Genomic DNA, 112,600 nt, shown 5'->3' on the forward strand with positions numbered 1-112,600 from the left:
TGAAGTTGAAGATGCCGATCCGCAGCAGGCGCGCGAAGCGGTCGTTGATGATCTCGAGGCCCGGCATCCGGCCGCGGACGATCCGCTCCTGCGTCGCGATGTTGTAGGGGCGGACGCCCGACGTGTCGCGCTGCTCGTCGACCGTGTCGGTTTCGCCTGTGACGCCCTTGAGGAGGGCGTCGACCTCCTCCTGGGACATGAACTCCTGGTGGCCCATGCGCGCTCCTTTTCCGGCCGCGTTACTGGACGACGAATTCGGTGAACAGCACGTCGTCGACCTTCGCGCGCTGGTTGCCCGGCTGCGTCGGCTGCTCGATCAGGTCCCGCAGCTCCTTCGCGAGCGAACGCTTGCCGTCCGGCGTCGCGAGATCCTCGGGATGCTTGTTCGACAGCGCGAGCAGGATCCGGCTGCGGATCTCCGGCATGCGCGCGGTCAGCTGCTCCTGCGCCTTCGGGTCGGTGAGCTTCAGCGACAGGCCGACGCGCAGGTAGTGCTGCACGCCGTCGTCCGACTGCAGGTTCACGGTCAGCGGGTCGAGCGGGAAGAACACCGGCGCGGCAAGCGGCGCCGGCTCGGCGGGCGCGCTCGCATGGCCGACGCCTGCCTTGCTCAGGAACACGTACATGCCGCCCGCGGCAGCGGCGGCCGCGCCCAGCGCGATGACGGCGATGAGCGCGATGCGCTTGAACTTGCCGGGCGAAGCCGGCTTGTCGGCGGTCGGGTTTGCGGTCGTGGAGGCCATGTGAATGCGTGCGTGATGTCTCGTAGCATGCATTGTTCGGCATCCGGGCCGGGCTCGATGGGTGGAAAAGAGGGGGGAATTGCGGCTATCTCAGCCGATTGTCGGCCGGGTGTCGGCTCGACGCAGAGCAGGAGCGACGGCGGGGCGGCCGGCGGGATTCCGGGCCGCCGGACGGAAACGACGGCGCGTGCGGGCGGCAGCGCCCGCACGCGCATTGTCAGATCGGCAACAGCGACAGCAGCGGCGCGATCAGCACCATCGCGACGCCCGCGATCATCATCGTGAGGCTCGACACGACGCCTTCCTCGCTGCCGATCTCGCGCGCCTTCGCGGTGCCCACGCCGTGGGCGGCCGCGCCGAACAGCGCGCCGCGCGCGAGCCGCGTGCGCATCGGCACCAGCGCAAGCACGATCTCGCCGAGCAGCATCCCGCAGATGCCGGTCGCGATCACGAAGAGGGCGGTGAGGTCCTTCGGCGCATGGATCTTGTCGGACACGGCAAGCGCGAACGGGGTCGATACCGAGCGCGTCATCAGCGAGCGCTGCAGTTCGGGCGACAGGTGCAGCAGCTTCGCGAGCAGCAGCGACCCGCACACGCCCGCGCAGATACCGACCGCGACGCCGACCGACAGCGACAGCCAGTGGCGGCGGATCAGCTCGCGATAGTCGTAGATCGGCACCGCGAACGCGATCGTCGCCGGGCCGAGCAGCCACATCAGCCAGCGCGTGTCGCGGAAGTAGACCGAATACGGGATGCCGGTCAGCACGACGAGCAGCACCAGCACGCCCGGCACGAACACGAGCGGCGAAAACAGCAGCGTCTTCTTGTACGCATACAGCCGCTTCGACGCGAAATACAGCGCGACCGTCAGCACGAAGCAGCCGACGGAGATCGCGGTATTCACCTGATCGGCGGACAAGTTCGACAGCAGCGCAGGCATCGCAGGCTCCGGCTCAGTGGACGGACACGGTGGCGAGGCGCGCGCGGCGGCGTTCGGCGAACACGCGCTGCGCGGCGAGCCGGCGTTCGAGCTTCGCGGCGAGATCGACCGCGACGGCCACCGCGACCATCACGAACGCGGTGCCGGCGAGCATGACCAGCGCGATGCGCCAGCCGTCCTCGCGGAACAGCCCGCCGTACTGGACCGCCGCGACGGCGGCCGGCACGAAGAACAGCAGCATGTCGGACAGCAGCCAGTTCGCGCCGTCCTTCACCCACGCGGGCGCGACGCGGCCCGAGAACAGCAGGACGAGCAGCACCGCCAGGCCGATCACGCCGGACGGCACCGGCAGCCCGATCTTGCGCACGGCCCAGTCGACCGCCATCCACAGCACGCCGAGCGCGGCCGACTGCAGCACGATCCGGCCCGTGCGCACAACGTTGCCCGAACCGGCGGGGCGGGCGGCGGCAGGGGTGGTCGGCTTGTTCATGGCGTGCTCCATACAGATATTGCGTTGATGGTGTGAGTATAGGGTTTCCACTAACCATAAATAAAATGACTTGTCTCTATCCTTATCATTCCAATTCGGAATTCGCTTTGTGTCTGCCGCACCAATATGGGGAGTGATCGATGGAATTGCGCGCGCTGCGGTACTTCGTCGAGGTGGTCCGTCAGCAGAGCTTCACGGCGGCGGCCGACCGGCTGTTCGTCACGCAGCCGACCATCAGCAAGATGGTGAAGGCGCTCGAGGACGAGATCGGCTCGCCGCTGCTGCTGCGCGACGGCCGGCAGATGGTGCTGACCGACGCGGGGCGAATCGTGTTCCAGCGCGGCCAGGACGTGCTCGCCGCGCAGGCGCAGCTGCAGTCGGAGCTGAACGATCTGGGCACGCTCGGGCGCGGCGAGCTGACGATCGGCATCCCGCCGCTTGGCGGGTCACTGTTCACGCCGATCATCGCCGCGTACAAGCAGCGCTATCCGAACATCGAGCTGAAGCTGTTCGAGCAGGGTGCGCGGATGATCGAGGCTGCGCTGATGTCGGGCGAGCTGGAGCTCGGCGGGCTGCTGGAGCCGGTCGATCCCGGCACGTTCGACCGGCTGCCGATGGTGCGCGCGCCGCTGTGGCTCGTCGCGCCGCGCGAGTCGCGCTGGGAAGACCACGCGGCCGTGCCGCTCGCCGATCTCGCGCGCGAGTCGTTCGTGTTCTATGCGGAAAGCCTCGCGCTGCACGATGCGGTGCTCGACGCGTGCCGGCAGGTCGGGTTCACGCCGTCGATCGTGAGCCGCAGCGGTCATTGGGACTTCATGGCCGCGCTGGTGCACGCGGGCGTCGGCATCGCGCTGCTGCCGGAGCCATACTGCCGGCGGCTCGATGTGCGGCAGTTCACGTGCCGGCCGATCGTCGAGCCGGAGATCACCTGGGCAATCGCGCTCGGCTGGTTGAAGAAGGGCTACCTGTCACACGCGGCGCGTGCATGGCTTGATGTCGCGCGGGCGACGCTTCCAATTGCGTCGGGCGACGATCTGGCCTTTGGCGGGTTGCGGGCGAGGGAGTGACGCCCGCGACGCGGGCGGCGCAACGGCCCGGGAAACGAGCGGGAACACGCGCCAGCGCGGCCCGCCGCGCGGTCAGTGCCCCATCGCCGGCCCCGCGCCCTTCTTCGGCTTGGTGATCCACACGAGCGCCGCGAGCGCGATGAACACGCCCGCCGACAGGTGGAAGAAGTCGTTGGTCGCCATCATGAAGCCCTGCTGCGTGACGAGCTGGTTGAGCTGCGCGTTGGCCGTCTGCCCGACGATCCCGAGCTGCGCGAGCGCGCCCTGGTAGTCGGTGGTGTTCTGTGCGTAGACGCTCACCGATTCCGACAGCCGTGCGTGGTGGTAAATCGCATCGTTTTCCCAGAACGTCGAGCTGGCCGCGGTGCCGATCGCACCGGACAGCGTGCGCAGGAAGTTCGACAGCCCCGACGCGCTCGCAAGCCGCTCGTCGGAGATGCTCGACAGCGTGATCGTCGTCATCGGCACGAAGAAGCACGCGACGCCGATCCCCTGCACGAGCCGCGGCAGGATCACGTGGTTGAACGGCACGTCGAGCGTGAACGTCGAATTCCAGACCGACACGCCCGCGAACACGATAAACGCGAAGCTCGCGACCATCCTCAGGTCGAGCCGGTGCATGTTGCGCCCGATCAGCGGCGACAGCACGAGCGCGAGCAACCCGACCGGCGCGGTCGCGAGGCCCGCCTTGCCGGCCGTGTAGCCCATCACCGTCTGCAGCCACAACGGGAAGATCACGACCGAGCCGAAGAACGCCATGAAGCCGAACGAGATGATCAGCGCGCCGAGTGCGAAGTTGCGGTCCTTGAAGAGCGAGAGGTCGACCACCGGCTCCTTCTCGGTCGCCTCCCACACGAGCATGAACGCGAGCGACGCGACCGCGATCAGCGCAAGCGCGACGATGAAGGTCGAGTTGAACCAGTCGCGATCCTTGCCGAGGTCGAGCATCATCTGCAGGCACGACACGCCGATCACGAGCAGCGCGAGGCCGATCGCGTCGATTCGCTGCTTGGTCGTCTTCGTCTCGCGGCCGCGCAGCAAGAAGTACGCGCAGGTCGCCGAGAACACGCCGATCGGCAGATTGATGTAGAAGATCCACGGCCACGTGTAGTTGTCGCTGATCCAGCCGCCCAGCAACGGGCCGAAGATCGGCGCGACGATCACCGTCATCGCCCATAGTCCGAGCGCGAGCCCGCGCTTCGCGGGTGGGTAGCTGCGCATCAGGATCGTCTGCGACAGCGGCACCATCGGGCCCGACACGAGGCCCTGCAGCAACCGGAACGCGATCAGCGTCTCGAAGTTCGACGCGAGGCCGCATAGCGCCGACGCGATCGTGAACGCGAGCACCGACAGCGTGAACAGGCGCACCTCACCAACCCGCCGCGCGAGCCAGCCGGTCAGCGGCACCGCGATCGCGGACGCGACCGAATACGACGAGATCACCCACGTGCCTTCGCTGGTCGCGACGCCGAGGCTGCCCGAGATGGTCGGCACAGCGACGTTCGCGATCGACGTGTCGAGCACTTCCATGAAAGTGCCGAGCGCGAGCCCGACGGTGAGGAGCGCGAGCGCGCCGCCGGTGAGCGGCGCGGGTGCGGCGGCAGGCGGTGCGGCGGATGCCGTGGTGGCGGACATCGGAATCTCCTAGACGCGGCGCGCGCGACGCGCCGATACGGCGCACGGGCGCGCGCTACCGCGCGGCCCGGCCGGGTGGAACGGATAAGGGGAGAGACGGAGCATGTGTCTTGTCATCTTCTGCCCAGACAGAGAAATAAGCGAATGCTTAACCTAGACATCGGGCCTCCCGCGTTCAGCAGTCCAGTTCGTCGGGTTTCGGGCAGCCGGCGTCGCCGGGCCCGTTGGCGATGAATCGCTGCAGCAGGCCGGTGAGTGTCGCGAGTTCGTCGGCCGAGAAGCCGGCGAGCTGCGCGTTCAGCGCGGTCGCAATCAGCGACGGCAGTGCGCGGGCCGCCTCGGCGCCGCGTTCGGTCAGCGTCAGCTCGATCACCCGGCGATCCTGTTCGCTGCGCGAGCGCGCGATGAGGCCCTTGCGCTCGAGGCGGTCGAGCATCCGCGTCATCGAGCCGCTGTCGTACGACATCTTGCGCGACAGCTCGAACGGCGTGCGCGCATAGCCGCGAGACAACAGCAGGATCACGCCGATTTGCTGCGCGGTGAGGTCGTACGGCTCGAGCGCGCGATCCATCCGCTCGACGAGCGCCTGCCGCGCCTTGGTCAGGTAATAACCGAGGCTCGTTTCCAGTGCGATGGTATCGGGATCGTAGAGGCCGCCGTTCATTGCGATTGCGCGCGCAGCAACAGTGCATTTCAGGTCAGAACGCGCCCAGTATCTTGAAAAATGATTGCTTGGTCAATATTATTTCAGTCGACCAGTTACGACGTGCGTGTTGCACTGCCGGAGACTATGTTCTGACCGCTTAGCCCGCGCTGCCGGGCCCCCAGAGGATGTTCGCGATGCTGTTCCTGAAAAATGCCGCCGGCGCGCTGCGCCGCAACCTGACCGATACCGCTCATCATGTGTTCTCCGGGCCGCACCGCGGCTGGAAGATCGCGCTGTACGTGACGATGCTGGTGGTACCGGGCGGATCGCTCGCGGCGCTCGGGTTCGCATGGTTCGATCATCGCCGGCAGCGCAACGCGAAGGGCGGCACTCGCCGCACGGGCCGGCCGGCGGTAACGGAGCCGTCGACATGGCGGCCCGCCGCCGATCCCGTTCCGGTGCCCGTGTGCTGCCACTGAAGCCGCGCCGCGCCGGCCATCCCGACTGAACGCCCGGTCACGCCCCGTGGCCCGGCGTCGTCTGCGCCGCATTCCCTTCCCGTCACGCGCGCAAGCGATCCGTAATGGCCGGTAAACCGGCCGACCGCGCCGGTAACACATTCGTGCCGCCGCGCAACGTACCCTTAGGGCTGCGCAGCTTCCCCGCCGTCAGTTACCATTTGTCCGCCAGCGGCAGAACGACCGCATGCGCGACCGCACCGCGCGACACCGTTCGCCGGCCATCGCGCCCAGACAGGAAAACCACGATGCCGTACGCCCCCCTCCCGCGCGCCTTTCGCCCGCTGAGCGCCGCCGTCGCCGTTGCGACGGCCGTGCTGCTCGCCGGCTGCGCCGTCGGGCCCGACTATCACCGGCCCGACACGTCGATCCCGGCGGCCTTCAAGGAAGCGCCGGCCGGCTGGAAGGTCGCGCAGCCCGCCGACCGGACCGACCGCGGTCCGTGGTGGAGCGTCTACGACGATCCGCAGCTCGATGCACTGATCGGCAAGCTCAACGCGTCGAACCAGACCATCGCGCAATCGGCCGCCGCGTACCGGCAGGCCCGCGCGCTCGTCACCGAGGCGCGCGCCGCGTATTTCCCGACCGTCGGGCTGACCGCGTCGGGCTCGCGCTCACGCACGGGGCGCGTGTCCACGTCGTCGAGCGCGTCGAGTTTCAGCAGCAGTTCGTCGATCAGCAACAGCTATAGCGTCGGCCTCGATGCGAGCTGGGAGCCCGACCTTTGGGGCAAGGTGAGCCGCAGCGTCAGCGCGCAGCGCGCCGGCGAAGCGGCCGCCGCGGCCGATCTCGCGAACGCGCGGCTGTCGCAGCAGGCGCTGCTCGCGCAGACCTACTTCCAGCTGCGCACGTCCGATGCGCTGCAGAAGCTGCTCGACGACACCGTGAAGTCGTACGGCGAATCGCTGAAGCTCACGCAGAACCAGTATGCGCAGGGTGTCGCCGCGCGCGCGGACGTGATCCAGGCGCAGACGCAGCTGCAGAGCGCGCAGGCCGCATCGATCGACAACGGCGTCGCGCGCGCGCAGTACGAGCATGCGATCGCGACGCTGATCGGCGAACCGGCGTCAACGTTCTCGCTGCCGCCGAACCCGCTCGCGGCGCAACCGCCGATCACGCCGGTCGACGTGCCGTCCGCGCTGCTCGAGCGCCGGCCCGACATCGCAGCGGCCGAGCGCCGCGCGGCGGCCGCGAACGAGCAGATCGGCGTCGCGATCGCCGCGTTCTTCCCGACGCTCACGCTGTCGGCCACCGGCGGCTTCCAGAGCTCGGTGTGGTCGCAACTGTTCACGCTGCCCGCGCGGTTCTGGACGGTCGGCCCGCAGTTGGCGGCGACGCTGTTCGACGCCGGGCTGCGCGCCGCGCAGACCGATGCCGCGCGCGCGACCTACGATCAGGACGTCGCCGCGTATCGCCTCGCGGTGCTGACCGCGTTCCAGGACGTCGAGGACAACCTCGCGTCGCAGCGCATCCTCGCGCAGGAGGTCGACGTGCAGCGGCAAGCCGTCGACAGCGCCGAGCACGCGCTCGCGATCGTTACGAACCAGTACAAGGCCGGCACGGTCGCCTACCTGAACGTACTGACCGCGCAGACCACCGCGTTCACCGCGCAGCAGAAGCTTGCGACGATCGCCGGGCAGCGGATGGTGTCGTCGGTCGGGCTCGTGAAGGCGCTCGGCGGCGGCTGGGATGCATCGGACATGGCGCGCGAAACGGGCGACATGGCTGCGCCGGCACCGGTGCCGGCGTCCGGTGCGGCGGCGCCGGCCGCGACCGCACCGTCGGCCGCCGCACCGCTCACTCAGAAGTAACGGGGAAAAGGAGAGGCCGGTGCGCGTTTAGCGCGTCGCGTCGCCGAAGATCAGCGACACCTGGTTGTTGCCGATCGGATGGCCGAGCAGGTTCAGCAGCCCCGCGAGATTCGCCTGCTGCTCGGGCGCCGCATGCGCGGTGCCACGAAACGATCCCTGGCCGGGGCCGAAGCTGCCGTGCCCGTCGAGGAACAGCGGGCCCTGCGTCGTCGACAGGTCGAGATCGGCGTCAGCCCCCTTCGCCTGCAGCACCGCGCGGTACGACCCGAGCGGTTTCACGCGCGACACGCGCGAACTCATCGAATCGATCGTCACCGTCAGCTGGCCGAACGCGTTGTTGCCGATCATCCGCCAGTCGGTCCAGCCGAGCCGCACGTCGCCCTGCAGGTCGAGCGTGTTGAACGGCGTGCCGAGCCCCGCGAGCAGCGATGCGGGCACGGCCATCGAGCCCGCCGACAGCACCGCGCCACGCCACGTCGCGTCGAGCGTGACGGCGTCGGGCATCGCCTCGGTCTGCCGCATGCGCACCTGCACGCGTCCGGTCAGCAGCGGCCAGAAGCGCGTGGTCCATTGGACCCGGCCGGGCAGCAGCGTCGCTGCGCTCTGGTCCGCGCCCGGCGCGAGCATCAGCGTGCCCGAACCGTGCCACAGCGATCCGTCCGGATCGACGAGGTTCACGTGAGCGCCGGTCGCGCGCGCGAACTGCGGCGCGATCCACGCGGCCGGCGCGAGCGCGACGAGCGTCAGCGCCGTCGCGAGCCCGCCTGCCACGACCCACGGCACTGCGGCGGCGAGCCGCCTGATCCCCGGCCTCATCGGCCGACCGTCGCTGGCTTCATCCACCGCGTCATTTCTGTGTCGAGGGTTGCATCACGGCCGTCAGGTCGACCTGGCCGTCTTCCTTCAGCCCGGTCACGTGCGCTTCGCCGACCTGCACCTTGAACTGCCGGCGCGCGTCGTCGAGCCACTGCGTCCACACCGGGAACGGCACATTCTTCATCTGGACCTGCACGCCGTTGCCGACGACCTGCACCTGCGCGCCCTGCAGCCCGTGATCGGACAGCGACGCGGTGAGCGCGTCCTTCAGCGCGAGGCCGGTCGGCGCGACGCCTTGCGCGGCGGCCGTCAGCGATTTCGCCTCGTTGGCCTGTGCGGTCATCTGCGCGAGTTCGCGGCGCATCGTCGGCAGCGCGTGCCGAATGCGCGAGCGGCCTTCCTGCGCGGGTGACCACAGCACCGAATACGCGATCGCGACGGCCAGCACGGCGCCGCCCCAGCCGAGCAGCGTGCGCTCGCGCGGCGTGCGCTCGCCCCAGAACTGGGCCAGCATCTGGTTCAGTTGTTCCGTCTTCATGAGCGGCTCCGGATCGTCCATTTGCCGGTGCTGCTGTCGACTTCGCCGGCCAGCCCGTTACGCGCGAGACGCTGCGGGAAATCGGGGTCGACCTTGACCTCCGGCTTGAAGCCGACGTCGAGCCGCCGGTCGTGATAATCGAGCGACGCGATTCCGTTCAGCGGCAGCGCGCCCATCGAACGCGACAACCCGCTCGCCAGCGCGAGGAAATCGTTCGGTGACAGCTCGCCTGCGGCCAGGCGCAGCTGGTCGAGCTGGCGCTGCATCTGCGCGGGCGGATCGAGCACCGTCGTCGTCTTCGGGAATGCGGACAGGAGCGTCTCGGTGATCTGCGCGGACAGTGCATCGCGCTCGCGCGCGAGCTTCCACCAGTGCAGGTTCATCCCGATCACCGCGACGCCGAGCGTGACCGCGGCCAGCGCGATCGGCACGCGCAGGCGCTTCACCGTCGCGCGATCGAAGCGCCACGGCTGCGATTCGAATTCGAACTGGCACAGATCGAAGCGCTCGGCGAGCGCACGCCGCGCGAACGCGTCGAACGACAGCGGTTGCGCGCCCGGCAGCAGCGGGCCGTCGGCGCGCCCGACCGATGCGAGGCGCGGCTCCGCGCCCGGCTCGCCGAGTTCGTACAGTTCGACGTCGCCGCCGCCCGCGAGCGCGGCCAGCGTGCCGCCGGCGCGCGACGCGGGTGCCGCGAAACCTTCGCCGAGCGCGCCGCGCGCAATCGCAAGTTCGAGACGCGGCGCACCGGCCGCGGTCGGCTGCGCGCCGGCTTCGACGAGTGCCGGTTCGACCGTCGTCGCGAGGCCCAGCACCGCGGCCACCGCCGTCGGGCGAGTGAGGGGCTCGGCCGCATTCGGGACCGCGTCGGCTTGCGAGGCCTCACCGTCGGCGAGCGTCTGCGACGCAGCGTCCGCCGCCGCCGCGCGCGGCGCGGGCAGGCAGCGCGTCGCGGGCACCGCGCTCAGGTGCCGGTGGCCGGCCGCGCTGAACGCGTCGCAGATCGTGCGGAACCATGCGCGGTCGACGACGGCCAGCACGCGGCGGCCGTCGGGCAACGCGACCGGATCGAGCGCGATATGGCAGCCGAGCGGATCCTGGATCAGCTGATCCTCGACAATGTTGGGCAGCGCCTGGCGCAGCTTCGGTCCCTTGAGCGGCGGCACGGTCGCGGCCAGCAGCAGCACGTCGCGCGCGGCGACGATCAGCAGCGTCGCGTTCGCGCGCGGCAGCAGCGAGAGCGCGGCACGGCCCGCGCGCTGCACCTGGCCGGCCTTGTCCACGAGCGTGAACGGCAGCTCGGGCCACTGCCATTCCTGCAACGGCACGGCCGGCTCGCGCGGCGGCAAAGAAACAATCAGCGTGCTCAAGAGCTCCTCTCCCGAATGGCGTCGTTATAGCTGGTCGCGGATGCGCACGACCCGCGTCGAGTGCGTGGTCGGATCACGATACACGAGCGAGGTGCGATCGACCTCCGCCCGATCGTGCTGGATCCGGCCATGCACGATGAAATAGCTGGAATTGACGTCGACGAGGCTTGAGTCGATCGTCACGTTCGGCGCGCCGGCGCCGCGCAGCGCGAGCTGCACGTCGCCGACGTTGCGGAAAAACACGGTCTCGCGGCGCGACACGAGCGCCTGCGCGGACGACACGCTCATCCCCGGCACCAGCGCCGCGATCACCTCGGCCGGCGCGGTGTTCATGTTCACCGGCGTCGTGGTTGGCAGCACGGTGACGAACGGGCGCAGCCGCGCGACCATCTCGGGCGTCACGCCATCGACGTCGAGCAGGCTGTCGATGCCCGTCATCACGAGCGGCGCGGGCCCGCGGTCGCCGTCGGACATCCCGGGTTCGTCGGTGAAGTTGCCGGCCTGCATGTCGCCGCCCGCCACCGGCGCGGTCGCGGCCGTACCGGCGCCGGGCAGCGTCGGCGTCTGGAAGCGCGTCGCCGAATGCATCAAACCCGCGCGCATCTGCAGCGCGATCCGCTTCGCGAATACGCCGTCGTAGCCGAGCGTCGCCAGCAGCCGCTGGAACGCCTTGAGCTGCATCACGTTGAGCTGCAGCACGCCGGGCGCCGGCGACGACACGAGGTTGCGCAGGTTGTACTTCGCCTGCGCGTCCTCGATCGATCCGGAGATATAGGTATCCTGGCCGCCGTTGTCGTTCGGCGCGCCAATCCGGCCAAGGAAGTCCGACAGCTTGGTCTTCGCGATCGGCACGGCCCAGATCCCGCCGAGATAGGTGATGCCGGGCGCCGTGTCGCCTTCGGAGCGCAGGATCATGCGCGTCCAGTCGAGCGCGCCGCGCGCGACCCACTGCGCCTGCGCGATCACGCGCTGGTTCTCGATGCGGCGAATCTGCACCTGCTGGCGCCACAGCATCCCCGACACGAGGATCGCCGACAGCGCGACGACGAGCAGCGCGGTGATGATCGCCGCGCCGCGCTCGCGGCGTGCATGCGCGCGCGCGGCGAAGCGGAAACGGTGAGGGCGCGTGCGCATCGTCATTCCCCGACGAGGAAGATGCGCGTGACGGGCACGCGCAGCGACGTCGCGCCAATGCTGACCTGCAGCCCGGTCACCGCGCGCGTCGGCGGCGCGTTGCCGATCTGCGGCACCTTCAGCGCATCGTTGTTCTGCGACAGCGCGTCGCTGGCCGCCTGCAGGTTGGTGGTCCAGCCGACGCGCGGCACGTACAGCTTCGCGTCGATCGCACCGACGCCGCCCATCAGCGCGACCCAGCTCCAGCCGTCGACGCTGCTGTCCTTCAGCACGTCGCGCAGGCGGTTCGCATCGTCGAGCGGCGGCGACGCATAGCGCACGACACGCCCGCCGGCGATCCGGTAGCGGACCACCTGCAGCCGCGGCGCGGCGCCCGGCACGTCGAGTTCGCGGACGATCTGCAGCGTGTTGCCGGCAACGCCGATCGCCGGCTGGCCGGCTTCGTCGTCGGTCGCGGCGAGCCGCGCGTCGATGCGCATCTGGTCAAACATCTGCGCGAATACGCGCTCGTCCTCCATCGCGGACGCGACCTTGTCGCGACCGCGCATGATCTGGTCGAGCCCGCGCCACGACAGGATCGCGACCACCGCGAGGATCGCGATCGCGATCATCAGTTCGATCAGCGTGAAGCCGCGCACGCGGCGCGAGCCGACGGAACGCACGGGCCGGCGCCGCATCGGCGCGTCAGAGCGGACGGCTGGTTTCATTCGCGACCACCGTCACCATTTGCGCGAGCACGCCGGCGCGCCCCGGCATGCTCACCGACACCTGCACGCGCCGGAACACCGGGTTCGGCGTCGTGCTCACGCGCTGCGTGCAGACCAGCTGCACGTTGCCCTGCGAGCAATCGAAGCTCTGTTCGCCGACCTCCGGCCACGCATGCGTGAGGCGCAGCTGCGCGAGCGCGTTGTCGGCGCTCCAGCCGGCGAGCAGCCGGCGATGAAGATCGGATGCATTGGTCGCCATCGTACCGACCGCGCGGATCGACGCGGCGAGCGCGACCGCGATGATCGCGAGCGCGACCAGCACCTCGATCATCGTGAAGCCTCGGGAAGAAGAAGCCGGGAAGGGCAGGCGACGACGCATCGTCATTGCACCTCGTAGCGGCCGTTGCCGGTGCCGACGATCGTCGCGCTGCCGACCGCCGAATGCAGCGTCACGCGCACCGGCGTGTCGATGCTTTCGGTGCCGAACACGACGCGGCTCGCGCGCGTGTCCGACCCCGGATAGTCGATGTCGGCGCCCGTGACGCCGCCGTCCCAGTCGCGCGGGCGCAGCAGGTCGTCGCGCAGCGTGCGCCAGCCATCGGGCGAGCTCACGTCGAAACGGAAGCCGTGCGCGGTCGGCTGCCATGCGATCGGGCGGGCGCGCACCTGCGCTTCGTCGCCGGCCGTCTCGAACAGCAACGCGATGCGCTGCGCTTCCTCGCGCAGGTCGGTGCGCGGGTTGCGCGTCAGCGACAGCGACGCGAGCGACACCAGCAGGCCCGCGATCACGAGCACGACCAGCATCTCGAGCAGCGTGAAGCCGCGTGCACGCGCGTGCGCCGCGCTCACGGGCACGCCGCGACGCACACGGCTGTCGCGGGCATCGCGGCGAGCGCGAGCGGAGCGCAAGGGCGTGCGAAGGGCAGGCATGAATGAAGAACGGGACGAACGTCGGATCGGTCAGCGCGGGCTTACTGCCACGAGCCGATGTCGGAATCGTTGCTCTCGCCGCCTTCCTTGCCGTCGGCGCCGTAGCTGAACACGTCGATCTCGCCGTGCACGCCCGGGTTCAGGTACTTGTACCCGTTGCCCCACGGATCGTTCGGCAGGCGCTCGAGATAGCCGCCGTCCTTCCAGTTGTTCGGGATCGGATCGGTGGACGGCTTCTGGGTCAGCGCGTTCAGACCCTGTTCCTGGGTCGGATAGCGGCCGTTGTCGAGACGGTACAGCTTGAGCGCCTGCATGATCGTGCCGATGTCCTGCTTCGCGGCGATACGGCGCGCTTCGTCGGGACGGCTCATGATCTTCGGCACGATCAGTGCCGCCAGGATCCCGAGGATCGCGACCACCACCATGATCTCGATCAGCGTGAAACCGCGCTGACGGCGCACGGCCGCATTACGGCGAGTGATCCACGTTTGCATGACTGACTACCTCTTTCCAAAAAATATCGTCGATTGAGTGACGCACCCGGCGCATTGCGGACGTTTGCCTGACGGCAAGCTTCCGTTTCCCCCGGGCGCGGAGCACGCATTGTAAGGCGCGCATCGCCGAGGGCTTTCACCCAACGCAAATTTCACATAGATCCGTACAATAGCGCGCATGAACGCGCTCTCGATCCGGATCCTCTCCCTAGCCCTCTTCGCGGGTTTGTGCGCGACGGCCACCTACTGGGTCGTCACGCTGTCGGCCCGCGAAGCGCCGCTGCCCGCCGCCGCCGCGCGGCTGCCGATCCGCACCGAGGACGCCGCCACGCTCTTCGGCGGTCAGCTCGACAAGAATCCCGTGCAGGACATCCACCTGTTCGGCATTCTCGCGCTCGATCATGGCGGCGCCGCGATCGTCGGCATCGGCGGCGAACCGCCGCGTGCCGTGTCGCTCGGCGCCGAGGTCACGCCCGGCGCGAAGCTCGCCGAAGTCCGCAGCCGCTCGATCATCGTCGACCGCAACGGCGCCCGCGCCGAAATCCAGCTCCCCGCCAACACACCGTCCCCCGCGATCTACGTGCGTTGAACGATGGCGGCCTGACCGCCGGTCAGGCTGTCACTGCACCATATTGTTCAGCTCGATGATCGGCAGCATCACGGCCAGCACGATCACGAGCACGATGCCGCCCATCGCCAGGATCAGGAGCGGCTCGAGCAGGCTCGTCAGGAACATCGTGCGCCGCTCGAGCTCGCGCGCCTCGCCTTCCGCCGCGCGGTCGAGCATCGTCGTCACGTCGCCCGTCGCTTCGCCGGAACGGATCAGGTGCACGAGCACCGGCGGAAACGTCTTCACGTTGTTCAGCGCGCGCGACAGCGCGGAGCCTTCGCGCACGCGCACGATCGCATCGTCGATGTTCGCGCGCATCGCGCGGTTCGACAGCGTCTCGCCGGCCGCCTGCAACGCGCGCAGGATCGGCACGCCGGCCGCGGTCAGGATCCCGAGCGTGCTCGCGAAGCGCACCGTGTTGTAGCCGCGCACGAGCTTGCCCGCGAGCGGCGCGGTCAGCACCCAGCGGTCGAACGCGAGCCGCGGCCCGTCGCGCGACAGCGTCGCCTTCACGAACCACACGACGAGCGGGACCGCGATCAGGATCGCCCACCACCAGTGCCGCACGAAATCCGACAGCGCCATCATCACGATCGTCAGCAGCGGCAACTGCTGCTTGGTGCTCGCGAACACGTTGACGACCTGCGGCACGACGTAGCTCAGCAGGAACGTGACGATGCCGAACGCGATCAGCGTGACGATCCCTGGATACGTGAACGCGAGCAGGATCTTCTGCTTCAGCGCGTTGCTCTGTTCGATGTAGTCGGCCAGACGCGACAGCACGATGCCGAGCTTGCCGGTGTGCTCGCCCGCCGCGACGAGCGCGCGGTAGATTTCCGGGAAGTCGCGCGGATGCTGGCCCAGCGCATTCGCGAGCGAATGGCCGCCGAGCACCTCGGCGCGGATCGCGGCCATCAGCTCGCGGATGTAGTCGCGCTCGGCCTGCTCGGTGAGCACGCCGAGCGCCTCGTCCAGCGGCAGCCCCGCGATCAGGAGGCTCGCGAGCTGGCGCGTGAGGATCGCCTGCTCGCGCTGCGACAGCTTGCGGCCGAATGCGAGGCGCTGCGAACGCGCGCCGCGGGTCGCGCTGGCGGCCGGTTCGACCACCAGCGGCGTGAGCCCCTGCGTGCGCAGCTGGCTGCGTGCGCCGCGCGCGCTGTCGGCATCGATCACGCCTTTCTGCGCGTGCCCCGCCGAATCGATTGCTTCGAAACGGAATGCCGGCATCGCGCTATGCGCCTCCCGTCACGCGCAGCACTTCCTCGAGCGACGTCGCGCCGGCCGCGAGCCAGCGCTCGGCGTCGTCGCGCAGCGTGCGCATCCCTTCCGCGCGGCCCGCGGCGAGAATCTCCGCATCGGCCGCGTTGCGATGGATCAGCGTGCGGATCGAGTCGTCGATCACCAGCAACTCATACACGCCACGCCGGCCCGCATAGCCCGAATGCCCGCACTTGGCGCAGCCGACCGGATGCCACACGGTGCGGCCTTCCTCTTGCCGCTCTTCCTTGCAGACCGGGCAGAGCTGGCGCACCAGGCGCTGCGCGAGCACGCCGAGCAGCGACGACGCGAGCAGGTACGGCTCGACGCCCATGTCGGTCAGGCGCGTGACGGCCGATGCCGCATCGTTGGTGTGCAGCGTCGCGAGCACGAGGTGGCCCGTCAGCGATGCCTGCACCGCGATCTGCGCAGTTTCGAGGTCGCGGATTTCGCCGATCATGATCACGTCCGGGTCCTGGCGCAGGATCGAACGCAGCGCACGGGCAAAGGTCATCCCGATCCGCTCGTTCACCTGCGTCTGGCCGATGCCGGACAGGTCGTATTCGATCGGATCCTCGACGGTCATGATGTTGGTCGTCGCCGTTTCGAGCCGCGACATCGACGCGTACAGCGTCGTCGTCTTGCCCGAGCCGGTCGGGCCCGTCACCAGCACGATCCCGTGCGGGCGGCCGATCAGCTTGTCGAACTGGACGAGCGTGTCGCGGCCCATCCCGAGCGCTTCGAGGTTCAGGCGCTGCGCATCCTTTTCCAGCAGACGCAGCACCGCGCGCTCGCCGTGCCCGGTCGGCAGCGTCGACACGCGCACGTCGACCGGCCGGCCGCCGACGCGCAGCGTGATGCGGCCGTCCTGCGGCAGGCGTTTCTCGGCGATGTCGAGTTGCGCCATGATCTTGATCCGCGAGATCAGCGCGCCGTGCAGCGCCTTCTTCGGACGCACGACGTCGCGCAGCGTGCCGTCGACGCGAAACCGCACGACCGACGCATTCTCGAACGGCTCGATGTGAATGTCCGACGCCTGTTCGCGCGCCGCTTGCGTGAGCAGCGCGTTGATCATCCGGATGATCGGCGCGTCGTCTTCCGACTCGAGCAGATCCTCGACTTCGGGGATGTCCTGCATCAGCCGCGACAGGTCGACTTCGCCTTCGACCTCGCCGACGATCTGCGCCGCGCTGCCGTCCTGGCGCGCGTAGGCCTGGTTGATCGCCTGCGCGAGCTCGTCGGCCGGCACGCGGTGCACGGAGATCGAGCCGAAGTTGCGTGCGATTTCGGCGAGCGCCGCATCGTTCGTGCGTTCGCTGATCCACACCTCGAGCGTGTCGTCGAGCTGGTGCGCGATCAGCACCTGGCCGCTCTTCGCGAAGCCGTACGGCAACAGACGCGCGGCGAGCGGCGACGGCGGCTGCCGGTCGCCCGGCGCGCCGTCTTGGGGCGAGGACGCGAGCACGTCGCTCACTGCGAGGCTCCCGGCGTGGCGGTCAGCGGTTGTTGCGGCATCGACTGCTGCGGCACGCTTTGCGGCTGCGCGGGCGTCGCCTCCGGCAACGGCTGGGCCGGCACCGGCGCCACCTGGCGCTGCACCTGCTGGCGACGCATCTTGTCGAGATCGAACAGGTTGCCCGCGGCCGTGCCGCCCTGGCTCGGACCGATCGGCATCGGCGGGACGACCGGATCGTCCTTGTCGCGGATCACGTTGTTGTCCGACTTGTACGCGCCCGTCACGCCCTGGATGTAGTCGTAACGGTTCGCCGTGACTTCCTGAGCGGTGCTGCGGTCGGAGATGATCACCGGGCGCAGGAACACCATCAGGTTGGTCTTCTGGCGTTGCTTCGATTCCGAGCGGAACAACTGGCCGATCCACGGAATGTCGCCGAGCAGCGGCACCTTGCTGTTCGATACCTGGTAGTTGTCCTGCATCAAGCCGCCGAGCACGATGATCTCGCCGTTGTCCGCAAGGATCGTCGACTGGATCGAACGCTTCGTGAAGGTCGGGCCGGTCTGCGCGTTGGTGGTGCCGCTGACGACCGCCGAATCCTCAGTGTAGAGCTGCAGCTTCAGGATCCCGCCGTCGGTGATCTGCGGCTTCACGTGCAGCGTCAGGCCGACGTCGCGACGGTCGTACGTATTGAACGCGTTGCTCGTCGTACCGCTCGTCAGGTTCGAATACGAACCGGTCGCAATCGGCACGTTCTGGCCGACGACGATCTTCGCTTCCTCGTTGTCGAGCGTGATCAGGTTCGGCGTCGACAGCACGTTCGCGTCGCTCACGCCGGCGAAATACTGCAGCAGTGCGCCGAGCCCCTGCACGCCGAACATGTTGTGCAGCCAGCCGATGTTGAGGCCCTGGTTCAGGTTGGCGAGATTGGCGGCCAGTCCGGTGGTGGCCGCCGTGCCGCCCGTGGTCAGGTTGATGATGCTGTTGCCCGCCACGTTGCCGGCCGCTGCCGCCAGGTTCGTGCCGCCGAGGAACTGGCCGCTCGCGACCTGCCACTGGATGCCGAGGTTGCCCTGCGTCGTCGAGTTCAGCTCGACGATCAGCGCTTCGATATAGACCTGCGCACGGCGCGCGTCGAGCTGGTCGATCACCGAGCGCAGGTTCCGGTAGACCGGGTCCGACGCGGTGATGATCAGCGAGTTGGTTGCCGCGTCGGCCTGGATCATCCCGCCCGGCTGGTTGTCGTCGTTCTTTTCCTTGTCGCCGCCGAGCAGGCCGCCGCTGCCGATGCCGCCGCTACCCGACGCACCGCTGCCGTAGGACGACGACGAAGACGAGCCGCCGAGGCCGCCGGACGGCAGCGGCGGGGTGCCGGACGTGCCGGTCGAGAAGTTGCCGCTCGACGACGAGCCGCCGTTCTGGTTGAAGCTGTTCGCATCGTTGGACGACGCGGACGAGCCGCTGTCGTTGCCGCCCTTGCCGAGCATCCCGCGCAGCGTCTTCGCGAGCTTCACCGCATCGGCGTTGCGCAGCGGCACGACGTGCATGTTGCCAGGCACCGCACTCGGTGCGTCGAGCTGCTGCGCGAGGCGCTTCGCGGCGGCAAGGCGCGCGCCGTTCGATGCGCGCAGCATCAGCGAGTTGGTGCGCGGATCGGCCGTGACCGACACCTTCAGCGTCGCATCGCTGTTGCCGATCGCGCCCGGGTCGAGCATCTTCTGCATCTGCGCTGCAAGGTCGATCGCGTTCGCGTTGCGCAGCGGCACGACCTGAACCTGCGTGCCCGCGGCGCTGTCGATACCCGCGATGATCCGCGCGATGCGGCGCACGTTGTCCGCATAATCGGTGACGACGATCGTATTGTTCGCGGGGTACGCGGCGACCGTGTTGTTCGGCGAGATCAGCGGCCGCAGAACCGGCAGCAGGTTGTTTGCCGATTCGTTGTGCAGCTCGAACACCTGCGTGATCACCTGGTCGCCGCGCGCCTGCGGCGCATTGCCGACATAGGTCGGCACGCCCTGCAGCTTCGCATCGGCCTCGGGCACGACCTTCAGCACCCCGTGATCCTGCACGAGCGCGAAGCCCTGCATGCGCAGCGCCGATTGCAGCGTCTTGAGTGCCTGCTCTTCCGGCACCGGCCGTTCGGCCACGAGATTGAGCTGCCCCTTCACGCGGGGGTCGACGATGATGGTCTTGCCGGTTGCGGCGCCGATCGCCTTGGCGACCTGGTCGATATCCGCATTCACGAAATTGAGCGTGACCTGAGCGTAGGCGGCCTGCGAGACGATGATGCCGGCGACCATCAGGGTCGTGGCGATGCGCCGCATAACGAAGCGATTTCTTGTCATGGATGAATGGGTCGATGCCGGCTCAGGCCACTTCCGGCGGTAGTGCTGGGATCCAAGTCCTAAAGAGGCGACATTAGCAGTTTTTCATGTCCGAAATATCACATTGATCCGAGGACTGTCTCACATACGACATGTATTCGGCATGGCGTATGCAATCTGTAAGTTTTCTGCGCCGCCTCGGCATTTCGGCCAGCACCGTCGTTTTGCGACGAATCGACACGGAAATGCGGTATAAACGGGCTGCGTCTTTCGCCTGTCGGCACGGGACGGACTGTCTGTATGATACGGGCGGCGCGTTTCCAGTCGTACGTACAACAGACACGGGTTTTCCCGACTTTTTGCGTCATTTCCTTTTCGTTTCCGCCCCATGAACAGACGGTTCGCTTCGATCGCGTTGATCGCCGCCGGCGTGTGGTTCGCCTGCGGAAACGCTCGCGCGGACTGTTTCGACGAGGCCGCCCGGTACCAGAAAGTCAATCCGTTGATCCTGCGTGCGATCGCGTGGCAGGAATCGCGCAACCGGCCCGACGCGCTGAACAAGAATACGAACGGCTCGGTCGACTACGGCCTGATGCAGATCAATTCGATCCACCTGTCGGCGCTGTCGCGCTACGGCATCGGCCGCGACACGCTGATGGAGCCGTGCAAGAGCGTCTACATCGCCGCGTGGCACCTGCGCCAGAAGATGAATCGCTACGGCAACACATGGCAGGCGGTCGGTGCCTATCATTCCGAAACACCGTCGCTGCGCGACAAGTACGCGCGACAGATCGCCGGAATCCTCGCGCAGTGGAAGCTTTTGCCGCCCGTACAGTGACGCCGCGCGGCAGCACGGGCTGATGTCGTGCCGCTCGGCCGGCGCGCGTTTGATGCACAATGCGGATCTCACGCTGCGGTTTCGACCGGCTTCGGGCGACCGGCTCCGAGCCGATCGCGCCCCGTCAGGGCGCCGCGGCCGCTTTTTCATCTTTTCCGTTGGTGCAAATCGTTATGAATCCGGCAATGACCCAGCCGTTGCCCGTTACCGTGCTGTCCGGTTTCCTCGGCGCCGGCAAGACCACGCTGCTCAATCACATCCTCGCGAACCGCGCGGGCCTGAAAGTCGCCGTGATCGTCAACGATCTCGCGGCGGTCAACATCGACGCGTCGCTCGTGCGCGATGCGCAGGCGCTGTCGCACGTCGAAGAACGCCTCGTCGAGATGTCGAACGGCTGCATCTGCTGCACGTTGCGCGACGACCTGCTCGTCGAGATCCGCACGCTCGCGGCGGACGGTCGCTTCGACGCGATCGTGATCGAATCGACCGGCATCGCGGAGCCGATGCCGATCGCCGAAACCTTCACCTTCGTCGACGACGATGGTGAATCGCTGTCGAACGTCGCGCGGCTCGACACACTCGTCACCGTGGTCGACGCCTACAATTTCCTGCGCGACTACGGTTCCGACGACGCGCTCGCGACGCGCGGCATCGCCGCATCGGACGAAGACGATCGCACGCTCGTCGAACTGCTGATCGAGCAGATCGAATTCTGCGACGTGCTGGTGATCAACAAGGCCGACCTCGTCGGCGCGGACGAACTCGCGCGCCTGCAGCACATCCTCGCGCGACTCAACCCGCGTGCGCACCAGGTCGTGTCGACGTTCGGCAACGTGCCGCTCGACGAAGTGCTGAACACCGGCCGCTTCGATTTCGACGAAGCCGCGAACGCACCGGGCTGGCTCGCGTCGCTCGATCACGATCACACGCATTGCGACGATCCCGAGTGCCACGATCCGCATCATGCGCATGTGCATGGCGAAGCGGACGAATTCGGCATCGGCAATTTCGTTTACCGCGCGCGCCGGCCGTTTCATCCGGCACGGCTCTGGACGCTGCTGCATCAGGAGTGGCCGGGCGTGCTGCGCAGCAAGGGCTTCTTCTGGCTTGCGACGCGCAACGACATCGCCGGTTCGCTGTCGCAGGCGGGCGGTGTGTGCCGGCATGGCCCGGCGGGTCTCTGGTGGGCCGCGCAGGATCGCGCGGAATGGCCGGACGACGACGAGCTGCTCGCTGAAATTCGCACGGAGTGGCAGGGCGATCTCGACGACCGCTCGGTTGGCGATCGCCGTCAGGAACTCGTGCTGATCGGCATCGGGCTCGATGCCGGCGCATGGCGCGCGAAGCTCGACGCATGCCTGCTCACCGATGCGGAATTCGCGCTCGGTGCGACGCAATGGACTGCGTTCGACGATCCGTTCCCGACGTGGGATATCGATGAGCACGACGACGAGGATCCCGACGCGCAGATCGTGCACGCGTAATACGCGGTAAAAAGCGACACGCGAGAAGTAACCGTTAAATCTTGCAAGAGTGGGGCGGACTGTGGCGAAAATGCTGCGCGCACCCAACAAAAAACCCGCCGAACGGCGGGTTTTTTCCTGGAACAGGCGCTGAATTAACGCTTGTTGACGGCGTCCTTGAACGCCTTGCCAGCCGTGAACTTGACCGTCTTGGCTGCCGGGATCTTGATGGTTTCGCCCGTCTTCGGGTTGCGGCCCGTACGTGCTGCGCGCTTGCCCGAACCGAAGCTGCCGAAGCCGATCAGCTGAACCGCATCACCCTTCGACACGGCCTTCTTGATGACTTCGAGCAGCGTGTCCAGCGTTTCGCCGGTTTGAGCCTTGCTGGCGCCCGTTTGGGCGGCGACGGCGTCGATCAGTTCCTGTTTGTTCATTAAGGTTCCTTTTTCAGGTTAGGTTTGACACGAACAGCGCGAACGCGCCGATTATACGTGCGCGAACCGTGCCATCGAGAGTCAGACTCCGACAGCACAGCGCCGAATCCTGGCCCGCGCGACGTGCCGTCCGGCTTGCCGGCGGCCACCCCGCGGTACGGCGTTGCTATGATAGCGCAGCGCAAACCCAATAACGACAAGGGTTTCAAAGATTTTCATCGGTATTTCGCCGAATGAATCGTCGATTGCCCGTTTTTTGACCTGCGCCAACCGGACAGGATATGCAGCCGGGTCCAGCCGTGCGCCGCGCCGTTGGTTTTTGCCAACGACCCGCCGGACACCTCCGCGCAATCCCTTTCCAGGCTTGGCTGCCACGTTTTTTGTTTCGCATGCCAGACCGACTCGTACCCACCACGCTCGCGTTTCGCGACGACGGCGCCCTCATCTCGCCCGAGTACGGCGACATCTATCACAACGTCGCGGGCGCGCTCGCGCAGGCGAGCGACGTGTTCATCTCGGGCAACGGGCTGCCGGCGCGCTGGCAGGGCCGCCGCACGTTCACGATCGTCGAGATGGGGTTCGGCGCGGGCGCCAACTTCCTCGCGACCTGGGCCGCCTGGCGCGACGATCCCGCGCGCTGCGAGCGGCTGCATTTCGTGTCGTTCGAGAAGCATCCGTTTTCGCGCGACGACCTGCGCCGGGTGCTTTCCCATATCGTTGCCAACACAACCATATCGGCAGAGGCGGAGATGCTTGCCGATGCATGGCCGATGCTCGTTCCGGGTTTTCATCGCCTCGAATTCGACGCTGGCCGAGTCGTGCTGACGCTCGCGCTGGGCGACGCGAGCGAGATGCTGCCGAAGCTGGTCGCACGCGCCGATGCGTTCTATCTCGACGGTTTCGCGCCTGCGAAAAGCCCGGATCTATGGTCGGCCGATCTGCTTCGCGCACTCGCACGCGTGGCCGCCGAAGACGCGACCTTCGCCGCGGATTCGAGCGCGGACGTGGTGAAAAAAGCGCTCGACGAAACGGGTTTCACCTATCGAGAGAGTGCGGGACTGGCCGGCAAGTACGCGATGCTCGCCGGCGAATATGCACCGCGCTGGCGGATGCGCCGACACGAACCGCCGCGCGCATTGCCGGTTGCCGCACGCGAAGCGATCGTGATCGGTGCGGGCCTGGCAGGCTGCGCGGTGGTCGAACGGCTCGCCGCTCGCGGCTGGAACGTCACGCTGATCGAGCGGCACGAGCGGATCGCGAGCGAGGCATCGGGCAATCCGGCTGGTGTATTCCATCCGCTGATGACGCGCGACGACAACGTCGCGAGCCGTCTCACGCGCGGCGGTTTCCTGCATGCGCTCGCACGCTGGCGTGCGCTCGAAAATGCCGGCCATGCGTTCGCGCGCAGCACGCGCGGGATGATCCATCTCGCGGAATCGGCTGATGATTTCGCGCGGATGCGCGATGCGTTCGACGCGCTCGGCGCACCGTCCGACTACGTGTCGCTGCTCGACACCGATGCGGCCCGCGCGCATCTGAACCTGCCGGTCGCACACGGCGGCCTGCTGTTTCCGCACGGCGGTGCCGTATGGCCGGCCGGGGTATGCGCAGCACAATTGGCGGCAGCCGGCGAGCGCGTGAAACTGCTGCCCGGCACCGAAGTCGCGCGACTCGAGCGTGATGGCGACACGTGGCGCGCCGTCGATTCGGCAGGCGCGACACTCGCCGAAGCACCGGTCGTCGTGCTCGCGAACGCGGGTGATGCGGTGCGTCTCGCGGCGCTGCGGCATGTCGCGCTGCAACCGGTGCGCGGCCAGCTCACGCTGCTGCCGGCCGGCAGCACGGCGTCGCTGCCGTGCCCCGCGATCGGCGATGGCTATGCGGTGCCGCTCGACGACGGCACGCTGCTGATCGGCGCGACGTTCGAACCCGACGACGTCGATCCGGCGATGCGCACCGCCGGACATATCGAGAATATCGAGCGCGTCCGGCATCTGCTGCCCGGCCTGATCGGCGAACTTCCGGACGTCGATACGCTGCGCGGGCGTGTCGCGTTTCGTTGGGTCGTCGCCGATCGCGTACCGGTGATTGGCCCGCTCGCCGACGAAGCGCAGACCCTCGCGAATGCACGCGCACTGAGCGGCGCGAAAGCGCGCGACCTGCCCCGTACCGCAGGCCTCTATGGGGCATTCGGCTATGGCTCCCGCGGCCTCGTGTGGGCGGCGCTCGGCGCGGAACTGATCGCGTCGCAACTCGAAGGCGAGCCGCTGCCGCTCGAGCGCGAACTCGCCGATGCCGTCGACCCGGCCCGGTTCCTGATCCGCGCACTGCGCGGCCGCCAGATCGGCTGATCTCGTCAGCCGAAATCGCACAGATCCTTGATTTTTCTGTGCAAGGTTATCCACGCGGTGCTGTGGATAACCGCGCGAAATCCGCACGCACTTCGTGTGCAATCACAGTGGACGTAAACTGGGCAACTCCGCACAGCTGTGAAACGGCCCGAAAGTTGCTCAACTCGAACCCCTGTGAGCAAACAGCCTGTTCAACCGGTTATGGCGGCGCCAACACGTTGATCTTGTTGCGTAAACCGAGGTTATCCACAGAACTGTGCGTGCTTTGTTAACTTCTACTATGTATATATACAAGTAAACCTTTGAAACCAAAGACCTGCGGGGCCTCACAGCGACGCGAGTCGATTCAATCGGTTCCAGAGCGAAAAAGCTGTGGCACAATCGGTTTCCTTCGCGTTCGTTCGGCCAAGCGCCGGACATGCTTCAATGGAACGGTCGGCACGATTTCGAATCTGAATCTTCGAGACTGCGCAGTCCGTTCACACACCAGGCCGACAATCCAGATCGGCAGCCTGAACGACAGTTCCGCCGGATGGCGGAAAGAGGCGGATCCCATGTCCCGCCGTCGTCGACCACAACAATCACACTCGGGGCGATACCCAGCCGGCGCGCATCTCATTTCTGACGCTTGACCCCGCGCCGCTGGCGATTGCTTCCAAAGGAGAAGTCACCACGATGAAGTCGGCGTTCTCATTCCTGCCCAACTGGCCGCTCGCGCCAGATGCCGTGTTCTGGGCCGGGCTCGCGTTGTTCGCGGCGGGCCTGTGCGGCGAGCTGTGCTATCGCGCATGGCGGTTGCCGCGCATCACCGGCTACGCGGTGATCGGCCTGATTGCCGGATCGTTCGGATTCGGCGTGATCGACGCAAGCACCGACGAAACCTCGCGGCTCCTGATCGACGTCGCGCTCGGCCTGCTGCTGTTCGAGCTCGGCAGCCGTCTCGACCTGAAATGGATACGCCGCAATCCGTGGCTCATTGCATCGAGCCTCGGGGAAGCGACGCTGACGTTCGTGCTCGTGCTGTTCGTGATGCTCGCGCTCGGCGTGTCGGGCATGGTCGCGCTCGTGCTGTCCGCGATCGCGATCGCGACGTCGCCGTCGATGGTGATCCAGCTCAAGACCGAACTGCGCGCGGAAGGGCAGGTGTCGCAGCGACTCATCACGCTGACCGCGCTGAACAGCGTGTACGCGATCGTGCTGACCAAGCTCGTGACGAGCTGGCTCCACCAGGAAGCATACGGGAACGTTTTCGCGACGATCCTGCAACCCGTCTACCTGATCGCCGGTTCGTTCATCGTCGCGTATCTGGTCGCGCGTGCGTGCAATTACCTGTTCCGCCACATGACCGCGACGATGCGCGACGAGCATTCGTTCGTCGCGCTGTTCGGGCTCGTGATGCTCGCGATCGCGGTCGCGCAGGCGCTGAAGCTGTCGACGCTGCTCACGCTGCTGCTCGCCGGCATCATCGTGAAGAACCTCGAGGCGCGTCCGCAGCTGTGGCCGGAGCATTTCGGCACGGCCGGCTGGCTGCTGACGGTGATTCTGTTCGTGCTGACGCTCACGTCGTTCACGTGGGGCGACATCGCGCTCGGCGGCCTGCTTGCGATCGCGCTGATCGTCACGCGACTCGTCGCGAAGCTGGCCGGCGTCGTCGTGTTCGCGAAGCCGAGCGGGCTCGGGATGAAGCAGGGCGTCGCGCTTGGCATTGCGCTGACACCGATGTCCGCGCTGTCGTATCTGCTCGTCGACGACACCTACCAGCTCTATCCGAATTTCGACCCGCACCTGCGCGCGATCGTGATGTGCACGATCGTGATCCTGCAGCTCATCAGCCCGTTCGTCGTGTACCGCTGCCTGTCGGCGGTCAGCGAGCGCAGCGACAGAAACTGATTCCGGAACCTGCCATGGCACTCGAAACCTTCGTCAATTCCGAGCCGTTCACGTTCGGCGTCGAACTGGAGATCCAGGTCGTCAACACGCACAACTACGACCTGACCAAGGCGGCATCCGACCTGATGCGGCTGATCCAGGGGGAGACCTTCCCTGGCAACATCACGCCGGAAATCACCGAGAGCATGATCGAGCTGTCGACCGGCATCTGCCACTCGCACGAGCAGGCAGTCTCCGAGCTGCATGCGATCCGCGACGTGCTCGTGAAGGCGGCCGACCAGCTCAATGTCGGGCTGGCCGGCGGCGGCACGCACGCGTTCCAGCAGTGGAGCGACCGGCAGATCTACGACGCGCCGCGCTTCCAGTACATCTCCGAGCTGTACGGCTATCTCGCCAAGCAGTTCACCGTGTTCGGCCAGCACGTGCACATCGGCTGTCCCGATCCGGACAGCGCGCTGTTCCTGCTGCACTCGATGTCGCGCTTCATTCCGCACTTCATCGCGCTATCCGCGTCGTCGCCGTTCGTGCAGAACGTCGACACCGGCTTCCATTCGGCGCGCCTGAATTCGGTATTCGCGTTCCCGCTGTCGGGCCGCGCGCCGTTCGTGCTGACCTGGGACAGCTTCGAGGAGTACTTCACGAAGATGGTCAACACGGGCGTCGTCAACTCGATGAAGGACTTCTACTGGGACATCCGGCCGAAGCCCGGCTACGGGACGATCGAGGTGCGGGTGATGGACACGCCGCTGTCGGTCGACCGCGCGGCCGCGATCGCGTGCTACATCCAGACGCTCGCGCGCTACCTGCTGACCGACCGGCCGCTGAAGCTGTCGGAGGACGACTATCTCGTCTACACATTCAACCGTTTCGAAGCGTGCCGCTTCGGGCTCGAGGGCACCTGCGTCAATCCTCAGACAGGTGAGCGCCGCACGATCGCGGAAGACATCCTCGACACGCTCGACCGGATCGCGCCGCATGCGGCCGCGCTCGGCTCGCGCGCGGCGCTCGACGAGATCGGCGCGCTTGCGAAGGCGCGCGTGAATGACGCATCGTGGTTGAGAACCGTTTTCAAACAGGAAAAATCGCTGAACGAGACGGTTCGCCAGCAGTGCCTGCGCTGGCGCGAATGAAAAAATGTTTTGCAGATTACAGGCTCGACCGCGCGGCGATTCGCTGAACGCCGGTCGGCGCCGATTCGCGGGCGGCGCGTCGCCAGTCGTCCTGAAAATCTGTGGATAACCCGATATTCTGCTTCAAAGTCAACGCTCTGCGGGATGGATAACCCGGTGGACTCGGGCCACCGCCACGATGGCCGATCCGAACAGGAAAATGCTTGCACGTGGTGCCGTGGGGCCGGCAGAGATTGCCGGCACAACGAAAAAATCGGGTTATCCAGCGATTTTCCACAGAATGAAGGGGATAACTTAGCTGTGCGATTTTCCGCTCTCGCTTAGAATGTCGGCTTTGCGGACACCGGAACGACGTGTGTCTCACCGGTCGCCGCGAACGCGACCGCCGCGTGTGCCTCGCGACGGCCGTGTCGACGCTCTTCAACGAGCGTCTGTTTTGAGATAGACATTCGATCTCCACACTACGGCTGCTCGGCAATCCGGGCGGCGGCAAAGCGAAAAGACTATGAGCGAAGGCGTTTACGGGAATCAGGCTTCGGGACGTGTGACCCACAGCTTGCTGCGGTTGAGTACGGCCATGCGGAGCCAGGCATGGGATTGGGCGGAAGGCGCTGGCCTCACGCCGACGCAGGGCGAGATCCTCGTGTTGCTGCTGCAACGCAAGGGTCCGATGCGGCTCGGCGAGATCGCGCGCGAGACGCAGCTCACCGCTGCGACCACCAGCGATGCGGTCAGCACGCTCGAAACGAAGGGGCTCGTCGAGAAGCGTCGCGCACTGGACGACGGCCGTGCGCTCGCCGTGCGCCTGTCGGCCCGCGGCCGTACCGCGGCGAAGAAGGCGCTGCAATGGCCGGAATTCCTGACGAAAGCGGTCGGCAAACTCGGCGCGGACGAGCAGGGCACGCTGTACCGCGCGCTGCTGAAGACGCTGCGCGAACTGCAGGTGGCCGGTGTGACGCCGCCGCAGCGCATGTGCCTGACGTGCGCCCATTTCCAGCCGGGCAAGCAGTCGAAGAAGACCATGCATTACTGCGCGGCGCTCGACCTGTCGATGGCCGACAGCGATCTGCGTCTCGACTGTTCGGTGCAGGAAGAAGCCGACGCGGCGACGCAAAAGAAGACCTGGAAGGTGTTCGCCGGCTGACGTCCGTCGATCGACCGGGAGGCCGATGATGAACGCTGAAGTGGTGGCGATCCGCCACGTGCATTTCGAGGACCTCGGCAGTTTCGAGCAGGTGCTCGGGGAGCGCGGGCGGCGGGTGCGCTATGTCGACGTCGGATCGTCGCGCGTCGAAGTGCTCGACGCGCTCCAGCCGTCGCTGCTCGTGGTGCTCGGCGGGCCGCTCAGCGTGTACGACGACGCGCAGTATCCGTCGATCGCACCGCTCGCGGCGCTCGTGCGCCAGCGCATCGACGCAGGGCTGCCGATCCTCGGCATCTGCCTGGGTGCGCAGTTCATCGCCCGCGCGCTCGGTGCGCGCGTCTATCCGGCCGCACAGAAGGAGCTCGGCTGGGCGCCGCTGACGCTCACCGACGCGGGCCGCGCGTCGCCGCTGCGCCATCTCGACGGTGCGGCGACCTCGGTGCTGCACTGGCACGGCGATACGTTCGACCTGCCGGGCGGCGCGATCCATCTCGCGTCGACACCGGTATGTCGCCACCAGGCGTTCGCGTGGGGGCAGCACGTGCTGGCGCTGCAATGCCATCCGGAAATCCGCACCGACCGCTTCGAACCCTGGCTGATCGGCAACGCCGGCGAAATCGCGTCGACGCCCGGCATCGACGCGTGCCGGCTGCGTGCGGACACCGTGCAGCACGGCCCCGTGCTGGAGACGGCCGCGCGACGCATGTTCGCGGAGTGGCTCGACAGCGTCGGGCTTTGATCCCGGGCGTGCGGCCCCGCGCGTGACCGGTCCGCAGGCAAGGCCGGCTGGTGCGCCGCTGCCTGCCGCGCGCGCTGCATCGCCATCGCAGCCGACTTCACGCCGGCGCTACCTGACCATCCGCTTACTGCCAGACCGGCTGCCAGCAGGCTTCGGGCGTGCATGCTACGCTCGTCCGCTCTTTCCCTTTCCTGGCGAGCGGCACCCATGACTGCGCTGTTTTCTCCGTTCACGCTGCGCGGCGTGACCCTTCCGAACCGGATCGTGATCTCCCCGATGTGCCAGTACTCGGCCGAGCGCGGCGAGGCGACCGACTGGCACACGATTCACCTCGGCCATCTCGCGCTGTCCGGCGCGGGCCTGCTCTGCATCGAAGCGACCGCCGTCGAACCCGACGGGCGCATCACGGCCGGCGACCTCGGCCTGTGGGACGACGTGACCGAAGCGGCGCTCAAGCCCGTGCTGGCGTCGATTAGTAAGCATTCGCCGGTCCGCATCGCGATGCAGCTATCGCATGCGGGGCGCAAGGCATCGAGCGAGGTGCCCTGGAAGGGCGGTCAGCTCGTATCCGTCGCCGATGGCGGCTGGCTGCCGCATGCGCCGTCGGCGTTGCCGCACAAGGACGGCGAGACGCCGCCGCTCGCGCTCGATGCGGCCGGCCTGAACCGGATCCGCGAAGCGTTCGCGGCCGCCGCGAAGCGTGCCGCGCGCCTCGGCATCGATGCGATCGAGGTGCATGCGGCGCACGGCTACCTGCTGCACCAGTTCCTGTCGCCGATCGCGAACCAGCGCACCGACGAATACGGCGGCTCGCGCGAGAACCGGATGCGCTTTCCGCTCGAGATCTTCGAGATCGTGCGCGCGGCGTTTCCGGAGGACCGGCCGGTCGGCGTGCGTGTGTCGGCGACCGACTGGGTCGAGGGCGGCTGGGAACTCGACGACACGATCGCGTTCGCGCACGAACTGAAGCAACGCGGCTGCGACTGGATCGACGTGTCGTCCGGCGGCGTGTCGCCGCTGCAGAAGATTCCGCTATCGCCCGGCTACCAGGTGCCGTTCGCGCAGGCTGTGAAGCGCGCGGTCGGGATGCCGACGATCGCGGTCGGCCTCATTAACGAGCCCGCGCATGCGAACCGGCTGATCGAGGCTGGCGATGCCGATTTCGTCGCGATGGCGCGTGCGATGCTGTACGACCCGCGCTGGCCGTGGCATGCGGCCGCCGAGCTCGGCGCGCGGGTGTCGGCGCCGCCGCAGTACTGGCGTTCGCAGCCGCGCGAACACAAGGCGTTGTTCGGCGACATCGCATTCGGCCAGCGTTGAGCGTCATGCGCGCGATATTGCGTGCGATGTTGAACGAAGCAATCGCGAACATGTAGGATGCGGGTGATTCGCCGCATGCCCCGATGCGGCACCGACCGGTGCCGCGTTTTCGTTTTGCGCGACGCAGGGCCGTGACCGCGGCCGTCTTCCATTCAAGTCGTCTTCACAAGGATTCGTTCGATGAGTTCACGCAGGATCGCGGTGCGCCGCTCGGGAGTACACGGCAAGGGCGTGTTCGCGGTGGAGCCGATCAAGGCCGGCGAGCGCGTAGTGGAATACAAGGGCGAGCGAATTTCGTGGAAGGAAGCGCTGCGTCGCCACCCGCACGACCCGAACGAGCCGAACCATACGTTCTACTTCGCACTGGAAGAGGGCGGCGTGATCGACGGCAAGGTCGACGGCAACAGCGCGCGCTGGATCAACCATTCGTGCGCGCCGAACTGCGAGGCCGAGGAGGTCAAGGGCCGCGTGTTCATCCACGCGCTGCGCGACATCGGACCGGAAGAAGAGCTGTTCTACGACTATGGCCTCGTGATCGACGAGAAGCTGACGAAGAAGCTCAAGCGCGAATACGCGTGCCATTGCGGCGCCGCTGCGTGCCGCGGCACGCTGCTCGCGACGCCGGACGACGACGGCAAGAAGAAAAAGAAGGACAAGAAAAAGAAGAAGTGACCGCAGTGGCCGCGCATCCTGCGCGGCTGCTCCACCGGCCGGCTGCCGCGCGCCAACGTGCCACGCGGCCGGTGTTTACTCCTTTCCGATGTGCGCGCCGCGCGCGACTCAGTGCGTCGGCGCGGCGGCCGGCGTTTCGCTCGCCGGCTTCTCGGTGCGTTTGGCGAGCGGTACCCGCACCACGAAGCGCGAGCCGCCTTCCGCTGCATCCTCATACGACACCGTGCCACCATGCATCGCGATGATGTCGTGCACGATGGCAAGCCCGAGCCCGGCACCCGTCTCGACGCCGTTGCCGTTTTGCGCATCGCCGCGGAAGAAACGCTTGAACAGGTCGGCCTGCTGATTGGCCGGCACGCCGGGGCCGTTGTCCTCGACGACGATCTCGGCGGCCAGCTGGCCGTCCTCGAGCGCGCCGCGCGCGACGTTTACCGTGATCCGCGCCCCGTCCGGGCGGGCGAGCGGCACGTATTTCAGCGCGTTGTCGAGCAGGTTCGCGATCACTTCGCGCAGCAGAACAGGATTGCCGCGAACGTTCAGCGTTTCGTCTTCACCGGGATCGTCGCTGCGCTGGAAGCCGAGGTCGACATGCGACGCGAGTGCGCGCGGCACCCACTCGGCACCCGTCTCGAACGCCATCGCGGCGAGGTCGACGTCGACGAAACGCGCGGCCTGTTCGCCCGGCTCCGCCCGTGCGAGCGACAGCAGCTGGTTCGACAGCCGCACCGCTCGGTCGGCGGCCGCGCGCAGTTCGCGCACCGCGGCGTAGGTCTGCTGCGGGTCGCGCGCGACGGCGGCCTGCTCGGCATGCAGCTTCACGGCCGTGAGCGGCGTGCGCAACTGGTGCGCCGCATCGGCGATGAACTTGCGCTGCGCGTCGAGCGCGGTCTTCAGGCGGCCGAGCAGCGCATTCATCGCGCTCGTCAGCGGCCGGATCTCGAGCGGCACGTCGGTTTCGTCGACCGGCTCCAGCGACGTGTGGGTCTGGCGGTTCAGCGAATCGGCGAGATGCGTGAGCGGGCCGAGCTGCTGGTTCACGACGCGCCATACGATGCCCCAGCCCGCGAGCAGCAACAGCAGCAGCGGCATCATGATCGCGACGAGGAATTCGGCGGCGATCCGGTAGCGGTGCCGCACCGGCTGCGCGACCTCGACCACCATCGGCCGGCCGCCCTCGACGTTGTCGACGCGCACCTGCGCGACTCGCACCGCGCGGTTGTCGTACTCGGCCTCGAATACATAAGCGTGATGCATGCGGCGCACGTTGATGCCCCGCAGCGGCAGTTTCGGATCGCCGGCGAGCTCCTCCTCGCCGTCGCTGATCCGGTAGATCAGCGCCTCGGCCGGATCGGAGAACATTGCCTGCGCGAGCGGCGGCACCGTGAACGGCGCGTCGGGGCCGGCGATCTGGATCTGTTTGGAGATGGCGGTCGCGAGATCGGCGAGCGAGCGGTCGATCACGTGTTGCGTGTATTGCCACGCGAGCCAGTAGGCGATCAGGCCGCTCATCAGCGCGAGCATCGACAGCGGCGCGGCGAGGCGCCTGAGCAGCGAGCGGCGCAGGCTGGTGGTGACAGCCGGATCAGAAGACATTTCGACGGGCAAATGGATAAGCGCCGCTCACGGGGGAGCGGCGCGGTCGTGCGTCGGATGGCGCGACGCGGGCAGGGCAGCACGCCGGCGGCACGGCACGCGGCAAGCCGGCCGGCGCGCGGCGCCGCTCAGACGCTCGCGGTCTGGCGGATTTCCTGCAGCAGGTAGCCGAAGCCGCGCACCGTGACGATCTCGACACGGCACTGCTCGAGTTTCTTGCGCACCCGGTGCACGTAGACTTCGATCGCGGTGTCGCCGAGATCGCCGCCGAAGTGCGTGAGGTGATCCTGCAGCTGGGCCTTGCTGACGACGCGGCCGTGACGCAGCAGCAGCATTTCGAGCACTGCGAATTCGCGCGGCGACAGTTCCAGCGGCTTGTCGTCGTTGAAGATGCGGCGATCGACGCCCGACAGGCGGACGCCACCGAGCGACACTTCCGGACGCGGCATGTCGCTGTGCGGGCCGCTGCGGCGCATCACCGCGCGAATGCGCGCTTCGAGCTCGGCCGGTTCGAACGGCTTGAGCATGTAGTCGTCGGCGCCGGAGTTCAGGCCCTGGATCCGGTCGTTCAGTTCGTCGCGCGCGGTCAGCACGATGACGGGCGTGTGGCGGTTGGTCTGGCGGAAACGCGTGAGCAGCGTCATCCCGTCGATGCCCGGCAGGCCGAGGTCGAGGATCACGAGTTCGTGGCGGTTTTGCGCCAGCGCCTGTTCGGCAAAGATGCCGTCATGCACCATGTCGACGGTGAAGCCAGCCTGCTCGAGGCTGCTCTGGATACCGCGTGCAATGGGGCGGTCGTCTTCGATCAGAAGGAGTCGCATGAAGTTCGCTCAAGTACAATGGGTTGGCGGTTCAGGCACGCGGACAGCACGACGCCGTTTCCACAGGGGCGCCGCATCGCCTGACATCAAGCATGGCGGCCAGCGAACGATTAAATCCAATCATGTCCGATATTTCGATCCACGACCTCGAAGCCGCGATCAATTTCTGGCGCGCCCGCTCGCCGTCGAGCGGCGACGAACTCAAACTCTGCGAAGAGGCCAGCGCGCTCTCCAAGCCGTATGCGCTGCTGATTGTACAGCGCGGAAGCGCGCTGCAACTGGAAGGTTTGGACCCCAAGGCGCGGAAAGCGTACGAGACTTACGTGCGCCTTAAGGATGGCTTGGAAAGCTGAAGGCTTTCGCTGAGTACATCCTAGAAAACGTTCATCAAAATGAAAAGTTGACGCGCCGCGCATCGAAAGACGCGCGGCGGTAGAGGAAGGTGTCAGGCGGCTGGTTCGGTGTGCGCGCACACCTTGTCGATGAATTGCGCGAGCGTGATGTCGCGCTCGGTCAGGCCGTCCGCGTCGTGGGTCGACAGCGTCACGTCGACGCGGTTGTACACGTTGAACCATTCCGGATGGTGGTTCATTTCCTGCGCCCTGATCGCGACGCGCGTCATGAAGCCGAAGGCCTCGTTGAAATCGGCGAAGCGCAGGCTGCGCTGGATCGCGTCGCGGCCCGGCACGGCCGTCCAGTGCGGCAGGCCTTCGAGCAGGGTCTTGCGTTCTTCCGATGTGAGCTTGTGGATCATGTTGCACCTCGTTCAGTGACGGTGCCCGCGCGCGGGCAAAGGCCGCGGCGAAGCCGGTACCGTTCATTGTTTCATAGTTGAGCGACGGGCATCCGGGGAAGGCTATCCCGAAGGACGGCACCCGAATCATGCCGGCGTGGCTCGCGGCGTCATGCGTCCGCGTCGTCCGGCCAGCCTTCGCCCGTGCCGCGATGCAGCACGAGATCGCGGTCGACCACCGCGCCGGCAGGGAATTCGGGCAGCGTGGCCAGCCGGTCGGCCAGCGCACGGCCGTCGACGTCGGCGAGCGCGAACAGCTGCGCGAAATCGTCGATCACGAAGTAGGTCTTCTGGAACGTGTCGATCCGGTACTTCGTGCGCATCACGCGCTCGAGGTCGAAGCCGAGCCGGTTCGGCGCCGCGCTTTCGAGGCTGTAGAGGCTCTCGCCCTTGCTTGATACGATTCCGGCGCCGTAGATCGACAGCCCGTTCGTGCCGTTCGGATCGCGGATCAGGCCGAATTCCACCGTATACCAATAGAGGCGCGCGAGCCGCGCGAGCGCCGCTTCGTCGTCGGCGACCGCGAGCGCGGTGCGGCCGTACGCCTGCATGTAGTCGGCGAACACCGGCTCGATCAGCAGCGGCACGTGGCCGAACAGGTCGTGGAAGCAGTCGGGTTCCTGCAGGTAGTCGAGCTGGTCCGGACGGCGCATCCACCAGGTGACCGGAAACCGCCGGTTCGCGAGATGCTCGAAGAACACGCGATCGGGCACGAGGCCCGGCACCGCGACGATCTCCCATCCGGTTGCCGGCTGCAGCTGGCGGTTCACGTCGGCGAACGACGGCACGCGGTCGGCCGGCAGGTCGATCTTCCCGAGCCCGGCGATGAACGCGTCGCACGCGCGTCCACGTAGCAGCGCCGACTGGCGCGCATAGAGCTGCTGCCACACCGCGTGATCGACCTGCCCGTAGCGTTCGAGCGGCTGGTCGATAGTGAAATCGGCGCGGGTTTCGAGGCCCGCGTCGAACTGCTCCTGCAGTTTCGCGGTGACGACGGTGGACATGATCAGGCTCTGCACGCTGTGGTTGGGAACCATGCAAGTGTAGAGCGAGTGACGTGCGGAATGGGCGCAAAGATGGCGTGGATTCGCTGTGTGATGCGATAATTGCGCATCAAAACAGGAATGGATGCGGAGAATACTCATGCTGGAACTCGATCACTTCGATCTCGCGCTTCTCGACGTGCTGCAGCGCTTCGGCCGCGCGACGCACCAGCAGCTCGGCGAGGAAGTGCCGCTGTCGCCGTCGCAGATCGGCCGGCGGCTGCAGCGGCTCGAGGCGGCCGGCGTGATCGAAGGCTATCGCGTGATGCTGCGCCCCGAAAAGCTCGGGCTCGGCGTCACCGCGTTCACCAGCTTGAAGCTCAAGCACCACGGCGATTCGATCATCGAGCAGTTCCAGCAGCAGATCGACGTGCTGCCCGAGGTGCTGGAATGCCATGCGGTGGTCGGCGACGCCGACTATCTGCTGCGGATCGTCGCGCCGGATCTCAATGCGCTGTCGCAGTTCGTGATGAAGAAGCTGATGCGCGTGCCGGGTGTCGACAGCGTGCGCTCGAACATCGTGCTGACGACCTTCAAGCGCAACGGCGCGCTGCCGCTCGCGCACCTGGCGCCCGGCGCCGCGTGATGCGGCGGCCGGGCCGGCGGCGGGGCGGCGAAGTCGCGCCGCAGATAGATAGGAGATAGGGCCCGATCAGACCGCTTCGGATTGCGCGTCGGCGTTCAGCAGGTCGACGTACGCGACCGCGACGAGATCGTCCTGCGCCACGCCGAGCTTCGCGAACACGTCATGCGCCTCGGCTTCGCCGCCGGCTTCGTCGTCATCGGGGCCGAGCACCACTTCCAGTTCGATGAAGTCGCCGAGGCCGTCGACGCGGTCGAGGTGGATCCGCGTGCGGCCGACGAGGTACACGTGGCGTTCCTTCGTGACGATCCCGCGCGTGGTCAGCGCGGTCGCGAGCAGCGAATGCATCGCGTCCGGGTTCGTCACCGGGCTGCGCGTGTAGTACGACGCCTTCGGGCCGTCGCGGTCGTCGCGCTGGTAGAAGATCAGTTCGGCCGGCGTGCCGTCCTCGAAGCGGCGCAGCTTCAGCCGGCCGCGCGGCACGTCGTAGAAGAAATCCTGCTGGCGGTAGAAGAGCGGCGCTTCGGTCGCGAGCGTAGCCGCCTGTTCGCGCAGCCGGTCGAATTCGCGTGCGCGGGCTTTGATCTCGATGTTGCGGGCCATGCGGGTCTCCTTCAATCAGGGGTCTCGCGGTGTGCGAACGCACAATCTAGCAAAAAGCCTGCGATGGTGGCGTGACGAGAGCTCGGGACGCGGCGACACGACGCGGGGCGGGCGATTCGGGTGCTGCCGCATGTCGGGCGCAGAAGCCCGGTGCATGACCGGCAGCACCGACATCAGCCGCACTCATACCGCCCACTGGGTCTCGATCAGCCGCAGCGCCGCCGCGATCGCCGGCTCGTCGCGCCGCTCGGCGAGCGTCACGAACGTCAGTTCGGTCGGCACCGTTACGCGTTCGACGATCGTCAGCGCGTGCGCGTGCGCCTCGGCCAGTGCGGTCGAGTCGCGGGCGAGCGTCAACCCGATCCCGGATTTGACGAGGTCGAGCATCGACTGCTCCTGGTCGACCTCGGCCACCTTCACCGGCTGCGCGCCGGCCGCCGCGAACAGCCGCGACAGCAGCCGGTGATGGGCGGACGCGGGCGGCGTCCAGATCCACGGCAGCGCGGCGAGCGCGCGCCAGTCGTGCGCGCGCTGCACACGCTCCTTCCAGCCGGCCGGCGCCAGCACGCGGTACTGGAAACGCGTGAGCGTGACGGTGTGGAACAGCGCGTCGTCGCGCGGATCGTCCTCGCCGGGCCGGCCGATGTAGTAGCCGACGTCGAGCGCCTGTGCGCGCACCTGCTCGAGTACCCAGCCCGACATCCCGTGCCGCAGCGCGGTCTCGATCTGCGGATGGGTTTCGACCAGCGCGCGCAGGAAGCCGCCGAGCCGCAGGAAGCCCGGATCGAGGATCGTGCCGATCCGCAGCCGGCCGCGCACTTCGTGGCGCAGCGCAGCCGCGGCGCGCTGCACGTCGGCAGCCGCGGCGAGCGCGCGTTCCGCGTGCGGCAGCAGCGTCTGGCCGTCACGCGTGAGCGCGAGCCCGCGCGACGTGCGCGTGAACAGCGTGACGCCGAGCGTTTCCTGCAGATGCTTGATCTGCAGGCTGACGGCCGGCTGCGTCAGGTGCAGCTGCACGGCGGCGCGCGTCAGGTTGCCTTCGCGCGCGACCGTCGCGAACGCGCGGAGCAGGGTGAGATCCATCGTCGTGATATGAGCGCAGCTTATAACGCAGTTCAGCATAACTCATTGGATCGGCGGCGGGCGGGCGGAGTACGCTTCATCGATCGCGTGGGCCGCGACGCACTATGCTGGAAATGATGTGCGGGATCGCGCCGCGCGGCGAATAACAAGACGCTTTGCACGGGGTCCGAGCAAGCGCTAAAGCGCCGACTCGGGCCGACCGCGAAGCATGGGTCCCGAGTAAGCGCTGAAGTGCTAACTCGGAGCGACCGCCGTGAGGACGGAGTAAGCGCTGAAGCGCTAACTCCATCCAATCACGCCATGGGACCCGAGTAAGCGCTAAAGCGCTAACTCGGGTCGACAGGAGACACGCAGTGAGTACTCAACGTACGCTCGAGGGCGAATTCGATTACGTGATCGTCGGCGCGGGCACCGCGGGCTGCGTGCTCGCGAACCGCCTGACCGAGGATCCCGAGATCCGCGTGCTGCTGCTCGAAGCGGGCGGCAAGGACGACTATCACTGGATTCACATCCCGGTCGGCTATCTATACTGCATCGGCAATCCACGCACCGACTGGCTGTACAAGACGCAGCCGGAGGCGGCGCTCAACGGCCGCGCGCTGTCGTATCCGCGCGGCCGCGTGCTCGGCGGCTGCTCGTCGATCAACGGAATGATCTACATGCGCGGCCAGCGTGAGGATTACGACAGCTGGGCGCAGGAAACCGGCGACGCCGGCTGGTCGTGGGACAGCGTGCTGCCGATCTTCAAGCGCAGCGAGGACCACCACGCGGGCGCGAGCGACGCGCACGGCGCGGGCGGCTACTGGCGCGTCGAGAAGCAGCGGCTGCGCTGGGAGATCCTCGAATCGTTCGCGCAGGCCGCGCAGCAGACGGGCATCCCCGCGACCGACGATTTCAACCGCGGCGACAACACCGGAGTCGGCTATTTCGAGGTGAACCAGAAGCGCGGCGTGCGCTGGAATACGTCGAAGGCGTTCCTGCGGCCCGCGATGACGCGCCCGAACCTCACCGTGATCACCGGCGCGCACGCGCAGCGCGTGATCTTCGAAGGGCGGCGCGCGGTCGGCGTCGAGTACCGCGGCGGCGGCACCGACTACGTCGCACGTGCGCGCGCCGAAGTGCTGCTGACCTCCGGCGCGGTGAATTCGCCGCAGCTGCTCGAACTGTCGGGCATCGGTGCGGGCGCACGGCTGCAGGCACTTGGTATCGACGTCGTGCAGGATCTGCCCGGCGTCGGCGAGAACCTGCAGGATCACCTGCAGTTGCGGATGGCGTTTCGCGTCGATGGCGTGCGCACGCTCAACACGCTGTCCGCGCACTGGTGGGGCAAGCTGATGATCGGCGCCGAATATGCGCTGCTGCAGCGCGGGCCGATGTCGATGGCGCCGTCGCAGCTCGGTGCATTCGCGAAATCCGACCCGGACGATCCCGCGCTCGCGCGTCCCGATCTCGAATACCACGTGCAGCCGCTGTCGCTCGAGCGCTTCGGCGAGCCGCTGCATCGCTTCAACGCCTTTACGGCGTCCGTCTGCCATCTGCGGCCGAGCTCGCGCGGCAGCGTGCATATCGCGAGCCCGGATGCGGGCGTGGCGCCGTCGATCGCGCCGAACTACCTGTCGACCGACCACGATCGCCATGTCGCCGCAAACGCGCTGCGCCTCACGCGCCGGATCGCGTCCGCGCCGGCGCTCGCGCGCTATCGTCCGGAGGAAATCCTGCCGGGCACGCAGTATCGGACCGAAGCCGAACTGATCGAAGCGGCGGGCGCGGTCGGCACCACGATCTTCCATCCGGTCGGCACGTGCCGGATGGGGCGCGCGGACGACGAGCGTGCCGTCGTCGACAGCCGGCTGCGCGTGCGCGGCATCGCGGGGCTGCGGATCGTCGATGCATCGGTGATGCCGTTCATCACGTCGGGCAACACGAATTCGCCGACGCTGATGATCGCCGAGCGTGCGAGCGACATGATCCGCGCCGATCGACGCGCGGCGCACGAAGCGACGCAAGTGCGCACGGAAGCGGCGATGACGGCTGCGTGACACCACGCTGACATCCACGACAGCGGGCCGTCATCCTGGTGCCCGCTGATTCGCTATGCGAAGCATAGCTGACGCGTGCGGATCGCAACGATTCAATGAAATGCACGGCGATTGCGCCGCAAGTCACGCATTTCACATGGCTTTTTGTTGCACGACGACATGACGCGCTGCGTAACATGCCGCGTTGGAGCGGGCACGGGTCATGCGAATGCGCGACTGACGATGATGCGCGTGTCAAAAAAGCGCGTCGAAAATTCGCGCACAGCCGCGTCCGATATGGCGGCCAGCCCTATAAGTGCAAATCCCGATGATTGCACTGCACCAACGGGGCGACAATGTTGCGCAGTGTGCATACGCGTCGGCGCGGGAGACCACCCTCGATGCGTAATACGGCGTCCGGGGACAGCCCGCTCATCCGCAGACCTGTCGCGGTCGCTTGCGCGAATCTTCCCGGTGCATTGCCTGACTTCGTACGGAAGGGAACATGATTCTCGGCGACACGATTCTGGAAACACGCGGACTGACGAAGGAGTTCAGGGGCTTCACCGCCGTGAACGGCGTCAACCTGCGCGTACGCCGCGGTGCGATCCATGCGTTGATCGGACCGAACGGCGCGGGCAAGACCACCTGCTTCAACCTGCTGACCAAGTTCCTGACACCGACGGCCGGCCAGATCGTCTTCAACGGGATCGACATCACCGACGAGCGGCCCGCGCAGGTCGCGCGTCGCGGCATCATCCGTTCGTTCCAGATCTCGGCGGTATTCCCGCACCTCACCCCATTGCAGAACGTGCGTATCGGCCTGCAGCGCGCGCTTGGCACCGAATTCCATTTCTGGCGCAGCGAGCGCACGTTGCGGCGCCTCGACGATCGCGCAATGGACCTGCTCACGCAGGTCGGCCTCACCGATTTCGCGCATGTGCCGACCGTCGAGCTCGCATACGGCCGCAAGCGCGCGCTCGAGATCGCGACGACGCTCGCGATGGAACCCGAACTGATGCTGCTCGACGAGCCCACGCAAGGGATGGGCCACGAAGACGTCGACCGTGTGACCGCGCTGATCAAGAAGGTCGCGAGCGGCCGCACGATCCTGATGGTCGAGCACAACATGAACGTGATCGCAGGCATCTCCGACACGATTACCGTCCTGCAGCGCGGCGAAGTGCTGGCCGAAGGCTCGTATGCGGAAGTGTCGAAGAACCCGCTCGTGATCGAGGCCTACATGGGGAGCGCCGACGCGGCGCTCGCGGGGGCGCACGCATGAAGCACAGCGAACGGGAGGAACGCGAATTGAGCGGCGTCGAAAGCGGCACGCCCGCGCTGGAGATCACGGGCCTCGAGGCCTGGTACGGGGAATCCCACATATTGCACGGTGTCGACCTGAGCGTTCACCGTGGCGAGGTCGTCACGCTGCTCGGCCGCAACGGCGCGGGCCGCACCACGACGCTGCGCGCGATCATGGGCCTCACCGGCCGCCGCAGCGGCTCGATCAAGGTCGCAGGCAACGAGACGATCGGGCTTGCGACGCACCGCATCGCGCATTTCGGCATCGGCTATTGCCCGGAAGAGCGGGGGATCTTCTCGAGCCTGTCGTGCGAGGAGAACCTGATGCTGCCGCCGCCGATCGGGCCGCGCGAGCATGCGATGTCGCTCGACGAGATCTACGCGATGTTCCCGAATCTCGCATCGCGCCGGCAGAGCCAGGGCACGCGGCTGTCCGGCGGCGAGCAGCAGATGCTCGCGGTCGCGCGGATCCTGCGCACCGGCGCGAACCTGCTGCTGCTCGACGAAATCTCCGAAGGCCTCGCGCCGGTGATCGTGCAGGCGCTCGCGCGGATGATCGTCGCGCTGAAGGCGCGCGGCTACACCGTCGTGATGGTCGAACAGAACTTCCGCTTCGCCGCACCGCTCGCCGACCGCTTCTACGTGATGGAGCATGGCCGCATCGTCGAGCATTTCCGCTCATCCGAACTGGAAGGCAAGATGCCGATCCTTCACGACTTGCTTGGGGTGTGACGCCGCCCCGTTTCCCTTGCCGCTGGCCGTGGCGGCTCTCGAACAACCACAACGCATCAGAACAACAGGAGACGTCAATGAAAATGAAGACCCTCGCACACGCATGTCTCGCGGTCGCGACCGCAGCGTTCACCGCGGGCGCCGCACACGCCGCGGACAGCGTGAAGATCGGCTTCATCACCGACATGTCGGGGCTTTACGCGGACATCGACGGGCAGGGCGGCCTCGAGGCGATCCGGATGGCGGTCGCCGACTTCGGCGGCAAGGTGCTCGGCAAGCCGATCGAAGTCGTCTACGCCGACCACCAGAACAAGGCGGACATCGCCGCATCGAAGGCACGCGAATGGATGGACCGCGGCGGGCTCGACCTGCTCGTCGGCGGCACGAACTCCGCGACCGCGCTGTCGATGAACCAGGTCGCGGCCGAGAAGAAGAAGGTCTACATCAACATCGGCGCGGGCGCCGACACGCTGACCAACGAGCAGTGCACGCCGTACACGGTCCACTACGCGTACGACACGATGGCGCTCGCGAAGGGCACCGGTTCGGCGGTGGTGAAGCAGGGCGGCAAGACCTGGTTCTTCCTGACCGCCGACTATGCGTTCGGCAAGGCGCTCGAGAAGAACACGGCGGACGTCGTGAAGGCGAACGGCGGCCAGGTGCTCGGCACGGTGCGGCACCCGTTGTCGGCGTCGGACTTCTCGTCGTTCCTGCTGCAGGCGCAGTCGTCGAAGGCGCAGATCCTCGGCCTTGCGAACGCGGGCGGCGACACGATCAACTCGATCAAGGCCGCGAAGGAATTCGGCATCACGAAGACGATGAAGATCGCCGCGCTGCTGATGTTCATCAACGACGTGCACAGCCTCGGCCTCGAAACGACGCAGGGCCTCGTGCTGACCGACAGCTGGTACTGGAACCGCGATGCGGCATCGCGCCAGTGGGCGCAGCGCTACTTCGGCAAGATGAAGAAGATGCCGTCGAGCCTGCAGGCGGCCGACTACTCGTCGGTGACGACCTACCTGAAGGCCGTGCAGGCGGCCGGCACGACCGACTCCGACAAGGTGATGGCCGAGCTGAAGAAGATGAAGATCAACGACTTCTACGCGAAGGGCTACATTCGCCAGGACGGCAGCATGATCCACGACATGTACCTGATGGAAGTGAAGAAGCCGGCGGAATCGAAGGAGCCGTGGGACTACTACAAGGTGCTCGCGACGATTCCGGGCGACCAAGCGTTCGGCACCAAGAAGGAAACGCGCTGCGCGCTGTGGAAGTAAGCGCGACGTAGCGGCGCGCGGCGGCGGCCGCAGCGACATGAGCGCTGCGCCGCCCGCGTGCGCGACGGCTTGGAGGTTGCGCACGCAACGAAACTCATACTGACGGCTAAGTCGATGGAAATCTTTGGCATTCCGTTGCCGGCGATGCTGAGCCAGTTGCTGCTCGGGCTCGTCAACGGCTCGTTCTACGCGATCCTGAGCCTCGGGCTCGCAGTGATCTTCGGGTTGCTCAACGTGATCAACTTCGCGCACGGCGCGCTGTTCATGCTGGGCGCGATGCTCGCGTGGATGGGGCTGTCGTACTTCGGGTTGCCGTACTGGGCGATGCTCGTGCTCGCGCCGCTGATCGTCGGCGTGTTCGGGATCCTGATCGAGCGTTCGATGCTGCGCTGGCTGTACAAGCTCGATCACCTGTACGGGCTGCTGCTCACGTTCGGCCTCACGCTTGTCGTCGAAGGCGTGTTCCGCTCGATCTACGGCTCGTCCGGCCAGCCGTACGACGTGCCGTCGCAGCTGTCCGGCGCGACCAATCTCGGCTTCATGTTCCTGCCGAACTACCGCGCGTGGGTGGTCGTCGCGTCGCTCGCGGTGTGTCTCGCGACCTGGTTCGTGATCGAGAAGACGCGCCTGGGCGCCTATCTGCGTGCCGGTACCGAGAACCCGAAGCTCGTCGAGGCGTTCGGCGTGAACGTGCCGATGATGATCACGCTCACCTACGGCTTCGGTGTCGCGCTCGCGGCGTTTGCCGGCGTGCTCGCCGCGCCGGTGATCCAGGTGTCGCCGCTGATGGGCCAGCCGATGATCATCACCGTGTTCGCGGTGGTCGTGATCGGCGGGATGGGCTCGATTCTCGGCTCGATCATCACGGGGCTGCTGCTCGGCGTGATCGAGGGCTTCACGCGTGTGTTCTATCCGGAAGCGTCGGCCACCGTCGTGTTCGTGATCATGGCGATCGTGCTGCTGATCCGCCCGGCCGGCCTGTTCGGCAAGGAAAAATGATGCAGAGAAAAGTGCTCTACGGCGTGCTCCTCGCCGCACTGCTCGCCGCGCCGTTCATCGGCGCGTATCCGGTGTTCGTGATGAAGGTGCTCACGTTCGCGCTGTTCGCGGCCGCGTTCAACCTGCTGATCGGCTATACGGGACTGCTGTCGTTCGGTCATGCGATGTTCCTCGCGACCGCCGGCTACGGGGCCGGTTATGCGATCCAGACGCTCGGCTTCACGCCGGAGCTCGGCGTGCTCGTCGGCACGTTTGCCGCGACGCTGCTCGGGCTCGTCGTCGGCCTGTTCGCGATCCGGCGGCAGGGCATCTATTTCGCGATGATCACGCTCGCGTTCGCGCAGATGGTCTACTTCATCTACCTGCAGGCGCCGTTCACGCACGGCGAAGACGGGCTGCAGGGCGTGCCGCGCGGACACCTGTTCGGGCTCGTCGACCTGTCGAACGACGTCGCGCTCTACTACGTCGTGCTTGCGGTGATCATTGCCGCGTGTGCGTTCATCGTGCGGATCGTGCACTCGCCGTTCGGCCAGGTGCTCGTCGCGATCAAGGAGAACGAGGCGCGCGCGATCTCGCTCGGCTACGACACCGACCGCTTCAAGCTGCTCGCGTTCATCCTGTCGGCCGGGCTCGCGGGGCTGGCAGGTTCGCTGAAAGTGCTGGTGCTCGGCTTCGAGACGTTGTCCGACGCGTACTGGACGATGTCGGGCCTTGTCGTGCTGATGACGCTCGTCGGCGGGATGGGCACGCTGTTCGGGCCGCTGCTGGGCGCGGCGCTGATCGTTGCGCTGGAGGACAGGCTCGGCGACATCGGCGAATGGCTCGCGTCGGCGACGGGCATCGACTGGTTCCACTCGCTCGGCGAATCGGCGACGATCGTCACGGGGCTGATTTTCATCGCATGCGTGCTGGCGTTCCGGCGCGGGATCGTCGGCGAGATGGTCGCGCGGGTCAAGACGCTCAGGCCGTCCTGATTGCAGCGCGCCGGTTGTTGCGACGCGTTGATGCGAAGCACCATCCGGCGCGGTCGGGAAGGGCGTCGCAGCGGCCTCGGGCCGGTGCTGCGCGGCAGGGCTGGTGCCCCAATTTCGTGCGGCGATGCACCATAGGGGTAAATGCTAAGTTGTCGCACGGTGAAAGGTCCTTTAATCTTCGTTTCAGTTCTGATGCACCGCGAAACGAATTTGCAGGTGGAGAACGAGGAGACAATCGAGGCACAAAGTGCCCGGACCCCAAAGCGCTGTTGGACGGAATCCAACAGCGCTTTTTCATTTGTGTGCACGAATTTCCATCGATGGTGCAGGCGAGGGGCGCCGCGTTCCGCACACCCGTGTTCCGCCTCGCATCACCCGCGTCTCACCCCGTCCCCGTTTTCGTCCATCCCTCCTGCCGGTCGGTCGCCACTGGCGCGCAACCGCATACTTGCCGTTCGGGCTTACCCGGTTGGCGTGCGCAAAAAGCGTCCGTTACACTCAGCTTTCGCCGACCGCGCGGTCGGGAAAATCGGTCGGCAGTTCTCCTACAAGCAGAATGCAGAAAAGGGAGTACGGTTGGATGAGAAGCGCAGGACGATGGATCGGGGCACGAGAGGCGGCTGGCGCCGCTCGTTCGGGGTCGGGAGCGCATGGGTATGCGCCGGCTTTCACGAGCCGTCCTGCGGCTGGTATGCACGCTCTGGCGCGATTTGTCGGCAGGGCGGTTTCTCCGGTCGTTGCGTTCGCATCCGACGCGTCGTCGGCATTCGCATTCGCATGAACGGCCGGTTTCCCGATCTTGCACCGCTTGCGCGTGAGGCCGAACCAGGCTCGTCGGGGCGACTTTCCGGTGGTCGTTGCGTCCGCATCGATCGCCGCTGGCGCAACGCCGCGTTTCTCCGCTTCCTTCATCCTGACGACATTGCCGCCGCGCATCGTGGCGATCGAACGACCGTTTCGGAACGCGCCACGGCGCGCGCGCGGTGTCGCCGAGGGCTCGATTGCGGTGCCGGCGTTTCACGGGAAAACGAGCGTAGACGCAGTACGGCGAGATAGTTAATTTATTAACTTGTTTGAGGGCCGGGAGCCACCCGAGCGACCCGCGGATTTTTCGAGCAGCGTTTGGAGACAACATAAATGAAGATGAATCGATGGATGGAGGTTCTGCTTGCCGCGGGCCTCGTATGTGCGGCGGCTACGGCGTCGGCACAGGTGAAGATCGGCGTGACGCTGTCGGCCACCGGGCCGGCCGCTTCGCTCGGGATTCCGGAAAAGAACACGATCGCGTTGCTGCCGAAGGAAATCGCCGGCAAGAGCGTCCAGTACATCGTGCTCGACGATGCGTCCGACACGAGCCGCGCGGTGCAGAACGTGCGCAAGCTGATCGACGAGGATCACGTCGATGCGATCATCGGTTCGTCCGTCACGCCGAACTCGCTCGCGATGCTCGATCCGGTGTCGCAGGGCAAGACGCCGACGATCTCGCTCGCGGCGAGCGCGCAGATCATCGCACCGATGGACGCGAAGCGCGCGTGGATGTTCAAGGTGCCGCAGAACGACCAGCTGATGGCCGACGCGATCGCCGGCTACATGGCGAAGCACGGTGTGAAGACGGTCGGCTTCATCGGCTTCGCCGATGCGTACGGCGACAGTTGGTACAACACGTTCAACGCGGCCGCCGGGAAGAACGGGCTGAAGGTCGTGTCGAACGAGCGCTACAACCGCACCGACGCGTCGGTGATGGGGCAGGTGCTGAAGCTGATGGGCTCGAATCCCGACGCGGTGCTGATCGCCGGTTCCGGCACGCCGGCCGCGCTGCCGGCCAAGACGCTGAAGGAGCGCGGCTACAAGGGCAAGGTGTACCAGACGCACGGTGTCGCGAACAACGACTTCCTGCGCGTGTGCGGCAAGGATTGCGAAGGCGAGATCCTGCCGGCCGGCCCGGTGCTCGTGACCGACCAGCTCCCCGATTCGAACCTGGTGAAGAAGCCGGCGCTCGGCTACAAGGCGGCATACGAGAAGGCGTACGGCGCGGGGTCGCTGTCGACCTTCGGCGGGCATGCATGGGATGCGGGGCTGCTGCTGCAGCGTGCGATTCCCGAGGCGCTGAAGAAAGGCCAGCCGGGCACCGAGGCGTTCCGCGAAGCACTGCGCGCGTCACTGGAAAGCGTGAAGGACCTGCCCGTGTCGCACGGTGTGATCAACATGACCGCGACGGACCACAATGGCTTCGATACGCGTGCGCGTGTGATGGTGCAGATCGTCGACGGCAAGTGGAAGCTGCAGGCCGAGTAAGCACCACGTGAAACCGGCGTGCGCGGCGCGAACGGCGTCGTGCGCGCCGTCGGCAGGGTGCGGGGCCTGACGCGCCGCGCCCGTGCCGCCTGGAACCGCCGAGGCCCGCCGCGGGTGCCTGACGCGCCGATCTTGCGGTCCGTGCGCCCCGGCCGTTCCCGCCTTTCGTTTCTCCACAGCATTCTCGATACACGAAACGTATGGATCTCTCGATTGCAGCGATCCTCGCGCAAGACGGCATCACGACCGGCGCCATTTACGCATTGCTGTCGCTGGCGCTCGTGCTGGTGTTTTCCGTCACGCGGGTGATCTTCATTCCCCAGGGCGAATTCGTCGCCTATGGTGCGCTCACGCTTGCGGCATTGCAGGCGCAGAAATTTCCCGCCACCTGCTGGCTGTTGTTCGTGATGGGCATCGCGTGCTTCCTGCTGGAAGTCGGTGGCCTGATCCGCCATCGCGAACGCCGCCATCAACTCGGCCGCACGCTCGCGACGCTGGCGAGCCGCTACGTGCTGCTGCCGCTCGCGGTGTTCGCGCTCACGCGCAGCTTTGCCGTGCAGCCGCTACCGATGCTCGCGCAGATCGCACTGACGCTCGCGATCGTCGTGCCGATGGGGCCGTTCGTCTACCGGCTCGTATATCAGCCGATCGCCGAGGGCACGACGCTGCTGCTGCTGATCGTGTCGGTCGCCGTCCATTTCGCGATGGTCGGCCTCGGGCTCGTGATGTTCGGCGCGGAAGGCTCGCGCACCAACGGATTCGCGGATGCCTCGCTGTCGGTCGGCAGCATGACGGTGTCGGTGCAGAGCATCCTCGTGGTCGTGACCGCGCTGGTGCTGATCGGCGCGCTCTACGTGTACTTCGGCCGCACGATCGCCGGCAAGGCGCTGCGCGCGACGTCGGTGAACCGGCTCGGCGCGCGGCTCGTCGGCATCGGCACGACCGAAGCAGGGCGGCTCGCGTTCACGCTGGCAGCGGGGCTCGGCGTGCTGTCCGGCATTCTCGTCGGCCCGCTGACGACGATCTATTACGACTCCGGCTTCCTGATCGGCCTGAAGGGCTTCGTCGGCGCGATCATCGGCGGGCTGGTCAGCTATCCGCTCGCGGCCGCCGGCTCGCTGCTTGTCGGCGTGCTCGAATCGTATTCGTCGTTCTGGGCGAGCGCGTACAAGGAAGTGATCGTGTTCACACTGATCATCCCGGTGCTGCTGTGGCGCAGTTTCGCGACGCCGCACGCTGAAGAGGAAGAGGAGTGACGCGATGAAGACAATGGTACGCAACAAGACCTTCTGGGTGTTTCTCGTGGTGCTGTTCGCGCTGCCGGTGCTGCCCGGCGCGCTGCACGTGCCCGAGTACTGGATCACGCTGCTGAACTACATCGGCCTCTACGCGATCGTCGCGATCGGGCTCGTGCTGCTGACGGGCGTCGGCGGGATGACGAGCTTCGGGCAGGCCGCGTTCGTCGGCATCGGCGCGTATGCGACGGCGTTCCTGACCACGCGATACGGCGTGTCGCCGTGGCTCGCGCTGATCGTCGGCGTCGTGCTGACGGCACTCGTCGCGCTCGTGCTCGGTGCGGTCACGATGCGGCTGTCCGGGCACTTCCTGCCGCTCGGCACGATCGCATGGGGCCTTGCGCTGTTCTATCTGTTCGGCAACCTCGAGCTGCTCGGCAAGTACGACGGAATCAACGGGATTCCGGCGCTGAACCTGTTCGGCATCGAGCTCGAAAGCGGCCGCAGCCTGTACTTCCTGATCTGGGCCGTCGTGCTGGCGGCGATCGTGTCGGTGCAGAACCTGCTCAACAGCCGGCCCGGCCGCGCGATCCGCGCGCTACGCGGCGGCGGCGTGATGGCCGAGGCGATGGGCGTGAACACCGCGTGGATGCGCGTCGTGATCTTCATCTACGCGGCCGTGCTCGCGGCGGTATCGGGCTTCCTGTACGCGCATCTGCAGCGCGCGGTGAACCCGACCCCGTTCGGCCTGAACCATGGGATCGAATTCCTGTTCATGGCCGTGGTCGGCGGCGTGTCGCACGTGTGGGGCGCCGTGCTCGGTGCGGCGATCCTCACGGTGCTGCAGGACTACCTGCAGACGCTGTTGCCGAAGTTGCTCGGCTCGGAAGGGAACTTCGAGATCATCGTGTTCGGCGTGCTGATGGTGCTGCTGCTGCAGTACGCGCGGCAGGGCGTGTGGCCGTTCGTCGCGAAGCTGTTTCCGCGTGGGCCGCGCGCACATGTGCCCGATCATGCCGATCCGCTGCCGCAGCGCGCGAAGCCTGTCGCGGGCGAGCCGCTGCTCGTCGTCGACAACGCGCGCAAGCAGTTCGGCGGGCTGGTGGCCGTCAACGATGTCAGTTTCGACGTGAAAGCGGGGCAGATCATTGGCCTGATCGGCCCGAACGGCGCCGGCAAGTCCACCACGTTCAACCTCGTGACCGGCGTGCTGCAGCCGACCGGCGGCACGATCACGTTCCGCGGTGAGCGGATCGACGGGCTCACGTCGCGCCAGATCGTCAGGCGCGGGATCGGCCGTACGTTCCAGCACGTGAAGCTGCTGCCGACGATGACCGTGCTCGAGAACGTCGCGATCGGTGCGCATTTGCGCGGTCAGACGGGCGTGTGGCGCAGCATCGCGCGGCTCAATGCGCACGAGGAAGCGCAACTGCTGGCCGAAGCGGCGCGGCAGATCCGCCGCGTCGGGCTCGAAAGGCACATGTACGACGAAGCGGGCAGCCTCGCGCTCGGCCAGCAGCGGATTCTCGAAATCGCGCGCGCGCTGTGCTGCGACCCGACGCTGTTGCTGCTCGACGAACCGGCCGCCGGGCTGCGCTACCAGGAGAAGCAGCAACTCGCCGATTTGCTGCGGCGCCTGAAGGCCGAAGGGATGAGCGTGTTGCTCGTGGAACATGACATGGATTTCGTGATGAACCTCACCGACCGGCTGGTGGTGATGGAATTCGGCACGCGGATCGCGGAAGGGCTGCCGCAGGACGTGCAGCAGGATCCGGCGGTGCTCGAAGCGTATCTGGGCGGGGTGGAGTGATGACGGACACGACGATACCGATTCTCGAGGTGCGCGGACTGGCGGTCCGGTACGGGAAGGTCGAGGCGCTGCACGGTGCGGCGATCAAGGTCGGCGCAGGGCAGATCGTCAGCGTGATCGGTCCGAACGGGGCCGGCAAGTCGACGCTGCTGAACGCGATCATGGGTGCGCTGCCCGTGACAGGACATGCGTCGGGCGCGGTCATGTACCGCGGCAACGACGTGGGCGCGCTGCCGGTCGAACAGCGCGTCGCGCGCGGGATGTGCCTCGTGCCGGAAAAGCGCGAGCTGTTTAGCACGATGACGGTCGAGGACAACCTCGTGCTGGGCGCGTATCGCCGCAAGCTCGCGGGCGAGTCGAACTTTCTCGACCAGCTCGATCATGTGTTTGCGTTGTTTCCGCGGCTCAGGGAGCGGCGCAAGCAGGCGGCGGGTACGCTGTCGGGCGGTGAGCGGCAGATGCTCGCGGTGGGGCGCGCGCTGATGGGCAAGCCCGACCTGCTGATGCTCGACGAGCCGAGCCTCGGGCTGGCGCCGCTGATCGTGAAGGAGATTTTTCATATCATCAGCGCGTTGCGCGGTACCGGCGTTGCGACGCTGCTGATCGAGCAGAACGCACGGGCGGCACTGCAGATCTCGGACTACGGCTATGTACTGGAGACCGGTGAGTTTGCGTTGGAAGGACCGGCGGCCGAGTTGGCACAGAATCCGCGCGTGATCGAAACCTACCTCGGGCTGGCGAAGAAATCGGCTTGATGGTCGGAGCGGTTGGCGGGACACCAGCGGCGTGTTTCACGTGAAACACGCCGTTTTTGTTTCCGGGAGCAGGGAGATGCAACGGTGAATCGGGGTTGGGGATAAGTGCCGGAGCATCAAGTAGAAGCCCTGTGAGGGCAGTGAGGTGTCTCACCGTGCCAGGGTTGCACAGGGTAACGAGCGTTGTGCGCGCGACAGCCCTCTATCGCTACGAGACGAACGGCACAGGGGATAAGTATCGGGCGACCGACAGGAAATACTGTGACGACGAATCGACTCGGGTTTCACGAGCAACTGCCCAATGCCCGGTTTTGCACAGCTAGATGGTGTGCGTCGAAGTCGCGACGGCGTCGTAGACGCGGCGACGGCGGGCACAGCTCGGCCGATCGGTCGAAAAAACTGGCCAAATGAACGGGCCCTACCATTCGGATGGTCTTCGGGTGAAAAGCGAACCCGCTATAATTCGGCCCATACATTTCTCAGATAGGTTCGTGCGCTGTCCTGCGTACGGAATCCACCATGCTTTTTCCCACAGAATTTGACGTCATCGTCGTCGGTGGCGGGCACGCCGGCACGGAGGCCGCGTTGGCATCGGCCCGTATGGGTGCGAAGACGCTGCTGCTGACCCATAACATCGAAACGCTCGGCCAGATGAGCTGCAATCCGTCGATCGGCGGCATTGGCAAGGGCCATCTGGTCAAGGAAGTCGATGCGCTCGGCGGCGCGATGGCTGCCGCGACGGACGAGAGCGGTATTCAGTTTCGGATCCTCAATTCGTCGAAGGGCCCGGCCGTGCGCGCGACGCGTGCGCAGGCCGACCGCATCCTGTACAAGGCTGCGATCCGCCACCGGCTCGAGAATCAGCCGAACCTGTGGCTGTTCCAGCAGGCAGTCGATGATCTGATGGTCGAAGGCGACCGCGTTGTTGGTGCCGTCACGCAGATCGGCATCCGCTTCCGCGCACGTGCGGTGGTGCTGACGGCCGGCACGTTCCTCGACGGCAAGATCCACGTCGGCCTGAATAACTATACGGGCGGGCGCGCAGGCGATCCGGCAGCCGTGTCGCTGTCGGCGCGTCTGAAGGAGCTGAAGCTACCGCAGGGCCGCCTGAAGACCGGTACGCCGCCGCGTATCGATGGCCGCTCGATCGACTTTTCGAAGCTGGACGAGCAGCCGGGCGACCTCGATCCGATCCCGGTGTTCTCGTTCCTGGGCCGTGCGGAGCAACATCCGCAGCAGCTGCCGTGTTGGGTCACGCACACGAACGAGCGCACGCACGACATCATTCGCGGCGGCCTCGACCGTTCGCCTATGTATACAGGCGTGATCGAAGGCGTCGGCCCGCGTTACTGTCCGTCGATCGAGGACAAGATCCACCGGTTCGCGTCGAAGGAGTCACACCAGATCTTCCTCGAGCCGGAAGGGCTGACTACGAACGAGTTCTACCCGAACGGGATCTCGACAAGCCTGCCGTTCGACGTGCAGCTCGAGCTCGTGCACTCGATGCGCGGCCTCGAGAACGCGCACATCCTGCGTCCTGGCTACGCGATCGAGTACGACTACTTCGATCCGCGCGCGCTGAAGGCGTCGCTCGAGACGAAGGCGATCAACGGGCTGTTCTTTGCGGGCCAGATCAATGGTACGACTGGCTACGAAGAAGCGGCCGCACAAGGCCTGCTGGCTGGCCTGAACGCCGGCCGCTACGTGCAGGAGAAGGACGCATGGTGCCCGCGTCGCGACCAGGCCTATCTTGGCGTGCTGGTCGACGATCTCGTCACGCGTGGCGTAGCGGAGCCGTACCGGATGTTCACGAGCCGCGCGGAGTACCGGCTTAGCCTGCGTGAAGACAATGCGGACATGCGCCTGACCGAGATCGGCCGCGAGCTGGGCCTCGTCGACGACGTGCGCTGGGATGCGTTCAGCCGGAAACGCGACGCTGTTTCACGTGAAACCGAACGACTGAAGTCAACCTGGGTCACGCCGAAGACGCTGCCGCCGGAAGAGGCGACCGCATTGCTCGGCAAGGCGATCGATCACGAGTACAGCCTCGCCGAACTGCTGCGCCGCCCGGGCATCAGCTACGACGGCGTCTGCGGCCTGAAGGGTGGTGAATGTGCGCCGGCGGAGCCGCTGGCCGACGACCCGGTGCTGCTCGAGCAGATCAAGGAGCAAGTCGAGATCGGCATCAAATATCAGGGTTATATCGAACGCCAGGCGAGCGAGATCGAGCGCAACGATGCGAACGAGAACACGCGCCTGCCGGACGGCATCGACTACCGCGAAGTACGCGGCCTGTCGTTCGAAGTGAGCCAGAAGCTCAACGAGTTCCGGCCGGAAACGATCGGCCAGGCATCGCGGATCTCGGGCGTCACGCCGGCTGCGATCTCGTTGCTGATGGTGCACCTGAAGCGCCGCGGCCTTGGTCGCCGTAACGGCGCCGCCGCAGAGGCGGCGGAGCAGGGGGACGGCACCGTCCCGACGCAACAATGACGGCGCGTCGCGCGCCGGCGGTTAATCGGGACGTACTTGAAGGGATGCTCGTCGACGGCACGGCCGCGCTCGACATCGCATTGACGGATGCGCAACGCAACCAGCTGCTCGACTATGTCGCGCTGCTCGGCAAGTGGAACGCGGTCTACAACCTGACCGCGATCCGCGACCCGAAGCAGATGCTGATCCAGCACATCCTCGATTCGCTCTCCATCGTTCCGCATCTGCGCGGCCGTGCATCGGCACGCGTGCTTGACGTGGGTTCGGGTGGCGGGTTGCCCGGTATCGTGCTGGCAATCGTCCAGCCGGACTGGCAGGTGACGCTGAACGATATCGTGCAGAAGAAGTCTGCATTCCAGACGCAGATGCGCGCGGAGTTGAAGCTCGCGAACCTGTCGGTCGTCACCGGGCGGGTCGAATCGCTGCAGCCGGGTGTCGAAGTGCCGGAAAAATTCGACATGATCGTATCCCGCGCTTTCGCGGACCTATCCGACTTCGTTAAACTTGCTCGACATCTCGTCGCGCCCGGCGGATCGATCTGGGCAATGAAGGGTGTCCACCCGGACGACGAAATTGCGCGACTGCCGGAAGGCAGTCGCGTGAAGCAGACGATGCGGCTGGCGGTGCCGATGCTCGATGCCGAACGGCATCTGATCGAGGTCACCGTCGACGAGGCGAATTGAAGGCGCGCAGTAGCGCGCCGTTTGTTTGAAGGTAAAGGGAACACACCAACGATGGCAAAGATCTTCTGCGTTGCGAACCAGAAGGGGGGCGTCGGCAAGACGACGACATCGGTCAATCTCGCCGCAAGCCTTGCAGCGCAGGAGCAACGAGTCCTGCTGATCGATCTCGATCCGCAGGGCAACGCGACGATGGGCAGCGGGATCGACAAGGCCGCCTGCGAGTCGACCGTGTACGAAGTGCTGGTCGACGGCGTATCGGTAACGGATGCGCGCGTGCGTCCGGAGGGCGTCACATACGACGTGCTGCCGGCCAACCGCGAGTTGTCCGGTGCCGAGATCGAGTTGATCAGCATCGACAACCGCGAGCGTCGGTTGAAGGGCGCACTCGAGCGCGTGGCCGACGACTACGACTTCGTGCTGATCGATTGCCCGCCGACGCTGTCGCTGCTGACGTTGAACGGACTGTGCGCGGCGCATGGCGTCGTGATCCCGATGCAGTGCGAGTACTTCGCGCTGGAAGGGTTGTCGGATCTCGTCAACACGATCAAACAGGTTCACGCGAACATGAACCGCGACCTGAAGATCATCGGCTTGTTGCGCGTGATGTTCGATCCGCGCATCACGCTGCAGCAGCAAGTCTCCGATCAACTGAAAGCGCACTTCGGCGACAAGGTGTTCGACGCGGTGATTCCGCGTAACGTGCGCCTGGCGGAAGCGCCGAGTTACGGGTTGCCGGGCGTCGTGTTCGACCGCAACTCGCGCGGTGCGCAGGCGTATCTCCAGTTCGGTGCCGAGATGATCGACCGCGTGCGCGCGTTCGAGGTGTCGTGATCCGGACATGAGCGAAGCGAGGAAGAAAGACATGAACGCGGTACCAAAGAAGAAGGGCTTGGGACGTGGCCTCGAAGCCCTGCTCGGCGGCAGTGCGGACATCACCGAAGCGGTGAAGATCGAGGGTGCGCCGAACACGCTCGCACTCGGCAAGCTGCAGGCCGGCAAGTATCAACCGCGCACGCGGATGGACGAAGGCAGCCTGCAGGAGCTGGCGGCCAGCATTCGCGCGCAAGGCGTGATGCAGCCGATCCTGGTACGGCCCATTTCATCTGATAGATACGAGATCATCGCCGGCGAGCGCCGTTTCCGTGCGGCGCGCCTGGCTGGCCTCGACGAAGTGCCGGTGCTCGTAAAGGACGTGTCCGATCAGGCCGCCGCCGCGATGGCGCTGATCGAGAACATCCAGCGTGAAGACCTGAATCCGCTGGAAGAGGCGCACGGTATCCAACGCCTGCTCGACGAGTTCGGTTTCACGCACGAACAGGCGGCCGAATCGGTCGGCCGTTCGCGCAGCGCGGTGTCGAACCTGCTGCGCCTGCTGAACCTCGCATCGCCGGTGCAGACGATGCTGCTGGCCGGCGATCTCGACATGGGCCACGCGCGTGCGCTGCTCGCAGTCGACGCGGCAACCCAGATTACGCTTGCGCACCAGGTCGTCAACAAGCGCATGTCGGTGCGCGAGACCGAGAAGCTGGTCGCGCATACGACGAAGGAAGCGCCGGCGGTGAAGGCGCGCGCGAAGGATGACGGCGGCCGCGACACGCGTCGTCTCGAGGAGGAGTTGTCCGACCTGCTCGCGTCGACGGTGAAGATCAAGCTCGGTCGCCGCGGGCGAGGGCAGGTGATGATCGACTTCGGCAACCTCGATGCGCTCGAGGGCATCCTCGCGCGCCTGCGCGGCAACGTCGCAACTGAAGAATAACGAGGCGGGATCGATGGTGAACACGGGCGCGCCGGCGCCGCGCCGGTGGCTCGGCTGGCTTTCGCAGGAGCCGGTACTGACGGTACTGGGGCTTGCGCTGATCGTTCTTCAATGGTTGCGCCCGCAACCAATTGCTGCGTTGACCGGTCTCGTCGACTGGCAGACCGTTGCGACGCTCGCGGGTTTGCTGATGCTGACCAAGGCGCTCGAGTTGTCCGGGTGCCTGATGTGGCTCGCACATCGCATCGTGCACCACGTGCATTCCGAGCGCGGGCTCGCGATGCTGCTCGTCGTGTTCGCGGCGGTGCTCGCAATGTGGCTCACCAACGATGTCGCGCTGTTCGTCGTCGTGCCACTGATGGTGTCGCTGCGCGCGCTGACACCGTTGCCGTTCCGTCGGCTCGTGATCGTGGTTGCGCTTGCCGTCAACGCGGGGTCCGTCGCGACGCCGCTCGGCAACCCTCAGAACCTTTTCCTGTGGCAATTGAGCGGCGTGTCGTTCGGCCGCTTCGTCGTCGAGCTCGGGCCGCTTGCCGTCGCGCTGATGGCGCTGCTGCTCGTGCTGACGGCCTGTGCGTTTCGTGCGAAGCCGCTCGACCTGTCGGGAGACGTCGAGGTCGTCCCCGTGCAGCGCATGCACGCGCTGCTCGCGGCGGTGCTGTTCGGTGCGTTCGTGCTGCTGGCCGACGCGCATCATCCGGTGCCGGGCTTGATTGCCGTCGTGATCGCGCTGCTGGTGGCAAGACGTGACGCAGTCCTGAAGATCGACTGGCTGCTGCTGCTGATCTTCGTGCTGATGTTCGTCGTACTGCGCAGCGCGGCCGCGCTGCCCGTCGTCCACGACGCGATCGCGCGGACCCATCTCGATTCGCCGCTGCGCGTGTTCGCGGCGGGCGCAGTGCTGTCACAGGGAATCAGCAACGTGCCGGCGGCGATTCTGCTGTCGGAATTCACGCACGACTGGCGTGCGCTCGCGTTCGGCGTATCGGTCGGCGGCTTCGGTTTCGCGATCGGTTCGCTCGCGAACCTGATCGCGGTGCGTCTCGCGAAAGAGCCGCGCATGTGGCTGCCGTTTCACCTCGTGTCGATTCCGTTCGCGCTCGCGAGTGCGGCACTGGGGGCGTGGTTGCTCGTTCGCTGAGCGATTCGGACAAGGGCGGTGCAGGCGTGCTGCAAGCTTGGCGGGGAGGGCGCATGACGTTCGCGGCCGTTACGAAGCCGAGCTGTTGATAAGTGCGGCGATTCACAGTCAATCTTCTGTGGCGGCGCAACAACTGATTGCGAGCATCGGCCGGCTCGCAGTCGAACGTATTTCGCATATCGCGCTCAACGCGGTGGTCACAGTATTTCCCTTGTTCCGCATCGTCACGCCGGGCCAATTTCCGTGTTTGCGTCACAGCAGAATTTCTGTGGCGATCGCGTCGCACCTGTGGCGCCCGCACCGGACGTCGATGTCAATTCAATGCCCTGTCGCCGGACCTTTTTCAGGCAAGAAATACCGGTGCAAAAATCCCACCTTACAACTGTCATCGTACGTCGTGGATTCGCGCGTTTTTCACATGATGAGGCGTCGTTTTACGCAGGTTTTTGTCGCGTCTAAAGCCTTGAATCACTTGCAACTATCGCTTACAATCGCCCGGATTTGTTAGCTAGGCACCCCTGAAAGCTTTCGGAAAGCTTGGGGCCGGGTTAAGGATTTTGCGGAAGATTGCGATGGCGGGTCAGGCGCCGAACGACAGGCACGATGATCACCGAGCGCAACGCACCGCTTCAGCGGCCGGCGAGCGGCGCGAGTCCGATGGCGACGACTGGGATGCCGAGCAACAAGATAACAACATCGTTCCGCTCACGCGGACGGAAGCCGAGAGGCTGTTCGGTCCGAACGTGAGCAAGCCGTCGCGCGTGACCCCCTACAAGGTGGTGACCGCGCAGGTGGTCTTGTCCCTGGTTGCAACGCTGGCGTGGTGGCTGTTTTCAAAGTCGCCGGGCGCCGCTGCGCAATCCGCGTTTCTGGGCGGGGCGATCGGCTGGGTGCCAAGCGCGTTGTTCGTGGCACGACTGAAGGCAGGTGGCTCGGCCACCGTGATGAGCTGGGTGATGGGCGAAGCCCTGAAGCTCGGCGTGACGATCGGGATGTTCGCCGCAGTGGCGTACGGCTATGCCGGCGTGCACTGGCCTGCACTCCTCGTCACCTACCTCGTCGTGCTGAAGACGTACTGGATCGCGCTGGCCTGGCGGTAAGCAACAAGCAGCGTGCGGTTTCGACAACGAACCGCACCGGCCCGTTCCCGCAATAGCGTATTGCGGAACGGGGCAAAACGATTTTCGACAATTTGGGTGGCATTAACGATATGGCAGCTAGCGAAGGCACGCGCGGTCCGGATCCGTCCGAGTACATTGCGCACCACTTGCAGAATTTCTCCACCTCGCATCAGACGTCGATTTTCGACATTCACGTCTGGAACATCGACACGCTGTTCTGGTCGATCGTGTGCGGCATCGTGACGATCGTCCTGCTGCGTCTGGCCGCCCGCAAGGCGACCTCGGGCGTGCCGGGCCGCTTCCAGTGCGCAATCGAGATGCTGGTCGAAATGGTCGAAGACCAGTCGAAGGCCATCGTTCACGGCAACCGCACCTTCATCGCGCCGCTCGCCCTCACGGTGTTCGTGTGGGTCGCGCTGATGAACGCCCTCGACTTCCTCCCGGTCGACCTGCCGGGCCGCGTGATCGGCCTGCTCGGTCTGTCGGACGTGATTTCCCACCATCGCATCGTCCCGACGGCCGACCTGAACGGCACGCTCGGCATCGCGCTCGGCGTGTTCGTCCTGATGATCTACTACAGCATCAAGATCAAGGGCGCGGGCGGCTTTGTGCATGAGCTGCTGTCGGCCCCGTTTGGCGCCCACCCGCTGCTGTGGATCCCGAACCTCGCGCTCAACATCGTCGAATATCTCGCGAAGACCGTCTCCCTCGGTATGCGGCTGTTCGGCAACATGTACGCGGGTGAGCTGTTGTTCCTGTTGATCGCCCTGCTCGGCAGTATGTGGAGCTTCGGTGGCGACGCAACGTTCCTCGGCTTCGTTGGCCACGTGATCGCGGGCAGCGTCTGGGCAATCTTCCACATCCTGATTGTTCTGTTGCAGGCATTCATTTTCATGATGCTGACGCTGGTGTATCTCGGCCAGGCGCACGACAAGCACTAAGCGCGGCGTGCAAGAAAGAGTTTCCGTTTTAGTTTTTTAAATCTCAGTTCCAAGTCTTTTCACAAAGGAGTGATCATGCAAGCTTACATCGCCAACATCCAGGGTCTGACCGCCATCGGTATCGGCATCATCATCGGCCTGGGTGCAATCGGCGCCTGTATCGGTATCGCGCTGATGGGTGGTAAGTACATCGAAGCCTGCGCACGTCAGCCGGAACTCATCAACCCGCTGCAAACGAAGATGTTCCTGCTGGCTGGTCTGATCGACGCGGCATTCCTGATCGGTGTTGGTGTCGCAATGCTGTTCGCGTTCGCGAACCCGCTCCTGTCGAAGCTCGTCGCAGGCTAAGGTTCCTCGGAAATATGCGTCCGGCGTAAGCCGGCGCAGGGCGGAACGGAGACTTGGGGCGCTGATCGAATGCAACTCGATGAGCGCCTTACCGTTTCATTTTTCCGGAATAGCAGATAAGGAAACACCGTGAATCTCAACGCAACTCTGTTTGCGCAAATGGTCGTGTTCCTGGTCCTCGCGTGGTTCACGATGAAGTTCGTGTGGCCGCCGTTGATCAACGCCCTCGACGAACGTTCGAAGAAGATCGCCGACGGCCTCGCCGCCGCGGAGAAGGGCAAGGCGGAACTCGACGCAGCGCACAAGCGCGTGGACCAGGAACTCGCGCAGGCCCGCAACGACGGCCAGCAGCGCATCGCCGACGCTGAAAAGCGTGCCCAGGCGGTCGCCGAGGAAATCAAGGCCAACGCCCAGGCTGAAGCCGCCCGCATCGTCGCCCAGGCGAAAGCGGAAGCAGAACAGCAAATCGTGAAGGCGCGCGAAGCGCTGCGTGGCGAAGTCGCCACGCTGGCCGTGAAGGGCGCCGAGCAGATCCTGAAGCGCGAAGTCGATCAAACGGCCCACGCCCAACTGCTGAATCAACTGAAAGCCGAGCTCTGATCATGGCCGAACTTGCAACCATCGCCCGCCCTTACGCAGAAGCGCTGTTCCGCGTGGCCGAGGGAGGTGACATCGCCGCCTGGTCCACGCTCGTGCAAGAGCTGGCCCAGGTTGCGCGTCTGCCGGAAGTGCTGTCGGTCGCGTCGAGTCCGAAGGTGACGCGCACGCAAGTGGCCGAGCTGCTGCTTGCTGCGTTGAAGTCGCCGGTCGCGGCCGGCGCCGAAGCGAAGAACTTCGTGCAGATGCTGGTCGACAATCATCGCATCGCGCTGCTGCCGGAAATTGCCGAGCAGTTCGAGGCGCTCAAGAACGAACGCGAAGGTGCAGCCGACGCCGAGATCGTGAGCGCGTTCCCGCTGAACGGCGCGGATCTCGAAAGCCTCGTCTCTGGCCTCGAACGCAAGTTCAAGCGCAAGCTGAAGCCGACGGTCGAAGTCGATTCGTCGCTGATCGGCGGCGTGCGCGTGACGGTCGGCGACGAAGTGCTCGACACCTCGGTTCGCGCGCGCCTCGCATCGATGCAGGCTGCCTTGACCGCCTGAGCGCCACGCCGGCACGCAACAGAATTGACTATCAGGAGCGAATAATGCAACTCAATCCCTCTGAGATCAGCGAGCTGATCAAGAGCCGGATCCAGGGCCTTGAAGCGAGCGCAGACGTTCGCAACCAGGGCACCGTGATCTCCGTGACCGACGGTATCGTGCGTATCCACGGCCTGTCGGACGTGATGCAGGGCGAAATGCTCGAGTTTCCGGGCAACACGTTCGGCCTCGCGCTGAACCTCGAGCGCGACTCGGTCGGCGCGGTGATTCTCGGCGAATACGAACACATCTCGGAAGGCGACATCGTCAAGACGACGGGCCGCATTCTCGAAGTGCCGGTGGGTCCGGAACTCGTCGGCCGCGTGGTCGATGCACTCGGCAACCCGATCGACGGCAAGGGCCCGGTCAACGCGAAGCTGACCGACGCGATCGAAAAGATCGCTCCGGGCGTGATCTGGCGTAAGTCGGTGTCGCAGCCGGTGCAGACGGGCATCAAGTCGATCGACGCGATGGTGCCGATCGGCCGTGGCCAGCGTGAGCTGATCATCGGCGACCGTCAGTGCGGCAAGACCGCAGTGGCGCTCGACGCGATCATCAACCAGAAGGGCAAGGACCTGATCTGTATCTACGTCGCGATCGGCCAGAAGGCTTCGTCGATCATGAACGTGGTTCGCAAGCTCGAAGAAACGGGCGCGATGGAATACACGATCGTCGTCGCCGCTTCGGCTTCGGATTCGGCAGCGATGCAGTACCTCGCACCGTACGCCGGCTGCACGATGGGCGAATACTTCCGCGACCGCGGCCAAGATGCGCTGATCATCTATGACGACTTGACCAAGCAGGCTTGGGCATACCGTCAGATCTCGCTGCTGCTGCGCCGCCCGCCGGGCCGTGAAGCCTACCCGGGCGACGTGTTCTATCTGCACTCGCGTCTGCTCGAGCGTGCTGCTCGCGTGTCGGAAGAGTACGTCGAGAAGTTCACGAACGGCGAAGTGAAGGGCAAGAGCGGCTCGCTGACGGCACTGCCGGTCATCGAAACGCAGGCTGGCGACGTGACCGCGTTCGTTCCGACGAACGTGATCTCGATTACCGACGGCCAGATCTTCCTGGAAACCGACCTGTTCAACGCAGGCATCCGCCCGGCAATCAACGCCGGCGTGTCGGTGTCGCGAGTCGGTGGCGCCGCTCAGACGAAGGTCGTGAAGAAGCTGTCGGGCGGTATCCGTACCGACCTCGCGCAGTATCGTGAACTGGCGGCATTCGCGCAGTTCGCATCGGACCTCGACGAAGCGACCCGCAAGCAGCTCGAGCGCGGCCGCCGCGTGACGGAACTGCTGAAGCAGCCGCAGTACCAGCCGCTGCAGGTGTGGGAACTGGCCGTGTCGCTGTACGCCGCGAACAACGGCTACCTCGACGATCTCGACGTCAAGCAAGTGCTGTCGTTCGAGAAGGGCCTGCGCGACAACCTGAAGACCAGCCACGCTGACCTCATCAAGCGCATCGAAGACACCAAGGATCTCTCGAAGGACGACGAAGGCGCACTGCGCGCGGCGATCGAATCCTTCAAGAAGTCCGGTGCCTATTGATCCGCGAGTGACACACTGAGGCCGCGCGGGTGCTGATGCGCCCGCGCCGCTTCGGTCAAGGAGCAAGCTATGGCTGGAATGAAGGAAATTCGCGGCAAGATCAAGAGCGTGCAGAACACGCGCAAGATCACGAAGGCGATGGAGATGGTGGCCGCATCGAAGATGCGTCGCGCGCAGGAACGCATGCGCGCCGCTCGTCCGTATGCGGACAAGGTCCGTGCCATCGCCGCGCACATGAGCCGCGCGAACCCGGAGTACCGCCACCCGTTCATGGTGGCGAACGAAGGCGCGCAGACGGCCGGCATCATCCTCGTTACGACGGACAAGGGTCTTTGCGGTGGTCTGAACACCAACGTGCTGCGTGCGACGGTGCAGAAGTTCAAGGAGCTGGAAGAGAAGGGCCAGAAGGTCGAAGCTACCGCGATCGGTAGCAAGGGCCTCGGGTTCCTGAACCGCTTCGGCGCGAAGGTGATGTCGCAGGTCGTGCACCTCGGCGACACCCCGCATCTGGACAAGCTGATCGGCGCGGTGAAGACGCAGCTCGATCTGTACTCGGAAGGCAAGCTGTCGGCGGTTTATATCGCTTACACGCGCTTCGTCAACACGATGAAGCAGGAAGCCGTGATCGAGCAGCTGCTGCCGCTGTCGTCGGAGCACTTCGAAGCCGATGACGGTACGCCGGCCACGTCGTGGGACTACATCTACGAACCGGACGCGCAGGCAGTCGTCGACGAACTGCTCGTGCGTTACGTCGAGGCGCTGGTGTACCAGGCCGTCGCGGAAAACATGGCGTCCGAGCAATCGGCGCGCATGGTCGCGATGAAGGCCGCGTCCGACAACGCGAAGACGGTGATCAGCGAACTGCAGCTCGTGTACAACAAGAGCCGTCAGGCCGCGATCACGAAAGAACTGTCGGAGATCGTCGGCGGCGCAGCCGCTGTTTAAGCGCGCGCCCGGGACGACAACTGCGCCTTTGCGCGAGTAAAGAATCAGGTATTTAAAGGAAAAGCGATGAGTACTGCTGCTTTGGTAGAAGGCAAGATCGTACAGTGCATCGGCGCCGTTATCGACGTGGAATTCCCGCGCGACAGCATGCCGAAGATCTACGACGCGCTCATTCTCGATGGCTCGGAACTGACGCTCGAAGTCCAGCAGCAGCTGGGCGACGGCGTGGTCCGTACCATCTGTCTGGGTGCATCCGATGGCCTGCGCCGCGGCCTGACCGTGAAGAACACGGCAAAGCCGATCTCGGTGCCGGTCGGCAAGCCGACCCTCGGCCGAATCATGGACGTGCTCGGCCGTCCGATCGACGAAGCTGGCCCGATCGAAAGCGAAACGACGCGTTCGATCCACCAGAAGGCTCCGGCGTTCGACGAACTGTCGCCGTCGACCGAACTGCTCGAAACGGGTATCAAGGTTATCGACCTGATCTGCCCGTTCGCGAAGGGCGGCAAGGTTGGCCTGTTCGGCGGTGCTGGCGTGGGCAAGACCGTCAACATGATGGAGCTCATCAACAACATCGCGAAGGAACACGGCGGTTACTCCGTGTTCGCGGGCGTGGGCGAGCGTACCCGTGAAGGGAACGACTTCTATCACGAAATGAAGGACTCGAACGTTCTCGACAAGGTCGCGCTGGTGTACGGCCAGATGAACGAGCCGCCGGGCAACCGTCTGCGCGTCGCGCTGACCGGCCTGACGATGGCCGAGCACTTCCGTGACGAAGGCCTCGACGTGCTGTTCTTCGTCGACAACATCTACCGTTTCACGCTGGCCGGTACCGAAGTGTCGGCACTGCTCGGCCGTATGCCGTCGGCAGTGGGCTATCAGCCGACGCTGGCTGAAGAAATGGGCAAGCTGCAAGAGCGCATCACGTCGACCAAGAAGGGCTCGATTACGTCGGTCCAGGCCGTGTACGTCCCTGCGGACGACTTGACCGACCCGTCGCCGGCTACGACCTTCGGCCACCTGGACGCAACCGTCGTTCTGTCGCGTGACATCGCTTCGCTGGGTATCTACCCGGCAGTCGACCCGCTCGACTCGACGTCGCGCCAGATCGACCCGAACGTGATCGGTGAAGAGCACTACTCGATCACCCGTCGCGTTCAGCAGACGCTGCAGCGCTACAAGGAACTGCGCGACATCATCGCGATTCTGGGCATGGACGAACTGTCGCCGGAAGACAAGCTGTCGGTCGCGCGTGCGCGTAAGATCCAGCGTTTCCTGTCGCAGCCGTTCCACGTCGCTGAAGTGTTCACGGGCTCGCCGGGCAAGTACGTGCCGCTGAAGGAAACGATCCGTGGCTTCAAGATGATCGTCGACGGCGAGTGCGACCACCTGCCGGAACAGGCGTTCTACATGGTCGGCACGATCGACGAAGCCTTCGAAAAGGCCAAGAAGATCTCGTAAGGGTTCGAGTGAGTAGTGCAGGCGTGGTCCGGCCGGGATTAACGGTCCGACTGATAATTCCGGCATCCACGCCGACCGCAACACGCTCAACCCGCCGTGCATGGGATCGGTGCAGGCGCGCAAGCGCCCGCTCCGATCGACAGGAGTCGATATGGCAACCATCAAAGTAGACGTCGTCAGCGCGGAAGAGCAGATCTTCTCGGGCGAGGCGAAATTCGTCGCGCTGCCGGGCGAAACGGGTGAGCTGGGTATTCTGCCGGGTCACACGCCGTTGATCACGCGGATTCGTCCGGGTGCGGTGCGCATCGAAGTCGAGGGCGGCAACGACGAATTCGTGTTCGTCGCAGGCGGCATTCTCGAAGTGCAGCCGGGCGCCGTGACGGTGCTCGCCGATACCGCGATCCGCGGCAAGGACCTCGACGCGGCGAAAGCCGAGGAAGCGCGCAAGCGTGCCGAGGAAACGCTGCAGAACGCGAAGTCGGACCTCGACCTCGCAAAGGCGCAATCCGAGCTCGCGACCGCGATGGCGCAGCTCGAGGCGATCCAGCGTCTCGCGAAGATCCGCAGCCGGCACTGAGCCGCGCGCGCGTATCCCGTGAAAGAAAGCAGCCTTCGGGCTGCTTTTTTTTGGTTCGTCGTTTTCGTCTGTTTTTTTGCGGGGGCCAGGTCATATCGTCCGGTCGTGCTATTTCATCCGGCCGCCGTGATTTGATGTCAGAGTGTCGTCAGCGGAGCGCGGCATCATCCGTGCAGAGGCCGCCCGTCGCGATCGCGGCGGAGCAGGCGCGCGTGAGCCGCGTGCCGGGCCGATCAGACAAAAACGGACGGAGACATCGATGGCAGCAGACCTTGGCATGGGGGCGCTGATCGCGCCCGAAAACGGACTGTCGTACGTGCGCGGCGCGACCGACGTGCCGCTATCCGAAGCGACGATCAGCCGGTTCCTGCTCGACACGGCCGGCCGCTTTCCCGATCGTCCGGCCGTCGTGTTCCGCGAACAGCCGGTGCGCTGGAGCTGGCGCGAGTTCGCGCACGAGGTCGACGTGCTTGCGGCGGGCCTGGCCGCGCTCGGGATCGCGAAGGGCGATTGCGTCGGCATCTGGTCGCCGAACCGCAGCGAATGGCTGCTCACGCAGTTCGCGACCGCGCGCATCGGCGCGGTCCTCGTCAACATCAACCCGGCCTACCGGCTCGCGGAACTCGAATACGCGCTGAACAAGGTCGGCTGCAAGGCCGTGATAGCGGCCGAGCGCTTCAAGACGTCGGCGTACGTCGAGATGCTACAGACCATCGCGCCGGAGCTCGCGAGCGCGACGCCGGGCGACCTGCATGCGGCGCGCGTGCCGAGCCTGCGCACGGTCGTATCGATGGGCGAGGTCGCGCCGGCCGGCATGTTCCGCTTCGCGGACGTGATGGCGCGCGGCCGGGACACGCTCGATGTCGCGCGGCTCGACGCGATCGGCGCGACGCTTGCGGCTACCGATCCGATCAATATCCAGTTCACCAGCGGCACGACCGGCAGCCCGAAGGGCGCGACGCTCACGCACCGCAACGTCGTCAACAATGCGCGCTCGATCGCAATGGCGATGCGCTTCAGCGAGCAGGACTCGCTGTGCATCCCGGTGCCGCTGTATCACTGCTTCGGGATGGTGCTGGCCGTGCTCGCATGCGTGTCCAAGGGGGCGGCGATGGTGTTCCCCGGCGAGGCGTTCGACCCGGTCGCGACGCTCGCGGCGGTGGCCGACGAACGCTGCACCGCGCTGCACGGCGTGCCGACGATGTTCATCGCCGAGCTCGATCATCCGGCGTTCGCGACATTCGACCTGTCGACGCTGCGCACCGGGATCATGGCCGGCTCGCCGTGCCCGATCGAGACGATGAAGCGCGTGGTGTCGCAGATGCATCTGTCGGAAATCACGATCGCGTACGGGATGACGGAGACGAGCCCCGTGTCGTTCCAGAGTTCGACCGACGATCCGCTCGAGAAGCGCACGACGACGGTCGGGCGCATCCAGCCGCACCTGGAAGTGAAGATCGTCGATCCGAGCGGCGATATCGTGCCGGTCGGCGCGACGGGCGAGCTGTGCACGAAGGGCTATTCGGTGATGCTCGGCTATTGGGACGACGATGCGAAAACGCGCGAGGTGCTGGTCGACGGCTGGATGCATACGGGCGACCTCGCGACGCTCGACGCGGATGGCTACTGCAATATTGTCGGCCGGCTCAAGGACATGGTGATCCGCGGCGGCGAGAACGTGTATCCGCGCGAGATCGAGGAATTCCTGTTCAGGCATCCGAAGATTCAGAGCGCGCAGGTGTTCGGCGTGCCCGATGCGAAATACGGCGAGGAGCTGTGTGCGTGGATCGTGCTGCGCGCGGACGAGCAGATGACCGAGGACGACGTGCGCGCGTTCTGCAGCGGCCAGATCGCGCACTACAAGATTCCGCGCTACATCCGCTTCGTCGACGAGCTGCCGATGACGGTAACGGGCAAGGTGCAGAAGTTCGTGATGCGCGAGCGAATGATCGACGAACTGAAGCTCGACGTGCAGAAGACCGCTTGAAACGAGCGGACGGCACGGCGGCGGGAAAAGCGCGGCGGCCTTCGGGCCGTTGCGTTTTCGATGGACGAAAAAAAGCGGGCTTATTAGCCCGCTAAAAACCACACGCTACGGGGTTAGCGCGAGGAGACCAAAGATGAAACCGAGTCCGGCGGGGAGCCGGAAACGACTCCAACAGGGATGCCCCTCGGAAGGGCTTCGGTACGTGACCGACTGGCTCGCAGCGCTTCGCGTCCGCTCACACTTGGCACACGAGACCGCATCCGTGTTGAAACCGTTGAGGCCATTGTGGGCGAATTAATGACCCGTCGCGGTAACAAAGTGTTTCAGGTTGTAACGCCCGCCAGATAAGGCTTTCCGGGATTTTTTGCTGTTTTCGGGGTCCTGAAAAAGGTCATATTTACTTATCTTTTCCGCAGAGTTTTCATCGTATGCGCGTAATGCGTTTTTCATGCGTATCGGCACCGATGAATTGCCGATTTACACGCCGGAATGTGCATCGCGCGGCAGATACCGCACATGGCGATTCATTCGTCGGAAAGATTTTGAAACGTGATCGGCGGGCGCAATAGTCGGCCATTCGGCCAATCTCCACGATTTTGCCCCCGCCGCGCGCCGAGCCGATATGTAACTGCGGCGCGCCGGCCGGTTGTCGGCCACCGCCGTTCGCATCGCGTTCGCCGGCAACGGGGTCCGTGCCCGTTATTGGCCGCCGTTGCCGTGCGCGAGTTCGCTTACTTCAGCCATTTGTCGGAGATCGCCTGGTATTCGCCGGTCGACAGCGCGAGGTGCAGCCACTGGTCGACGTACTGCTGGAACACGACGTCGCCGCGCGGCACCATGTACGCCTTTTCGCCGAACTGGAACGGTTTGTCCGGATGCACCGAGCACAGGCCCGGATTCAGCTTTTGCTGCAGCAGCGTCTCGGACGCATCCGTCACCATCACGTCCGCCTTGCCCGCAAGGATCTGCTTGAAGATCGTCACGTTGTCCGGATAGACGCTCAGGTTCGCATGTGTGAAGAACTGTTTCGCAAAGCGCTCGTTGGTGCCGCCCGGGTTCACGATCACACGGGTCTCGGGGCGGTCGATCTGCGCGATGGTCTGGTATTTTGCGGCGTCCGCGCAGCGCACGATCGGCGCCTTGCCGTCGACCACGTACGGCTGCGTGAAGAACACGCGCTTCTGGCGCTCGAGCGTCGTCGATACGCCGCCCACCGCGATGTCGCACTTCGCAACGAAGTCGTTCGTGAGGTTCGACCAGCTCGTCTTCACGAAGTCGGCCTTCACGCCGAGCGATTTCGCGAGCGATTCGGCCATGTCGATGTCGATGCCCTCGAAGCGTCCGTCCGTCCGGTGGTACGAGTACGGCTTGTAGTCGCCCGTCGTGCACACGCGCAGCGTGCCGCGGGCGAGCACGTCGTCGAGCCGCGAGCCGGCGGCGGCCGCGGCAGTCGAGGGCGCGGCGATCTGCGCGTGCGCGGCAGCGCAGCAAAGCATGGTGGCGGTGGCGGCGAGCGCGGCCAGCGTGGCGAATGCCTTCATCGGTCTCCTCCTTCGTTCGGGTTGATATCAGCGTCCGATCATAACGGAGCCATCGCGCGCGTCATATGGCCGCCATCGCATCGGCATACGCAGCCGTGCGCCCGCGCTCCGGTAAAATGCCGCTTTGCCTTCGCATCGTCGCTCCTACCGTGGCCCATAACCTGCTCAACGACACCTTCCTGCGTGCGCTTCTGCGCGAGCCGACCGACTACACGCCGATCTGGCTGATGCGCCAGGCCGGCCGCTATTTGCCCGAATACAACGCGACGCGCGCGCGCGCCGGCAGTTTCCTCGGCCTCGCGAAGAATCCCGACTACGCGACCGAAGTGACGCTGCAGCCGCTCGAGCGCTTCCCGCTCGACGCCGCGATCCTGTTCTCGGACATCCTGACGATTCCCGACGCGATGGGCCTCGGCCTTGACTTCCAGGTCGGCGAAGGGCCGAAGTTCGCGCATCCGGTGCGCACCGAGGCCGATGTCGCGAAGCTTGCGGTGCCGGACATCGAAGCGACGCTCGGCTACGTGACGGGCGCCGTGCGCGAGATCCGCCGCGCGCTGACCGATGGTCAGGGCCGCCAGCGCGTGCCGCTGATCGGTTTCTCGGGCAGCCCGTGGACGCTCGCGTGCTACATGGTCGAAGGCGGCGGGTCCGACGATTTCCGCACGGTGAAGTCGATGGCGTATTCGCGCCCCGACCTGATGCACCGGATCCTCGACGTGAACGCGCAGGCCGTGGCCGCGTACCTGAACGCGCAGATCGAAGCCGGCGCGCAGGCCGTGATGATCTTCGACACGTGGGGCGGCGCGCTGGCGGACGGCGCGTACCAGCGTTTCTCGCTGGACTACATCCGCCGCGTCGTCGCGCAACTCAAGCGCGAGCACGACGGCGAGCGCGTGCCGGTGATCACCTTCACGAAGGGCGGCGGGCTGTGGCTCGAGGAAATCGCGGCGACGGGCGTCGACGCGGTCGGGCTCGACTGGACGGTCAACCTTGGCGCCGCGCGCGAGCGCGTCGCGGGGCGCGTCGCGCTGCAGGGCAACCTCGACCCGACGATCCTGTTTGCGCCGCCGGCCGCGGTGCGCGAGCAGGCGCGCGCGGTACTCGACAGCTACGGCAATCATCCGGGCCACGTATTCAACCTCGGCCACGGCATCTCGCAGTTCACGTCGCCCGACCACGTCGCCGAACTCGTCGACGAAGTACATAGCCACAGCCGCAAGATCCGTAGCGGAGCGGCAGGCTGAGCGCAAGCGCTGTCATGCTGCACTGCGGGATGACAGCGTTTCGCTGTCGGCGCTAAACAGGGCGCAATCCCGCACCGGTTGCCGATTCATGGCTTGTCAAGACTTGACTTATGCACATTTTCCACGTTGCAGCGCGGTAGAGCCCTGTATCGGTCGAATTGTCTCGCTATGGTCTGGGAATTTGAATAGCAGCCTTATGGAATAAGGCTCCGCGGGGCGCGGTGAGCAGCGGGCAAAATCAGCGGAAAGCACGGCCCCGCGCGCTTTGCGGCTGTTGAACGCCGAGTTCTCAACAAAGTTATCCACAGGCTGGTCAGGGTATACGGCGATTCCTAATGCGAATCCAAAACTTAGCGCCGAATCTGAAGTTTTACTTTAAGTTCGTCACCTTGACGCGGACGCGGGAGCAAGCCGTTCGCGCGGCCCGGGTCGCCGCCGGAGCGCGGTGATGGGCGAGACCTACCTGCGTGTCGCGCTCGACCATCCGCTCGCCACCCTGTTCGACTACCGCTGCGACATCCAGCCGGCCCCCGAGCCCGGCTCGCTCGTCCAGGTGCCGTTCGGCAAGCGGCAGGTCGTCGGCCTGATTTGCGAAGTAACGACTCACACCGACGTGCCGCCGTCCCGGTTGCGGGCGATCGACGCAATCTGTACTGAACTGCCGCCGCTGGCGCCGGACTGGCTCGCGCTCGTGTCGTTCGCGGCCGACTATTATCAGCGCGGTCGCGGTGAAGTCGCGCTGCCGGCGCTGCCGCAGGCGCTGCGCGACGCGCAGCGCTGGGGGCGGCTGCTGGCGCCCGAGGTGCGCTATCGGCTGAGCGAAGCCGGCCGCGCCGCGCTTCCCGCCGCACTGCCCGCGCGCGGGGCCGCGCTGCGGCGGCTCGCGCAGGCACTTGCCGACACCGATTCGCTGACGTTGCCCGATGCGCGCGCGTTGCATCCGAAGGCGGCCGTCACGCTCGACGACTGGGCGGCGCGCGGCTGGGTCGCGATCGACGAGATCAGCTGGGCCGATACGCCTGTGCCCAAAGCTGTGGATAACCTGTCGACAACCAGTGGACGAGCTGTGCCGCCGGCGCTCACCGACCAGCAGGCGGAGGCGCTCGACGCGATCCGCGCCGCGCAGGGGTTCGCGCCGTTCCTGCTGCATGGCGTGACGGGCAGCGGCAAGACCGAGGTCTATCTGCATGCGCTCGCGGCGCTGCTCGATGCGCGGCCCGACGCGCAGGCGCTCGTGCTCGTACCCGAAATCAACCTGACGCCGCAGTTCGAGGCCGCGTTTCGCGCACGCTTCGCGGGCACGCTCGCCGACGACGCGATCGTCACGCTGCACAGCGGGCTTGCCGAAGGCGAGCGTGCGCGCAACTGGCTCGCCGCGCATACGGGGCGAGCGCGGATCGTGCTCGGCACGCGGCTCGCGGTGCTCGCGTCGCTGCCGACGCTCGCGCTGATCGTCGTCGACGAGGAACACGAGCCTGCGTACAAGCAGCAGGAAGGGCTTCGCTATTCGGCGCGCGATCTCGCGGTGTGGCGCGCGAAGCATCTCGGCATTCCGGTCGTGCTCGGCTCGGCGACGCCGTCGCTCGAAAGCTGGTGGCAGGCCGAGCAGGGGCGCTACACGCGGCTCACGCTGTCGCGCCGCGCGGTGGCCGACGCGACGCTGCCCACCGTGCGGCTGATCGATCTCGAAGAGGAGCGGCGACGCGGGCGCGCATCGATGGGCGGGCTGTCGGGGCCGCTCGTCGCGGCGCTGAAGGCGCGGCTCGAGCGCGGCGAACAGAGCCTCGTGTTCCTGAACCGGCGCGGTTACGCGCCGCAGCTCGCCTGCGATGCATGCGGCTGGGTCGCAGGCTGCCCGCGCTGCAGTGCGTACGTCGTGCTGCACAAGCCCGAGCATGCGTTGCGGTGCCATCACTGCGGCTGGGAGGCGCGCATTCCGCGATCGTGTCCGGAATGCGGGAACGTCGACATCGCGCCGCTCGGGCGCGGCACGCAGCGCATCGAGGAGGCGCTCGCCGAGGCCGTGCCGGGCGCACGGATACTGCGGATCGACGCGGACAGCACGCGGCGCAAGGGCAGCGCCCAGGCCCTGTTCTCGGACGTGCACGCCGGTGAAGTCGACATCCTGGTCGGTACGCAGATGATCGCGAAGGGGCACGACTTCCAGCGCGTGTCGCTCGTCGGCGTGCTCAATGCGGACACCGCGCTGTTCTCGCACGATTTTCGCGCGAGCGAGCGGCTGTTCGCGCAGCTGATGCAAGTGAGCGGCCGCGCGGGACGCGCCGGGCTGCCGGGCGAGGTGCTCGTGCAGACGCGTTATCCGCGTCACGCGCTGTATCACGCGCTCGGCCGGCAGGATTACGTCGGCTTCGCGAATTCGACGCTCGGCGAGCGCCGCGATGCGCACCTGCCGCCGTTCGTCTACCAGGCGCTGCTGCGTGCCGAAGGGCGCACGCTCGAGGCGGCGCTTGCGTTCCTGCTGCAGGCCGCGGCCGCGTTGCCGGGGCTGCCGGGCGCCGATCGCGTGACCGTCTACGACGCGGTGCCGATGACGATCGTGAAGGTCGCGAACGTCCACCGCGCGCAGCTGCTGCTCGAAAGCGCGTCGCGGGCGGCCCTGCAGCATGCGTTGCGCGCATGGCAGCCGGAGCTGCGCGCGCTGAAGGGCGTGCTGCGGTGGAGCGTCGAGGTCGATCCGCTGGATATCTGAGCGGCGCGTGCCGTGCGTCGCGGCCCGACACGGAACCCGACGTCGAGCCCGCTGGACGTGTCAGGAATTTCGTGTGCTGAGGTCGGTTAAAAAATCTCAGCTGATGGCGGCAGTGAATCGCTCGCCGAACAGAATGGCGAACTGATTGACTGCTTGCCGCCAAGTGATAGGCGGCATCTTCCAATCCTTTTCGATGTTGCGCAAGGCGAGAAACAGCAGTTTGCTGGCGGCTTCGTCGCTCGGGAAGTGGCCGCGATTCTTCACGATCTTGCGCAACTGCATGTGCATGCTCTCGATGGCGTTGGTCGTATATACGATTCGACGCACCTCGGGCGGATAGGCGAAGAAGGGAATCACCTGCTCCCATTGGCGCTGCCACATGGCCGCGACGGTAGGGAATTTGCGGCCCCACTCGCTCTGCGCAAAGGCATCCAGTGCCGCTGCTGCCGCCTCGGCCGTGGCGGCCTGGTAGATCGGCTTGATTGCGGCAGCCAGCGGCTTGCGGTCCTTCCAACTCGCCAGATTCAGCGAATTTCGGATCAGATGCACGATGCAGGTCTGAATTTGGGCCGCCGGATAGACCGCCTCGATCGCCTCGGGGAAACCGCGCAAGCCGTCGACCACCGCGATCAGAATGTCGTGCAAGCCGCGATTCTTCAGCTCGTTGAAGACCTTCAGCCAGAACTTGGCGCCTTCGGTTTGCTCGATCCACAGACCCAGCACTTCCTTGCGGCCGTCGGCGCGAATACCCAGCGCCAGATAGACCGCCTTGTTCTTGACCGTGCCTTCGTCGCGAATCTTTAGCCGCAGCGCGTCGAAGTACACGATCGGATACATGGCCTCGAGCGGGCGTTGCTGCCACTGCTCGACGTCGGCCAGCACCTCGTCGGTGACCGTCGAAATCAGATCGGGCGACACCTGCAGTCCGTACATTTCCAGCAGATGGCCCTGAATCTCGCGAACGCTCATGCCGCGCGCATACATGCTGATGACATGATCGTCGAAGCCGGGCAGCCGGCGTTGATACTTGCCGACCAATTGCGGCTCGAACGTCGCCTGCCGATCGCGCGGAATATCCAGCTTCAGTTCGCCGTTGGGTGTCAGGACCGTCTTGGGGCTCGTGCCGTTGCGGTGATTGCCGGCCTTGCCTTGCTCGGTCTCGGCTTCCAGATGGTGGCTCAACTCGGCCGCGAGCATGCGCTCGGCCAGCTGCTTCTTGAGCTGGCCGGCCAAACCCGATTCGCCGAGGATCGACTCGGCATCCTTGCCCTGCACCTGGGCAAGCAACTGATCGATCAGCTCATCGGGAAACAGCTTCGGCGCCTTCGGGTTCTTGCTCTTCTTGGTCACGGTTGCATCGGTCATAGGACGTTATTTCCGTTATCGTCTCATGACCTCGGCACACTAAAAATCTGACAGGCTCAGCCCGCTGTCCGTTGCCCGTTGCCCGTTGCCCGTTGCCCGTTGCCCGTTGCCCGCTGCCCGCTGCCCGCTGCCCGCTGCCCGCTGCCCGCTGCCCGCTGCCCGCTGCCCGCTGCCCGCTGCCCGCTGCCCGCTGCCCACCGCCCACCGCCCACCGCCCACCGCCCACCGCCCACCGCCCACCGCCCACCGCCCACCGCCCACCGCCCACCGCCCACCGCCCACCGCCCACCGCCCACCGCCTGCATCGCACGATCCCCGCTGGCGAGGCCTATTGCGCACTTGCCGGCGGCACCCAGCGGCCCGCCAAGTGCAACCCGCTTTTTTCTCTCCGTCTTGGGCCCCGAAGGTTGCACGCGCGAGCCGAATCGGCGCGATCAGGGAAAACACCGATCCGTCGACCACGGGCAACCCCTAGGTTGCAACCGTCTAAGTGGCTGATTATATTGACTAACCTGAGGGTGCAACCAGTCTTGTAATTAGGTTGCACCTTTTTATTGCGTGCCGTAGGATTTCGCGCATCCTCTCACACCACATTGCCGGGCTCGCACCGGCGCACGAACCCACCATGGCAAGCACGACTCTCGGCGTCAAAGTCGACGACCTTCTCCGCTCGCGCCTGAAAGACGCGGCCGCGCGTCTCGAGCGCACTCCCCACTGGCTGATCAAGCAGGCGATCTTCGCGTATCTCGAGCGGATCGAGCACGGCCAGCTGCCGCCCGAGCTGTCGGGAAGCACCGGCGTGACGGAGCTCGCCGACGGCCAGACGACAGATGGCGACGACGACAATTCGCCGCATCCGTTCCTCGAGTTCGCGCAGAACGTGCAGCCGCAATCGGTGCTGCGCGCGGCGATCACGGCTGCGTATCGCCGCCCCGAGCCGGAATGCGTGCCGTTCCTGCTGGGTCAGGCGCGCCTGCCGGCGAACCTGCAGGCCGACGTGCAGACGCTCGCGACGGCGCTCGTCGAGGCGCTGCGCGAGAAGAGTTCGGGCGGCGGCGTCGAAGGGCTGATCCACGAGTTCTCGCTGTCGAGCCAGGAAGGCGTCGCGCTGATGTGTCTGGCCGAAGCGCTGCTGCGCATTCCCGATCGCGCGACGCGCGATGCGCTGATCCGCGACAAGATCAGCAAGGGCGACTGGCGCTCGCACGTCGGCCACGCGCCGTCGCTGTTCGTGAACGCCGCGACCTGGGGGCTGATGATCACCGGCAAGCTCGTGACGACCAACAGCGAAGCGGGCCTGTCGTCGGCACTCACGCGCCTGATCGGCCGCGGCGGCGAGCCGCTGATCCGCAAGGGCGTCGACATGGCGATGCGCCTGATGGGCGAGCAATTCGTCACCGGGGAGACGATTTCCGAAGCGCTGGCCAACAGCCGCAAGTACGAAGCCCGCGGCTTCCGCTACTCGTACGACATGCTCGGCGAAGCGGCGACGACCGAAGAGGACGCGCAGCGCTACTACGCGTCGTACGAGCAGGCGATCCACGCGATCGGCAAGGCGGCCGGCGGCCGCGGCATCTACGAAGGCCCGGGCATCTCGATCAAGCTGTCGGCGCTGCACGCGCGCTACTCGCGCTCGCAGCAGGACCGCACGATGAGCGAGCTGCTGCCGCGCGTGCGCGCGCTCGCGCTGCTCGCGCGCCGTTACGACATCGGCCTGAACATCGACGCGGAAGAAGCCGACCGTCTCGAACTGTCGCTCGACCTGCTCGAGGCGCTGTGCTTCGATCCGGAGCTCGCGGGCTGGAACGGCATCGGCTTCGTCGTGCAGGGCTACCAGAAGCGCTGCCCGTTCGTGATCGACTACCTGATCGACCTCGCGCGCCGCAGCCGTCACCGCCTGATGATCCGCCTGGTCAAGGGCGCGTACTGGGATACCGAAATCAAGCGTGCGCAGGTCGATGGCCTCGAAGGCTATCCGGTCTACACGCGCAAGATCTACACGGACGTGTCGTACCTCGCGTGCGCGAAGAAGCTGCTCGCGGCGCCCGACGCCGTCTATCCGCAGTTCGCGACGCACAATGCGTACACGCTGGCCGCGATCTATCACCTGGCCGGCCAGAACTACTACCCGGGCCAGTATGAATTCCAGTGCCTGCACGGGATGGGCGAGCCGCTGTACGAGGAAGTCACGGGCCGCGACAAGCTGAACCGCCCGTGCCGCGTGTACGCGCCGGTTGGCACGCATGAAACGCTGCTCGCATACCTGGTGCGCCGCCTGCTGGAGAACGGCGCGAACACGTCGTTCGTGAACCGCATCGCCGACAAGACGGTGTCGGTGAAGGAACTGGTCGCCGATCCGGTCGACGAGGCGTCGAAGGTCGTGCCGCTCGGCGCGCCGCACGCGAAGATCCCGCTGCCGCGCAACTTGTACGGCGACGAGCGCCCCAACTCGATGGGCCTCGACCTGTCGAACGAACACCGTCTCGCGTCGCTGTCGTCCGCGCTGCTCGCGAGCGCGCACCATCCGTGGCGCGCGGCGCCGATGCTCGCCGACGACGCGCTCGCCGATGCCCCGGCGCGCGACGTGCGCAACCCGGCCGACCAGCGCGACGTGGTCGGCACGGTCAGCGAAGCGACGGCCGAACACGTGAGCGCGGCGCTCGCGCACGCGGTGGCTGCCGCGCCGATCTGGCAGGCGACGCCGGTCGATGCGCGCGCCGACTGCCTGGTGCGCGCGGCCGACCTGCTCGAAGCGCAGATGCACACGCTGATGGGCCTGATCGTGCGCGAAGCCGGCAAGTCGCTGCCGAACGCGATCGCTGAAATCCGCGAAGCCGTCGACTTCCTGCGCTACTACGCGGCGCAGATCCGCGACGAATTCTCGAACGACACGCACCGTCCGCTCGGCCCCGTGGTCTGTATCAGCCCGTGGAACTTCCCGCTCGCGATCTTCATGGGCCAGGTGGCCGCTGCACTGGCAGCCGGCAACACGGTGCTCGCGAAGCCGGCCGAACAGACGCCGCTGATCGCCGCGCAAGCCGTGCGCCTGCTGCGTGAGGCCGGCGTGCCGGCCGGCGCGGTGCAACTGCTGCCGGGCACCGGCGAGACCGTCGGCGCGGCGCTGGTCGCCGATCCGCGCACGCGCGCGGTGATGTTCACCGGCTCGACCGAAGTCGCGCGCCTGATCAACAAGACGCTGTCCGCGCGCCTCGATCCGGATGGCAAGCCGATTCCGCTGATCGCCGAAACGGGTGGCCAGAACGCGATGATCGTCGACTCGTCGGCGCTCGCGGAGCAGGTCGTCGCGGACGTGATGCAGTCGTCGTTCGACTCGGCCGGTCAACGGTGTTCGGCGCTGCGCGTTCTGTGTCTGCAGGACGATGTCGCGGACCGCACGCTGACGATGCTGAAGGGCGCGATGCACGAGCTGGCGCTCGGCAACCCCGACCGGCTGTCGACGGACGTCGGCCCGGTGATCGACGGCGAAGCGAAGCAGACGATCGATACGCACGTCGTGACGATGAAGGACAAGGGCCATACGGTCACGCAGCTGCCGTCGCCGGAAGCCTGCGCGCACGGTACGTTTGTGCCGCCGACGCTGATCGAGATCGGCAGCATCGACGAGCTGAAGCGTGAAGTGTTCGGCCCCGTGCTGCACGTCGTGCGCTATCGCCGCAGCCAGCTCGACAAGCTGCTCGAGCAGATCCGCGCGACGGGTTACGGCCTGACGCTCGGGATCCATACGCGGATCGACGAGACGATCGCGCACGTGATCTCGAACGCGCACGTCGGCAACATCTACGTGAACCGCAACGTGATCGGCGCGGTGGTCGGCGTGCAGCCGTTCGGCGGCGAAGGGCTGTCGGGCACGGGCCCGAAGGCCGGCGGCGCGCTGTACCTGCAGCGCCTGCTCGCGACGCGTCCGTCGGGCCTGCCGCGTTCGCTCGCGCAGACGCTGATCGCGGACGGCGCGGTCGAAGGCGAGCAGCGCGGCAAGCCGGCGGCGGCGCTCACCGCGCTGCGCGATTGGCTGATCGAGCAGCGCGAACCGGCGCTGGCCGCGCGTTGCGACGGCTATCTGGCGCAGGTGCCGGCCGGCGCGACCGCGGTGCTGACCGGTCCGACGGGTGAGCGAAACACGTATACACTCGGCCCGCGCGGCACGGTGTTGTGTGTCGCGGCGACGCCGGGCGGTGCGCGCGCGCAGTTCGCGGCGGTGCTGGCGACGGGCAACCGCGCGTTGTTCGCCGGTGCGGCGGGCGAGGCGCTGGTCGCGGCGCTGCCGGCCGCGCTGAAGGCGCATGCGGCCGTGCGCAAGCAGGCCGACGCGCCGTTCGACGCGGTGCTGTTCGAAGGCGACAGCGACGAACTGCAGACGCTCGTGAAGGACGTCGCGCAGCGGCCGGGCCCGATCGTGTCGGTGCAGGGCGTGTCGGCGGGCGCGTTCGAGAACGGCGACGCGGAAGACTATGCGCTCGAGCGGCTGCTGACCGAGCGCTCGGTCAGCGTGAACACGGCCGCGGCGGGCGGCAATGCGAATTTGATGACGATCGGCTGACCATCCTTGCCGTTCGGATCAAACAAAGGATGCGGCAAGGCGATCCCGAAGCCGCTCCATTTACCCTGGTACCAAGGAGAAGCTATGCAACACACGATGAAAAAGCTGGCAGGCGCGACGTTCGTCGCTGTCATGTCGCTGGCGGGGACGGCTCATGCGGACGACGTGAAGATCGGTTACGCAGGGCCGATGACGGGCGCCCAGGCTCACTACGGCAAGGATATGCAGAACGGGATCGCGCTCGCGCTGGAAGACTTCAACGCGACGAACCCGAAGATCGGCGGCAAGCCGGTGAAGTTCGTGCTCGAGACGCAAGACGACCAGGCTGACCCGCGCACCGGCACGACGGTTGCGCAGAAGCTCGTCGACGACGGCATCAAGGGCATGCTCGGCCACTTCAACTCGGGCACGACGATTCCCGCTTCGCGCATCTACGCGAACGCCGGCATTCCGGAAATCGCGATGGCGACGGCACCGGAATACACGCAGCAGGGTTACAAGACGACCTTCCGCATGATGACGTCCGACACGCAGCAGGGCTCGGTGGCGGGCACCTTCGCGTCGAAGGATCTCGGCATGAAGAAGATCGCGATCGTCGACGACCGCACGGCCTACGGCCAGGGTCTCGCCGACCAGTTCGAGAAGGCCGCGAAGGCCGGCGGCGCGACGATCGTCGATCGTGAATTCACGAACGACAAGGCCGTCGACTTCAAGGCGATCCTGACCAAGCTGAAGGCGGCGAAGCCGGACCTCGTCTACTACGGCGGCGCGGACTCGCAGGCAGCGCCGATGGTCAAGCAGATGAAGACGCTTGGCATCACGGCACCGCTGATGAGCGGCGAAATGGTGAAGACGCCGACGTTCCTGAAGATCGCGGGCAACGCGGCCGACGGCACGATCGCTTCGCTGGCAGGCCTCCCGCTGGAAGAAATGCCGGGCGGCAAGACCTACGCCGACAAGTACAAGAAGCGCTTCGGCGAAGACGTGCAGACCTACTCGCCGTATGCGTACGACGGCGCGATGGCGATGCTCAACGCGATGAAGAAGGCGGATTCGACCGATCCGGCGAAGTACCTGCCGGTGCTCGCGAAGACCAACATGGCCGGCGTCACGTCGTCGCACGTCGCGTACGACGCGAAGGGCGACCTGAAGAACGGCGGCATCACGATGTACAAGGTCGAGAAGGGCGAATGGAAGCCGCTGAAGAGCATCGGCGGCAAGTAAGCAGTCAGTCTTGACGTGGGGAGCGGGCGGCGGCCCAACGTTGCCGTCTCGCGCCTCGTGCGAAAAAGCCACCAGTCCCGTCGGGGCCGGTGGCTTTTTCTTGGGGGGTACGCAGCCGGCAGGACATAGGGGGCTTGCAGGCGGTGGTGCAGGCGGGTCGCCGCATGCGTACGTGCCAGCGCATCGCCGTGATCGGCGGCAGTATGACGTTACTTGCCGTCGCAGCACTTGTTAGGGCAATCGGGCAGGAAGGAAATTTCCACACGCCGGCCATTGTCCACGTCGCCATGCGAATAGACGCGAGCGCTTTTCTTGATGGTCCCGCGTAAAAAACCTAGTTCCTCCAACAGCGCATACGCGGTTTGCAATCTCGATTGCGCAAGGGCCGGTGCTCCCGGTTCACTTTCCTCGGCATGGCCGCTGATCAGTGTCGTTTCTTTGGTTGGGTGATTTGCATAATAGAGTTTTTGGTCGGCTACCCATTTTGCAATGCGGACGATCTCCGAATGCGATATGTGCGAGCTATCTCTCGAAAAGTAGACGTCGAAGTTTTCGCTGGCGATGCATGCGAATACCGGATTGGAGGTGAGAAGACTTAGACCAAGAATAAACTTAAGCATTGTAAATGACGTATCCTGCAATACTGTCGGCATTGTTGATTGCTTGATTCGGATTTTCGGCTCCAAACGCCAAACACTCCTCCATGAAGTATCTGTGATCCTTGGTTCCCATTGTGTCATCGAAATGACTCACCTCATGAATCAGAGTGGAAACTACGGAATCTTTTTCCCATGAGAAGTCTCGCATTGTACAAAAATCGGGATGTATTGCGATCGTATGAGTTACGGTATCCGGCGAACACACTGATGCAGCGACTCCCGATTTGTTCGGATTTGGAACGCATCCAATATGTTTGAATCGCTCGCTATCCCATCGCGTGAAATTGTAGCCTGTGAGTGCCTTTAGTACTCGAGCGATTGCAGTCAGGCCTGTTAATACCGTTATGCGGGTGCCTTCATCGGTTCTGCCGAACCACTGTAATACGCGTGCCTTGTCAGCGTTCGACCAGCGCTGCAAATCCTCGATTCTTTTGTCGACGAGAGAAATGGCTCGATCGCGCATACTCAATACCATTTCCCGGAATTCCTTGTTTGTCATGTTGTGACATATTTTTTCGGTATTGATTGTTACTTCCACCATCGACCCCGGATTGGTGTTGGTGACTGCGCCTGAGTGTACGAGGAACCATTCTCCGCCGTCATTCACATCAAAATTTTTCATTGCTTCAATGTTCCGTCGTATAGATTTTCAGAGTTGCCGAGACGTCGGTGGCGATCCGATGTGTTTGCCCGGCCGTGTCCGTGGTGCCCGTGAAAATCTGGCCAGTGTCGGTAACGATTCGGTAGCGGATGTTCGCGAGCGGGCGGCGGGAGTCATCGAGCAAGGTGAATTGCTCGTCGTGTACGGCAGCCGATCGAGCAAATGACCGCACGGCTGCATCAGATTTGCGCCCATTCAGCGCCGCAGTCTCTCCTGCAGTAAAAATCATCCGCATGCCGCGCTCAGCATAGAAGATCGGCGACGGGTTGCATCCGCAGACATTCATATCCCCGCTCAATGCCCACTGTTTGCCGTTCGGGCCGGTACCGGGCCAGCGCGGCCCTTGCGGTGCGATGTACCCTTCACGCTTGCAGGCCGTACAGTAGGTCTTCATATCGAGCGTGGCGATATGGACCCTCGGCGGAGGATTGGAACAGGTCACGGTGTCGAGGCCTTCGACAATCACCGCTTCCCCGGCGCGGTCGCCTTTGGCAAGAAAGTAGCGGATCATGGGCGCTACCTCAGTGGGGCATGGACGAGCGGGTGACGACGCTAAATACAACTGACGACGCTACGCCTTGTCGCTCGGGGCTATCGGTGATCGTGTCGCCGTTATCGAGTCCGCTGCCAACGAATGCGAGCGGCGCGAAGTCGGGCCCGTCGGCCAAACCCAGACCGCTCGTCACGCGCGCGATTGAACCGTCCGGATAGTGGATCAGGTCGCCCACCGTGGCAGCCTTTCCCAAGTGCGGCGCTACCTCCCACGTCCCGGAAGGCTCGCGCAATACACCGCCGCGCGCTGTTGTCGCGCCACGTACCGCCAGTCTGTAGGCGGGCGGCGCGAGCGGCGGCACATAGGTCGGATCGAACAGGCCCGCAACTGCCCATCCGCCACGTGAATGCCCCATGAACTGCGCAGCGTTTCGGTAATGCGGTCGCCGTTGCTCAACCGGCTGCCCACCAATGCGAATGGCTTGCCTCCGCTATGGTTGTTTCCCGCGCCGTCGATAATCGCGGCCTCGCTGCCGTCGTCATAGGTCACTACATCGCCGACGCAGGCGACTTCCAATCCAGCCAAGGTCAGGCCGCTGGTTGCGGTGGTGACACGTCCACCGCGTTCCGTGAGCGCGCCAACGGTGGCGAAAAGATGGGTCGGTGCTTTGAGTTCGTTTTTCATCCGGCTTCCCTGTTTCAGTAAATGGAATGGCTGCCTAGAGACGCTATTCCAGATAAGAAACATCGATCAATCGGACGAATATGATTCAGTACCGGTAACTTCTATTACTTGTTCCGTTCCACTTGTTGCATTGACCGCGCGTGCGCGAATGCGTTAGGTCAGATGTCGCGGATAGGCAATGGTGCCGTATCCCGCTTTTGGGTTCGCAAAGGGGATATGAGTGTGCGAGCTACCAGTGCGCCGGCTCAATCGCGGATACTTAGTCTCTGCGCATGCGCAGCAGGAACTTCTGCAGCTTGCCGGTCGGCGTGCGCGGCAGCGTTTCCGCGAACACGAATTCGCGCGGGATCTTGTACGCGGCGAGCCGCTCGCCGCAGAATGCGCGCAGCGCATCCGCATCCGCATCCGCATCCGCATCCGCATCCGCATCCGCATCCGCATCCGCATCCGCATCGGGTGCGGTGCCCGCGCGCAGCACGACATGCGCGACGACCGTCTCGCCCCAGTCGGGATGCGGGACGCCGACGACGGCGACCTCCGCGATCCCGGGATGCGCGCCGAGCACGTCCTCCACTTCCTTCGAATAGACGTTCTCGCCACCCGTGACGATCATGTCCTTCAGCCGGTCGACGATGAACAGGTAGCCATCCTGATCGATCCGCGCGATGTCGCCGGTGCGGTACCAGCCGTCCGGCGCGAACGCGGCGCGTGTCGCGGCCGCATCGTCGAGATAGCCGAGCATCATGCTGTCGGTCTTCAGCCAGATTTCGCCGGTCTCGCCCGGCTGCGCGTCGATGCCGTCCATCCGCACGACGCGCAGGTCGACGCCCGGGCCGCCGTGGCGGCCGATCGAGCCGGCCTTCGCGATCTGCTCGTCCGGATACAGCGTCGTGCCGGCCGGGCCTGTTTCGGTCATTCCGTACACCTGAAAGAACGCGTCGCTGCGATACGCGCGCGCAAGCCGTTCGGCCTGCGCGGCGCCGATCGGGCCGCCGCCGTACAGCCATGCGCGCACGCTCGACAGGTCGAACGCCGCGAAGCCGTCGACCGTGTCGAGCGGCAGCGTGTACGACACCGGCGCGCCGAAATACAGCGTCACGCGCTCGCGTTCGACAGCCTGCAGGAAGCGCAGCGGATGGTATTCGCGCAGCAGCACGACGGTGCCGCCCGCGTACAGCGTGCCGCCGAACCAGTTGTTGAGCGGTGACGAATGCCAGATCGGCATCGCCATCAGCGTGCGCTCGTTGCGGCCGATACCGATCGCGAGCGCGGCTTGCATCGCCGCGAGCGTCACGGTGTGGTGGCTGTGCACGCAGCCTTTCGGGCGGCCGGTCGTGCCGGACGTATAGAGGATCTGCGCGACGTCGCCGTCGGCCGGCTCGATGCCCGCGAGGCCGTCCATCGTCGCGCACAGCGTGTCGAAGCACGGCACGCCGTCGAGTTCGCCTTCGGTCACGAGCTGTCGTGCGGGATACACGATGCGCTCAACCACCGGCGCGAGCGCCACGTCGAACAGCAGCGCCTTGCTGCAGCTGTGTTCGAGCAGGTAGTCGACTTCCGGCGCCTGCAGCTTGTGATTGATCGGCACGAACGTCGCGCCGAGCCGCCACGCGCCGAACATGAGGTCGACGAAGGCCGGCGTGTTGAAGCACATCGCGGCGACGCGGTCGCCGGCCGCGATGCCGAGCGCGCTCAGCACGGCCGCCGCGCGGTGCGAGCGGGCACGCGCGGCGGCATAGGTGATCGTCGCGGATTCGCTGACGACGAACGGCTTGTCGGGCGTCGCACGGGCGGCGCGGTCGAGGGCGGCGACGAGATTCATCGGGGCTCCGGGCGGGCGAACGAAGGCGAACCGGGATGTAGTCAGCGATCCGCGACGGGCATCAGGCCGGGTACGCGCGCTGCAGCAGCGCGGCGACGTCGAGCGCGTGCGGATCGAAGCCGCCCGCGATGCGGCCCCAATCGGGGGCGGCGAGCCGCGTCGCGATGAACGCGTCGGCGACGGCCGCGGGCGCGTCGCGCCGCAGCAGGCACGCCTGCGCGAGGAGCGCGAGCCGCTGCGCGAACACGCGGGCCGACGCCTCGAGCGTGTCGGCCGGCGCCGCGAGCATCGCGCGCAGCGCATCGAGCGCCGCGCGGATGCGCGGTTCGCCCGCGCCGAGGTCGGCCAGTTCGTCGAACAGCGCGGCGGCCGCGTCGGGTTCGCGCGACACCGCACGCAGCACGTCGAGGCACATCACGTTGCCGGAGCCTTCCCAGATCGAGTTGACCGGCGCTTCGCGGAACAGCCGTGCGATCGGGCCGTCGTCGACGTAGCCGTTGCCGCCGAACACTTCCATCACCTCGCCTGTCAGCTCGACCGCACGCTTGCAGACCCAGAATTTCGCGGCGGGCGTGACGATGCGCTTCCACGCGCGTTCGCGCGGCGAGTCGTCGCGCTCGAACGCGTCGGCCAGGCGCATCGCGAGCGCGAGCGCGGCCTCGCTTTCGAGCGCGAGATCGGCGAGCACGGTGCGCATCAACGGCTGCTCGGCGAGCGCGCGGCCGAACGCGTGGCGCTGGCGCGTGTACGCGATTGCCTGCACGACGCCCTGGCGCAGCATCGCCGCGCTGCCGAGCACGCAGTTCAGCCGCGTGTGGGTGGCCATCTCGATGATGGTCGGAATCCCGCGGCCTTCGTCGCCGAGCATGATGCCCCACGCATCGTCCAGCTCGATCTCGCTGCTCGAGTTGCTGCGGTTGCCGACCTTGTTCTTCAGCCGCTGGATCTCGACCGCGTTCTTCGTGCCGTCCGGCCGCCAGCGCGGCACATAGAAGCACGACGGGTTGCCGGCTTCGGTGCGCGCGACGACCAGGTGCGCGTCGCACATCGGCGCGGAGAAGAACCACTTGTGGCCGCGCAGCCGGTATTCGCCGCCGCGCCCGCCCGCGCCGACCGCGGTCGCGAGCGTCGTGTTCGCGCGCACGTCGGAGCCGCCCTGTTTCTCGGTCATCCCCATGCCGAACCAGATCGAGCGCTTCTCGGCGACCGGCACGTCGCGCGGATCGTAGTCGTCGCTGTACAGCTTGTCGCGCAGCAGGCCCCACAGCGCGGATTCCTTCTGCAGCACCGGAATCGCGGCCTGCGTCATCGTCGCCGGGCACAGCGTGCCGGCCTCGATCTGGCCGTGCAGGTAGAAGCCGGCCGCGGTCGCGGCCCAGCGGCCGGGGCGCGACTCGCGGAACGCGAGCGACACGAAACCTTCGTTGCGGTACAGGCCGAGCAGCGCATGCCAGGCCGGATGGAAGTCGACGCGGTCGATGCGCCGGCCGCGCCGGTCGAACGCGTTCAGCTCCGGCGTGTGGCGGTTCGCTTCGTCGGCGAGCCGCGCGGTGTCGGCGCTGCCGAGCCGCGCGCCGTACGCGTCGAGCCGCGGCACGGCCCAGTCGGCGCCCGCGCGGGCGAGCGCCTCGCGCAGCGCGATGTCGGTGGCGAAGAGGTTATAGTCGACCAGTTCGTCGAACTGGTTCGTGACGGCATGGGTCGATTCGGTCATCGGGCTGTCTCCGGTCTCATGCTTCGCGGTCTGCCGATCGGGGCCGCACCGCCGGCGTTTGCGCGCCTGCGCGGGCTTCCGGTGAAACCCCGATCAAACAAACGTGTGTCCGCTGAATTTCAGAGTAGCAAATATGCCGCCTCGACATGTTCAGGTTCCCGAGCCGCCCGGCCAGCCGGCGGCGCAACCCGCGCCCGCATTGCGTCGCCGGCCGCGCCAGTCGCGTGCGCAGGCCACGTCCGATGCGCTCCAGCAGGCGTTCGTTCAGCTTTTGCTCGAGCGCGGCTACGCGAAGGCGACGATCCGCGAGATCGCGGCCGTCGCGGGCGTGAGCATCGGCACCTTCTACGAATACTTCGGCGACAAGCAGAGTCTCGCCGCGCTGTGCATCCACCGGCGCGTGCTGGCGCTGGCCGACCGGCTGCGCGATGTGGCGCACGGGCTGCGCGGCGTGCCGCGCGCCACGCTCGCAGCCGCGCTCGTCGATTTGCAGGTCGATGCAATCGGCGCCGACGCCGCGCTGTGGAGCGCACTCTTCGTGCTGGAGCGGCAGGTGTCGCCGCTCGCCGCGTACCGCCGGCATTACGACGCGTATGTCGCGCTGTGGCGCGATGCGCTCGCGCAGGCAGCCGATCCGCCGCCGGCCGCGCGGCTCGACGGGATCGCACGGATGGCGCATGCGGTCTGCTACGGCGGCGTGTCGCAGGCGCTGCTGACGCTTGGGCCCGCCCTCGATTTCGCCGCGTTGCGCGGCGAGCTGCAAACCGTGCTGCGCACCTATCTGGCGACGGCTGGCGAGTGACGCTCGGCATGGCCGAGCGGCCGTAGGGGAAATGCCCGATTCGCATGCGCGGCCGGCGGCGCCGACGCGGCCTGATGCGTCGCGGATACTGAATCATGAGAAAAATGCATGGCCGCCATGACGAACTTTCGATTGTCCGCCGATATTGGCTCGGGCTAAATCATGCGGCATGAGGCAGGCCGCGCGCGTCGCGCGGGCCGGTCCGAAGGACATCAGAAGGAGGAAGCATGCGAAGCGCCACCACGCCCCGTTCGAAACTGCCGGACGTCGGGACGACCATCTTCACGGTGATTGGCCAGCTCGCCGCACAGCACGATGCACTGAACCTGTCGCAGGGCGCGCCGAATTTCGCGCCAGATCCGGCACTCGTCGAGGCCGTCGCACGCGCGATGCGCGACGGCCACAACCAATACGCGCCGATGGCGGGCATAGCGTCGCTGCGCGAGCGGCTCGCGGAGAAGACCGAGGCGCTGTACGGCACGCGCTATGACCCGGGCACCGAGATCACGGTGATCGCGAGCGCGAGCGAAGGGCTTTACGCGGCGATCAGTGCGCTCGTGCATCCGGGCGACGAAGTGATCTATTTCGAGCCGTCGTTCGACAGCTATGCGCCGATCGTGCGGATGCAGGGCGCGACGCCGGTCGCGATCAAGCTGTCGCCCGAGCATTTCCGCGTGAACTGGGACGAAGTGGCCGCGGCGATCACGCCGCGCACGCGGATGATCATCGTCAACACGCCGCACAACCCGACCGCGACCGTGTTCTCGGCCGACGATCTCGAACGGCTCGCGCAACTCACGCGCAATACGGACATCGTGGTCCTGTCGGACGAGGTCTACGAGCACGTCGTGTTCGACGGCGCGCAGCACCAGAGCGTCGCGCGTCATCGCGAACTGGCCGAGCGCAGCGTGGTCGTGTCGTCGTTCGGCAAGTCGTTCCACGTGACCGGCTGGCGGGTTGGCCATTGCATCGCGCCGGCCGAACTGATGGACGAGATCCGCAAGGTGCACCAGTTCATGGTGTTCTCGGCCGATACGCCGATGCAGGTTGCGTTCGCGGAGATCCTCGCGCGGCCGGAAAGCTATCTCGGCCTGTCGGCGTTCTACCAGGCCAAGCGCGACCTGCTCGCGCGCGAGCTGGCCGATTCGCGCTTCGAGCTGCTGCCGAGCGAAGGCTCGTTCTTCATGCTCGCGCGGTTCCGGCACTTCTCGGACGAGCCCGACAGCGACTTCGTGCTGCGCCTGATCCGCGATGCGCGCGTCGCGACGATTCCGCTGTCGGCGTTCTACACCGACGGCACCGATGCAGGCGTGATCCGCCTCAGTTTCTCGAAGGACGACGCGACGCTGATCGAGGGCGCGCGACGGTTGCGTTCGCTGTAATCGCGGGTGCGGCCCGCACACAAGCCGGCGACGCGTACGCCGCACCGAAAGCCACGGATGGGGCCGTCGCACGTGTTCACGCACGGCGCCGGCCGACAAGTCAGGAGATCACGATGAAGCATGCACACACCCTGAAACTCGCGTTCGCACTCGCGGGCGCGCTCGGCACCGGCGCGGCGCTCGCCGACGGCCAGACGCTGCGTTTCGGCCTCGAGGCACAATACCCGCCGTTCGAGTCGAAGGCGCCGAACGGCGACCTGCAGGGCTTCGACATCGACGTCGGCAACGCCGTCTGCCAGACCGCGAAGCTGTCGTGCAAGTGGGTCGAGACGTCGTTCGACGGGCTGATTCCCGCGCTGAAGGGCCGCAAGTTCGACGCGATCAACTCGGCGATGAATGCGACCGAGCAGCGGCGCCAGGCGATCGACTTCACGACGATCATCTACCGCGTGCCGACGCAGCTGATCGCGCGCACCGGCAGCGGCCTGCTGCCGACACCGGAATCGCTGAAGGGCAAGCACGTCGGCGTGCTGCAGGCGTCGATCCAGGAAACCTACGCGAAGGCGCACTGGGAGCCGGCCGGCGTGGCGGTCGTCCCGTATCAGGACCAGAACCAGGCGTATGCGGATCTCGTGGCGGGCCGCCTCGACGCGACGCTGGTGCTCGCACCGGCCGGCCAGCGCGGCTTCCTGTCGCGTCCGGACGGCAAGGGCTTCTCGTTCGTCGGTCAGCCGGTGCGCGACGACCGGATTCTCGGCAGCGGGATCGCGTTCGGCCTGCGCAAGGGCGACGACGCGCTGAAGGCAAAACTCGATGCGGCGATCGACAAGCTGAAGGCGGACGGCACGGTGAAGTCGCTCGGACAGAAGTACTTCGGCGACATCGACATTTCCACGAAGTAAGCGGGCGCGCGATGCAGAGCCTGGATACGGCCGGCGTGAACGGCGGTCACGGCGGTCACGGCGGTCACGGCGCCGCGCCGTCGGCAGCCGACGCGCTCGAGGCGGCGCTCGTCGCCGGTTTGGGCGACACGCTCGTCACGCGGTCGGCCGACATCGATCCGCGCTACTTCACCGCGTACAACGAGCCGGCCGGCGTGCGCCCGCGCGCGCTGGTGCGGCCGCGCAGCGTCGACGACGTGTCGCGCACGCTCGCGCTGTGCACGCGGCTCGGGCAGCCGGTCGTGCCGCAGGGCGGCCTCACGGGGCTCGCGCGCGGCGCGGTCGCGCTGGGCGGCGAGATCGTGCTGTCGATGGAACGGTTCGCAGGCGTCGAAGCAATCGACGCCGCGGCGGGCACGATGACGGTACGCGCCGGGACGCCGCTGCAGACGGTGCAGGAAGCGGCGGACGAGGCGGGCTTTACGTTCGGTGTCGATCTGGGCGCGCGCGGTTCGTGCCAGATCGGCGGCATGCTCGCGACCAACGCGGGCGGCACGCGCGCGATTCGCTATGGAATGATGCGCGAGCAGGTGCTCGGGCTCGAGGTCGTGCTCGCCGACGGTACCGTCGTGTCGTCGATGAACCGGATGCTGAAGAACAACGCGGGCTACGATCTGAAGCAACTGTTCATCGGCAGCGAAGGGACGCTCGGCGTTGTCACGCGCGCCGTGCTGCGGCTGCATCCGAAGCTCGCCGCGCCTGCCACCGCGCTCTGCCGCGTGCATGGCTACGACGCTGTCGTCGGGTTGTGGAACCGCATGCGCGCGCTACCGGAGATCGTCAGCTTCGAAGCGATGTGGCCGGCGTTCTACGATTACGTGGCACGCCACACACCTGGCGTCGTCGCGCCGTTTCCGGGCGACGGCGGCTTCGCGGTGCTGATCGAATGCGCGACGAGCGCACCGGGCGGCGATGCGCATCAGGCGCTCGAATCCGGCCTGGCGGATGCGATCGACGCGGGGCTCGTCGACGATGCGGCGCTGGCGACATCGGAGCGGCAGGCGCGCGACCTGTGGACATTGCGCGAAGGTCTCGCGATCGATGCGCTGCCGCATCTGGTGAACTTCGACGTCAGCCTGCCGACGGGGGAACTGGGGCGGTTCGCCGAACGCTGCGAAGCGGCATTGCGTGCACTCTGGCCCGATATCACATGCCTGTTCTTCGGCCACGTCGGTGACGGCAACGTGCATATCGGCGTGTCGTTCGCTGGCATGCGCGACACGGATGCCGACGCGATCGATCGGTGCGTGTACGCGGTCGTGCGGGACATGGGCGGCTCGGTGTCGGCGGAGCACGGCATCGGCATGCTCAAGCGTGCCTATCTCGCACATACGCGCAGCGAAGCCGAAATCGGCTTGATGCGTCGCCTGAAAGCCGCGCTCGATCCCGTCGGCGTGCTCAATCCCGGCAAGGTGCTCTGATCGGCGCGAGCCTATGACGACGCGCGTCAACCGTCGACCCAGCGCAGCGCGCCGATCTTCAGGTGTTCGACGACGCTGCGCGCCCAGTCGAGCTCCGCGTTGAGCAGCACGAGCGCATGCTCGTTCTGCAGCAGGAACAGGCGCGGCACCTGATCGTTCTGCGCGGCGTTGCGCAGCGACTCGAGGCGTTCGCGTTCGGCTTCGAGCGCGGCGATGCGACGCTCGAGCTGCTGGCGCGCATCGTCGGCGTCGAGCAGCGGCAGGAATGCGAGGCCGGCGCCGAACGCCGGAAACTCGCGGGCGGGCTCCGCGAGCAGCGCATGCAGCCACGCCTGGCCAGCCGTATGCCCGGCTTCGGTCAGCGTGTACAGCGTACGCTCGGGAAACGCACCGTCGCGCTCGGTGTCGTGCACGGCGATCAGCCCGTCGCGCAGCAGCCGGTCGATCGTCTGGTAGAGGCTCGTGCGCTGCCGCACGTTGACGACTTCGTCGTAGCCGCGCGCCTTCAGCTGCTGCAGCATTCCATACGGATGCATTGGCGTTTCGGTGAGCGTCGCGAGGACGGCGAGCGCGAGCGGAGACGGGCGGCTCGATATCACGAATAGTTCGCCTATATCTAGTAATATTATAACTAGTATTAACTAGACTATCACATTCCACAAGGGTTTCAGCCGAGATGTGAGCGCTTCGCGGCCGGTGCGACGGTTTCCATCGTCGCGAGACCATGCACGATTCCGCAATCCTCGACCGAATGTTCGCCGACGCACTGGCGGCGCAGTTCGGTGAGCTGGTCGCGCAGATGCGTCAGTTCGGCGAGGCGCGCATCGACGTGGCCGATGTGCTCGTCGAGCAGCGCGTTGATCGAATCGCACGGGTCGGCGGGCGTGTCGGTGAGCTGCAGCAGCGTGCGGATTTCGTCGTGCGCCATGTCGAGCGCGCGGCAGTTGCGGATGAAGCGCAGCCGTTCGACGTGCACGTCGGTGTAGTTGCGGTAGTTCGAATCGGTGCGCTCCGCATCCGGCATCAGCCCCTCCTTCTCGTAGAAGCGGATCGTTTCCGGCGTGCAGCGGGCCGCCTTGGCCAGTTCGCCGATCTTCATGGCTTTCTCCGTTGCAAGGGTTGACCTTGTAGTGGCTTCAGGGTGTTAACTCTACACCGTCAAGCCATAGAGGAGGTTGTCATGACCGACGCCCAGCGTACCCACGACCCACGACACCGTCATGCCGGCGGCGCCGATGCCTGTTGCGCCGACGCGCGCGCCACGCAGGCGGCGACCGTTGCCGATGCGGCGCCGGCGGCCGGCGAGCACGCGCACGGCGACGCGGCAACGCGCGGCGCGCAGCCGCATGAATGCGGTCACGACCATGACCACGATCACGCAGCCGCGCACGACACGGCGCACGATCACGGCGGCGGCGACCATGCCGATCACGCGCATGGCGACCACGCGCATGGCGACGGACACGGCGCGGCGTGCTCGCACGACCACGCGGCACATGACCATGCTGGTCACGACCACGACCACGACCACGACCACGACCACGACCACGACCACGCGGCCGGCGCCTGCTGTGCGCCTGCCGCGCTGACGCTCGCGCCGCTGCCTGTCGCGCAGGCGACCGCGTCGGGTCACGTGCGCTCCGCGTTCCGGATCATGCAGATGGACTGCCCGACCGAGGAAACGCTGATCCGCAAGAAGCTCGGCGGGATGCAGCAAGTGTCGGCGCTCGAATTCAACCTGATGCAACGGATGCTGACCGTCGAACACGTACCGGGCGCGCAGCCTGCGATCGAAAGCGCGATCCGCACGCTCGGGATGACGCCGGAGGCCGCGTCGGCCGACGCACCGGCGACGCCCGTCGCGCCGCCGCCCGCGAAGCCGTGGTGGCCGCTCGCGCTGGCCGGCGTCGCCGCGATCGCGTCCGAGGCCGTGAGCTGGGGTGGCCTGCCGGTGTGGCCGTCGGCCGTGCTGGCGCTCGCGGCGGTGCTCGCGTGCGGGCTCACCACCTACAAGAAGGGCTGGATCGCGATTCGCAACGGCAACCTGAACATCAACGCGCTGATGAGCATCGCGGTGACGGGGGCGATGGCGATCGGCCAGTGGCCGGAAGCCGCGATGGTGATGGTGCTGTTCACGATCGCCGAGCTGATCGAGGCGAAGTCGCTCGATCGCGCGCGCAACGCGATCCAGGGCCTGATGCAGCTCGCGCCGGACACCGCGACCGTGCAGGACGCCGACGGCACCTGGCGCACGATCGAGGCCGCGCAGGTGGCGCTCGGCGCGGTCGTGCGCGTGAAGCCGGGCGAGCGGATCGGGCTGGACGGCGAAGTCGTCGCGGGCCGCTCGACGGTGAACCAGGCGCCGATCACCGGCGAGAGCCTGCCGGTCGACAAGACGGCCGGTGACCCGGTGTACGCGGGCACGATCAACGAAGCGGGGTCGTTCGACTATCGCGTGACGGCGATTGCCGCCAACTCGACGCTCGCGCGGATCATCCATGCGGTCGAGGAGGCGCAGGGTGCGAAGGCGCCGACGCAGCGCTTTGTCGACCAGTTCGCGCGCGTCTATACGCCGATCGTGTTCGCGATCGCGCTGCTGGTCGCGGTCGTGCCGCCGCTCGTGCTGGGCGGCGCGTGGCACGACTGGATCTACCGCGCGCTGGTGCTGCTCGTGATCGCCTGCCCGTGCGCGCTGGTGATCTCGACGCCGGTGACGATCGTGTCGGGGCTCGCGGCCGCGGCACGGCGCGGGATTCTCGTGAAGGGCGGCGTGTATCTGGAAGAAGGCCGCAAGCTCGCGTGGCTCGCGCTCGACAAGACCGGCACGATCACACACGGCAAGCCGGTGCAGACCGATTTCGACCTGCATGCAACGGACGTCGACGCCGCCCGCGTGCGTCAGCTCGGCGCAAGCCTCGCGGCGCGCTCCGATCATCCGGTGTCACAGGCGATCGCCGCGGCGGTGCGCGACGCGCAGGTGGCGGCATTCGCCGATGTAGAGGAGTTCGAAGCGCTCGTCGGGCGCGGCGTGCGCGGCACGATCGACGGCGCACGCTACTGGCTCGGCAACCACCGGCTCGTCGAGGAGCTCGAACGCTGCTCGCCGGCGCTGGAGGCGAAGCTCGATGTGCTCGAGCGGCAGGGCAAGAGCGTCGTGATGCTGGTCGACGACACGCGCGTGCTCGGCATCTTCGCGGTGGCCGACACGATCAAGGACACCAGCCGTGCGGCGATCGCCGACCTGCACGCGCTTGGCATCCGCACCGCGATGCTGACCGGCGACAACCCGCACACCGCGCAGGCGATCGCGCAGCAGGCCGGCATCGACGATGCGCGCGGCAACCAGTTGCCCGGGGACAAGCTCGCGGCGGTCGAGGAGCTGTCGGCGGGCGGCGCGGGGGCGGTCGGGATGGTCGGCGACGGGATCAACGACGCACCGGCGCTCGCGCGCGCCGACATCGGCTTCGCGATGGGCGCGATGGGCACCGACACCGCGATCGAGACGGCCGACGTCGCGCTGATGGACGACGACCTGCGCAAGATTCCCGCGTTCGTGCGGCTGTCGCGCGCGACGCACCGCGTACTGGTGCAGAACATCGGCTTCGCGCTCGGCGTGAAGGTCGTGTTCCTCGGCCTCACGGTCGCGGGGCTCGGCACGATGTGGATGGCCGTGTTCGCCGACGCGGGCGCGAGCCTGATCGTCGTCGGCAACGGGTTGCGGCTGCTGTCGAAGTCGGGCGTGTTCGACGGCGCGCAGTCGCAGCGATGAGGCGCGGGCGATGAGCTTCCTGAAACGGCTCCTGGGCGGGCACGGGCGCGGGCACGGCGGCGGGTACGGCAGTGGCGGCCATGGCGGCGGGCATCACGGCGGAGCGGGCCGGGAAGGTCATGGCGGGCACGACACACGCGGCCGCGATCGTCATGGCTGGGGCTGGCAGCCGTCGGCCGGCGCGCAGGGCGGCCCGGGCGGCAACGTGCCGTCGCGCCAGCTCGCCTGCGCGGGTTGCGGCGCAATCAACGCGGCGGACGCACGATTCTGTGCGCAGTGCGGCGTGTCACAGCGCGGCAGGGCGTGTAGCCGCTGCCACGCGGCGCTGGCCGACGACGCGCGCTTCTGTCCGGGCTGCGGCACGCAGGCCGGGTAAGGCTCGATCGCCAGTCGGCGTGCCGGTGTGACAGCGGATCTCGACGACGGCATGGCGCCTGCAACGGGCGCCGCCTTGCACCGCGCACCGGCTTGTGCCGGAATACCCAAGCCCAAGCCCAAGCCCAAGCCCAAGCCCAAGCCCAAGCCCAAGCCCAAGCCCAAGCCCAAGCCCAAGCCCAAGCCCAAGCCCAAGCCCAAGCCCAACCCTCAGCCAGCCGCTCAACGCAGCGGCAAATGAATCTCGGTGCGCAGGTCGGCCTGCGCCGCATCCATCGGCGTATTCAGATACAGCTCGAACGGCGGCGCGTCGGCGGCTTCGCGGCCCGAGTGACGCAGCCAGTCGCCGTACAGCCACTGGTAGGCCGTCTTCAGGTCCGCATATGGCCCCGTATGCAGCAGCACCGCGTACTCGCCACCGGCGACGGTCATGCGCTCGACGGGCGGCGCCGGCTCGATGTCCGGCACGCCGTCGGCCGGCACGAAGCACGCTTTCGCGCGCAGTTGCGCTTCCGGCGTGGTATCCGGATCGTCGTAGAAGATTCCGATCATCTTCGCGCCGGGGCCGATCAGCCCGTGCTGCGCGACCCATGCGCCGATCTGCCCGAACGCGTCGCCGACCTTCAGGTATGCGCCCGTATGCGCAATCGCATAACCGCGCAGTTCCGGCTGCCGCCGGATCTCGACTTCATGCTTGAACATGTCTTCCTCTCCTCGCTGTAACGGATAGATCGGCAGATGGATCGCGGTGCGCCGGTGCTGCGCGGGCGAACTCGGGCGACGCGTGTCGCATGGCGGACCCACGCGGACGTTTCGGCTTTCGTGTCGACGGTCATGCGCGCGCTCCCGGCAGGAATCGACGCCACGGTAGCACGCCGCCGATTGATCAATCGTGCGGAGATGCGTAGGGCCGATAAATCCGCCCCTTTTTTATTTCGCCGAAATGGGGTCTCGCCCCGCCGATAAATGTCTAAAGTTAAAGACGGTGAAATCGGGTGATCGCGTCATTTTTCTCGGGTAAGTTGCTCGCACGGCAACGCACGATTTTCGAAGTACGCAGGTAGTTCGTCGATGTTCAATCGCAACGCCACGTTTTTCGGGAGAAGAAGACATGGATGCTTCCAGCTTCATCACGTCGCTGCAGACCACATTGGGCGGATACCTGCCCAAGATCGCCGGTGCGATCGGCATCCTGGTGATCGGCTGGCTGATCGCCGTGGCCGTGCGAGCCGGTACGCTCCGGCTGCTCAACGCGTTGAAGGTCGATCAGCGGATCAACGAAAGCACCGGCCAGGGCGCGTATGTCGAGCGGATCATCGCCGGCGGGCTGTTCTGGCTCGTGCTGCTCGTCACAGCGGTGGGCATCTTCAACGTGCTCAACCTGTACGCGGTGTCCAATCCGTTCTCGCTACTGGTCACGCACATCGTCAATTACCTGCCGAACCTGATCGGCGGCACGGCGCTCACGCTGATCGCGTGGCTCATCGCATCGCTGCTGCGCAGCCTCGCGAACCGCGCGCTGAAGGCCAGCAAGGTCGACGACAAGCTGTCCGAAAGCGCAGGTATGCAGCCGATGAGCGGTTATCTCGGCGACGTGCTGTTCTGGCTCGTGATCCTGATGTTCCTGCCGGCGATCCTCGCATCCTTCGCGCTGTCCGGCCTGCTGTCGCCGGTGCAGGGGATGGTCGACAAGCTGCTCGCGATCGTGCCGAACCTGTTCGCGGCCGCGGTGATCGGCATCGTCGGCTGGATCGTCGCGCGCGTGCTGCGCGGCCTCGTGACGAACCTGCTGGTCGCCGCCGGCGCCGACCGCCTCACCGCGCGTCTCGACAGCCCGACGCCGGTGCGCGTGTCGAGCCTGATCGGCACGATCGTGTACGTATTCGTGTTCGTGCCGACGCTGATCTCCGCGCTCGACGCGCTGAAGATCGACGCGATCTCGATTCCCGCCACCAACATGCTGAACCAGTTCCTCGGCGCGGTGCCGGACATCGTCGCGGCAATCGTGATCGTGCTCGTCACGTTCTATTTCGCGCGCTTCGTCGCGTCGCTCGCGCAGAAGCTGCTGGAAGCCGCCGGCGCCGACGGGCTGCCGGCCGTGCTCGGCGTCGAGCGCGTGTTCTCGGGGATCCTGCAGCCGTCGGTGCTGGTCGCACGGCTGATCGTGTTCTTCGCGATGTTGTTTGCGGCGGTCGAGGCCGCGAACCGGCTCGGCTTCACGCAGGTGCGCGACGTCGTCACGCTGTTCATCGAATTCGGCGGCCACGTGCTGATGGGCGGCGTGATCCTCGTGATCGGCGTGTGGCTCGCGGGCCTCGCGCGCCGCGTGATCGAGCAGGCCGACCGCGAACACAGCGTGCTGTTCGCACGGATCGCGCAATTCGCGATCCTTGGCCTCGTGTTCGCGATGGGGCTGCGCGCGATGGGCATCGCCAACGAGATCGTGCAGCTCGCGTTCGGCCTCGTGCTCGGTGCGATCGCGGTGGCGGTCGCGCTGTCGTTCGGCCTCGGCGGCCGCGAAGCGGCCGGCAAGCTGCTCGACCGCTGGTTCAACCAGCGCGGCGGCGGCCAGTAACGCGGGTGAACGTCGGCGCTTCGGCCGCTTTGCGCGGCCGGACGGTGCGTGCGTGGCGGCCGCGGCCCGCGGCCGTCATTTCCGTCGGCGAAATGTCAGCCGCGATCTTTGCCGAATTTCGATAACACGTCGTTTAATGACCCTCTAGCATCGATTCTCAGTCGCGCGGGCCGGCAGGCCGGCGCCTTTCAGGAGAATCCGATGAAAGCAGAGTCGAATGGCCGGCCCGCCGCCGGCGCCAAGTCGTCCGGCCAGCCCGCGCTGCAGCAGACGCTCGGGACCTGGCAACTGTGGGGCATCGCGGTCGGCCTCGTGATTTCCGGCGAATACTTCGGCTGGAGCTACGGCTGGGCGAGTGCCGGCACGCTGGGTTTCGTGGTCACCGCGCTGTTCGTCGCGGCGATGTACACCACCTTCATCTTCAGCTTCACCGAACTGACGACGTCGATCCCGCACGCGGGCGGCCCGTTCGCGTATGCGCGCCGCGCGTTCGGCCCGGCGGGCGGCTATCTCGCCGGCGCGGCGACGCTCGTCGAGTTCGTGTTCGCGCCGCCCGCGATCGCGCTCGCGATCGGCGCGTACCTGCACGTGCAGTTTCCGGGGCTCGAACCGAAGAACGCGGCGATGGGCGCGTATCTCGTGTTCATGGCGCTGAACATCGTCGGCGTACAGATCGCCGCGACGTTCGAGCTGGTCGTCACGCTGTTCGCGATCTTCGAGCTGCTGGTGTTCATGGGCGTCGTGTCGCCGGGCTTCGCGTGGAGCAACTTCATGAAGGGCGGCTGGTCGGGCGCCGATCATTTCAGCGTCGGCGCATTCCACGGGATGTTCGCGGCGATCCCGTTCGCGATCTGGTTCTTCCTCGCGATCGAAGGCGTCGCGATGGCCGCCGAGGAGGCGAAGAACCCGAAGCGCTCGATCCCGATCGCCTACGTGGCCGGCATCCTGACCCTCGTCACGCTGGCGGTCGGCGTGATGGTGTTCGCCGGCGGCGCGGGCGACTGGACCAAGCTCGCGAACATCAACGACCCGCTGCCGCAGGCGATGAAATACATCGTCGGCTCGAACAGCGGCTGGATGCACATGCTCGTGTGGCTCGGGCTGTTCGGGCTCGTCGCGTCGTTCCACGGGATCATCCTCGGCTATTCACGCCAGATCTTCGCGCTGGCTCGCGAAGGCTACCTGCCGGAGTGGCTTGGGAAGGTGCATCCGCGCTTCAAGACGCCGCATCGCGCGATTCTCGCGGGCGGCGTGGTCGGGATCGCCGCGATCTACAGCGACGAGCTGATCCAGTTCGGCGGCCAGACGCTCACCGCGAACATCGTGACGATGTCGGTGTTCGGCGCGATCGTGATGTATATCGTAAGCATGGCGGCGCTGTTCAAGCTGCGCCGCTCGCAGCCGAACATGGCGCGGCCGTTCCGCGCGCCGCTGTACCCGTTCTTCCCGGCATTCGCGATCGTTGCGGCCCTCATTTGCCTCGGGACGATGGTGGTCTTCAACGGGCTGGTGGCGATGGTGTTCGTCGCGTTCCTCGCGCTCGGCTACGCGTACTTCCTCGCGACCCGTTCGCAGCGCGCAAGTGCGCCGGCCGACGTGCTGCTCGAGGAGTGACGATGGCGAACCTGCAAGGCCGTTCGTGACGGCATCCGGCGCGCTCCGTCGAACGGGCGCGCCGTCGCCGTCCGGCAAGGATGGGCAAGGACTGGCAAGGAGATTCGAACGATGTCCTATACCGAGACGATCGGCCCGCGCACGTACCGTTTCGCGGACCTGAAGACGCTGCTCGCGAAGGCGAGCCCGCTGCGCTCCGGCGACCAGCTCGCCGGCGTCGCGGCGGCGAGCGAGGAGGAGCGCGTCGCCGCGAAGATCGCGCTCGCGGGCGTGCCGCTGAAGGCGTTCCTGAACGAAGCGGTGATTCCGTACGAGCACGACGAGGTCACGCGCCTGATCCTCGACGATCACGACGCGGCCGCGTTCGCGGAAATCTCGCACCTCACCGTCGGCGATTTCCGCAACTGGCTGCTGTCGCCCGCGGCCGACGGTGCGGCGCTCGAGCGGATCGCGCCGGGCCTCACGCCCGAGATGGTCGCGGCCGTGTCGAAGCTGATGCGCAACCAGGACCTGATCGCGGCCGCGCGGAAGCGCCGCGTCGTCACGCGCTTTCGCAACACGGTCGGGCTGGCCGGCCGGATGTCGGTGCGGCTGCAGCCGAACCACCCGACCGACGACGTGAAGGGCATCGCCGCGTCGATGCTCGACGGGCTGATGTACGGCTGCGGCGACGCGATGATCGGCATCAACCCGGCGACCGACAGCCTCGCGGCGATCGTGAAGCTGCTCGCGATGATCGACGGATTCCGCGAACGCTACGGCGTGCCGACGCAGTCGTGCGTGCTCACGCACGTGACCAACACGATCGCGGCGATCGAGAAGGGCGCGCCGGTCGACCTGGTGTTCCAGTCGATCGCGGGCACCGAGAAGGCGAACGCGAGCTTCGGGATCTCGCTCGCGCTGCTCGGCGAGGCGCGCGAGGCTGCGTTGTCGCTCAAGCGCGGCACGGTCGGCAACAACCTGATGTACTTCGAGACGGGGCAAGGCAGTGCCCTCTCGGCGAACGCACATTTCGGCGTCGACCAGCAGACCTGCGAGGTGCGTGCGTATGCGGTGGCGCGCAAGTTCGAGCCGTTCCTCGTGAACACGGTGGTCGGCTTCATCGGGCCGGAATACCTGTACGACGGCAAGCAGATCATCCGCGCGGGGCTCGAGGATCACTTCTGCGGGAAGCTGCTCGGCGTGCCGATGGGCTGCGACATCTGCTACACGAATCACGCGGAAGCCGACCAGGACGACATGGACACGCTGCTGACGCTGCTCGGTGCGGCCGGCATCAACTTCATCATGGGCATTCCGGGCGCGGACGACGTGATGCTGAACTACCAGAGCACGTCGTTTCACGACCAGCTCTATGTGCGCGAGGTGCTCGGCCTGCGCCGCGCGCCCGAGTTCGAGGAATGGCTGGAGACGATGGAGATCGCCGACGCGCATGGCGCGCTGCGCGCCGCGAATGCGCGCGTGCCGCTGCTCGCGGGGGCGAACGACTGGATGGGGATTTCCGCATGAGCGACGCCGTCGAAAAGAATCCGTGGGCGCAGCTGAAGTCGTTCACGAATGCGCGGATCGCGCTCGGCCGCGCGGGCAACAGCCTGCCGACCGCGCCGCTGCTCGCGTTCAACCTGTCGCACGCGCAGGCGCGCGACGCCGTGCACCAGCCGCTCGACGCGGACGCGCTGCGCCGCGAGATCGAGGCAGCCGGCCTGCTGCCGACACTCGGCGTGCAGAGCGCCGCGCCGGACCGCGACCACTATCTGCGCCGGCCCGATCTCGGCCGCAAGCTGTCGGATGACAGCCGCGGGCTGCTTGCCGGTTACGGCGCCGCGCTCGACGACGCGCCCGACGTCGTGTTCGTGGTCGGCGACGGGCTGTCGGCGTTCGCGGCCGCGAAGCAGGCGCTGCCGTTGCTGCAGGCCGTGCGGCCGCGGCTCGACGCGGACGGCTGGCGGATCGGCCCGGTGGTGGTCGCGACGCAGGCGCGCGTCGCGCTCGGCGACGAGATCGGCGAATTGCTGCGTGCGAAGGTCGTCGCGATGCTGATCGGCGAACGGCCGGGGCTCAGCTCGCCGGACAGCCTCGGCGTATACCTGACGTGGGCGCCGAAGGTCGGCTGCCACGACGCGCTGCGCAACTGCATCTCGAACGTGCGGCCCGAAGGGCTGCCGCATGCCGCCGCCGCGCACAAGCTGCATTACCTGATGACGCACGCGCGCCGGCTCGGCCTCACGGGCGTCGGGTTGAAGGACGACAGCGATGCGCTGTTGCCGCGCGCGGAAGCGGAGCGGATCGGGGCGGACTGAAGCGGGCCGCGCGAGGCGCCGTCGCGTGGCGGTATGGGTGCCGTTCGGGCGGCCTGCCGGGCGGCTGGCGACGCCTTTGTCATTCGGCTACCTGAACAGTCGCTCGCACAGAAAATCGACGAACACACGCAGCTTCGGCGACAACTGCCGGCTCGACGGCCACACGATCGAGAACTGCCCCGGTGCGATCCGGTAGTCGTCGAGCACGGTGACGAGCGCACCCGTGTCCAGCGCGTCGCGTGCGAGGAAGTCGGGCATGTAGCCGATGCCGAGCCCCGCCATGACCGCGCCGCGCAGCGCTTCCATGTTGTTGCAGGTCATCGCGGTGCGCAGCTTCAGCGGCGTGCCGTCGTCGGCGGCAAGCGCCCAGTCCTGCAGCTTGCCCGTGGTCGGAAAGCAGTAGCGCACGCAATCGTGCGCTTCGAGATCGTGCGGGGCCTGCGGCGTGCCGGCCTGCTCGAGATACGCGGGCGTCGCGCACAGCACGAACGCGAACGGGCCGAGCCGCCGCGACATCAGGCTCGAATCCGACAGCGGACCGCTGCGGATCACCGCGTCGAAGCCGCCTTCGACGACATCCACCATCCGGTCGTTGAAATCCAGGTCGAGCTCCACATCCGGATAGCGCTGCCGGAATTCGGGCAGCACCGGCAGCAGGAACCGGTAGCCGATCACCGGCAGGCTCACGCGCAGCTTGCCGCGCGGGCGTTGCGCGGATGCCGTCACGGTCGCCTCCGCATCGCGAAAATCCTCGAGGATCCGCTGGCAGCGTTCGTAGAAATGGCGCCCTTCGTCGGTCAGCGTGACGCGCCGCGTCGTGCGGTTGAACAGGCGCACGCCGAGCGACTGCTCGAGCCGCGCGATCGTTTTGCCGACCGCGGAGGCCGAGATGCCGAGCGCGCGGCCGGCCGCGACGAAGCTGAGCGTTTCGGCGGTGCGGACGAAGGCGGCGATGCCGTTCAGGTTTTCCATCGATGCGAGTGTGCCGGCAGCAAGCGGGTTATTGCGGAATTTTAATCCGTTATATCCGGAGTCTTGTGTGGTTTTTCGATGATTGAATCGGATTTATCTTCGATCGCTCTAGAGGCGCATCCGCGCCCGCTTTTCGAGGAGCGATGATGGATCACCCGTTTTCAGCCGTTTCAGCGAGGTCGGCACGCCGGCGCGCGTGGGTGCTGGCCGCCGTTTGCATGGCCGCCGTCGCGCTGCCGCTGTCGTTTTCGGGCGGCGCGGTCGCGACGCCCGCGATCGGGCGCGACCTGCACGGCGGGCCGGTCGCGATGAACTGGATCACCAACGCGTTCATGCTAGCGTTCGGCAGTTTCCTGATGGCGGCGGGCGCGCTGGCCGACCAGTTCGGCCGCAAGCGCGTGTTCGCGATCGGCGTCGGCGGGTTCACGCTGATGTCGGTCGCGCTCGCGTTCGCGCCGTCGATGCTCGCGGTCGACCTGTTGCGCGCCGCGCAGGGGCTCGCGGCGGCCGCAGCGCTCGCGGGCGGCACGGCCGCGCTCGCGCAGGAGTTCGACGGCACGGCGCGCACACGTGCGTTCAGCCTGCTCGGCACGACGTTCGGGATCGGGCTCGCGTTCGGGCCGGTGCTCGCCGGCGGCCTGATCGCGCACTACGGCTGGCGCGCGATCTTCGTCACGGGCGCGGCGGCAGGCGCCGCGTCGCTCGCGTTCGGGCTGCCGCGCATGCACGAGTCGCGCGATCCGCATGCGACGGGGCTCGACTGGCCGGGCACGATCGCGTTCACCGCCGCACTCACGCTGTTCACGTTCGGCGTGATCGAGGCACCCGCGCGCGGCTGGACGCATCCGCTCGTCGTCGCGCTGCTGGCGGGCGCGGCGCTCGGCGCATGCGCGTTCGTCGCGATCGAGACGCGCGTCGCGCGGCCGATGCTCGACCTGTCGCTGTTCCGCATTCCGCGCTTCGTCGGCGTGCAGGTGCTGCCGATATCGACCTGCTCCTGCTACATCGTGCTGCTCGTCGTGCTGCCGCTGCGCTTCATCGGCATCGACGGCTTCAGCGAAATCGACGCGGGCTGGCTGATGCTTGCGATCTCCGCGCCGATGCTCGTCGTACCGCTCGTCGCAGCGGCGCTCACGCGCTGGCTGTCGGCCGGCGTGATCTCGGGGCTCGGGCTCCTGCTCGCGGCAGCGGGCCTCGTATGGCTGGGCGTCGCGCTGCGCGGCGGCGCGGGGCCGGCGGCGATCGCGCCGATGCTCGCGATCGGCGTCGGGGCCGGCATGCCGTGGGGGCTGATGGACGGGCTGTCGGTCAGTGTCGTGCCGAAGGAGCGCGCGGGGATGGCCACCGGGATCTTCAGCACGACGCGCGTCGCGGGCGAGGGGATCGCGCTCGCGATCGTCGGTGCGGTACTCGCGACGCTCGCGCACGCCGATTTGCGGCAGATGGCGACGGGCAGTTCCGATGCGACACTGCGGGCGGCCGCGCTGCTCGCGACCGGCGATCTCGCCGGTGCGGCGGCCGGGTTGCCGGGCGTCGCGCGGGCCGCGCTGCTCGCGAGCTATACGCATGCGTTCGATCGGCTGCTGATCGGGCTCGCGGTCGTCACGGTGCTGTGCGCGGGCATCGTGTTCGCGTTTCTGGGTGCGCGGCCGGCGATTGCGGAGCGGCGCGGCGATGAAGGTGAGCAGCCGCGTGGCGAAGCGCGGGCGCGGCGCCGGACCGAACCGGCTTGCGCGGACGCGAGCGGGCGGTAAGGGTGATGCCGCATCGGGGGCGGGCATTGCGGCAAGCTCGGTCGTGCATCCCGCGCCCGCCACGGTCTTGTAGCGGCGAACTGCGTTCCGAGTTCCGCGCGCACCAGCGCACCAGCGCACCAGCGGCGGGCGGCGGGCGAGCCGCACCGCGCGAGCCCGCACGTGTGGACACCGCGCTTCGGCGACGTCACTGCACGTCACGTCACCCCAGCACGAGCGACGGCAATCCCGGGTCGGCGCGCGCCTGCGCGCTTTCCACCTCGACGACCACGTAGCGCAGCGCATCCGGCCACAGATGCGCGCGGCTTCTCGCATCTTCGTCGATCGTCGCGCGCCCTTGCACGAGCCACGTCGTCTGCCGGACGAAATCGACGAACAGCAGCGCGATCGCCGGATTCACGAGCAGGTTGCCGATCGTGTTGAACAGGTTGTTGCCCGCGAAGTCGGGCAGCACGAGCGTGCCGCGATCGGGCAGGTCGACGAGCGGGGCGAACGAACCGTCCGCGCGCGGCTGGCGGCCGCGATACGAGCAGTCGCTGTCGCCCGCCGCGTTCGCGGTCGCGACGATCAGGAACGCCTGTTCGCGGATGAACGCGACGACATCGTCGCTGAGGGGGCCCGGATCGTTCATGGTGTCGGTCGGCGCGTGGCCGATGCATGCGGATCGGCGTTCCACACGCAAGCGACATGCCATGTGGCGAGTGTTGCGCACGGTGACGCGTGCGCCGATGCGCTGTGGTAAATCCGAACACCCGCCGCGCGGCTGTACCGCCGCGGTGTTCAGAATCGGGACACTCGTTTTCCGTGCGCTGGCCATGCCCCTGGCGAACGGCCGGATGCACCGCTCCTGTTGCGTTTTCGGCCGGTGTGGCACGCATGTTGCGTAAACCGTGCAGCGCGATCCAACCGGCGCTCTATTCACACAAGCACGATGAACAGGAGACATGTATGAACCCGTTTGACCTGAAACAACTGGGCCTCGACGTCGAATATCCGTACCGTCAGCAGTACGACAACTACATCGGCGGCAAGTGGGTTCCGCCGGTGAAGGGCGAGTATTTCGAGAACGTATCGCCGATCAACGGCAAGCCGTTCTGCCGCGTACCGCGCTCGGGTGCCGACGACATCGAGCTCGCGCTCGACGCCGCGCACGCCGCGCGCCGCAAGTGGGGCAAGACGTCGGTCACCGAGCGCGCGAACTTGCTGCTCGCCGCCGCCGACCGGATGGAAAAGAACCTGAAGCTGCTCGCGGTGGCCGAGACGATCGACAACGGCAAGCCGCTGCGCGAGACGATGGCGGCCGACCTGCCGCTCGCGATCGACCACTTCCGCTATTTCGCGGGCTGCATCCGCGCGCAGGAAGGCGGCATTTCCGAGATCGACGACAACACCGTCGCGTATCACTTCCACGAGCCGCTCGGCGTCGTCGGCCAGATCATCCCGTGGAACTTCCCGTTGCTGATGGCGGCATGGAAGCTCGCGCCGGCGCTCGCGGCCGGATGCTGCATCGTGATGAAGCCGGCCGAGCAGACGCCTGCGTCGGTGATGGTGCTGATGGAGCTGATCGGCGATCTGTTCCCGGCCGGCACGATCAACATCGTGAGCGGCTTCGGCAAGGAAGCGGGCGAAGCGCTCGCGACCAGCAAGCGGATCGCGAAGATCGCGTTCACCGGCTCGACGCCGGTCGGCAAGCACATCCTGCGCGCGGCGGCCGACAACCTGATCCCGTCGACGGTCGAACTGGGCGGCAAGAGCCCGAACATCTTCTTCGCGGACGTGCTCGACCAGGACGACGCGTTCCTCGACAAGGCGCTCGAAGGCCTCGCGATGTTCGCGCTGAACCAGGGCGAGGTGTGCACGTGCCCGTCGCGGATCCTGATCCAGGAATCGATCTACGACCGCTTCATCGAGAAGGCCGTCGCGCGGGTCGAGCGCATCAAGGCCGGCCACCCGCTCGACCTGCAGACGATGATCGGCGCGCAGGCGTCGCAGCAGCAGCTCGACAAGATCCTGTCGTACATCGACATCGGCCGCGACGAAGGCGCGCAATGCCTGACGGGCGGCGAGCGCACGGCACCGGCGGCCGACCTCGGCACGGGCTATTACGTGAAGCCGACGATGCTGCTCGGCAACAACAGGATGCGCGTGTTCCAGGAGGAAATCTTCGGGCCGGTCGCGTCGGTGATGACGTTCAAGGACGAGCAGGAAGCGATCGAACTCGCGAACGACACGTTCTACGGGCTCGGCGCGGGCGTGTGGACGCGCAACGGCACGCGTGCGTACCGGATGGGCCGCGAGGTCGAGGCCGGCCGCGTGTGGACCAACTGCTACCACCTGTATCCGGCGCACGCGGCGTTCGGCGGCTACAAGCAGTCGGGCATCGGTCGCGAGACGCACAAGATGGCGCTGTCGAACTATCAGCAGACGAAGTGCCTGCTGGTCAGCTACCAGGCCGAGGCGCTCGGGTTCTTCTGATCGCCGGAGCAGGCGGCGAAGTGTCGGGGCCGGCCGGGCGGCAGCGCAACGCTGCCTGGTACGGTGGCCGGTGCCGGACGGCGACGCGTCCGGCATCGGGTTTTCCGTGAAAGGTCCGACGGTCGGGCAATGCGTGTCCGGCCGTCGGGCGGTGTCCGCAGTGATGCGGCAATGCTGCTGACGACCTTTCTCCCGGCACTTCGCCGTTTTCGTCTCGACACATTCGACATGCGGCGCCGGCATTACGCCGGCAATCGCATGTTCGCGGCATTCGCTGCGCACTGCCGGACCCGACGGAAACCAGCATGGTAGAACCGCCCCGATCCTATCCGCGCCACCCGCTGTTCCACGCGGGCGAGCTCGACGCGCATCACCGCTTCGGCGTCGTCGACGAAGCAGAGCGGATGAGCGACGTCGTCACGACCCGGCTGAGCATCGGCGTGCGCCAGTTCGTCGAGTCGCAGCCATTCATGTTCGTCGGTACGACGAGCGGCGACGGGCCGGCACGCATGACCTGCGACATCGTGCAGGGCATGCGCGACGCGAACGGCGATCTGTGGCCGGTCGTGCGCGTGATCGACACAAAGACGCTGCGCTTCGCACTGCCGATGCACGATGACGGCACCCGGATCGATGCGTTCGCGTGCGACGGCGGCGGCGTCGGGCTGCTGTTCATCGATTTCGTGCGCGGCATCCGCTACCGGATCAACGGCCGCGCGACACTGCGCACCGATCTGCCGGAAGCGGACGCGGCGCCCTGGTCGGCCGGCAGCCCGATCGTCGAACTGGCGGTCGGGCAGGCGTACGGCAACTGCGGCACACGCGTCGTGCGGTTGCGACCGGGCATGTAGTGCGTCGCCGGCTTGCCGCTGGCGCGCATGCCGCACCCGCGCGGTGCGCGCGCGGCCGCCTCCGGGTGCATCCGCATGGCGCGCGTCGGCCGTACAGCGTGGAATGACGGGCTTGTCGCCGGGCCGCACGGTTCGGCACGGGACTTGCGTGATGGACGCGGTCCCGGGCAGGTGAGGAGAACACGATGGATCAACGACTGGAGCGCATGGGCGAGCCGACGGCCGAGGACACGCGGTGCAGCGCGCAGGGTGACGACGCGCTGGCCGGCCAGGCCGTGGTCAGCGTCGCGCACGACGCCGACGAGCAGGCACGCAACCTGATCGGCTGGCGGCAGACCTACGACCAGCTCGCGGCCGGCCGCTTTGTCGGCACGCTGACGGAGCTGCCGCTCGACACGATGAAGCTGTTTCGCGAATCGACCAGCCATCTGCTGCGCCAGGCGTGCGAGGTGCGCGGCGACGCGTACTGGTTCGGCATTCCGCTCGCGAGCGACGGCGGCGCGCGTGTCGATGCGTGCCGCATCGGCCCCGGCGCGCTCGCGTTCCGGCCCGGCAACGTCGAATTCGAATTGCTGACGCCCGCGCAGTTCTCGATCTACGGCGTCGTCGTGCGCGGCGACGTGCTGCGCCGCTACGCGGAGGAAGTCGAACACCGCGCGCTCGACGAGCGGCTGTTCACACAGCGCGTGATCCAGGCCGGCGATACGCGGCTCGCGCGCCTGTGTGCGCTACTCGGCGGCCGGCTCGACGGCGCGGCGGCCGTGGGCGGGCCGCTGCCCGACGCGCAGCGCGACGACCTGCAGGCCGAGGTGCTGGCCGCGCTGTTCGACGCATGCGCGCTGCCGGCGGACGACGGCGTGGGCGGCGCGCCGTCGACGCGGCGCTGGATCGTCGAGCAGGCGCGCGAATACGTGCTGGCGCATCGCACGCGCCCGGTCGGCGTGCCCGAGCTGTGCGAGCAGCTGCACGTGAGCCGGCGCACGCTGCAGTACTGCTTCCAGGACGTGCTCGGCATGGCACCCGCGACCTATTTGCGCACGCTGCGGCTGAACGGCGCGCGGCGCGACCTGTGCGGTCGGGCGGCCGGTTCGGTGCAGGACGTCGCGGAGGCGTGGGGCTTCTGGCATCTGAGCCAGTTCGCGACCGACTACCGGCGACTGTTCGGCAAGCGGCCATCGGAGACGCTGCGCGATCGCGCGGTGATGGTGGCGGCCGGGTGAGCAGTGCAGCGGCGCATCGATGCCGCTGCGCGTTCGATCTTTCCCGCGATGACTTCCCTTTTTTCTATCCGGCCGCAGCCGCCGCTTCGCGCGGCGCCGGCCACGGCAATGCATCCCAGTCGATCGCGCGGTAGGCGGCTTCGACCGCCGCGAGATCGTCCGGCTGTTCGCTGCGATGCAGCCCGTGCAATTCGGCCGGCACGTCGAGCGCGACCGGCACGCAGTGCGGATAGTCGCGCACGCGCATGGCCGGCTCGATCGTCGTGAAGCAGCCGAGTGTCGGCACGTCGAAGCCGTCCGCGAGATGCAGCGCGGCCGTGTCGGGCGCGAATAGCACGCTCGCTCCCCTGACCCATGCAATGAAGCGCGCGGTGTCGGCCGCGTCGTGGCCCACGTCGACGTAGGCGGGATGCACGACAGGGCCGAATCCGACCACCGGCAGCCCGTAGCGCTGCGCGAGCCGGTCGACGAATGCCGCGCGCAGCGCGGGCGGCACGCTGCGCACCGCGGTGCTCGCGCTCGGGCAGAACAGCACGTACGGCCGCTGCCATTCGGCCGGCAGCGCGGGCAGCGGAAGCTGCGCGAGCCAGCGATTGCGCTTCGCGGCGGCCGGTACCGCGGCCGGATCTGCGCCGAGTGCGTCGAGGAAGAAGTCGATCATCGGCTGTCGCGCGAACGCGGGCCAGTACAGGTGATTGCCGAGATCGATGCACGGTGTATGGGCGGGCAGTGCGTCGGCTGCATACGGCAATGCATGCGACGGCGCGACGACGTCGGCCGCGAGCGCATACAGCGTGCCGACGTAGCCCGGCGCGCGGGCCGGCCGGTACAGCGTGAAGCGCAGGCCGGGATGCATCGTGCGCAGTGCGGCGAGTGCGGTCAGCCCGATCACCGAATCGCCGAGCGCGACGCCCATGCCGTTGATCACGTGCACGTCCGTCGTGCGGTCGTAGTCGAGCCGGAACGGCCGGCGAACTGCGTGCAGCAGGCCGAGCGCCGGTGCGGCCGGCACGCAGCCTTCCGCGCGATCGTTGCCGTGCTCGAAGTCGTACGGCGCGACGAGCGTCCCGTCGGGCGCGAGCAGCGTGCCGGGATGGATGAGCGCGTCGTCGTGCGACAGCGCGAGACCGGCCGGCGCGGCGCCCATTTCCACGGTCATTCGCCGCGCGCGCGGCGGCCCTGCTCGCGGATCTGCTCGAGCGTCGCGGCCGGCGTGCTGGCGTCCTGCGGAATGCGGATCTCGATCAGTGCAGGCATCCCGCAGGTCAGTGCGCGCTCGAGTGCCGGCGCGAAGTCGGCGGTGCGCTCGACCGTTTCGCCATGCGCGCCGAACGCGCGCGCATATGCGGCGAAATCGGGGTTGGTGAGCCCCGTGCCGTGCACGCGGCCCGGATAGTTGCGCTCCTGATGCATGCGGATCGTGCCGAAATGCCCGTTGTTGACGACAATCGCGACAATGTTCAGCCCGTACTGCATCGCGGTTGCAAGTTCGTTGCCGGCCATCATGAAACAGCCGTCGCCGGCGAGCGCGACGACGGCCCGCGCCGGATACAGCGATTTCGCGGCGAGCGCCGCCGGCAGCCCGTAACCCATCGCGCCGCTGGTTGGCGCGAGCTGCGAGCGGAAGTGCCGGTATGCGAAATGGCGATGCAGCCAGATCGCATAGTTGCCGGCGCCGTTGGTGAGGATCGCGTCGTGCGGCAGGCGCTCGCGCAACTGCACCATCACGTCGCCGAGCTGGACGTCGCCCGGCATCGGCAGCGGCGCATGCCATTCGCGGTACGCGCGGTGCGCGTCGGCGGCCGTGCCGGCCCACGCGGGCTGTGCCGGCGGTTCGAGCGCGGCGAGCGGTGCCGCGATCTCCGGCATGCCCGACACGATCGGCAGGTCGGCCGCATACACGCGGCCGAGTTCGTCGGCGCCCTGATGCACGTGGATCAGCGTCTGGCGCGTCTTCGGGATGTCGAGCAGCGTGTAGCCGCCTGTCGTGGCTTCGCCGAGGCGCGGGCCGAGCACCAGCAGCAGGTCGGCGTCGCGGATCCGCTTGCCGAGCGCGGGATTGATCCCGAGGCCGACGTCGCCCGCATAGTTCGGGTGCGCGTTGTCGAAGGTGTCCTGGAAGCGGAACGCGCACGCAACCGGCAGCTGCCAGCGCTCGACGAAGGTGCGCAGGTTCGCGCATGCGTCGGGCGTCCAGCCGCTGCCGCCGACGATCGCGAACGGCCGCTCGGCGCGCGCGAGCCGTTCGCGCAGTTCGTCGAGTTGCGCCGCCGACGGCGACGCCGCAATGCGTTTCGCGGCCGGCACGGCGGGCTGCTGCGCGCACGCTTCGGACAGCACGTCCTCGGGCAGCGCGAGCACGACCGGGCCGGGGCGGCCGGACGTCGCGACGTGGAACGCATGGCTCAGGTATTCGGGAATGCGGCGCGGGTCGTCGATCTGCGCGACCCATTTGGCCATCTGGCCGAACATCCGGCGGTAGTCGATTTCCTGGAAGGCTTCGCGGTCGAGATGCTCGCGCGCGCACTGGCCGACGAACAGGATCATCGGCGTCGAATCCTGGAACGCGGTGTGCACGCCGATCGACGCGTGGGTCGCGCCGGGCCCGCGCGTGACGAACGCGATACCGGGGCGGCCGGTCAGCTTGCCGACTGCCTCGGCCATATTCGCGGCCGCCGCCTCGTGGCGGCAGACGACCGTCTGGATGCGCGCGGTGTCGTCCGCCAGCGCGTCGAGTACGGCGAGGAAGCTCTCGCCCGGCACGCAGAACACGCGTTCGACGTGATTGGCGAGCAACGCATCGACGAGCAGTCGCGCACCGGTGGTGGCGCGCGGCTCGAGATCCTTGGAATGCGACATGGGCTGCCGTCTCCCTGGGTAGCGGGACGTACAGCTTACGCCCGTTGGTGGGGCGCCGGTACGCCGGCCGGTGAAAAGTGTCGGAACGCTGGGCGGTTCGGGGCGCGCACCCGGGTTTCGATTGACCGAATGGCCAGCTTGCGCGTGCGCGCCCGACGGTGAAAAGTGAGCGCTATGGATGTCGAGCCGGGCGATGTGCTCGTGTATCGCGTTCGTTCACCCGACGCGGCATCGTGGAGATGTTCCGCATGCTGCATACGCGCCGGCAATGATCGTGACGCGCGAAATTCCGTGCGGTGCGTCTGTCGGGGGAGAGTGAGGCGGAAATCGGTGTGTCGGCGATGACAAGCGAATCGATCCTGGCAGATCGATCGGAATTCCACGGGAGGGCGTGTTGTGTACACACATGGATTTACATTGCGTGTGGCGTCGTATAATGTACATCCAGCGTACATCCGACGAGAGATCGACATGCATACCACGAGGGTATTTCGGAACGGCAACTCGCAGGCCGTGCGAATTCCTGCGGACCTTGCCTATGAGCGCAGCGATATTGAGCTGGAAATCGAGCGCATCGGTGACGAAATCCGTATCCGGCCGGCGCGGCGGCCTTTGACCCACGTACTCGAGAAATTCGCGAAATTTGGGCCGGATTTCATGGCCGAAGGCCGTGGCGACCAGGAGCAAGCCGAACGTGAGGGTTTGTGATGCCGCGCTATATGCTCGACACCAACATGTGCATCTATTTGATGAAGAACCAGCCTGAGCAGGTGGCGAAGCGATTTGCGCAGTGCTACACGGGGGACGTCGTGATGTCGGCAATTACGTATGCCGAGCTCGAGTACGGCGTCACCGTGTGTGCGGGTTCTGCCCGCGAGCGCCGCAATCTTGCCGCGCTGATCGACGATATTCCCGTTGCACCGTTCGACGCGGCAGCCGCGCAAGCGTATGGTCCGGTTCGTGAGGCAACCCGCGAACGGAAGAAGGATCACCTCGACAAATTGATCGCCGCTCATGCGGTGTCGCTCGATGTCGTCCTCGTGACCAACAA

101 protein-coding genes and 1 pseudogene (2 of these 102 only partly in view) are annotated in these 112,600 nt (G+C 66.6%); 60 read left to right on the plus strand and 42 right to left on the minus strand.

Translation table 11 applies throughout. The features are described from left to right. The 4 genes from fliM to AC1Z3W_RS36485 all read right to left on the minus strand — a co-directional run. Positions 1 to 217: the start of a flagellar motor switch protein FliM gene (fliM, locus tag AC1Z3W_RS36470; protein ID WP_057927999.1), read on the minus strand. 782 nt of this gene lie to the left of the window's left edge; 217 of the gene's 999 nt are visible here — the first part of the coding sequence; the start codon lies at positions 215 to 217; its stop codon lies off the left edge, out of view. 22 nt (positions 218 to 239) lie between these two features. Next, positions 240 to 776, minus strand: a complete 537-nt coding sequence (fliL, locus tag AC1Z3W_RS36475; protein ID WP_124834750.1) for a flagellar basal body-associated protein FliL — start codon at positions 774 to 776, stop codon at positions 240 to 242. 184 nt (positions 777 to 960) lie between these two features. Further along, positions 961 to 1,683, minus strand: coding sequence for an LrgB family protein (locus AC1Z3W_RS36480; RefSeq protein WP_057927997.1), 723 nt, complete (start codon positions 1,681 to 1,683; stop codon positions 961 to 963). Between the two features lie 13 nt (positions 1,684 to 1,696). After that, positions 1,697 to 2,173 (minus strand): CidA/LrgA family protein, encoded by a 477-nt coding sequence (locus tag AC1Z3W_RS36485; protein ID WP_057928032.1) that lies wholly within the window; start codon positions 2,171 to 2,173, stop codon positions 1,697 to 1,699. Positions 2,174 to 2,313: 140 nt separating this feature from the next. On the opposite strand from AC1Z3W_RS36485, the gene AC1Z3W_RS36490 reads away from it, so the two are divergent. Beyond that, a complete protein-coding gene (locus AC1Z3W_RS36490; protein ID WP_483509479.1) occupies positions 2,314 to 3,240 on the plus strand; it encodes a LysR substrate-binding domain-containing protein in 927 nt (308 codons plus the stop codon). Between the two features lie 72 nt (positions 3,241 to 3,312). Here AC1Z3W_RS36490 and AC1Z3W_RS36495 read toward each other — a convergent pair whose 3' ends face one another. Continuing rightward, positions 3,313 to 4,875: a DHA2 family efflux MFS transporter permease subunit gene (locus tag AC1Z3W_RS36495; RefSeq protein WP_057927995.1), complete on the minus strand. Its 1,563-nt coding sequence runs from the start codon at positions 4,873 to 4,875 to the stop codon at positions 3,313 to 3,315. Positions 4,876 to 5,050: 175 nt separating this feature from the next. Then, positions 5,051 to 5,539 (minus strand): MarR family winged helix-turn-helix transcriptional regulator, encoded by a 489-nt coding sequence (locus tag AC1Z3W_RS36500; protein ID WP_483509480.1) that lies wholly within the window; start codon positions 5,537 to 5,539, stop codon positions 5,051 to 5,053. A 176-nt stretch (positions 5,540 to 5,715) separates the two neighbouring features. On the opposite strand from AC1Z3W_RS36500, the gene AC1Z3W_RS36505 reads away from it, so the two are divergent. Together AC1Z3W_RS36505 and AC1Z3W_RS36510 are read left to right on the plus strand one after the other, a co-directional pair. Further along, entirely contained in the window at positions 5,716 to 6,000 is a 285-nt protein-coding gene (locus AC1Z3W_RS36505; protein ID WP_124834751.1) for a multidrug ABC transporter ATPase, read from the plus strand. A gap of 287 nt (positions 6,001 to 6,287) precedes the next feature. Further along, on the plus strand, positions 6,288 to 7,850 hold the full coding sequence (locus AC1Z3W_RS36510) for an efflux transporter outer membrane subunit (protein WP_483509481.1): 1,563 nt from the start codon (positions 6,288 to 6,290) through the stop codon (positions 7,848 to 7,850). Positions 7,851 to 7,877: 27 nt separating this feature from the next. Here AC1Z3W_RS36510 and AC1Z3W_RS36515 read toward each other — a convergent pair whose 3' ends face one another. The 8 genes from AC1Z3W_RS36515 to gspG are packed head-to-tail and all read right to left on the minus strand — an operon-like array spanning position 7,878 to position 13,839. Continuing rightward, entirely contained in the window at positions 7,878 to 8,666 is a 789-nt protein-coding gene (locus AC1Z3W_RS36515) for a type II secretion system protein N (protein WP_124834773.1), read from the minus strand. A 31-nt stretch (positions 8,667 to 8,697) separates the two neighbouring features. Further along, the gene (gspM, locus tag AC1Z3W_RS36520) at positions 8,698 to 9,204 is read right to left on the minus strand and encodes a type II secretion system protein GspM (protein WP_057928031.1); all 507 of its coding nucleotides are present in this window, start codon (positions 9,202 to 9,204) and stop codon (positions 8,698 to 8,700) included. Beyond that, positions 9,201 to 10,574, minus strand: a complete 1,374-nt coding sequence (gspL, locus tag AC1Z3W_RS36525) for a type II secretion system protein GspL (protein WP_124834752.1) — start codon at positions 10,572 to 10,574, stop codon at positions 9,201 to 9,203. The genes gspM and gspL overlap by 4 nt, the downstream gene beginning before the upstream one ends. A 24-nt stretch (positions 10,575 to 10,598) precedes the next feature. Continuing rightward, the gene (gene gspK, locus AC1Z3W_RS36530) at positions 10,599 to 11,708 is read right to left on the minus strand and encodes a type II secretion system minor pseudopilin GspK (protein ID WP_124834753.1); all 1,110 of its coding nucleotides are present in this window, start codon (positions 11,706 to 11,708) and stop codon (positions 10,599 to 10,601) included. A gap of 2 nt (positions 11,709 to 11,710) precedes the next feature. After that, entirely contained in the window at positions 11,711 to 12,415 is a 705-nt protein-coding gene (locus AC1Z3W_RS36535) for a PulJ/GspJ family protein (RefSeq protein WP_057927989.1), read from the minus strand. After that, the gene (gene gspI, locus AC1Z3W_RS36540; RefSeq protein WP_057927988.1) at positions 12,393 to 12,800 is read right to left on the minus strand and encodes a type II secretion system minor pseudopilin GspI; all 408 of its coding nucleotides are present in this window, start codon (positions 12,798 to 12,800) and stop codon (positions 12,393 to 12,395) included. Before gspI ends, AC1Z3W_RS36535 begins: the two co-directional genes overlap by 23 nt. Continuing rightward, entirely contained in the window at positions 12,797 to 13,345 is a 549-nt protein-coding gene (locus tag AC1Z3W_RS36545; RefSeq protein WP_057927987.1) for a GspH/FimT family pseudopilin, read from the minus strand. The genes gspI and AC1Z3W_RS36545 overlap by 4 nt, the downstream gene beginning before the upstream one ends. A 41-nt stretch (positions 13,346 to 13,386) precedes the next feature. After that, positions 13,387 to 13,839 carry a type II secretion system major pseudopilin GspG gene (gspG, locus tag AC1Z3W_RS36550; protein WP_057927986.1) on the minus strand — a complete coding sequence of 151 codons (453 nt, stop codon included), beginning with the start codon at positions 13,837 to 13,839 and terminating at the stop codon, positions 13,387 to 13,389. 178 nt (positions 13,840 to 14,017) lie between these two features. Between gspG and AC1Z3W_RS36555 the strand changes: the two genes are divergently transcribed. Continuing rightward, positions 14,018 to 14,428: a type II secretion system protein N gene (locus AC1Z3W_RS36555; RefSeq protein WP_124834754.1), complete on the plus strand. Its 411-nt coding sequence runs from the start codon at positions 14,018 to 14,020 to the stop codon at positions 14,426 to 14,428. 30 nt (positions 14,429 to 14,458) lie between these two features. Here the strand turns inward: AC1Z3W_RS36555 and gspF are convergent, their stop codons facing one another. The 3 genes from gspF to gspD are packed head-to-tail and all read right to left on the minus strand — an operon-like array spanning position 14,459 to position 19,507. Further along, positions 14,459 to 15,676, minus strand: a complete 1,218-nt coding sequence (gene gspF / locus AC1Z3W_RS36560) for a type II secretion system inner membrane protein GspF (RefSeq protein WP_124834755.1) — start codon at positions 15,674 to 15,676, stop codon at positions 14,459 to 14,461. 4 nt (positions 15,677 to 15,680) lie between these two features. Then, positions 15,681 to 17,180: a type II secretion system ATPase GspE gene (gene gspE, locus AC1Z3W_RS36565; protein WP_175826441.1), complete on the minus strand. Its 1,500-nt coding sequence runs from the start codon at positions 17,178 to 17,180 to the stop codon at positions 15,681 to 15,683. Next, the gene (gspD, locus tag AC1Z3W_RS36570; RefSeq protein ID WP_057927982.1) at positions 17,177 to 19,507 is read right to left on the minus strand and encodes a type II secretion system secretin GspD; all 2,331 of its coding nucleotides are present in this window, start codon (positions 19,505 to 19,507) and stop codon (positions 17,177 to 17,179) included. The genes gspE and gspD overlap by 4 nt, the downstream gene beginning before the upstream one ends. Before the next feature lie 367 nt (positions 19,508 to 19,874). Here gspD and AC1Z3W_RS36575 point away from each other — a divergent pair, with 367 nt between their 5' ends. Next, entirely contained in the window at positions 19,875 to 20,324 is a 450-nt protein-coding gene (locus AC1Z3W_RS36575; protein ID WP_057927981.1) for a lytic transglycosylase domain-containing protein, read from the plus strand. Between the two features lie 173 nt (positions 20,325 to 20,497). Then, entirely contained in the window at positions 20,498 to 21,808 is a 1,311-nt protein-coding gene (locus tag AC1Z3W_RS36580; protein WP_124834757.1) for a GTP-binding protein, read from the plus strand. 134 nt (positions 21,809 to 21,942) lie between these two features. Here AC1Z3W_RS36580 and AC1Z3W_RS36585 read toward each other — a convergent pair whose 3' ends face one another. Next, a complete protein-coding gene (locus tag AC1Z3W_RS36585; protein ID WP_006401505.1) occupies positions 21,943 to 22,221 on the minus strand; it encodes an HU family DNA-binding protein in 279 nt (92 codons plus the stop codon). Positions 22,222 to 22,610: 389 nt separating this feature from the next. Here AC1Z3W_RS36585 and mnmC point away from each other — a divergent pair, with 389 nt between their 5' ends. From mnmC to AC1Z3W_RS36620, 7 genes are all read left to right on the plus strand, one after another. Beyond that, positions 22,611 to 24,572, plus strand: a complete 1,962-nt coding sequence (mnmC, locus tag AC1Z3W_RS36590; protein WP_124834758.1) for a bifunctional tRNA (5-methylaminomethyl-2-thiouridine)(34)-methyltransferase MnmC2/FAD-dependent 5-carboxymethylaminomethyl-2-thiouridine(34) oxidoreductase MnmC1 — start codon at positions 22,611 to 22,613, stop codon at positions 24,570 to 24,572. Between the two features lie 675 nt (positions 24,573 to 25,247). Beyond that, complete coding sequence (locus AC1Z3W_RS36595; RefSeq protein ID WP_057927978.1) at positions 25,248 to 26,462, plus strand: cation:proton antiporter; 1,215 nt, start codon at positions 25,248 to 25,250, stop codon at positions 26,460 to 26,462. Between the two features lie 14 nt (positions 26,463 to 26,476). Next, on the plus strand, positions 26,477 to 27,592 hold the full coding sequence (locus AC1Z3W_RS36600; RefSeq protein ID WP_006490006.1) for a YbdK family carboxylate-amine ligase: 1,116 nt from the start codon (positions 26,477 to 26,479) through the stop codon (positions 27,590 to 27,592). Between the two features lie 505 nt (positions 27,593 to 28,097). Further along, a complete protein-coding gene (locus AC1Z3W_RS36605) occupies positions 28,098 to 28,736 on the plus strand; it encodes a MarR family winged helix-turn-helix transcriptional regulator (RefSeq protein ID WP_124834759.1) in 639 nt (212 codons plus the stop codon). Positions 28,737 to 28,764: 28 nt separating this feature from the next. Next, positions 28,765 to 29,475: a glutamine amidotransferase gene (locus tag AC1Z3W_RS36610; protein ID WP_124834774.1), complete on the plus strand. Its 711-nt coding sequence runs from the start codon at positions 28,765 to 28,767 to the stop codon at positions 29,473 to 29,475. 207 nt (positions 29,476 to 29,682) lie between these two features. Next, a complete protein-coding gene (locus AC1Z3W_RS36615) occupies positions 29,683 to 30,795 on the plus strand; it encodes an NADH:flavin oxidoreductase/NADH oxidase (protein ID WP_124834760.1) in 1,113 nt (370 codons plus the stop codon). A gap of 180 nt (positions 30,796 to 30,975) precedes the next feature. Beyond that, entirely contained in the window at positions 30,976 to 31,467 is a 492-nt protein-coding gene (locus AC1Z3W_RS36620; protein WP_057927975.1) for an SET domain-containing protein, read from the plus strand. Positions 31,468 to 31,575: 108 nt separating this feature from the next. Here the strand turns inward: AC1Z3W_RS36620 and AC1Z3W_RS36625 are convergent, their stop codons facing one another. Both AC1Z3W_RS36625 and AC1Z3W_RS36630 read right to left on the minus strand, forming a co-directional pair. Next, positions 31,576 to 33,060, minus strand: coding sequence for a sensor histidine kinase (locus AC1Z3W_RS36625; protein ID WP_057927974.1), 1,485 nt, complete (start codon positions 33,058 to 33,060; stop codon positions 31,576 to 31,578). 128 nt (positions 33,061 to 33,188) lie between these two features. Further along, complete coding sequence (locus AC1Z3W_RS36630; RefSeq protein WP_006401494.1) at positions 33,189 to 33,881, minus strand: response regulator; 693 nt, start codon at positions 33,879 to 33,881, stop codon at positions 33,189 to 33,191. 122 nt (positions 33,882 to 34,003) lie between these two features. On the opposite strand from AC1Z3W_RS36630, the gene AC1Z3W_RS36635 reads away from it, so the two are divergent. Beyond that, a complete protein-coding gene (locus tag AC1Z3W_RS36635; protein WP_009691787.1) occupies positions 34,004 to 34,234 on the plus strand; it encodes a DUF3717 domain-containing protein in 231 nt (76 codons plus the stop codon). 92 nt (positions 34,235 to 34,326) lie between these two features. On the opposite strand, the gene AC1Z3W_RS36640 is transcribed toward AC1Z3W_RS36635, so the two are convergent. Together AC1Z3W_RS36640 and phhA are read right to left on the minus strand one after the other, a co-directional pair. Beyond that, a complete protein-coding gene (locus tag AC1Z3W_RS36640) occupies positions 34,327 to 34,635 on the minus strand; it encodes a 4a-hydroxytetrahydrobiopterin dehydratase (protein WP_057927973.1) in 309 nt (102 codons plus the stop codon). Positions 34,636 to 34,784: 149 nt separating this feature from the next. Next, complete coding sequence (gene phhA, locus AC1Z3W_RS36645; protein WP_082664801.1) at positions 34,785 to 35,711, minus strand: phenylalanine 4-monooxygenase; 927 nt, start codon at positions 35,709 to 35,711, stop codon at positions 34,785 to 34,787. 106 nt (positions 35,712 to 35,817) lie between these two features. Between phhA and AC1Z3W_RS36650 the strand changes: the two genes are divergently transcribed. Beyond that, positions 35,818 to 36,303: an Lrp/AsnC family transcriptional regulator gene (locus AC1Z3W_RS36650; RefSeq protein WP_006408082.1), complete on the plus strand. Its 486-nt coding sequence runs from the start codon at positions 35,818 to 35,820 to the stop codon at positions 36,301 to 36,303. A 66-nt stretch (positions 36,304 to 36,369) separates the two neighbouring features. Here the strand turns inward: AC1Z3W_RS36650 and AC1Z3W_RS36655 are convergent, their stop codons facing one another. Beyond that, complete coding sequence (locus AC1Z3W_RS36655) at positions 36,370 to 36,903, minus strand: class IV adenylate cyclase (RefSeq protein WP_057927972.1); 534 nt, start codon at positions 36,901 to 36,903, stop codon at positions 36,370 to 36,372. A gap of 183 nt (positions 36,904 to 37,086) precedes the next feature. Next, entirely contained in the window at positions 37,087 to 37,986 is a 900-nt protein-coding gene (locus tag AC1Z3W_RS36660; protein ID WP_124834762.1) for a LysR family transcriptional regulator, read from the minus strand. Between the two features lie 353 nt (positions 37,987 to 38,339). Here AC1Z3W_RS36660 and AC1Z3W_RS36665 point away from each other — a divergent pair, with 353 nt between their 5' ends. The 6 genes from AC1Z3W_RS36665 to AC1Z3W_RS36690 all read left to right on the plus strand — a co-directional run bounded on the left by AC1Z3W_RS36665 (position 38,340) and on the right by AC1Z3W_RS36690 (position 45,291). Then, positions 38,340 to 40,025, plus strand: coding sequence for a GMC family oxidoreductase (locus tag AC1Z3W_RS36665; RefSeq protein ID WP_124834763.1), 1,686 nt, complete (start codon positions 38,340 to 38,342; stop codon positions 40,023 to 40,025). A 484-nt stretch (positions 40,026 to 40,509) separates the two neighbouring features. Then, positions 40,510 to 41,289 carry an ABC transporter ATP-binding protein gene (locus tag AC1Z3W_RS36670; protein WP_057927969.1) on the plus strand — a complete coding sequence of 260 codons (780 nt, stop codon included), beginning with the start codon at positions 40,510 to 40,512 and terminating at the stop codon, positions 41,287 to 41,289. Continuing rightward, positions 41,286 to 42,041 (plus strand): ABC transporter ATP-binding protein, encoded by a 756-nt coding sequence (locus tag AC1Z3W_RS36675; protein ID WP_124834764.1) that lies wholly within the window; start codon positions 41,286 to 41,288, stop codon positions 42,039 to 42,041. The genes AC1Z3W_RS36670 and AC1Z3W_RS36675 overlap by 4 nt, the downstream gene beginning before the upstream one ends. Positions 42,042 to 42,118: 77 nt before the next feature. Beyond that, positions 42,119 to 43,318, plus strand: a complete 1,200-nt coding sequence (locus AC1Z3W_RS36680) for an ABC transporter substrate-binding protein (protein WP_057927967.1) — start codon at positions 42,119 to 42,121, stop codon at positions 43,316 to 43,318. A 114-nt stretch (positions 43,319 to 43,432) separates the two neighbouring features. Beyond that, positions 43,433 to 44,317 carry a branched-chain amino acid ABC transporter permease gene (locus AC1Z3W_RS36685; protein WP_057927966.1) on the plus strand — a complete coding sequence of 295 codons (885 nt, stop codon included), beginning with the start codon at positions 43,433 to 43,435 and terminating at the stop codon, positions 44,315 to 44,317. Next, the gene (locus tag AC1Z3W_RS36690) at positions 44,317 to 45,291 is read left to right on the plus strand and encodes a branched-chain amino acid ABC transporter permease (RefSeq protein ID WP_057928027.1); all 975 of its coding nucleotides are present in this window, start codon (positions 44,317 to 44,319) and stop codon (positions 45,289 to 45,291) included. The genes AC1Z3W_RS36685 and AC1Z3W_RS36690 overlap by 1 nt, the downstream gene beginning before the upstream one ends. 498 nt (positions 45,292 to 45,789) lie before the next feature. Here the strand turns inward: AC1Z3W_RS36690 and AC1Z3W_RS36695 are convergent, their stop codons facing one another. Next, the gene (locus AC1Z3W_RS36695; protein WP_483509482.1) at positions 45,790 to 46,227 is read right to left on the minus strand and encodes a hypothetical protein; all 438 of its coding nucleotides are present in this window, start codon (positions 46,225 to 46,227) and stop codon (positions 45,790 to 45,792) included. Between the two features lie 201 nt (positions 46,228 to 46,428). On the opposite strand from AC1Z3W_RS36695, the gene AC1Z3W_RS36700 reads away from it, so the two are divergent. The 19 genes from AC1Z3W_RS36700 to AC1Z3W_RS36790 all read left to right on the plus strand — a co-directional run bounded on the left by AC1Z3W_RS36700 (position 46,429) and on the right by AC1Z3W_RS36790 (position 67,564). Further along, positions 46,429 to 47,586, plus strand: coding sequence for an ABC transporter substrate-binding protein (locus tag AC1Z3W_RS36700; RefSeq protein ID WP_057927965.1), 1,158 nt, complete (start codon positions 46,429 to 46,431; stop codon positions 47,584 to 47,586). A 200-nt stretch (positions 47,587 to 47,786) separates the two neighbouring features. Beyond that, positions 47,787 to 48,842, plus strand: a complete 1,056-nt coding sequence (locus AC1Z3W_RS36705) for a branched-chain amino acid ABC transporter permease (protein WP_057927964.1) — start codon at positions 47,787 to 47,789, stop codon at positions 48,840 to 48,842. Positions 48,843 to 48,846: 4 nt separating this feature from the next. Beyond that, on the plus strand, positions 48,847 to 50,631 hold the full coding sequence (locus AC1Z3W_RS36710; protein ID WP_063791557.1) for a branched-chain amino acid ABC transporter ATP-binding protein/permease: 1,785 nt from the start codon (positions 48,847 to 48,849) through the stop codon (positions 50,629 to 50,631). Beyond that, complete coding sequence (locus AC1Z3W_RS36715; RefSeq protein ID WP_124834766.1) at positions 50,631 to 51,386, plus strand: ABC transporter ATP-binding protein; 756 nt, start codon at positions 50,631 to 50,633, stop codon at positions 51,384 to 51,386. The genes AC1Z3W_RS36710 and AC1Z3W_RS36715 overlap by 1 nt, the downstream gene beginning before the upstream one ends. A gap of 519 nt (positions 51,387 to 51,905) precedes the next feature. Beyond that, positions 51,906 to 53,876, plus strand: coding sequence for a tRNA uridine-5-carboxymethylaminomethyl(34) synthesis enzyme MnmG (gene mnmG / locus AC1Z3W_RS36720; protein ID WP_483509483.1), 1,971 nt, complete (start codon positions 51,906 to 51,908; stop codon positions 53,874 to 53,876). Beyond that, the gene (gene rsmG, locus AC1Z3W_RS36725) at positions 53,873 to 54,559 is read left to right on the plus strand and encodes a 16S rRNA (guanine(527)-N(7))-methyltransferase RsmG (protein WP_057927960.1); all 687 of its coding nucleotides are present in this window, start codon (positions 53,873 to 53,875) and stop codon (positions 54,557 to 54,559) included. Before mnmG ends, rsmG begins: the two co-directional genes overlap by 4 nt. Positions 54,560 to 54,610: 51 nt before the next feature. Continuing rightward, on the plus strand, positions 54,611 to 55,390 hold the full coding sequence (locus AC1Z3W_RS36730) for a ParA family protein (protein WP_057927959.1): 780 nt from the start codon (positions 54,611 to 54,613) through the stop codon (positions 55,388 to 55,390). A 31-nt stretch (positions 55,391 to 55,421) separates the two neighbouring features. Further along, positions 55,422 to 56,315, plus strand: a complete 894-nt coding sequence (locus AC1Z3W_RS36735) for a ParB/RepB/Spo0J family partition protein (RefSeq protein WP_057928026.1) — start codon at positions 55,422 to 55,424, stop codon at positions 56,313 to 56,315. Between the two features lie 13 nt (positions 56,316 to 56,328). Further along, entirely contained in the window at positions 56,329 to 57,456 is a 1,128-nt protein-coding gene (locus AC1Z3W_RS36740) for an SLC13 family permease (RefSeq protein WP_483509484.1), read from the plus strand. Positions 57,457 to 58,028: 572 nt separating this feature from the next. Beyond that, positions 58,029 to 58,556, plus strand: a complete 528-nt coding sequence (locus AC1Z3W_RS36745; protein ID WP_057927957.1) for an ATP synthase subunit I — start codon at positions 58,029 to 58,031, stop codon at positions 58,554 to 58,556. Positions 58,557 to 58,666: 110 nt separating this feature from the next. Further along, positions 58,667 to 59,518, plus strand: coding sequence for a F0F1 ATP synthase subunit A (atpB, locus tag AC1Z3W_RS36750; protein ID WP_057927956.1), 852 nt, complete (start codon positions 58,667 to 58,669; stop codon positions 59,516 to 59,518). Positions 59,519 to 59,593: 75 nt separating this feature from the next. Further along, on the plus strand, positions 59,594 to 59,866 hold the full coding sequence (gene atpE, locus AC1Z3W_RS36755) for a F0F1 ATP synthase subunit C (protein ID WP_021160442.1): 273 nt from the start codon (positions 59,594 to 59,596) through the stop codon (positions 59,864 to 59,866). A 129-nt stretch (positions 59,867 to 59,995) separates the two neighbouring features. Beyond that, positions 59,996 to 60,466, plus strand: a complete 471-nt coding sequence (locus AC1Z3W_RS36760; protein WP_021160443.1) for a F0F1 ATP synthase subunit B — start codon at positions 59,996 to 59,998, stop codon at positions 60,464 to 60,466. A 2-nt stretch (positions 60,467 to 60,468) separates the two neighbouring features. Beyond that, on the plus strand, positions 60,469 to 61,008 hold the full coding sequence (locus AC1Z3W_RS36765; RefSeq protein WP_057927955.1) for a F0F1 ATP synthase subunit delta: 540 nt from the start codon (positions 60,469 to 60,471) through the stop codon (positions 61,006 to 61,008). Between the two features lie 44 nt (positions 61,009 to 61,052). Continuing rightward, complete coding sequence (gene atpA, locus AC1Z3W_RS36770) at positions 61,053 to 62,594, plus strand: F0F1 ATP synthase subunit alpha (protein ID WP_006756467.1); 1,542 nt, start codon at positions 61,053 to 61,055, stop codon at positions 62,592 to 62,594. 69 nt (positions 62,595 to 62,663) lie between these two features. After that, positions 62,664 to 63,539 carry a F0F1 ATP synthase subunit gamma gene (gene atpG / locus AC1Z3W_RS36775; RefSeq protein ID WP_039351431.1) on the plus strand — a complete coding sequence of 292 codons (876 nt, stop codon included), beginning with the start codon at positions 62,664 to 62,666 and terminating at the stop codon, positions 63,537 to 63,539. Between the two features lie 66 nt (positions 63,540 to 63,605). Continuing rightward, entirely contained in the window at positions 63,606 to 65,000 is a 1,395-nt protein-coding gene (gene atpD, locus AC1Z3W_RS36780; RefSeq protein WP_011350527.1) for a F0F1 ATP synthase subunit beta, read from the plus strand. 151 nt (positions 65,001 to 65,151) lie between these two features. Then, positions 65,152 to 65,577, plus strand: coding sequence for a F0F1 ATP synthase subunit epsilon (locus AC1Z3W_RS36785; RefSeq protein ID WP_006477288.1), 426 nt, complete (start codon positions 65,152 to 65,154; stop codon positions 65,575 to 65,577). 259 nt (positions 65,578 to 65,836) lie between these two features. Continuing rightward, the gene (locus AC1Z3W_RS36790) at positions 65,837 to 67,564 is read left to right on the plus strand and encodes an AMP-binding protein (protein WP_057927953.1); all 1,728 of its coding nucleotides are present in this window, start codon (positions 65,837 to 65,839) and stop codon (positions 67,562 to 67,564) included. A gap of 731 nt (positions 67,565 to 68,295) precedes the next feature. On the opposite strand, the gene AC1Z3W_RS36795 is transcribed toward AC1Z3W_RS36790, so the two are convergent. Further along, on the minus strand, positions 68,296 to 69,105 hold the full coding sequence (locus AC1Z3W_RS36795) for a transporter substrate-binding domain-containing protein (RefSeq protein WP_057927952.1): 810 nt from the start codon (positions 69,103 to 69,105) through the stop codon (positions 68,296 to 68,298). A gap of 149 nt (positions 69,106 to 69,254) precedes the next feature. Here AC1Z3W_RS36795 and hemE point away from each other — a divergent pair, with 149 nt between their 5' ends. Together hemE and AC1Z3W_RS36805 are read left to right on the plus strand one after the other, a co-directional pair. Further along, positions 69,255 to 70,349 (plus strand): uroporphyrinogen decarboxylase, encoded by a 1,095-nt coding sequence (hemE, locus tag AC1Z3W_RS36800; RefSeq protein WP_282434887.1) that lies wholly within the window; start codon positions 69,255 to 69,257, stop codon positions 70,347 to 70,349. Between the two features lie 448 nt (positions 70,350 to 70,797). After that, positions 70,798 to 73,059 carry a primosomal protein N' gene (locus AC1Z3W_RS36805; RefSeq protein WP_483509485.1) on the plus strand — a complete coding sequence of 754 codons (2,262 nt, stop codon included), beginning with the start codon at positions 70,798 to 70,800 and terminating at the stop codon, positions 73,057 to 73,059. A gap of 96 nt (positions 73,060 to 73,155) precedes the next feature. Here the strand turns inward: AC1Z3W_RS36805 and AC1Z3W_RS36810 are convergent, their stop codons facing one another. Beyond that, on the minus strand, positions 73,156 to 74,424 hold the full coding sequence (locus AC1Z3W_RS36810) for an IS256 family transposase (RefSeq protein ID WP_483507115.1): 1,269 nt from the start codon (positions 74,422 to 74,424) through the stop codon (positions 73,156 to 73,158). A 625-nt stretch (positions 74,425 to 75,049) separates the two neighbouring features. Here AC1Z3W_RS36810 and putA point away from each other — a divergent pair. After that, positions 75,050 to 78,982: a trifunctional transcriptional regulator/proline dehydrogenase/L-glutamate gamma-semialdehyde dehydrogenase gene (gene putA, locus AC1Z3W_RS36815; RefSeq protein WP_483509486.1), complete on the plus strand. Its 3,933-nt coding sequence runs from the start codon at positions 75,050 to 75,052 to the stop codon at positions 78,980 to 78,982. Between the two features lie 84 nt (positions 78,983 to 79,066). Beyond that, on the plus strand, positions 79,067 to 80,206 hold the full coding sequence (locus AC1Z3W_RS36820; protein WP_057927949.1) for a branched-chain amino acid ABC transporter substrate-binding protein: 1,140 nt from the start codon (positions 79,067 to 79,069) through the stop codon (positions 80,204 to 80,206). Positions 80,207 to 80,415: 209 nt separating this feature from the next. Here AC1Z3W_RS36820 and AC1Z3W_RS36825 read toward each other — a convergent pair whose 3' ends face one another. The 7 genes from AC1Z3W_RS36825 to AC1Z3W_RS36855 form a co-directional block, all read right to left on the minus strand. Further along, positions 80,416 to 80,826, minus strand: a complete 411-nt coding sequence (locus AC1Z3W_RS36825) for a hypothetical protein (RefSeq protein WP_483509487.1) — start codon at positions 80,824 to 80,826, stop codon at positions 80,416 to 80,418. Further along, the gene (locus tag AC1Z3W_RS36830) at positions 80,819 to 81,487 is read right to left on the minus strand and encodes a M35 family metalloendopeptidase (protein ID WP_483509488.1); all 669 of its coding nucleotides are present in this window, start codon (positions 81,485 to 81,487) and stop codon (positions 80,819 to 80,821) included. Before AC1Z3W_RS36830 ends, AC1Z3W_RS36825 begins: the two co-directional genes overlap by 8 nt. Positions 81,488 to 81,491: 4 nt before the next feature. Continuing rightward, positions 81,492 to 82,037 carry a PAAR domain-containing protein gene (locus AC1Z3W_RS36835; protein WP_124835713.1) on the minus strand — a complete coding sequence of 182 codons (546 nt, stop codon included), beginning with the start codon at positions 82,035 to 82,037 and terminating at the stop codon, positions 81,492 to 81,494. A 10-nt stretch (positions 82,038 to 82,047) separates the two neighbouring features. Then, positions 82,048 to 82,254 carry a hypothetical protein gene (locus AC1Z3W_RS36840; RefSeq protein ID WP_244104923.1) on the minus strand — a complete coding sequence of 69 codons (207 nt, stop codon included), beginning with the start codon at positions 82,252 to 82,254 and terminating at the stop codon, positions 82,048 to 82,050. Between the two features lie 26 nt (positions 82,255 to 82,280). Next, positions 82,281 to 82,703 carry a PAAR domain-containing protein gene (locus AC1Z3W_RS36845; protein ID WP_483509489.1) on the minus strand — a complete coding sequence of 141 codons (423 nt, stop codon included), beginning with the start codon at positions 82,701 to 82,703 and terminating at the stop codon, positions 82,281 to 82,283. Positions 82,704 to 82,962: 259 nt separating this feature from the next. After that, on the minus strand, positions 82,963 to 84,525 hold the full coding sequence (locus AC1Z3W_RS36850) for a class I adenylate-forming enzyme family protein (protein ID WP_483509490.1): 1,563 nt from the start codon (positions 84,523 to 84,525) through the stop codon (positions 82,963 to 82,965). Positions 84,526 to 84,586: 61 nt separating this feature from the next. After that, entirely contained in the window at positions 84,587 to 86,239 is a 1,653-nt protein-coding gene (locus AC1Z3W_RS36855; protein WP_483509491.1) for an acyl-CoA dehydrogenase family protein, read from the minus strand. Between the two features lie 133 nt (positions 86,240 to 86,372). On the opposite strand from AC1Z3W_RS36855, the gene AC1Z3W_RS36860 reads away from it, so the two are divergent. From AC1Z3W_RS36860 to AC1Z3W_RS36875, 4 genes are all read left to right on the plus strand, one after another. Further along, positions 86,373 to 87,041 carry a TetR/AcrR family transcriptional regulator gene (locus AC1Z3W_RS36860; RefSeq protein WP_483509492.1) on the plus strand — a complete coding sequence of 223 codons (669 nt, stop codon included), beginning with the start codon at positions 86,373 to 86,375 and terminating at the stop codon, positions 87,039 to 87,041. A 227-nt stretch (positions 87,042 to 87,268) separates the two neighbouring features. Beyond that, positions 87,269 to 88,423, plus strand: a complete 1,155-nt coding sequence (locus AC1Z3W_RS36865) for a pyridoxal phosphate-dependent aminotransferase (protein WP_124835710.1) — start codon at positions 87,269 to 87,271, stop codon at positions 88,421 to 88,423. A 113-nt stretch (positions 88,424 to 88,536) separates the two neighbouring features. Next, positions 88,537 to 89,325: an ABC transporter substrate-binding protein gene (locus AC1Z3W_RS36870; RefSeq protein WP_483509493.1), complete on the plus strand. Its 789-nt coding sequence runs from the start codon at positions 88,537 to 88,539 to the stop codon at positions 89,323 to 89,325. A gap of 11 nt (positions 89,326 to 89,336) precedes the next feature. Continuing rightward, a complete protein-coding gene (locus AC1Z3W_RS36875) occupies positions 89,337 to 90,785 on the plus strand; it encodes an FAD-binding oxidoreductase (RefSeq protein ID WP_483509494.1) in 1,449 nt (482 codons plus the stop codon). A 26-nt stretch (positions 90,786 to 90,811) separates the two neighbouring features. On the opposite strand, the gene AC1Z3W_RS36880 is transcribed toward AC1Z3W_RS36875, so the two are convergent. The 3 genes from AC1Z3W_RS36880 to AC1Z3W_RS36890 all read right to left on the minus strand — a co-directional run bounded on the left by AC1Z3W_RS36880 (position 90,812) and on the right by AC1Z3W_RS36890 (position 92,418). After that, the gene (locus tag AC1Z3W_RS36880; protein WP_483509495.1) at positions 90,812 to 91,384 is read right to left on the minus strand and encodes a PadR family transcriptional regulator; all 573 of its coding nucleotides are present in this window, start codon (positions 91,382 to 91,384) and stop codon (positions 90,812 to 90,814) included. A 68-nt stretch (positions 91,385 to 91,452) separates the two neighbouring features. Continuing rightward, on the minus strand, positions 91,453 to 91,884 hold the full coding sequence (cadR, locus tag AC1Z3W_RS36885; protein WP_124835707.1) for a Cd(II)/Pb(II)-responsive transcriptional regulator: 432 nt from the start codon (positions 91,882 to 91,884) through the stop codon (positions 91,453 to 91,455). Between the two features lie 51 nt (positions 91,885 to 91,935). After that, entirely contained in the window at positions 91,936 to 92,418 is a 483-nt protein-coding gene (locus tag AC1Z3W_RS36890) for a hypothetical protein (RefSeq protein ID WP_483509496.1), read from the minus strand. Positions 92,419 to 92,445: 27 nt separating this feature from the next. Between AC1Z3W_RS36890 and AC1Z3W_RS36895 the strand changes: the two genes are divergently transcribed. Together AC1Z3W_RS36895 and AC1Z3W_RS36900 are read left to right on the plus strand one after the other, a co-directional pair. Next, on the plus strand, positions 92,446 to 94,554 hold the full coding sequence (locus tag AC1Z3W_RS36895) for a heavy metal translocating P-type ATPase (RefSeq protein ID WP_483509497.1): 2,109 nt from the start codon (positions 92,446 to 92,448) through the stop codon (positions 94,552 to 94,554). 10 nt (positions 94,555 to 94,564) lie between these two features. Continuing rightward, the gene (locus AC1Z3W_RS36900; RefSeq protein ID WP_483509498.1) at positions 94,565 to 94,930 is read left to right on the plus strand and encodes a zinc ribbon domain-containing protein; all 366 of its coding nucleotides are present in this window, start codon (positions 94,565 to 94,567) and stop codon (positions 94,928 to 94,930) included. Between the two features lie 221 nt (positions 94,931 to 95,151). Here AC1Z3W_RS36900 and AC1Z3W_RS36905 read toward each other — a convergent pair. After that, positions 95,152 to 95,697: pseudogene (locus AC1Z3W_RS36905) on the minus strand (AraC family transcriptional regulator); the annotation flags it as partial. A gap of 343 nt (positions 95,698 to 96,040) precedes the next feature. Here AC1Z3W_RS36905 and AC1Z3W_RS36910 point away from each other — a divergent pair. From AC1Z3W_RS36910 to eutC, 4 genes are all read left to right on the plus strand, one after another. Continuing rightward, positions 96,041 to 97,504, plus strand: coding sequence for a mechanosensitive ion channel (locus tag AC1Z3W_RS36910; protein ID WP_057927937.1), 1,464 nt, complete (start codon positions 96,041 to 96,043; stop codon positions 97,502 to 97,504). Positions 97,505 to 97,705: 201 nt separating this feature from the next. Next, entirely contained in the window at positions 97,706 to 99,118 is a 1,413-nt protein-coding gene (gene eat / locus AC1Z3W_RS36915; protein WP_483509499.1) for an ethanolamine permease, read from the plus strand. 111 nt (positions 99,119 to 99,229) lie between these two features. Then, positions 99,230 to 100,627, plus strand: a complete 1,398-nt coding sequence (locus tag AC1Z3W_RS36920; RefSeq protein ID WP_483509500.1) for an ethanolamine ammonia-lyase subunit EutB — start codon at positions 99,230 to 99,232, stop codon at positions 100,625 to 100,627. Next, positions 100,624 to 101,418, plus strand: coding sequence for an ethanolamine ammonia-lyase subunit EutC (eutC, locus tag AC1Z3W_RS36925; protein WP_057927934.1), 795 nt, complete (start codon positions 100,624 to 100,626; stop codon positions 101,416 to 101,418). The genes AC1Z3W_RS36920 and eutC overlap by 4 nt, the downstream gene beginning before the upstream one ends. Before the next feature lie 87 nt (positions 101,419 to 101,505). Here eutC and AC1Z3W_RS36930 read toward each other — a convergent pair whose 3' ends face one another. Then, the gene (locus tag AC1Z3W_RS36930) at positions 101,506 to 102,390 is read right to left on the minus strand and encodes a LysR family transcriptional regulator (protein WP_483509501.1); all 885 of its coding nucleotides are present in this window, start codon (positions 102,388 to 102,390) and stop codon (positions 101,506 to 101,508) included. Positions 102,391 to 102,536: 146 nt separating this feature from the next. On the opposite strand from AC1Z3W_RS36930, the gene AC1Z3W_RS36935 reads away from it, so the two are divergent. Further along, a complete protein-coding gene (locus tag AC1Z3W_RS36935; protein WP_483509502.1) occupies positions 102,537 to 104,144 on the plus strand; it encodes an MFS transporter in 1,608 nt (535 codons plus the stop codon). A gap of 202 nt (positions 104,145 to 104,346) precedes the next feature. Here AC1Z3W_RS36935 and AC1Z3W_RS36940 read toward each other — a convergent pair whose 3' ends face one another. Beyond that, complete coding sequence (locus AC1Z3W_RS36940; protein ID WP_124835700.1) at positions 104,347 to 104,775, minus strand: pyridoxamine 5'-phosphate oxidase family protein; 429 nt, start codon at positions 104,773 to 104,775, stop codon at positions 104,347 to 104,349. A gap of 317 nt (positions 104,776 to 105,092) precedes the next feature. Between AC1Z3W_RS36940 and exaC the strand changes: the two genes are divergently transcribed. The 3 genes from exaC (at position 105,093) to AC1Z3W_RS36955 (ending at position 108,690) form a co-directional block, all read left to right on the plus strand. Further along, complete coding sequence (exaC, locus tag AC1Z3W_RS36945) at positions 105,093 to 106,619, plus strand: acetaldehyde dehydrogenase ExaC (protein ID WP_483509503.1); 1,527 nt, start codon at positions 105,093 to 105,095, stop codon at positions 106,617 to 106,619. 305 nt (positions 106,620 to 106,924) lie between these two features. Then, a complete protein-coding gene (locus AC1Z3W_RS36950) occupies positions 106,925 to 107,470 on the plus strand; it encodes a hypothetical protein (protein WP_175826701.1) in 546 nt (181 codons plus the stop codon). A 185-nt stretch (positions 107,471 to 107,655) separates the two neighbouring features. Beyond that, positions 107,656 to 108,690 (plus strand): helix-turn-helix domain-containing protein, encoded by a 1,035-nt coding sequence (locus tag AC1Z3W_RS36955; RefSeq protein WP_483509504.1) that lies wholly within the window; start codon positions 107,656 to 107,658, stop codon positions 108,688 to 108,690. A gap of 64 nt (positions 108,691 to 108,754) precedes the next feature. On the opposite strand, the gene AC1Z3W_RS36960 is transcribed toward AC1Z3W_RS36955, so the two are convergent. Together AC1Z3W_RS36960 and AC1Z3W_RS36965 are read right to left on the minus strand one after the other, a co-directional pair. Beyond that, positions 108,755 to 109,849: a glycosyltransferase family 9 protein gene (locus AC1Z3W_RS36960; RefSeq protein ID WP_124834635.1), complete on the minus strand. Its 1,095-nt coding sequence runs from the start codon at positions 109,847 to 109,849 to the stop codon at positions 108,755 to 108,757. Beyond that, on the minus strand, positions 109,846 to 111,549 hold the full coding sequence (locus tag AC1Z3W_RS36965; RefSeq protein WP_124834634.1) for a thiamine pyrophosphate-binding protein: 1,704 nt from the start codon (positions 111,547 to 111,549) through the stop codon (positions 109,846 to 109,848). Before AC1Z3W_RS36965 ends, AC1Z3W_RS36960 begins: the two co-directional genes overlap by 4 nt. Positions 111,550 to 112,020: 471 nt before the next feature. Between AC1Z3W_RS36965 and vapB the strand changes: the two genes are divergently transcribed. Together vapB and AC1Z3W_RS36975 are read left to right on the plus strand one after the other, a co-directional pair. Beyond that, complete coding sequence (gene vapB / locus AC1Z3W_RS36970; protein ID WP_057926419.1) at positions 112,021 to 112,257, plus strand: type II toxin-antitoxin system VapB family antitoxin; 237 nt, start codon at positions 112,021 to 112,023, stop codon at positions 112,255 to 112,257. After that, positions 112,257 to 112,600 carry the 5' portion of a type II toxin-antitoxin system VapC family toxin gene (locus AC1Z3W_RS36975; protein WP_124834633.1) on the plus strand. The gene runs 58 nt beyond the window's last position, so 344 of the gene's 402 nt are visible here — the first part of the coding sequence; the start codon lies at positions 112,257 to 112,259; its stop codon lies beyond the right edge, outside the window. The genes vapB and AC1Z3W_RS36975 overlap by 1 nt, the downstream gene beginning before the upstream one ends.

The organism is Burkholderia sp. 10_S31 (genome assembly GCF_056930375.1).

Excerpts from the sequence above, each read along its gene's own strand:
- fliL (WP_124834750.1), bottom strand. The coding sequence starts at position 776 with ATGCATGCTACGAGACATCACGCACGCATTCACATGGCCTCCACGACC.
- AC1Z3W_RS36480 (WP_057927997.1), bottom strand. The coding sequence starts at position 1,683 with ATGCCTGCGCTGCTGTCGAACTTGTCCGCCGATCAGGTGAATACCGCG.
- AC1Z3W_RS36485 (WP_057928032.1), bottom strand. The coding sequence starts at position 2,173 with ATGAACAAGCCGACCACCCCTGCCGCCGCCCGCCCCGCCGGTTCGGGC.
- AC1Z3W_RS36490 (WP_483509479.1), top strand. The coding sequence starts at position 2,314 with ATGGAATTGCGCGCGCTGCGGTACTTCGTCGAGGTGGTCCGTCAGCAG.
- AC1Z3W_RS36495 (WP_057927995.1), bottom strand. The coding sequence starts at position 4,875 with ATGTCCGCCACCACGGCATCCGCCGCACCGCCTGCCGCCGCACCCGCG.
- AC1Z3W_RS36500 (WP_483509480.1), bottom strand. The coding sequence starts at position 5,539 with ATGAACGGCGGCCTCTACGATCCCGATACCATCGCACTGGAAACGAGC.
- AC1Z3W_RS36505 (WP_124834751.1), top strand. The coding sequence starts at position 5,716 with ATGCTGTTCCTGAAAAATGCCGCCGGCGCGCTGCGCCGCAACCTGACC.
- AC1Z3W_RS36510 (WP_483509481.1), top strand. The coding sequence starts at position 6,288 with ATGCCGTACGCCCCCCTCCCGCGCGCCTTTCGCCCGCTGAGCGCCGCC.
- AC1Z3W_RS36515 (WP_124834773.1), bottom strand. The coding sequence starts at position 8,666 with ATGAGGCCGGGGATCAGGCGGCTCGCCGCCGCAGTGCCGTGGGTCGTG.
- gspM (WP_057928031.1), bottom strand. The coding sequence starts at position 9,204 with ATGAAGACGGAACAACTGAACCAGATGCTGGCCCAGTTCTGGGGCGAG.
- gspK (WP_124834753.1), bottom strand. The coding sequence starts at position 11,708 with ATGCGCACGCGCCCTCACCGTTTCCGCTTCGCCGCGCGCGCGCATGCA.
- AC1Z3W_RS36535 (WP_057927989.1), bottom strand. The coding sequence starts at position 12,415 with ATGAAACCAGCCGTCCGCTCTGACGCGCCGATGCGGCGCCGGCCCGTG.
- gspI (WP_057927988.1), bottom strand. The coding sequence starts at position 12,800 with ATGACGATGCGTCGTCGCCTGCCCTTCCCGGCTTCTTCTTCCCGAGGC.
- AC1Z3W_RS36545 (WP_057927987.1), bottom strand. The coding sequence starts at position 13,345 with ATGCCTGCCCTTCGCACGCCCTTGCGCTCCGCTCGCGCTCGCCGCGAT.
- gspG (WP_057927986.1), bottom strand. The coding sequence starts at position 13,839 with ATGCAAACGTGGATCACTCGCCGTAATGCGGCCGTGCGCCGTCAGCGC.
- AC1Z3W_RS36555 (WP_124834754.1), top strand. The coding sequence starts at position 14,018 with ATGAACGCGCTCTCGATCCGGATCCTCTCCCTAGCCCTCTTCGCGGGT.
- gspF (WP_124834755.1), bottom strand. The coding sequence starts at position 15,676 with ATGCCGGCATTCCGTTTCGAAGCAATCGATTCGGCGGGGCACGCGCAG.
- gspD (WP_057927982.1), bottom strand. The coding sequence starts at position 19,507 with ATGACAAGAAATCGCTTCGTTATGCGGCGCATCGCCACGACCCTGATG.
- AC1Z3W_RS36575 (WP_057927981.1), top strand. The coding sequence starts at position 19,875 with ATGAACAGACGGTTCGCTTCGATCGCGTTGATCGCCGCCGGCGTGTGG.
- AC1Z3W_RS36580 (WP_124834757.1), top strand. The coding sequence starts at position 20,498 with ATGAATCCGGCAATGACCCAGCCGTTGCCCGTTACCGTGCTGTCCGGT.
- AC1Z3W_RS36585 (WP_006401505.1), bottom strand. The coding sequence starts at position 22,221 with ATGAACAAACAGGAACTGATCGACGCCGTCGCCGCCCAAACGGGCGCC.
- mnmC (WP_124834758.1), top strand. The coding sequence starts at position 22,611 with ATGCCAGACCGACTCGTACCCACCACGCTCGCGTTTCGCGACGACGGC.
- AC1Z3W_RS36595 (WP_057927978.1), top strand. The coding sequence starts at position 25,248 with ATGAAGTCGGCGTTCTCATTCCTGCCCAACTGGCCGCTCGCGCCAGAT.
- AC1Z3W_RS36600 (WP_006490006.1), top strand. The coding sequence starts at position 26,477 with ATGGCACTCGAAACCTTCGTCAATTCCGAGCCGTTCACGTTCGGCGTC.
- AC1Z3W_RS36605 (WP_124834759.1), top strand. The coding sequence starts at position 28,098 with ATGAGCGAAGGCGTTTACGGGAATCAGGCTTCGGGACGTGTGACCCAC.
- AC1Z3W_RS36610 (WP_124834774.1), top strand. The coding sequence starts at position 28,765 with ATGAACGCTGAAGTGGTGGCGATCCGCCACGTGCATTTCGAGGACCTC.
- AC1Z3W_RS36615 (WP_124834760.1), top strand. The coding sequence starts at position 29,683 with ATGACTGCGCTGTTTTCTCCGTTCACGCTGCGCGGCGTGACCCTTCCG.
- AC1Z3W_RS36620 (WP_057927975.1), top strand. The coding sequence starts at position 30,976 with ATGAGTTCACGCAGGATCGCGGTGCGCCGCTCGGGAGTACACGGCAAG.
- AC1Z3W_RS36625 (WP_057927974.1), bottom strand. The coding sequence starts at position 33,060 with ATGTCTTCTGATCCGGCTGTCACCACCAGCCTGCGCCGCTCGCTGCTC.
- AC1Z3W_RS36630 (WP_006401494.1), bottom strand. The coding sequence starts at position 33,881 with ATGCGACTCCTTCTGATCGAAGACGACCGCCCCATTGCACGCGGTATC.
- AC1Z3W_RS36635 (WP_009691787.1), top strand. The coding sequence starts at position 34,004 with ATGTCCGATATTTCGATCCACGACCTCGAAGCCGCGATCAATTTCTGG.
- AC1Z3W_RS36640 (WP_057927973.1), bottom strand. The coding sequence starts at position 34,635 with ATGATCCACAAGCTCACATCGGAAGAACGCAAGACCCTGCTCGAAGGC.
- phhA (WP_082664801.1), bottom strand. The coding sequence starts at position 35,711 with ATGGTTCCCAACCACAGCGTGCAGAGCCTGATCATGTCCACCGTCGTC.
- AC1Z3W_RS36650 (WP_006408082.1), top strand. The coding sequence starts at position 35,818 with ATGCTGGAACTCGATCACTTCGATCTCGCGCTTCTCGACGTGCTGCAG.
- AC1Z3W_RS36655 (WP_057927972.1), bottom strand. The coding sequence starts at position 36,903 with ATGGCCCGCAACATCGAGATCAAAGCCCGCGCACGCGAATTCGACCGG.
- AC1Z3W_RS36660 (WP_124834762.1), bottom strand. The coding sequence starts at position 37,986 with ATGGATCTCACCCTGCTCCGCGCGTTCGCGACGGTCGCGCGCGAAGGC.
- AC1Z3W_RS36670 (WP_057927969.1), top strand. The coding sequence starts at position 40,510 with ATGATTCTCGGCGACACGATTCTGGAAACACGCGGACTGACGAAGGAG.
- AC1Z3W_RS36675 (WP_124834764.1), top strand. The coding sequence starts at position 41,286 with ATGAAGCACAGCGAACGGGAGGAACGCGAATTGAGCGGCGTCGAAAGC.
- AC1Z3W_RS36680 (WP_057927967.1), top strand. The coding sequence starts at position 42,119 with ATGAAAATGAAGACCCTCGCACACGCATGTCTCGCGGTCGCGACCGCA.
- AC1Z3W_RS36685 (WP_057927966.1), top strand. The coding sequence starts at position 43,433 with ATGGAAATCTTTGGCATTCCGTTGCCGGCGATGCTGAGCCAGTTGCTG.
- AC1Z3W_RS36690 (WP_057928027.1), top strand. The coding sequence starts at position 44,317 with ATGCAGAGAAAAGTGCTCTACGGCGTGCTCCTCGCCGCACTGCTCGCC.
- AC1Z3W_RS36695 (WP_483509482.1), bottom strand. The coding sequence starts at position 46,227 with ATGCGCGGCGGCAATGTCGTCAGGATGAAGGAAGCGGAGAAACGCGGC.
- AC1Z3W_RS36700 (WP_057927965.1), top strand. The coding sequence starts at position 46,429 with ATGAAGATGAATCGATGGATGGAGGTTCTGCTTGCCGCGGGCCTCGTA.
- AC1Z3W_RS36705 (WP_057927964.1), top strand. The coding sequence starts at position 47,787 with ATGGATCTCTCGATTGCAGCGATCCTCGCGCAAGACGGCATCACGACC.
- AC1Z3W_RS36710 (WP_063791557.1), top strand. The coding sequence starts at position 48,847 with ATGAAGACAATGGTACGCAACAAGACCTTCTGGGTGTTTCTCGTGGTG.
- AC1Z3W_RS36715 (WP_124834766.1), top strand. The coding sequence starts at position 50,631 with ATGACGGACACGACGATACCGATTCTCGAGGTGCGCGGACTGGCGGTC.
- mnmG (WP_483509483.1), top strand. The coding sequence starts at position 51,906 with ATGCTTTTTCCCACAGAATTTGACGTCATCGTCGTCGGTGGCGGGCAC.
- rsmG (WP_057927960.1), top strand. The coding sequence starts at position 53,873 with ATGACGGCGCGTCGCGCGCCGGCGGTTAATCGGGACGTACTTGAAGGG.
- AC1Z3W_RS36730 (WP_057927959.1), top strand. The coding sequence starts at position 54,611 with ATGGCAAAGATCTTCTGCGTTGCGAACCAGAAGGGGGGCGTCGGCAAG.
- AC1Z3W_RS36735 (WP_057928026.1), top strand. The coding sequence starts at position 55,422 with ATGAACGCGGTACCAAAGAAGAAGGGCTTGGGACGTGGCCTCGAAGCC.
- AC1Z3W_RS36740 (WP_483509484.1), top strand. The coding sequence starts at position 56,329 with ATGGTGAACACGGGCGCGCCGGCGCCGCGCCGGTGGCTCGGCTGGCTT.
- AC1Z3W_RS36745 (WP_057927957.1), top strand. The coding sequence starts at position 58,029 with ATGGCGGGTCAGGCGCCGAACGACAGGCACGATGATCACCGAGCGCAA.
- atpB (WP_057927956.1), top strand. The coding sequence starts at position 58,667 with ATGGCAGCTAGCGAAGGCACGCGCGGTCCGGATCCGTCCGAGTACATT.
- atpE (WP_021160442.1), top strand. The coding sequence starts at position 59,594 with ATGCAAGCTTACATCGCCAACATCCAGGGTCTGACCGCCATCGGTATC.
- AC1Z3W_RS36765 (WP_057927955.1), top strand. The coding sequence starts at position 60,469 with ATGGCCGAACTTGCAACCATCGCCCGCCCTTACGCAGAAGCGCTGTTC.
- atpA (WP_006756467.1), top strand. The coding sequence starts at position 61,053 with ATGCAACTCAATCCCTCTGAGATCAGCGAGCTGATCAAGAGCCGGATC.
- atpG (WP_039351431.1), top strand. The coding sequence starts at position 62,664 with ATGGCTGGAATGAAGGAAATTCGCGGCAAGATCAAGAGCGTGCAGAAC.
- atpD (WP_011350527.1), top strand. The coding sequence starts at position 63,606 with ATGAGTACTGCTGCTTTGGTAGAAGGCAAGATCGTACAGTGCATCGGC.
- AC1Z3W_RS36785 (WP_006477288.1), top strand. The coding sequence starts at position 65,152 with ATGGCAACCATCAAAGTAGACGTCGTCAGCGCGGAAGAGCAGATCTTC.
- AC1Z3W_RS36790 (WP_057927953.1), top strand. The coding sequence starts at position 65,837 with ATGGCAGCAGACCTTGGCATGGGGGCGCTGATCGCGCCCGAAAACGGA.
- AC1Z3W_RS36795 (WP_057927952.1), bottom strand. The coding sequence starts at position 69,105 with ATGAAGGCATTCGCCACGCTGGCCGCGCTCGCCGCCACCGCCACCATG.
- AC1Z3W_RS36805 (WP_483509485.1), top strand. The coding sequence starts at position 70,798 with ATGGGCGAGACCTACCTGCGTGTCGCGCTCGACCATCCGCTCGCCACC.
- AC1Z3W_RS36810 (WP_483507115.1), bottom strand. The coding sequence starts at position 74,424 with ATGACCGATGCAACCGTGACCAAGAAGAGCAAGAACCCGAAGGCGCCG.
- putA (WP_483509486.1), top strand. The coding sequence starts at position 75,050 with ATGGCAAGCACGACTCTCGGCGTCAAAGTCGACGACCTTCTCCGCTCG.
- AC1Z3W_RS36820 (WP_057927949.1), top strand. The coding sequence starts at position 79,067 with ATGCAACACACGATGAAAAAGCTGGCAGGCGCGACGTTCGTCGCTGTC.
- AC1Z3W_RS36825 (WP_483509487.1), bottom strand. The coding sequence starts at position 80,826 with ATGCTTAAGTTTATTCTTGGTCTAAGTCTTCTCACCTCCAATCCGGTA.
- AC1Z3W_RS36830 (WP_483509488.1), bottom strand. The coding sequence starts at position 81,487 with ATGAAAAATTTTGATGTGAATGACGGCGGAGAATGGTTCCTCGTACAC.
- AC1Z3W_RS36835 (WP_124835713.1), bottom strand. The coding sequence starts at position 82,037 with ATGATCCGCTACTTTCTTGCCAAAGGCGACCGCGCCGGGGAAGCGGTG.
- AC1Z3W_RS36845 (WP_483509489.1), bottom strand. The coding sequence starts at position 82,703 with ATGAAAAACGAACTCAAAGCACCGACCCATCTTTTCGCCACCGTTGGC.
- AC1Z3W_RS36850 (WP_483509490.1), bottom strand. The coding sequence starts at position 84,525 with ATGAATCTCGTCGCCGCCCTCGACCGCGCCGCCCGTGCGACGCCCGAC.
- AC1Z3W_RS36855 (WP_483509491.1), bottom strand. The coding sequence starts at position 86,239 with ATGACCGAATCGACCCATGCCGTCACGAACCAGTTCGACGAACTGGTC.
- AC1Z3W_RS36860 (WP_483509492.1), top strand. The coding sequence starts at position 86,373 with ATGCCGCCTCGACATGTTCAGGTTCCCGAGCCGCCCGGCCAGCCGGCG.
- AC1Z3W_RS36865 (WP_124835710.1), top strand. The coding sequence starts at position 87,269 with ATGCGAAGCGCCACCACGCCCCGTTCGAAACTGCCGGACGTCGGGACG.
- AC1Z3W_RS36870 (WP_483509493.1), top strand. The coding sequence starts at position 88,537 with ATGAAGCATGCACACACCCTGAAACTCGCGTTCGCACTCGCGGGCGCG.
- AC1Z3W_RS36875 (WP_483509494.1), top strand. The coding sequence starts at position 89,337 with ATGCAGAGCCTGGATACGGCCGGCGTGAACGGCGGTCACGGCGGTCAC.
- cadR (WP_124835707.1), bottom strand. The coding sequence starts at position 91,884 with ATGAAGATCGGCGAACTGGCCAAGGCGGCCCGCTGCACGCCGGAAACG.
- AC1Z3W_RS36895 (WP_483509497.1), top strand. The coding sequence starts at position 92,446 with ATGGACTGCCCGACCGAGGAAACGCTGATCCGCAAGAAGCTCGGCGGG.
- AC1Z3W_RS36900 (WP_483509498.1), top strand. The coding sequence starts at position 94,565 with ATGAGCTTCCTGAAACGGCTCCTGGGCGGGCACGGGCGCGGGCACGGC.
- AC1Z3W_RS36910 (WP_057927937.1), top strand. The coding sequence starts at position 96,041 with ATGGATGCTTCCAGCTTCATCACGTCGCTGCAGACCACATTGGGCGGA.
- eat (WP_483509499.1), top strand. The coding sequence starts at position 97,706 with ATGAAAGCAGAGTCGAATGGCCGGCCCGCCGCCGGCGCCAAGTCGTCC.
- AC1Z3W_RS36920 (WP_483509500.1), top strand. The coding sequence starts at position 99,230 with ATGTCCTATACCGAGACGATCGGCCCGCGCACGTACCGTTTCGCGGAC.
- eutC (WP_057927934.1), top strand. The coding sequence starts at position 100,624 with ATGAGCGACGCCGTCGAAAAGAATCCGTGGGCGCAGCTGAAGTCGTTC.
- AC1Z3W_RS36930 (WP_483509501.1), bottom strand. The coding sequence starts at position 102,390 with ATGGAAAACCTGAACGGCATCGCCGCCTTCGTCCGCACCGCCGAAACG.
- AC1Z3W_RS36935 (WP_483509502.1), top strand. The coding sequence starts at position 102,537 with ATGGATCACCCGTTTTCAGCCGTTTCAGCGAGGTCGGCACGCCGGCGC.
- AC1Z3W_RS36940 (WP_124835700.1), bottom strand. The coding sequence starts at position 104,775 with ATGAACGATCCGGGCCCCCTCAGCGACGATGTCGTCGCGTTCATCCGC.
- exaC (WP_483509503.1), top strand. The coding sequence starts at position 105,093 with ATGAACCCGTTTGACCTGAAACAACTGGGCCTCGACGTCGAATATCCG.
- AC1Z3W_RS36950 (WP_175826701.1), top strand. The coding sequence starts at position 106,925 with ATGGTAGAACCGCCCCGATCCTATCCGCGCCACCCGCTGTTCCACGCG.
- AC1Z3W_RS36955 (WP_483509504.1), top strand. The coding sequence starts at position 107,656 with ATGGATCAACGACTGGAGCGCATGGGCGAGCCGACGGCCGAGGACACG.
- AC1Z3W_RS36960 (WP_124834635.1), bottom strand. The coding sequence starts at position 109,849 with ATGACCGTGGAAATGGGCGCCGCGCCGGCCGGTCTCGCGCTGTCGCAC.
- AC1Z3W_RS36965 (WP_124834634.1), bottom strand. The coding sequence starts at position 111,549 with ATGTCGCATTCCAAGGATCTCGAGCCGCGCGCCACCACCGGTGCGCGA.
- vapB (WP_057926419.1), top strand. The coding sequence starts at position 112,021 with ATGCATACCACGAGGGTATTTCGGAACGGCAACTCGCAGGCCGTGCGA.